A 115,343-nucleotide genomic window follows, 5' to 3' on the forward strand; every position below is an offset into this window, starting at 1 on the left:
CTCACCTCTTACCATTCCGAACAGAGAAGTTAAGCCCATTAGCGCCGATGGTACTGCCACAGGTGGGAGAGTAGGTCGTTGCCTTTCTTTATCAAACCTCAATCTTTTAAAGATTGAGGTTTTTTTTGATCTTTATTTTCGAGGGCATTATTGTAGTAAAAGCACGTTATACTGAATCAACTCACCTTATTGAATCTTCACTAAAGAAGATGTCACTATAGAAATGCCTACCGCGTAGTTTTTAATCCTTTTCTTGTTACTTTCAATCTTGATAAAGACCCTCAAAAACAACCGTATTTTAATGTTTAATATTCAACAGGAAATAGTTATACAGATGGGCTTTAGAATAACTATGAAATTAAGCCCTAGAAAAACTATAAAATATACTTTTGTCTAAAAATAAGTCTATGTATGATTTTTATCATTTATTTAAATAAGGTTTATGGGGAAATTTGCAGAGTAAAACTTTAGAATAATGAGAAAAGAGATTTGTATTGTTACGGCTGCAGAAGCTGTAAGTATTGTAAAATCAAATGATAAAATTTTCTTCCAAGGAGCAGCAATGACTCCTAATTTATTAATTGATAGCTTGTGTAATAGATATCATGAGTTAGATGATATAGAGATTATTCAAATCCACACACATGGTAAGGCAAAGTATTTAGAAGAACCATATTGTAAATCCTTTAAACTAGTTAGCTGTTTTGTAGGTGATAATGTAAGAAAAGGAGTAAATACTAATAATGGAGATTATATTCCTATTTTTTTAAGCGAAATTCATTGGTTATTCCGCCAAAATATTTACTCATTGGATGTAGCTTTTATTCAAGTTTCTCCACCAGATAAACATGGCTATTGTTCGTTGGGGACTTCAGTTGATATTACATTACCAGCTATTCAAACAGCAAAAACAGTTATAGCTCAAATTAACCCTAATGTACCTAGAACTCATGGGGATGGAATTATTCATATGAGTAATATAGATTATGCTGTAGAGGTTGATGTTCCAATACATACTTCTGAAATAGGAATACCTTCAGAAATAGAAAAAAAAATTGGGCAAAATATAGCTGAACTAATAGAGGATGGTGCAACATTACAAATGGGAATAGGTAATATACCAAATGCTGTATTACATAACTTAAAAAATCATCAACGATTAGGAATTCATACAGAAATGTTTTCTGATGGAGTACTACCATTAATAGAAAGAGGTGTAATTACTGGTGAAGAAAAAGAGATTAAAACAGGAAAGATAGTTACTTGTTTTGCCGTAGGTTCACAAAAGTTATACGATTTTATAGATGATAATCCTCTAGTACATTTTAAAGAGGCCGGTTATACAAATGATACTTCTATCATAAAGAAAAATCCTAAAGTAACAGCTATAAACAGTGCTATTGAAATAGATTTAACAGGACAAGTTTGTGCTGATACTATTGGGCAATACCAATATTCTGGAGTTGGTGGTCAAATGGATTTTATTAGAGGAGCTTCATTATCAAAAGGAGGAAAAGCCATTATAGCAATGCCTTCTGTTACCACAAAAGGAATTTCAAAAATTACTCCATTTTTAAAAGAAGGAGCAAGTGTAACTACGACCAGAGCTCATGTACATTATGTTGCTACGGAATATGGAGTGGTTAATTTGTTTGGAAAAAGTTTAAAAGAAAGGGCAAAAGCACTAATTTCTATAGCGCATCCTAATTTTATAGAAGAGTTAGAAAAAGAAGCTTTTAATCGATTTAAAAAGCTATAAAAAAGGGAGTGTTTAAACACTCCTCCTTTTTTTATAATTGTCTCGTCCTGAAATAAGTTTACACAATTTAGACTTATTTTTATGAAAAACAATGTATCCAAGAAGAAACGCACACAATGTGATTACAATTTAGGCTTTAAATTAGCTGTAGTTTCTCAAGTAGAAAAGAGCGAGTTAACCTATAAACAAGCTCAAAAGAAGTATGGTATTCAAGGGAAGAGTACTGTTTTGGTTTGGTTAAGAAAACATGGTACCTTAGACTGGAGCAAACCTGAATCAAAATCCAAAGAAACACCTGCCCAAAAAATAAAGCGATTAGAACGAGAATTAGAAGATCAGAAGTTAAAGAACATGATTCTCAATAAAATGATTGATATTTCTGATAGTCAATATGGGACTTCTATTAGAAAAAAGTATTTATCTCAACAATCCAAGGCATCAGACAAGAACAAAGGATAAGTTTATCTCGTTGTTGTCGATTGTTTGAGATATCAAGACAAGGATTCTATCAAAGCATTAAGCGAGAGAATACTCGAAGAGCAGAACGTTCTAAAATTAAACCTTTAGTCCTAAAAATACGTATGCAAATGCCTAGAATAGGTACTCGAAAGTTGTATTATTTACTAAAGGATGAGTTTAATAATCAAGAAATAAAAAGAGGTAGAGATGCCCTATTTGATTATTTACGCTCAGAATCCATGTTAATCAATCCTAAAAAGAATTACACTAAAACCACTAACTCTAAACATTGGTTACGCAAATACCCCAACCTAATCAAAGAAACAAAGATAGTGCGTCCAGAACAATACTTTGTTAGTGATATTACCTATGTAAAAAGTAGAGAACGAACCCATTATCTATCTTTGGTAACCGATGCTTTTAGTAGAAAAATTATGGGATACCATTTAAGTAATGATATGAGTGCAGAAAATGTAGTTAAAGCCTTAACTATGGCAATTAAAAATAGAGTTACATCTGGATCAATGATTCATCATTCTGATAGAGGGTTACAATATTGTTCAACAATATATCAAAACAAGTTAGCCGAAAAAGGAATAAAATCATCAATGACCGATGGATATGACTGTTATCAAAATGCTCTAGCAGAAAGAATTAATGGAATTTTGAAACATGAATTTTTAATTTATAAATGCAATACAGGTAAGGAATTAGAAAAACTCATTAAACAATCAATAAATATTTATAATAATCTAAGACCACACTTGAGTTTGAATATGAAAACACCTAACTTTATACACAACAAAAAACCTTTGAAGCTAGCTTCAAAGGTTTAATTAATATTTTATAAAAACTGTCAACCTATTTTAGGACGACTCAAATAATTTGTTTTTTTTCTAATTCTAGTGCTTTTCTATGCAGTATGTTGTGTTCTAAATGTATATGATGATATAAATCTTGTTCAAACTCTTCAAGTTTAATGTAAAGATCTTTATACGTATTAGAGACACTTTCTGGAATAGAGTAGTTATCTGTTAGTTTAGCTATTTCTCTAAAAAGATTATTAATTTCTTCATGTTCATATTCTAACATTTTTATAGGAGTATGTATCGTGATGAATGAAGGAATACTTATTTTTTTGTGTCTTTTGTCAGCTGCTATTAACTGTTTTATATAAGGGAAAAGTATTTGCTCTTCTTTTTGAAGGTGAGATAGAACTTCAGAAGAAGCTTTTCTAAATAGTTTATTAATTTTTAATAGTTCAGGATGTGTATTACCATAGGTTTTTATAACTTCATTTATATATTGAGAAATTATAGGTAAACTTTCTTTTACATAAGAATGATGTACATTTTCAATATAAAGGGTTAAAAAGTTTAAACTCCAAGTTTTATAATCTTGAAGTACATCACTAACGCTTTCAACATTTTCCAATTCACTTTTTAACGTATTTAAGTTTATTTTATTCTTTTGGCAGACTTTATTTATTGTTATATTTCCTTTGCAGCAAAAATCAATTCCATATTTCTTAAAAATAGGAGCTGTTTTTATATTCTCTATTACATAATCAGCGACTGTTCTATTATCTAAGACATTCATTATTTTTTTATTTTAGTAAATACTGATAAAAGCTTGTAATTTGTAATTATTTTAACTTAAATTATGTTATAAGTAAGAGGTATAGTGGTTTTTATTACAAATTAATAGGTAAAAGATGATTTAAAACATGATATAAATCATCCTTGAAAAAATTATTTAATTATCTTTTAAATTATGATTAAAGTTTTAGAGAGAATCATAGCTTTGTAAGTAACAACGAAAAGAAACTACTAATAAGTTAAATAAAACGAAAGAGCAGGATGAGCGACAAAATTTTAACTTGGAAAAACGTAATTAATTTTGCAGTTAATGGCAATCCAACACCTGATAAAAGAGTGGAAAAAACAGCAACAGAATGGCAAGAACTTTTAACACCAGAACAGTTTAGAATAACGAGACAAAAAGGAACAGAAAGACCAAATTCAGGAGCATTGTGTAGTGTTTATGATGCTGGCAAATATAAATGTGTATGCTGTGGCACACCTTTGTTCGATTCAACGATTAAATTTAGTTCAGGTACCGGGTGGCCTAGTTTTACGCAACCTATAAAAGAGAATGCTATTCAATATGAAAAAGATACTACTTTTGGTATGGTACGCGTAGAAGTAATGTGCAACATTTGCGATGCGCATTTGGGGCATGTATTCCCTGACGGACCAGAACCTAGCGGATTACGTTATTGCATTAACTCAGCATCAATGATTTTAGATACTGAATAAAAGAAAGTATATAAATGACAAATAATAATTTAGAACTAATTACCGTTGGTGGCGGTTGCTTTTGGTGCGTAGAAGCTATTTTAAATCAAATAAAAGGAGTAGAAGGAGTGGTATCTGGTTATATGGGAGGAACCGTACCAGGAACACCAACTTATAGAGAAATTTGTTCAGGTTTAACAGGACATGCAGAAGTAGTACAAGCAACATTTAATCCTGAAATAATAAGCTATGAAGAATTATTGGTGATGTTTATGACAAGTCACGATCCAACAACTTTAAATAGGCAAGGAGCTGATGTAGGAACACAATACCGTTCAGTGATTTTTTATCACAATGAAGAACAACATCAGATTGCGGAAAAAGTAGTAGAAAAGTTATCTCCTTATTATGAAGATGAAATTGTAACAGAAATAAGCCAAGCATCCGCATTTCATAAAGCAGATGAGAGTCACCAAGATTTTTATGAAAAAAATAAAGATCAAATGTATTGTGTAGTAGTTATTTCGCCTAAATTGGCAAAACTGAAAAAACTGTACGCAAGCAAATTAAAAGAACAATAGAACGTGTTGAAATTCAATATACAAAATACCTTTACTAAAGAATTACCTGCTGACCCAATTCAAGAAAATACTCGAAGACAGGTTACAGAAGCTTGTTTTTCGTATGTAACACCTAAAAAAACGTCCAATCCAAAAATAATTCATGTTTCGGATGAAATGGTAAAAACGTTGGGGCTTTCAGAAACAGCAATAGCTTCAGAGGAATTCAAGAATGTTTTTACAGGGAATAATGTATATAAAAACACACAACCGTATGCGATGTGCTACGGTGGACACCAGTTTGGACATTGGGCAGGACAACTAGGAGACGGTAGAGCGATTAACTTATTTGAAGCAGTTCATAATAACAAAAAATGGGCATTGCAGTTAAAAGGAGCGGGAGAGACACCATATTCGAGAAATGCAGACGGATTAGCAGTGTTACGTTCCTCTATTCGTGAGTATTTGTGTAGTGAAGCCATGCATCATTTAGGTGTACCTACAACAAGAGCTCTGTCTTTAGCTTTGTCGGGAGATGAAGTACTAAGAGATGTACTATACGACGGAAACGCTGCGTATGAAAAAGGAGCAATCGTATGTAGAACAGCCGAGTCTTTTTTACGTTTTGGTAGTTACCAAATATTTCCTGCTAGAGGAGATCTAAAAACATTAAAAACACTAGTTGATTATACTATTAAACATCATTATCCTCATTTAGGTGAACCTTCAAAAGAAACGTATGTTTCCTTTTTTAAAGAGGTAGCAGAGCGTAGTTTGGAAATGGTGATTCACTGGCAACGTGTAGGTTTTGTACATGGAGTAATGAATACCGATAATATGTCGATTTTAGGTTTAACCATTGATTATGGGCCTTACGGATGGTTAGAAGGTTATGACCACGGATGGACACCAAATACAACGGATAATACCCATAAACGTTACCGATATGGTTCGCAACCAGAGGTGGTTTTATGGAATTTATACCAGTTGGCAAATGCTTTATATCCTTTAATTGAAGAAGCAGAACCTTTAGAAGCAGTTTTAGAAAATTATCAAGAAAAATTTCCTGAAAAGTACATGCATATGATGCGAGAAAAATTAGGACTTTTTTCGTCAAAAGAATCAGATGGAACATTAGTTTCAGATCTTGAGGAAGTACTTCAAAAAACAGAAACTGATATGACCATTTTTTTCCGATTGTTGTCAGGTATTTCAAAAAATAATACCAAAGAGGAGGCAATCAAAAAAATAGAAAAAGCATTTTATACGCCTTCAGAAGTTGTAGACGAAATAAAAAAATCTTGGGAGAACTGGTTCAAAAGTTATATAGATAGATTACAAAACGAAACTGTTTTGGATGAAGACAAAAAAGAGAAGATGAATGCTGTAAATCCGAAATATGTACTCAGAAATTACATGGCACAATTAGCCATTGATAATGCAAATAAAAATGATTTTGTATTGTTAAATGAGTTATATTTACTGCTCAAAAATCCTTACGAAGAGCAACCAAAATATGAAAAATGGTTCGCAAAACGACCAGAATGGGCTCGAAATAAAGTAGGATGCTCTATGTTATCTTGTAGTTCTTAAGATAAAAATAATCATTATAATTTAGTTTAAATAAAGTGTTGTAAAATATTGGTTTTTAGTTGTTTATGTGTTTATTTTAAAAATAATTCAAAACACTTTTTTAAATAAAAATCAAAATAAATTTGGAAAATCCATTTTTATAATTGAATATTTGTGCTCGTAAAAGTTCAAACACTTATTGACGATGTTATCAAGAAAGGTGGAGGGATTAGACCCTATGAAACCTTAGCAACCCTTTGTGCAAACAAAGAAGGTGCTAAATTCTACCAGAGCGTAAAAACTCGTGGATAGATAACCCAAAGAAGTTTCTTTAATATCTACAAGAATCTTCTTATAATTTCTTAATAACATTTTTCTAGTAAGCAACATCTAAAAGTAGATGTGTTTTGGCTTTTGGTTTAATTTTTTATTAACTCAAAAACAAGAAAAATGAGTACACAAAAATTTGCAACAAACGCGTTGCACGCAGGACATGATGTAACACAAAACGGAGGAACAAGAGCAGTTCCTATTTATCAAACTACGTCGTATGTTTTTAATGATTCAGAACATGCAGCAAACCTATTTTCGTTAAAAGAGTTGGGATTTATTTACACCCGATTAAACAATCCCACCAATCAAATTTTACAAGATCGTTTAGCAGCTTTAGAAGGCGGTATTGGAGCTGTAGTGTTTGCTTCGGGTACGGCAGCAATTTCAACAGGTTTACTAACCTTGTTAAAAGCAGGAGATCATATTGTAGCTTCGAGTAGTTTGTATGGAGGAACCTATAACTTGCTAAACGTTACCTTACCAAGACTAGGAATTACGACGACGTTTGTAGACGCATCAAACCCAGATAGTTTTGCAGAGGCGGTACAAGATAACACCAGAGCTTTCTTTGTAGAGTCTTTAGGAAATCCGAAATTAGATGTTTTAGACTTACAAGCGATATCAGCACATGCAAAAAAGGCGGAAGTTCCTTTTATTGTGGATAATACAGTAGCAACACCTGCTTTGTTAAACCCAATAGAACACGGAGCAAATATTGTAATTCACTCGTTAACAAAATACATTGGCGGACAAGGAAACTCGTTAGGAGGAGCTATTATTGATGCTGGAACTTTTAACTGGGCAAATGGTAAGTTTCCTGAATTTACAGAACCTTCAGCAGGATATCACGGATTGGTATACCATGAAGCTTTAGGGGCAGCATCGTATACATTTAAACTGATTTTAGAAGGCTTACGTGATTTTGGAGGCGCGTTGAGTCCGACAAACGCATTCAACATCATTCAAGGATTAGAAACCTTAGAAGTAAGAATTCAAAAACACAGTGAAAATGCGTTGTCTATTGCCAAATGGTTACAAAAACAAGAAGAAGTTGCTTGGGTAAACTATCCAGGGTTGGAAGGAAACAAGTACAAAACTTTAGCAGATAAATACCTACCAAAAGGTCAAAGCGGATTGGTAACTTTTGGAGTAAAAGGAGGTTACGAAGCAGCTAAAACTATTGCAGACAACACAAAACTCTTTTCATTATTAGCGAATATTGGAGACACCAAATCTTTAATTATCCATCCAGCAAGTACCACGCACCAACAATTAAGTGATGAAGCTCAAGAAAGTACGGGAGTAACAAAAGACTTAATCCGTTTATCAGTTGGTTTGGAAAATATTGAAGATTTAAAAACCGATTTACAAGAAGCATTTGCTCAAATTCCTAAAGAAGTATTGGTTTAAAACAACTTGCGTTAGGGATTGAAGTGGCATCGTTTTGTTGTCAGTTCGAGTTTGCGAAGCAAGTATCGAGAACCAACAAAAGATATAACGGAAAGCCCGACCCTTTAAGGGAACGCCCATAAAGACATCAATAATGAAAAGTGATTTGCAGCATATTAATATTCTTAGTTATACCACATTAAGCGGTACACAATTCGATACAATTCCGTTAAGCTATCAAGTTTTTGGAAAAGCATTGGGTACTGCTCCTGTGGTACTTATTAACCACGCACTCACAGGAAATAGCAATGTTGCAGGAAGCCAAGGTTGGTGGCAAGATTTAATAGGAGAAGCCAAGGTTATAGATACTAATGAATATACCATTTTGTGCTTTAACATACCTGGAAACGGTTATGATAACTTCTTAATAGATGATTACAAAAGTTTCGTAGCACGTGATATTGCAAACATTTTTCTACAAGGGCTAGAACAACTCAACATAACACAATTATTTGCGTTGATAGGAGGATCTTTAGGAGGTGGAATAGCATGGGAAATGGCTGTGTTGAACCCGAAAATTACCGAACATTTAATTCCTGTAGCTACTGATTGGAAATCGACCGATTGGTTGATAGCAAATTGTCAAATACAAGAGCAATTTTTAATCAATTCTAGTAATCCTGTGCATGATGCACGTATGCATGCAATGTTGTGTTATAGAACACCAGAATCGTTTAAAAAACGTTTTCAGCGTTCAAAAAATGAAGAGTTACAGATTTTTAATGTAGAAAGCTGGCTGCTACATCACGGAAAAAAATTACAAGAACGCTATCAGTTAGCATCCTATAAATTGATGAATCAGTTATTAAAAACCATCGATGTAACAAAAGGAAGAGAAGAGCTAGATGTATTAGAGAGAATCGAGGCAGACATCCATATTGTAGGCGTAGATTCCGATTTGTTTTTTACTGCGGAAGAAAACAGAGAAACACATAAACAACTGGCATCTGCCCATGCGAATGTAACCTATAATGAAATTAATTCAGATCATGGGCATGACGCTTTCTTAATAGAATACAAGCAATTAGAAAAAATTATTGAACCTATATTCAATCAAAAATCAACAAATAAAAGAATGAAAATTTTAAAGTTTGGCGGAAAATCTTTGTCGAATGAAGGGATACAAAATGTAGTGTCTATCATAGAACAGAAAATTAATAATGGAGAGAAGATAGCACTGGTAGTATCAGCAAGAGGAAATGCTACAGATGAACTGGAAGAACTCTTAGAAAGAGCTGCTAAAAATAAAACTTTTAAAGAACAATTAGAAGCATTTCGATATGAGCAAACGAAATTAACTCCGTTAGTAGATTTTTCTACGGAATTTAATCGCTTAGAAAAGTTGTTTGAGGGAGTTAGTTTGTTAGGAGATTATAGCCAAAAGATAAAAGATGAAGTGTTAGCTCAAGGTGAGTTATTATCGATAAAAACGGTAACAGATTTATTACAACAAAAAGGAATCAATGCCCTAGCTACAGATTCAAGAACGTTGTTAAAAACGGATGAGATAGTTGGCAAAGGGCAATCGATTGTTGAAATTTCTAAAGAAAATGTATTAAATCACTTTAGACAATATAACGGAACAACTGTGAATGTGGTAGCAGGGTTTATAGCTTCAAACCTAAAAAACGAAACTACTACGTTGGGTAGAAATGGAAGTAATTATACCGCCTCGTTGTTAGCAAACTATTTAGATGCGGAAGAGTTGCAAAACTATACCCATGTTGATGGAATCTTCACGGCAAATCCTGATTTGGTGGCAGATGCTAAGAAGATAGAAGTATTATCATTTTCCGAAGCAAATGAATTGGCAAACTTTGGAGCGAACATTTTACATGCTAAAACAATTATTCCGTTGTTAGAGAAGAATATCAATCTACGAATTTTAAATACCTTCAATCCTAACGATAATGGTACATTGATTACAGCAAAATCAACCTTAAAAGGAATCAAATCCTTATCGGTTTTAGACAAGGTTGCTTTAATCAATTTTGAAGGAAGAGGTTTGTTAGGTAAAGTAGGGGTAGATGCACGTATTTTTAAAGCATTGAGTAATCATGGAATTAGCGTGAGCATTATTTCGCAAGGTTCTTCAGAAAGAGGAATTGGTTTAGTGGTCGACAAATCGAATGCAACTGCTGCTGTAAAAGCTTTAGAGCAAGAGTTTGAAAATGACATACAAACAAAAGATGTAAACCAGATTTCGATACAGGAAGAAGTATCGGTAATTTCAATTATAGGTCAAGATTTAAGTGAGTTTCATCAGCCATACAATGCGTTGATTAAGAACCAAATAGTTCCGTTGTTGTTTAATAATACGATTACAGGTAAGAATGTAAGTTTGGTAGTTAAAAAAGAGCAATTGCATAAAGCGTTGAATGTGATTCACGGTCAAGTATTTGGGGTTGCTAAAAAGATTAACATTGCTGTTTTTGGTAAGGGATTAGTAGGAGGGACCTTAATAGAACAAATTCTAGAGAACTCAAAATCAATTTTAGAAAGACGTAAAATTCACCTGAACATTTTTGCGATTGCCAATTCTAAAAAAGTATTGTTAACTAAAAATGGAGTTGGAACTAATTGGTCGAATGAGCTTGAAAAAGCAATAGAAGATAAGCATACAGTTGATACTGTAATTGACTATGCAAAAGAACACCACTTAGAAAATTTAATAGCAGTAGACAATACAGCAAGTGTAGATTTTATAGAAAATTACATTCCTTTAGTCAATGCTGGATTCGACTTGGTTTCTTCTAACAAAATAGCGAATACTGTTTCGTACGATTTTTATAAAGAGTTACGAAAAACCTTAGATAAAAATAAGAAGAGTTACCTGTATGAAACCAATGTTGGTGCAGGTTTACCATTGATTGATACGATTAAATTATTGCACGATTCAGGAGAGAATATAACCAGAATTCGAGGAGTATTCTCAGGATCATTAAGTTATTTATTCAATAAATTTTCTTCGGAAGACGTAACATTTTCAACGGTGTTACAAGAAGCCATTGATAAAGGGTTTACAGAACCGGATCCGCGTGAAGATTTATGTGGAAATGATGTTGCTAGAAAACTATTGATTTTGGCACGTGAATTAGATTTAGAAAATGAATTTGAGGATATTCAGATAGAAAACTTGATTCCAGAGGAGTTTAGAGAAATATCTTCTGATGAGTTTTTAGGAAACTTAGAAAAACTAGATGCTACATTTCAACAGCAAAAAGAAGCGCAAGAAGAGAAACATGTACTGAGATATATCGGAGATTTACATGGAGACTTACAACAAACAAAAGGAGGGTTAGATGTAAAATTAGTATCTGTACCAGAAAATTCACCTTTAGGAAGTCTAAAAGGTTCAGATGCCATATTTGAAATTTATACGGAGTCTTACGGAGAACAACCTATTGTCATTCAAGGAGCAGGAGCAGGATCAAAAGTTACAGCCAGAGGAGTGTTTGGAGACATTTTACGATTAGCCAAGAATAATAACTAGAAAAGAGAACAAAGAAAATAGAGATAAGATTTACTAAAGCCTTTGTCAGTTCGAGTGATTTTTATGGAGTGTTAACGAAGTAAAAATTGTATCGAGAACTATTAGAATACTTCTCGATACAAAATTATTTTTATTTCATTTCAATAATTTTACTCGAAGTGACATCAGAAAAAAGGAATAGAAAACTTAAAAACAAGAACCAAGAAAATAGAGCAGAGAGAAAAGATATAAGAGCTAAGCCCCATAAATCTTGATTCTTTTACCTAGAAGCAAAGCGGTCAAACATCTAAAAAAATAACATGAGCAAAAATTTTGAAACACAAGCCATACGAACACAAACAGAACGTACACAATTTTCTGAGCATTCTACACCCTTATACCTAACCTCAAGTTTTGTATTTGACGATGCTGAAGATATGAGAGCGTCGTTTGCTGAAGAAAAGCAACGAAACTTATATAGCCGATTTTCAAACCCGAATACTACAGAGTTTGTCGACAAAATAGTGGCTATGGAAGGTGCCGAGGCAGGATATGCGTTTGCAACCGGTATGGCAGCCGTGTTTTCAACTTTTGGCACCCTGTTAAATGCGGGGGATCATATAGTATCGTGTCGCTCTGTTTTTGGGTCAACTCATAGTTTGTTTACAAAGTATTTACCTAAATGGAATATAGAAACGAGTTATTTTAAAATTAATGAGGTAGATAGGATTGAAAGTTTAATTCAGCCGAATACAAAAATATTGTATGCTGAAACTCCAACAAATCCAGCAGTTGATATTTTAGATTTAGAGTTGTTAGGAAGTATTGCAAAGAAGCACAATTTATTGTTAGTGATAGATAATTGTTTTGCAACTCCGTACTTACAGAATCCTATCAAATTTGGAGCAGATTTGGTAATTCATTCAGCAACAAAATTAATAGATGGTCAAGGACGTGTTTTAGGAGGTGTTGTAGTGGGAAAAGAGGAACTGATAAGAGAAATTTATTTGTTTTCAAGAAACACTGGACCTGCAATGTCGCCATTCAATGCTTGGGTGCTGTCTAAGAGTTTAGAAACTTTATCGATACGAGTGGAAAAACATTGCGAGAATGCGTTGAAGGTGGCGCAGTTTTTAGAAGAGCACCCGAAGGTGAACTTGGTAAAGTATCCATTTTTAAAGTCGCATCCACAGCATGAAATTGCAAAAAAGCAAATGCGATTGGGAGGGAACATTGTCGCTTTTGAAGTAAAAGGAGGTATTGAAGCTGGACGCAACTTTTTAAATAGTATAAAAGTATGCTCATTATCAGCAAATTTAGGAGACACACGAACGATTGTAACACATCCAGCATCAACCACTCACAGTAAGTTAAGTGAAGAGGATCGATTAGAAGTAGGAATAACAGATGGATTGGTACGATGCTCGGTAGGACTAGAAAATGTAGAGGATATAATTAACGATTTAAATCAAGCATTAAATAATTAAGAAGTAAAGCATATATTTGTGATATGCTTTCTAAGAAAACAAAATACGGAATTAAGGCGCTTACTTTTATTGCAAAACAAGAAAAGGGCACTATGGTACAAATAGCTACCATTTCAGAAAACGAAAATATTTCACACAAGTTTTTAGAAAGCATATTACTTACCTTACGAAAATCAGGGATTTTAGGAGCAAAAAAAGGAAAGGGTGGAGGCTATTATTTGCTAAAGCCTGCGAGCGAAATTAAAATGACTGATGTTATTAGAACACTAGAAGGACCTATTGCTATGGTACCCTGTGTTAGTTTGAATTATTATGAAAAATGTGATGACTGTCCAGATGAAGAAGCATGCTCAGTACACAAATTAATGATTCAAGTAAGAGATAATACGCTACAAGTACTTCGTAATAACACACTTGCAGATTTAGTGTAGTATTAACAAATTGTAAAATTCAAATATTTTTTTGATTTCCCCTTGGAAAATTAAAAAGCATCTGTATATTTGTCGACTTAAAACCTAGTATTCCGATAGGGTAATGGTATTTTAAAAATGATTGTAGAACAAGTAGTAGAAAATAAAGCTAATTATAAAGAAGATAAGCTTTCTGAAAAGCCACTAAGAAGCATTATAAAATCAATAAGTTGGAGAGTTGTTGGTACCATAGATACAATATTAATATCATGGGTAATTACAGGACAAGTAAAAACAGCTTTTTCAATTGGAGCTGTAGAATTAGTAACAAAAATGCTATTGTATTTTTTTCACGAAAGAGTTTGGAACAGTATTAAATGGGGCAAAAAATGAGTATAGAAACAATGAATTTAGAAGCAGTAAACGCAGAGTTAAAAAACAAATCTCCAAAAGAGATTATTGTTTGGGCATTACTACAAGCAAATAAAGCCGTAGTAACTACAAACTTTCGTCCCTATGAAGGAGCCATTTTACACGCAGTAGCATCAGTAAAAAACAGTATAGATGTTATTTGGTGTGATACAGGATATAATACTCCACAAACCTATAAACATGCTGAAGAGTTAATTGAAAAATTACAATTAAACATTCAGTTGTATGTACCTAAACAAACGGTAGCACACAGAAACATCACTTTAGGATTACCAACAGTTGATGACCCAAAACATGCGGTATTTACTGAGCAAGTGAAGTTAGAGCCTTTTAAAAGAGCGATGGGAGAACATAAGCCAGATGTTTGGTTTACGAACTTAAGAAAAGGACAAACAGCTTTTAGAGATAGTATTGATATTGTTTCAAGAAGTAAAGATGGAATATTAAAAGTGAGTCCGTTTTACCATTGGTCAGATGAGAAGTTAGATGCTTATTTAGAAGAGCATCAATTACCTAACGAGTTTAAGTACTTCGATCCCACAAAAGTAGAAAGTAACAGAGAATGTGGTTTACATATTTAAAGAACATGATTATGAATACAGAAACGATACAAGTAGGAGCTTTAGAAAGTGAAGCCATATATATATTAAGAGAAGTAGTCGCGCAATTTGAAAAACCGGTGTTATTGTTTTCGGGGGGCAAAGATAGCATAACACTGGTGCGACTTGCTCAAAAAGCATTTTATCCAGCAAAAATTCCATTTCCTTTATTACATATCGATACAGGACATAATTTTCCTGAAACGATTGAATTTAGAGACCGTTTGGTAGAAGAATTAGGTGTTGAGTTAATTGTTCGTCAAGTACAAGACAATATTGATGCTGGTAAAGTAAAAGAAGAAACAGGAAAGTACGCTAGCCGAAACATGTTACAAACCGAAACGTTATTAGATGCCATTGAAGAATTTGGTTTCGACGCATGTATCGGTGGAGCGCGTAGAGATGAAGAAAAAGCGAGAGCTAAAGAGCGTATTTTTTCAGTACGAGATGATTTTGGACAATGGGATGAAAAGAATCAGCGCCCAGAGTTGTTCGACATGCTAAATGGAAGAATTGATTTAGGTCAAAATGTACGTGTTTTTCCAATTTCTAACTGGACAGAGTTAGATGTATGGTCGTATATACAACAAGAACAAATTGAAATTCCATCCATCTATTTCGCTCATAAAAGAGCCACTTTTATTAGAGATGGGTTAATCTGGTCTGCAAATGATGAAGTTGTGTATAGAGAAGAGGAAGAAGAAGTACAAGAGCGTATGGTTCGTTTTAGAACAGTAGGAGATATGAGTTGTACGGCAGCAGTTTTATCAGATGCAATAGATATTGATACAGTAGTAGACGAAATTAGAGAATCTTCCATATCAGAAAGAGGAGCAAGGATTGACGATAAACGATCTGAAGCAGCAATGGAGAAACGTAAACAACAAGGATATTTTTAAAAAAGGTTTTTGCTATTAGCTCTTGGCTGTTAGCAATATGAAAATTAATAACAAAATAAAACTAGGCAAGTGCTAAAGGCTAATAGCCAATCGCCAACAACATAAAATATGAACGTAGTAAAAATAGCAACAGCAGGAAGTGTAGATGACGGAAAGAGTACACTAATAGGGCGCATTTTATACGATACAAAATCATTAACCCAAGATAAATTAGAAGCAATAGAAGAAAAAAGTAAACAACGTGGGTTTGATTACTTAGACTTTTCTTTAGCCACTGACGGATTGGTAGCAGAACGTGAACAAGGAATTACTATTGATGTAGCTCATATTTATTTTTCAACACCAAAAACAAGCTTTATCATAGCCGACACTCCAGGTCATATTGAGTATACCAGAAACATGGTTACTGGAGCATCAAATTCTCAAGCTTCTATCATTTTGGTAGATGCCAGAAATGGAGTGGTAGAACAAACCTATCGTCACTTTTTTATCAATAATTTATTGAGAGTAAAAGACGTGATAGTAGCTGTAAATAAAATGGATTTGGTAGATTTTTCAGAAGAGAAATTCAATCAGATTAAAGGTGAGATAGAATATCTAGCTAAGAAGAGCGACTATCAAAATCAAAATATCACGTTCATACCTCTTTCAGCTTTGAAAGGAGATAATGTTGTGAAGTCTTCAGAAAACACCCCTTGGTATAAAGGAGAAACATTACTGAATTACCTTGAAAACTTGGGATCTGAAGATACGCAAGAAGTATCAAAAGCACGTTTCCCAGTGCAAACAGTTATTCGACCTAAAACGGATAAGTATCATGATTTTAGAGGATATGCTGGGAAATTGTATGGAGGTGATTTAGCAGTAGGAGATAGTGTAACGGTATTACCATCAGCAACAAAATCTACCATAAAAAGCATTCAATTTTTTGATAAAGAATATGCAAGAGCAAAAAGAGGAAGCTCTGTAAACATCACTTTAGAAGATGATGTAAATGTAAGTAGAGGAGATATGTTGGTTAAAACAGGTGAAGAACCATCTGTGGTAAAACAGTTAGAAGCTACTATTTGTTGGATGGATAAAGCACCATTACAAGCTTCTCAAAAATATTACATCAAGCATGGTGTAAATGATGCGCAAGTAAAAATAACAGAACTAACATCTTTAATTCGTACCGATTTTTCTGGAAAAGAAGAAACTCCAACTCAATTATCACTAAACGAAATTGGAGAAGTGAGTTTAAAAGTAAGTAAACCATTGTTTGTTGATTCATATGAGGAAAACAAAGCTAACGGAGCCTTTATAATCATCAATCCAAAAACCAATACCACATCAGGAGTTGGTTTTATCAAGTAAATAATAAAAGTTATGGCAATAATCATTACAGATGAGTGCATTAACTGTGGAGCTTGCGAACCAGAATGCCCAAATACAGCCATTTATGAAGGAGCGAGTGACTGGAAATATAGCGAAGGAACGTCATTACAAGGAAATGTAACCTTATTAGATGGAGCTTCTGTAAATGCAGACGAGGAGAATGAACCAGTATCAGACGAGTACTATTTTATAGTACCCGATAAATGTACTGAGTGTAAAGGATTTCATGAAGAACCACAATGTGCGGCAGTATGTCCAGTAGATTGTTGTGTGCCAGATGATGCACATGTAGAAACAGAAGAACAATTGTTAGCAAAGCAAGAGTTCTTACATAACGAATAACAACGCTTTTATAAGCAAACAACTATTAAAAAACCACATGCAAAGTTTTAGATCAGAAATAGAAAACCCTTTAGTAGAAAAGGATATCCTAGAGTTAGAACGTAAAATACGTTTGTTTAACGAAGGAAAAATAGATGAAGAACGTTTTAGAAGCTTACGTCTAGCCAGAGGAATTTACGGGCAACGTCAGTTTGGGGTACAAATGATTCGTATAAAATTACCGTATGGTAAAGTTACGAGTGAACAGTTGCATAGAATAGCGGATGTTTCTGACGAATATTCTCGTGGTCGTTTACACATTACGACACGTCAAGATATTCAAATTCACCACGTAAGTTTAGACAGAACCCCTGAATTATGGGCACAGTTAGAGAAAGACGATATTACGTTACGAGAAGCATGTGGTAATGCAGTACGTAATGTTACAGCTTCAGAAACTGCGGGAATCGATCCGAAAGAACCGTTTGATGTAACACCGTATGCACATGCAACCTTTCAATTTTTCTTGCGTAATCCAATCTGTCAAGAAATGGGAAGAAAATTCAAAATGTCTTTCTCTGCAACAGAAGAAGATACCGCGTTGAGTTTTATTCACGATTTAGGATTCATTGCAAAAACGAAAACAGTTGACGGTAAAGAAGTAAAAGGATTCAAGGTATTATTGGCAGGAGGATTAGGGTCACAACCACGTCATGCCGATGTAATTTATGAGTTTTTAGAAGCAGATTTATTGATACCAACTATTGAAGGAGTGTTACGTGTGTTCGACCGTTACGGAGAACGTGCTAAAAGAGCCAAAGCTCGTTTAAAATTCTTAGTGAAAGATTTAGGTGTTGATGCTTTCTTAGAACTGGTTGCAGCTGAAAGAAATGCATTAGCATATAAAACGTACCCGATAAATACTACCGACTTTGAACAAGACATTGTTTTTGAAACCAACGAAGTTCCATCTGTAGTAATTGAAGATAAAGAAGCGTATCAAAACTGGAAAACAACGAATGTTTTCAAGCAAAAGCAAGAGGGGTTATACGCGATAGGCATTAAAGTACATTTAGGAGATTTTTATACCGATAAAGCACGTTTGTTAGCTGATTTAATCAAGAAATATGGTGCAAATGAGTTACGCTTTACGCTACGTCAAAATATTTTGATTCGTCACGTAAGAGAGGAGTTTTTACCATTTTTCTATACAGAATTAAAAAAGTTAGGTTTTGCAGACGCAGGATATAATAGTTTGAATGATATCACTGCATGTCCCGGAACCGATACATGTAATTTAGGTATTGCTAGCAGTACAGGAATTGCAGTAGAGTTAGAACATGTGTTAAAAGCTGAATATCCACAGTATGTAAATAACAAAGATATTACCATTAAAATTAGTGGGTGTATGAATGCTTGTGGACAACACAACATGGCGCACATTGGTTTTCAAGGAATGTCTATAAAAGTAGGAAAGTTATTAGCACCAGCTTTACAAGTATTAGTTGGAGGAGGAGTTTTAGGAGAAGGAAATGGTCGTTTTGCTGATAAGTTGATAAAAATACCAAGTAAAAGAGGACCAGAATCTTTACGAATCTTATTAAACAACTTTGAAAGCCATAAACAACCCAATGAAGACTTCTTAAGCTATTACGATAGACAAGGAAAAACATATTTCTATGAGCTTTTAAAAGAGTTATCAGACACCACCAATTTAACGGAAGATGATTTTATTGATTGGGGTCACGATAAAAATTATGTAAAAGCCATAGGGGTAGGGGAATGTGCAGGAGTGGTAATAGACTTAGTAGCAACCTTACTGTTTGAAAGTGAAGAAAAGTTAGAAAATGCTTCACAAGCCTTGAATAATCAACAATGGTCAGATAGTATTTACCACGCTTATGCGGCTATGGTTAACACTGCCAAAGCCCTGTTAACCGCAGAAGGAGCAAAAACGAATACACAAGCAGGAATCATTACCAATTTTGATGAATTGTTTGTAGCAACAAATAAAATAGAAGTATCAAGTTCATTCTCAGAATTGATTTATCAAATTAATAAGAATGAACCTACGGAAGCTTTTGCAAAAGGATATTTAGAAAGTGCAACAGCATTTTATAAAACAGTAGATGTTTATAGAAAGGCAGCCGTAGAAAGTTAAAAAAAGGAGAGTCCAATGAAAAATCAACCGAAATTAACCGTAGTAGGTGCAGGACCAGGAGATGCTGATTTAATTACCTTAAAAGCCATCAAAGTATTAGAACAAGCTGATGTAGTATTGTATGATGCATTGGTGAATAACGAACTGTTAGGATATGTGAATCCGAATGCAGAATTAATTTTTGTGGGAAAACGAAGAGGGTGCTACCGTTATCAACAAGAACAAATCAATGAATTGATTGTCGCGAGAGGATTTTCTCACGGACATGTAGTACGTTTAAAAGGAGGTGACCCTTTTATTTTTGGTAGAGGAGCAGAAGAAATGGAGTATGCTGCAAAACACGGATTAGAGGTTGCTGTAGTGCCAGGTATTTCTTCATCGTTAGCGGTACCAGCGTATCAGAATATTCCGTTGACAAAAAGAGGAAATTCAGAAAGCTTTTGGGTAATTACAGGGACCACTAAACAGCACCAATTGTCAAACGATGTTGCTTTAGCTGCAAAATCAAATGCAACGGTTGTTATTTTAATGGGAATGGGGAAACTCTCAGAAATCATTCAGCTTTTTAAGCAAGAAGGAAAGAACGAGTTACCAGTAGCCATTATTCAAAACGGAACAACTCCTGAAGAAAAAATAGGAATCGGTACTGTAGATACGATAGAAGAAGTAGTGGCTAAAAACAACTTGAGTAATCCTGCTATTATTCTGTTAGGAGATGTGGTAAATCACAGACAGCAATTACTACAAATACAACAAGAAGTAGCTTTAAAAGAGGTGGTATAATGGAAGAAAGAAATAATCTATATCCAATCTTTTTAAAGACTAAAGAATTGGAAGTGCTAATTATAGGTGGAGGGTTCGTAGCAGAGGAAAAACTACGATTTTTATTAAAATCGAGTCCAGATGCTAAGGTAACTATGGTAGCTTCTTTTTTTAGAGAAGAAACTGTTGAAGTAGCTCAAAAAGGTGAGGTGAATATGATAATAGATAGCTATAACGACACGTATTTACAAGGAAAACATTTGGTGATTGCAACCACTGATGTTCCTGAAGTAAATATACAAGTGTATAAAGATTGTAGGAGCCAAAATAAATTGGTGAATGTAGCAGACAATCCACCATGTTGTGATTTTTATATGGGCGGAATTGTTACCAAAGGAAACGTAAAAGTAGCTATTTCAACCAATGGAAAATCGCCAACAACTGCTAAAAGATTGCGTCAGTTTTTTGAAGAAGTAATTCCAGAAGACATCAATCAATTAGTACAAAACTTAAATAGTTATAGAAAAACCATCAAAGGAAACTTTGAACAAAAAGTAGAAACATTAAATAAGCTAACTGAGAGTTTGGTAAAGTAATCTTTCGCCTAAGTTTATCTTGAGGGAAGTCAAAAGGCTCAAGACAGGCTAAAATGAAGAAATCTATAAACTTATAAAATAGAGAGAGGTCACTGAGCGTAGTCGAAGTGACAAAATAAAGAGAACATGATACAAACAGATATATTAATTATTGGAGCGGGTCCAACAGGACTATTCACTGTTTTTGAAGCAGGGTTATTAAAATTACGTTGTCATTTAATTGACGCCTTACCACAACCAGGAGGGCAGTGTTCAGAAATTTATCCAAAGAAACCTATTTACGATATTCCAGCATATCCAGAGATCTTAGCAGGAGATTTAACTAAGAACTTGATGGAACAAATCAAGCAATTTGAACCAGGGTTTACCTTAGGTGAGCGTGCTGATACTATTGAAAAGCAAGATGACGGAACGTTTATCGTAACTACCAATAAAGGAACAAAACACCAAGCACCTGTGGTAGCTATTGCAGGAGGACTGGGAAGTTTTGAACCTCGTAAACCACCGATTCCTAACATTGCTGATTTTGAAGAAAAGGGAGTGGAGTATATGATTAAAGAACCAGAACTGTATCGTGATAAAGATGTGGTAATCGCTGGAGGAGGAGACTCTGCTTTAGATTGGTCTATTTTCTTAACAGATGTAGCAAAATCGGTAACCTTAATTCACCGAAGAAATGAGTTTAGAGGAGCGTTAGACTCTGTAGAAAAAGTTCAAGAGTTAAAGAATTTAGGAAAGATAAACTTAATTACACCTGCTGAGGTAAAAGCAGTATTAGGAGAAAATCATGTAACAGGTGTTGTAGTAGAAGAAAAAGGGAAAGAACCTTATATGATAGATACCGATCATTTTATCCCATTATTTGGATTGGCGCCAAAGTTAGGTCCTATTGCCAACTGGGGATTAGAAATTGAGAAGAACGCTATTAAAGTAAACAATGCGCTAGATTACCAAACCAATGTAGAAGGTATCTATGCCATTGGAGATGTAAATACCTATCCAGGAAAGCTAAAATTGATTTTGTGTGGATTCCACGAAGCAACACTCATGTGTCAAAGTGCTTATAAACGTATATATCCAGATAAAAAATATGTGATGAAATATACCACTGTTGGTGGTGTAGACGGTTTTGATGGAACAAGAAAAGAAGCGCCAAAAGCGGTAGTAAAAGCAATTGAATAATTGGGGATTAGGATGAAAGTAGTTAGGAGTTTAGCGAATAAGTTTGTTGTAATTACAAATTTTTAGTAAGCCCCTTCACCAGCAAAACTAAAATAGCCTACCTAACTACTGATTCCTATAATAAATTGTTACTGATGGATAATCAAGATATTAATATAAAAATAACAGATCGAGAAGGTGTAATGCACGAGGTAGTTGCTCCGACAGATATGGCAATGAATTTAATGGAGGTGGTTCGTTCTTATGAACTTGCTCCAGAAGGAACTATTGGAATCTGTGGAGGAATGGCGATGTGTGCCTCGTGTCAATGTTATGTAAAATCAAATCATGAATTGCCAGAAATGAATGATGATGAAGATGCAATGTTAGCAGAAGCATTTCATGTAGAAGAAAATAGCCGATTAGGATGCCAGATTCAAATAACACTTGAATTAGAAGGATTAGAGGTTGAGTTAGCTCCTGAAAGTTAGTTATTTTTGTAAAAAAAGAATAAATGCAATTTAAACAATACGATTTATCATTAAAAGATGATGTAGCAAATTTTACAAAACAATTATTTTACGCATTGTTTAATGATGTATGTCAAGAAAAAGCAAATCATTTAAAAGAAAAGTTTAAAAAAATTTTAAACGGGTTGGCTATTAAAAATGCTTCGGAAACATGGGCTGCATACCAACAAACATTTTGTGGAATACGAGAAAAGTTAGATTTAGATGCCAAGGCATTTGAAAAGACTGACCCAGCCTGTAAAAGCTTAGGTGAAGTGTATCTAGCCTATCCAGGGTTTCATGCGATTGCTGTATATCGTTTGAGTCATGAATTGTACAAAATGAAAATACCGATTTTACCAAGAATGATGAGTGAATATGCGCATGGATTAACAGGAACAGATATCCATCCAGGAGCAACCATTGGCGATTCGTTTTTTATAGATCATGCAACAGGAATTGTAATTGGAGAAACTACCATTATTAAAGAAAACGTAAAAATATATCAAGGAGTTACCCTAGGAGGAATTCAAGTTAAAAAAGAATTAGCTTCTACAAAAAGGCACCCAACCATTGAAAATAATGTAACCATTTATGCCAACGCAACTATCTTAGGAGGCGATGTAGTGATAGGAAGAGATAGTATAATTGGTGCTAATGTTTGCGTAACCACCTCTGTACCCGAAGGATCTATTGTAACCTATGAGTCAGAAAATAAAATAACCACTAGAAAATCCTACGTTAAATGATGTAGGTACCAAATTAACCATGAAAACTAAAACAATTATAGATAGTATAGGAAATACGCCACTCATAGAAGTTTCAAACATTCTTCAAAAAGAAGGCGTAAAACTATTATTAAAACTAGAGGGAAATAACCCTGGCGGAAGCGTAAAAGATAGAGCAGCTTTTAATATGATTGCTGAAGCTATTAAAAGGAAAAATATCCGTCCAGGAGATTATTTAGTAGAAGCAACTAGTGGAAATACAGGAATAGCGTTAGCGCTCATGGCAAAAGTGTTAGGAGTAAACATGGTATTGGTGATGCCTGAGAACTCTACAGAAGAACGTGTGAAGACTATGCGTGCATACGGAGCTGAGGTTATTTTAACGGATGCAGAAAGAGGTATTGAAGGTTCTAGAGATGTCGCCTTAGAGTTACGCTATAAAAAAGGCTATTTTATGCTGAATCAGTTTGAAAACACCGATAACTGGAAAGCACACTATAAAACTACAGGTCCAGAAATTTGGAACGACACCGAAGGAGAAGTAACTCATTTTGTTTCAGCGATGGGAACTACAGGAACCATTATGGGAGTTTCTACCTATTTAAAAGAACAAAATCCAGAGGTGCAAATTGTAGGAGCACAACCTAAAGACGGAGCTAGAATACCAGGAATTCGTAAGTGGTCGCCAGAATACCAACCAAAATTCTTTAATAAAAGTAAGGTAGATCAAGTGGTAGAGTTAGATGAAAATGATGCTAAAAACATGACTAGAAAGTTAGCACAAGAAGAAGGTGTTTTTGCAGGAATGAGTAGTGGAGGAGCAGTACATGCAGCTTTAGAAATAGCTAAAACGATTGATAAGGGTGTGATCGTTGCAGTTATTTGCGACAGAGGAGACCGCTATTTATCTTCTGATTTGTTTCAATAGACTGTCTTTACTTATTTTATAATACAAAAATTCCCGTCTAAGCGGGGATTTTTAAATTTAAGCAGCTGTTAATTTAATATATAAACTCTTGTTTTTTACTTTCTAAATTACTTTTAATTCATTGTTAGCAACAGGTATTTTTATTCGCACATTTATATTGTCTAACTAATTTAAATAAGGAATAAAACTGTTGAGGGTACTTTATTGTATTGATATAAGCATAATTTTAGCAATTTTTTATTCTTTTTAAGTAAGCGCTGTACAATACAAAATAAAAAACCGTACAAAAAATGTATGCTTTTACTAAACAATAATATCCCCAATTCTATTACATATAATAGGTGAACGACGTATAATAATTAATTAGTATTAAGCTTCATACAGTAGTGTATGAAATCATCCGATACTACTGTATGATGTTATGATACAGTGGCATATATTTATAGTACCACTAAAAAAAATTAACACCTCAAAGCTTGCCTTAGTAATTAAGAGCTTTTACTTATAAATACCTTGTGAGCTTATTAGTAGGTTTAATTGTTTTCTACAATTTGGTCTCCTCGATAAGTATGATTTTTATCCTTATACAGTAAAGAATGTTTTTTATTTACAGGTCCAAAAGTAGCCACATCAGCGTCTTTTAATAGTTTTCCATAGACAAATACATGGTTTTTATCTTTTGAATAAAAAGAGGTTTTAAATATACTGAACGTATTTGGGTCAGCTTTTTCAATTATATCTCCGTGATAGAACACGTAGTTTTTATCTTTAGAATACGGGAATTGAATTATTTCAAAAGAAGAAGCATCAGCATTCTCAATTTTTACTCCATCATAAACGACCTTATTGTCAAATAATAGAAACTTATCTTTTAAAACAGTTAAATTGTTGATGTTTTGGTAAGGTATCGATATTAGAGAGTCTACCATTTTACCATTTTGATACTCCTGAAAATCATAAATATTGTTTTTATCAGCAATATATCTATTGTTGATTTTTTTAGTTGTAGCTGGATCTATTGTAGAAGCTAGTAATTTATAGCTTTTTAATGAGTATACATTATTTTTATCTTTAACAAAGTTGCTATTTATAATTGTAAATGAATTATAATCTACATTTACAGGCTTATAGTTGTAAAAATAAAATTTGTCGTCTTTAGACCAATCATTATCAATTTTTTGAAATGTGTTTGGATTAGCTTTAGCTATTTTCCACAAGTGCTTTTTTCCTTGACTTTCCTCTTGAATATCTTGGGGTAAGTAGTTTATAGCTAAATATACATGGTCTTTATCAAAACAGATGTAATTGTCTTTGTGGACATAAAAGGTAGGAACATCTACTTCATTATTTATAATATGAGTTTTAAAATATAGGTGATTTTTGTCTTTTCCAAAATCTCTTCCTAAGACTTTGAAGCTCTCAACATCTGCATTTATTTTAGTGTTACCCAATTCAAACCAATTTCCCATAGGAGAATAACAGATGTTACTTTTTGATTTTGAATAGTAATAGGAATCTGAAATAGATTTATCTACAGGACCTGCAAAAGGACTACAAGCTTGAGAGATAATTGCCATTATAAATAAGAATGCCTTTAGAAGAGGAGAATGTTTAGCTCGTGTAATTTTTTTAATTATAAAATTCAAAATAAGTATAATTATGATTGTTGATATATAAGGGTAGTTTGTAATTAAGTTCATTAAATAACTATATAATTAGTGTTTGTAACTTAAATAACTTTTATTTTTCGTAATAGTTGTATCCAATAAGTTTAATAAGTTTTTGTATTCTTTTTTTATCTGTAATTTTATGTAAAATAAAAACATATTCGTCTGACTGAGTATCTATAAAACCTAATTGAAGATTATTTTGTCTTAAAGGTTTATCGAAATCCTCAAAAACGTTATCAAAAGAAACAGATGCATTTTTTTTGTAATTATTAGGACTGGGTAAGTCAATAGATAAGTTAAAATTATCTTTTAATGTTGATTTTAAAAACCATTCTAAATCTTTAATATCAGCTTTCCAGTCTAATCTTATAATAAACGAAATATCATCTTCTTCTAAAAGGTCTATTAAATAGTTAAGTGTTGTAAAATATTCACTGTCATTATCATAGTTTTTAAGGTTTTTTATATGATTTAAAACGCATTCTTTTTTGTTTAAAACACATATTTCAGTCAGTTCTTTGTATGCTTCTCGCTGAATACTATTTATAGATGGACGCTCTTTTTTTGTGTTTACTTTTTTGTTTGAGTTTTTTTCTCTTTTTAAATTTTCTTCTACGAGTTTAATGAGTTCTGAGAAAGTAGCTTCTATTTTAGTTATAAATCTTAAATCAGACACAGGTTTATGCATATCTGGAATATGAAACCATTTTATATCTTCACCACCATTGCATTTTCTTATTTCAATTTGGTTTTCAATTCTAACAATAAAATAAAACTCTGTAGGGAAGTTATAATCTTCATAGTCATAAAATATAATTGAATTTGGAATATAAACTTTACGTTTACTTGAATCATATTCAATATCGTCTGTATATAAAAGTAACGTTTTAAAAATCTCTTTCTTTGAATTAGTAAACTCAATTTTTTTTGGAAAGTTTTTTTCAATAATTGTATTTTCAAATATGTATTTGAAAGAATTAATATTAAGAGTAGCTGATTTAAACGGTTTTCCGTATAGTTTTTTCTTATCGTAATATATTCTTGCCATATTTTTTATTTTGTAAAACAAAAAAGGGTTGTTTAGTTTTCTAAACTAATTGTTTGTTCTATTGCGTACGTATATGAAATTTTACTATTTGTTATTAATTTGGGGTTTATCAATCCACCTTCTTCACTACTAATTCTAATTTTTAAATAATCTGCAATTGTTAAAGAATCTTCATAAAACAATTTTGGTACTTTATAGTTTCCTTTTTTAGTATTTATAGTATGATGAATTGTTGATTTTGCATATCTTCCACCTGAATGCATGTTTGTTTTATCTTTTTGATGTACTAGTTTCCATAACTCTACGTTTGCTAATGTATTATTAGTTTTCCAGTTTAGTACGAAGTCTTCATCTAGAGATATATTTTTAGGGAAATTGAATTTTGATGTTATTTTACTTGGCTTTATATAAGCTATTGGATATTTAGCACTGTCAGGTAAAATTATTTCAAAGTAATAAGATTCTCTTCGTACCAAATCATCTGTTAGATAAACAGGATATTTATCATAATAATTTCCAGTTCTAATAAACAATTTTAAAGGTTGTCCGTTTAATAGAACCTTTATGTTTTCATTAATAATTCTCTTCTCACCGTTAGATATATAAACATTAATTTTATTCAATGATGTTTTTTTAGTACCATCCTCAATCAATATTTTAACTTGTATATTTGAAATGTTATTAGCTTCTATTTCTGAAAGTGTAATTGTATTACAGCCTTGAAAAAGTAATAAAAGAAATATTATGTTGTAGTATCTCATTATAATTAAAAGAAGCTTGTTTTTAAAATAAGAAAAAGAAGTTAATAATAACAATTTTATCCTCTTTTATTATTAGCTAAGGTAAAATAAAAAAGGGTGCTAAATACATATATTAAATATATGCTTAAGAGTTTTATTTATTAATCAAATTAAAGATAGGAGAGGCTTACTAAAAACTTGTAAAAAGGTGGTATAGGTAACAATCATTTCTAATTTTAATATTTTTCAATGAGTTTTTTCACTCTTACATTAAAGTTTTCTTTATTAATTCCAATCAGCTGATTAATAGTTTTTAAGTAGTTTTCCAACTTGTTTTTCCGCCCTGCATTAATTAATTTTAAAATAGCTTTATTTCCTTTTTTTATTTCAATTTCTTTAGCTATAATTCCAGAAATTGTTGAGCGTACAGAACTTTCAGGAGCTATATTTGTAAAAATCTTTTTATTGCTTTTAAAAAGCTTATAAAGGCTTATGCTTGGGTTTTTAGAAAGATATTTTTTTAATTCAACTACCAATCGTTTATGCGTAATCATTTCTCCTTTTTTGTCAGTGTAATATGCATTGCCCCATAAATATGCAATACCTTCTTCGGTTATCCAATTTCGATTGCTACGCTTGTTTATTTTACCTGAATAATAATGGAATATATCGTGTGAAAAGTCTTCATTATTCATTATTGCAAAAATTGTTTTTGAATCTACGCCATAACCGTCTCTGTATTTTCCGTTAGAGAAAAGGGAATAACCATAACCTAAGAGCTTTGAAATTTCTTGAAAATTTTCAGTCATATAAAAATCAAACTTCTCTGGTAGTACCCCTAATTTATTTGCAATTTCAGAGTTTTTTTTATTAAATATCTTAGCTCTATCTGTATTAATAAAATTTCTGAAATGATAAGTAATATTACCAAAAGTTTGTGTTTTCCAGTATCGAGTTAAATAATCAAGTGGAATTGAAAAAGTAAATTTATCATTATCTTTTGTTGCAATTAAATTAACAATATATAAGAGAATTGTTTCAGAATTAGGCTTCTGATAGTTATATGAAATTGAGATGAAATATTTATTTTTATCGGATAAGGGATAAATATTTATTAGTTTTTTGTCTTTATACTTCAAAGCCAAACTATCTTTTCGTATTTCATAATCTACTAGTTTTTGGAGTTGTGAAGAGGTTAGTTTTTTTCTTTTGGGTGTTAATAAATTTTCGTTTACTTTACCTTTTGTTAACTCAAAAAAAAAGGATTCTAAACTTTTATTAAAACTTTGCTTTGTAATGGAGTCCATAGGATTAAATAAAAACTTAGGAATTATTACAGTTTCTTGTGCAAAAACCAAAGTATAACAGAAAAAGAAAATTAAGTTTAGAATTTTTTTCAGCATTTTGTCTAATTTATTTGAAGTATAAAAACATTTATAGGTAGATTTTTAGCAATTTTATTTTATCTAGCTAATATAAACAAAATAAAAAACCGTGGAACGTGCACGGTTATAATATTTTATGAAATATAAAAAAGATAAATGAATATACCCTCCTCTTAGTTTTAATAAAAGCTAAATAAAAGAGCAGATTTAAGAAAATGTTTTGCAGATTGTGCTTTATGCTGTTTATATTCTATAAAAAGACTTTCTATAGGTTTTCTGACTTTATATGTATTTTGAGAATAATCCTCGTCAGAACGATAACCAACAGGAGCAACTACAGCAGCATTTAAACCTAACTTATCCAAGTCTAATATTTTGTTATAAGCTTCGGCGTCAAAACCCTCCATAGGACAAGCATCTATTTTAAGTTCAGAGCAAGCATTTAGCAAATTCCCCAAAGCAATGTAAACTTGGTTAGAAGTCCACCTGCTTTTTTCAACCAAAGTTCTGCTCGTAACGTCAGACTTAATAAAATCAGCATACTCTTTAAAATTAGAAATGTCTACTTGTTCTATTTCAGATTTTAAAGAAAAATAAGCATCTATATGGTCATTGGTAACCTTTGTATAATTGCAAAAAACAAATAAATGCGAAGCATCAGTAATTTGACTCTGTCCGTAAGAAACAGCTTTTAACTGTTCTTTTATTGCACTGTCTTCTATAATCAAAATGGTATACAATTGCAGACCGTAAGAAGAAGGAGCTAATTGAATCGCTCTCTTTAAAAGTTCTATATGCTGTGCTGAAACTTTTTTAGAAGCATCAAATTTTTTAGTGGCGTATCGCCATTCTAGGTTGTCTATTAAAGTCATACTATAATTGTTTAAGAATATGACAAAAATAGAAGAGGAGTAGCTACAACACCTTTACATATGTTGATTAAACAATTTTTAACGTATTTTTTCCTTCCCAAGGGAGTTGGATTGAAAATACAAGTAAACGGAACCGTCAGCGCGTCACGTTGAACCTTCCAAAGAACAAATAAACTAAGTTTTGAATGTAAACAAACAATTTTCTATTAAAAAGGTGAAAAAAAATTAATTTTTTAGTAAGAGACTTTTTATTAGGTATTTAGTAGCTTTAATGTAAGTTGCTAAAAATGATTACATGAAAACTCTCTATACCTTAATTGGAGTAGCATATCTTCTGTTCGTAGTGGTGACGTCGTACATGATTTTAGTCGAGCCACTCATAAAGGCATGTAAAAAAGTGAGAAATAAAAATAATATGTTATTACAAGTGTTTTTTCTTTGATAGGAATTACATTAAAAGGGTAACCATAGCAACAAATAAGACAAAAGAGCTATTATTTAAGTATTTAGCATAAGGTTTTAAACGAGCAGAGAATGTGTTTGTATTCTAACATCACTTTTCATAGTTGTTAAAAGAATGGTAAATGATTTAACAATGAATACAAAAGTCTTAGTTAGATGAATCTTTGGCATACATATTGAAAAACTCTAAGAAAATTATTTTATTAAGAGAACAATTTCAGGGCAAATTAGGTTTTGTTGTGTATAGTTATTTTTCAGTTCCTTCTAATTTCTTTTGTAATTCAGAATTTATTTTCTCGTCAACTATTGCTACAAGTTTTTCTTTCTCAAAATTGTACTTTTTCAGAATTATTGGTTCATTGTAGCTTTCAAAAGCTCCATTTTTGTTTTTATCTATTCCAAATTCAATAATTAAGTTTTTACTCTTATTTATGAATTTATAGTTATAAACATCCATTCCTTCAATTCCAATTTTTCGAATCTTATTTTCTTTAATTGAATAAATATAAAGAGAGGTTAAGTCTCTCAAATTTATCACACCATCTTTGAAAGTGTCCTTATCAGAAGCTTTAAGTAGAATAAGTATTTCTTTGTTAAAATATTCAGATTTGATCTCGTTAAAATTAATTCGTTTTTTAAATAATTTCTTATTTATTGAATTAGGCTCGTCAAAAACGATTATGTTATTGTATTCTCCATAATATTCTCTAGAATATCTTTCATCTCTCTTTTCTTTTACACTAAAATCGGAACCTGAATCTGAATAAGCATTTAAAAGTCCATTTAATCCAATATCTTCTTTTTCGTTTAAAGTTTTGTGAGAAACTGGAATTATATATTGTGAATTTAAAGTGTCAATTAAAATTGGAGTTTCGTATGAGATAACTTGTTCTCTTTTATTTTCTTTTTGAAGTTTTTCAATTTTTTCCTTTGATAAAACTCCAGTTTCAGGTTCTTCATAATTATATCTCCTATGTTCCTGAATGACTATAGATATAAATGAAACTAATGCAATAATTAAAAATATTCCCGCAATTGTTCCTAAAATGGCTAGTAACTTTTGATTATAATTCTTTATTTTTTCAATTTTCATAGAGTTGATTTATAATTTTACACACAACTTGTTAAGAGAACAAAAACTACTTTTATCAGGAGTATTGAAGGTGATAAACGGAAGTTTCAGCAATTTTATTCTTCTTGTTTCAAGTATCCAAGATAAAACAAAATTATGTTGCACCCTAGTAGTGAAAGCAGTCTTTTTCATTTAGTTATTTAATTATGAAAATAAAAATTGGGTAAATAAAAAATAATACTATAACTTTGCCCCGTTCATTAACGTATTGATGTTATCAAGAAAGGTGGAGGGAATAGACCCTTTGAAACCTTAGCAACCCTTTGTGCAAACAAAGAAGGTGCTACATTCTACTGCTTCGGCAGAGAGATAACGAAAAGAATTTTACTTCCTCTTTTCCTGATAACATTACACTAAATATCAGGAATGTCAAACATTTATCAAGAAATACAAAAACGAATCCTTGTGCTCGATGGCGCTATGGGAACCATGCTTCAGGAATATAAATTTACTGAAGAAGATTTTCGTGGAGAACGTTTTAAAGACTACCCAACACCGTTGCAAGGAAACAACGACTTGTTGTCCATTACGCAACCCGAAGCCGTAAAAGAAGTACACAGAAAGTACTTTGAGGCAGGAGCAGACATTGTAGAAACCAACACTTTTTCAGGTACTACCATTGCCATGGCAGATTACCAAATGGAAGATTTGGTATATGAGTTAAATTACGAATCTGCTAAGATAGCCAAAGAGGTGGCCGATGAATTCACAGCGAAAGAACCACATAAACCTCGTTTTGTAGCAGGTTCTATCGGGCCTACCAACCGTACCGCAAGTATGTCACCTGATGTAAACGATCCGGGATACAGAGCAGTTACTTTCGAAGAGTTACGTATTGCCTACAAGCAACAAGTAAAAGCCTTAATTGATGGTGGTTCAGATATTTTATTGGTAGAAACCGTATTTGATACCTTAAATGCAAAGGCAGCTTTATTTGCTATTGAAGAGGTAAAATCGGAACGAAATATAGAAATTCCTATCATGGTTTCTGGAACCATTACCGATGCTTCAGGTAGAACATTATCGGGACAAACAGCCGAAGCTTTTCTGATTTCTATCTCTCATATTCCGTTGCTATCTATAGGATTCAACTGTGCTTTAGGGGCTAATTTATTACAACCACACTTAGAAGCGATTGCTTCTAAAACAGAGTTTGCCATTTCTGCACATCCAAATGCCGGATTACCGAATGCTTTTGGAGAGTATGACGAAACTCCAGAAGAAACAGCGGAGCAAATAGAAGAATATTTAAAGAAAAACTTAATCAACATTATAGGAGGATGCTGTGGTACCACGCCAAAACATATTTCAGCTATCGCAGCAATAGCAGCGAAGTACAAACCACGAAAAGCTGAATTTGTTACAGCAGTACAAAATAGTTAGTAGATGAGTGAGGAAAGAAGATACATGAAATTATCGGGGTTAGAACCGTTAATTATAACACCCGAAAGTAATTTTATCAATGTAGGGGAGCGCACAAACGTAGCAGGATCACGTAAATTTCTTCGATTGATTAAAGAAGAAAAGTTCGACGAAGCCTTAGCGATTGCGCGTCATCAAGTGGATGGAGGAGCACAAATCATCGACATTAATATGGATGATGGTTTAATTGAAGGGAAAGAAGCGATGGTACGTTTCTTAAACTTAATAGCTTCTGAACCTGATATTGCCAGAGTTCCTATTATGATTGATAGTTCTAAATGGGAAATCATCGAAGCTGGATTACAGGTAGTACAAGGGAAATCAGTCGTAAACTCTATTTCTTTAAAAGAAGGAGAAGAAAAATTTATTTGGGAAGCAACTCAGATAAAACGATACGGAGCTGCTGTAATTATCATGGCTTTTGATGAAGTAGGACAAGCAGATACTTACGAGCGAAGAATTGAAATTGCAGAGCGTTCGTATAATATATTAACCGACATTGTCGGTTTTCCGCCAGAAGATATCATTTTCGATTTAAATATTTTTCCAGTGGCAACTGGAATGGAAGAGCATCGAAAAAACGCATTAGATTTTATTGAAGCTACCCGTTGGGTACGCGAAAATTTACCCCATGTAAGTGTGAGTGGTGGGGTGAGTAACGTATCATTTTCTTTTAGAGGAAATAATGTCGTACGTGAAGCTATGCACTCGGTATTCCTATACTATGCTATCAAAGCAGGAATGAATATGGGAATTGTGAATCCGACGATGTTAGAAGTCTACGATGATATTCCGAAGAATTTATTAGAACATATTGAAGATGTTGTTTTAGATAGAAGAGACGATGCTACAGAACGTTTATTAGAATTTGCTGAAACGGTAAAAGGAACTAAAAAAGAAAGCAGTGAGCAAGTTTTAGAATGGAGAAGTTTACCACTACAAGACCGTATTACACATTCTTTAGTAAAAGGAATAGATGCTTTTATAGAAGAAGATGCTGAAGAAGCACGTTTGAGTGTAGCAAAACCACTACATGTAATTGAGGGACATTTAATGACGGGAATGAATGTAGTAGGAGACTTGTTTGGTGCTGGAAAAATGTTTTTACCACAAGTAGTAAAATCTGCCCGAGTAATGAAGAAAGCCGTAGCGTATTTGAATCCGTTTATTGAAGCAGAGAAAAGCGAGGAACAACAAGCTATCGGAAAGATATTGATGGCAACGGTAAAAGGAGATGTGCATGATATTGGTAAGAACATTGTATCCGTAGTATTAGGTTGTAACAATTACGAGATTGTCGATTTAGGGGTGATGGTTCCACCAGAAAAAATCATAGAAACTGCTAAAAAGGAGAAGGTGGACGCTATTGGTTTAAGCGGATTGATAACACCTTCGTTGGATGAAATGGTGTATTTAGCCAAAGAAATGGAACGTCAAAATTTGGAAATTCCTTTATTGATTGGTGGAGCAACAACCTCGAAAGCACATACCGCTGTAAAAATCGATACGCAGTATAAAAATGCAGTGGTACACGTAAACGATGCGTCAAGAGCAGTAACGGTAGTAGGAGATTTATTGAATAAAGAAACCTCAAACGAGTATGTTGCCAAGTTGAAGAAAGATTACGAAGAGTTTCGAGATAAATTCTTAAAACGAGGAAAACAGAAGCACTACATACCGATTGAGGAAGCTAGAGAGCGAAAATTCAGAATAGATTGGGAGACTACTAACATTACTAAACCAAAAGAATTAGGAGTACAAAAGCTAGAGCAAGTAAGTTTAAAAGATTTGGTACCGTATTTTGACTGGAGTCCGTTTTTTCGCTCGTGGGATTTACATGGAAAGTTTCCTGATATTTTAGAAGATGAAGTAGTAGGAGTAGAGGCAACCAATTTGTTTGCAGACGCTCAAAAGATGCTGCAACAAATCATAGAAAAACAAGCATTAAAGCCCAAAGCTATTTTTGGTTTGTTTGAGGCAAACTCTATTAACGACGACGATATTTCAGTTCAAAAGAAAGGAAAAGAAGTCGCAGTATTTAGAACCTTACGTCAGCAATTAAAAAAACGTGAAGGAAAACCAAGTTTTGCTTTAGCAGATTTTATTGCGCCCAAAGAAACAGATAAAACAGATTATATAGGAGCTTTCTGTACCGCCATTTTTGGAGCTGATGAATTAGCATTACAATACAAAGAAAATCACGACGATTACAATGCAATTATGGCACAAGCCATTGCCGATCGTTTTGCAGAAGCTTTTGCAGAATATTTGCATCATAGAGTAAGAACGAAACACTGGGGCTATGCATCCGAAGAAAACTTAACGAATGATGAATTGATAAAAGAAGCGTACAAAGGAATTCGTCCTGCACCTGGATATCCTGCATGCCCAGATCATCTAGAAAAAGAAACAATTTGGCAGCTTTTACAGGTAGAAGAGAACATAGGAGTAAGTTTAACAGAAAGTTTAGCCATGTGGCCAGCAGCGGCCGTTTCAGGATATTATTTTGCCAATGAAGAAGCTAGGTATTTCGGGTTAGGTAAAATAACAGACGATCAAGTAAGAGATTTTGCAGAGCGAAAAAATATACCCTTAGAAAAAGCCAGAAAATGGTTACATCCAAACATATCAGATAATTAATAATAACTTTAAAATAAACAAACAAAAGAGCGTATTTAATTAACAATAAGTTTTAAGTTAGGTAAACTGAAAACTACAAAACAGTAGTAATATTGCCGTATAAAAAATCAATAAAATTAGACAAATGAAAAAGTATAATTTAGAGATTCGATTTGCAATAAAGCTACTGGTAATGGCAGTCGTATCGTTGTTGGCAGCTTCATTGGTATAGTTAAATACGCCTTTATAAGATACACTTATGAAGGTAATAGAACACTTAGAAAAAGCTAACGGAAGATCGTTGTTTTCGTTTGAAATACTTCCACCGTTAAAGGGAGATACAATCGAGTCAATATTCAAAAATATTAATCCGTTAATGGAGTTCAATCCGCCATTTATAGACGTAACCTATCATCGTGAGGAATACGTATATAAAGAGTTAGGAGACGGACTCTTAAAAAAGCAAGTAGTAAAAAAACGTCCAGGTACAGTAGGTATTTGTGCGGCGATTCAAAATAAATACCAAGTAGATGCTATTCCGCATATTTTATGTGGAGGATTTACCAAAGAAGACACTGAAAACTTCTTAATTGATCTCGATTTTTTAGGAATTGATAACGTAGTTGCATTACGTGGTGATGCAGTAAAAAGCGAAACTTATTTTAAACCTGAAAAAGACGGACATGCATACGCAAGTGAGTTAGTTACACAAATAGAGAACTTAAATAAAGGAAGATACTTGGATGATGATTTGCAAAACTCATCAAAAACCGATTTCTGTATTGGAGTAGCTGGATATCCTGAAAAACATATGGAAGCACCAAGTTTAGATTCTGATATTCACTTTTTAAAGAAGAAAATTAAAAACGGAGCAAATTATGTGATAACACAAATGTTTTTTGATAATCAAAAGTATTTTGAGTTTGTAAAAAAATGTAGAGAAGAGGGAATTATGGTTCCTATTATTCCGGGATTAAAACCAATCTCAACCAAAAAGCAATTGAATTTAATTCCGCACCGTTTTAAAGTTGATTTACCAGATGCTTTGGTAAAAGAGGTTGTGAATTGTAAGAGTAATGCAGAAGTACGACAAGTAGGAGTAGAGTGGTGCATTGCTCAAAGTAAGGAATTACAACAAAAAGGAGTGCCTATTTTACATTATTATTCAATGGGAAAATCAACCAACATTCAAGAAATAGCAAAAGCTGTTTTTTAAAACAGAAAATAATCAATAAAAAAATGTTAGTCATATCATTGAACATCCTATACCCATTAAAAACCATAATAAAAAGAGTATATAACATAAAAAGTACGAGCTATATGCTCGTACTTTTTATGTTATAAAATTTTGTTTGAAACATCAAACACTACTGTTGCCTGTTACATAACAGTAGTGTTTGGTGTTAAACAACAGTACTGTTTTTACTTAAGCAACAGCAAGACTAAATGTAGAATCACCTACCATAATATCCTTTAAAAAGTGTTTAGAGTTTTCTGTAACCTGCGTTTTAACCCTAACACGATAATTACCAGTAGCAAGGGTAGGAGCTTGACCAATAATCTTCTTATTACCCTTTTTAAAATTTAAGAAAATCAATATAACCTCTAACAAAGTTCTAATTATGGAAGCTATTTTTATATAGCTCTAACATAATAGTAAACCCTACGGATTTCCGTAGGGTTTTGTGTTTTTATCAAGGTAGGTTTGTAATGATATTAACCAAAAAAATATAGAAAATGCCAAAATATTATGTAAATAATACAGCACAACCAAATGGAGATCATGAAGTACATAAAGAAGGATGTAATTGGTTGCCTTTTGTTCTTTCCAAAAAAGACTTAGGCTATCATTCTTCTTGCCATTCAGCAGTTTTAAAAGCAAAAGAATATTATGCAAAAGCTGATGGCTGTAAACATTGTAGTGAAGAGTGTCACAAAAGCTAATTTATAAATTATGGAATATAAAGTAATACCCTTTACACCGTCTATTGATAGAAATAAAGGAAACTCAGCAAAAGTAGCACAACAATTAGAAGTTATTATTAGTAATTACAACGATCAAGGTTGGCGATATGTTCGATTAGAAAGTGTAGAAACTCATGTTCTCCCTGATTCAGGTTGTTTTGGAATAGGTTCTCAACCAGGATATACAGCATACAGGCAAATGATTGTTTTTAGTAAAGAATAATGAAACATTTGTTACTTCTTTCTATAAAGGCGTATTTGAAGTTTAAACCAAAGAATAAGCCAGCACGCTGTATATTTAGAAAATCCTGTTCACATTACGTATATGAAGAAACAAAAAGAAAAGGACTGTTAGCAGGAGCAAAAGCATTAAAATATCGGTTTAAAAACTGTACTTATGGTTATGAACTGTATTTAAACCCGATTAGTAAGAAAAAACAGATGCTGCTAAAGAATGGAGAAGTGTTAGAAGAAGAGGAAATAGCAAAACGATTATTATATTGATTAAACCCTACGGATTTCCGTAGGGTTTTCTGTTTTATAGAAATTAGATTTGATATAATAAACTTAATCCCTTCAATATTATGAATCAGAAATATGAAAAAGTATTACTAATTACATCATTATTAATAGTAATAGTTGCTACGGTAGTTGTAACGAAGAAAAACAATTCTAAAGAAAATTTATATAACAAAGCTTTAGTAGGCTGTTATGTTCCACCTAAAGCTAGGTGTACAGGTTCTGTTAACTGTAGAGCATGTAAAAACTGTAAGTATTGTAAATATTGTAACAGTGGAGGCTCTTGCGGTGTTTGCAGAAAGAGAAGTAGCACAAAAAGTTATACAAACTCTTATAAAAGCTACTCAAAGAAACCACAAACCAAACAAACTATTTTTGACGGACGTAAGACTAATAGTATATTGTTAAAAGAAGAGCCATATTACCTAAAAACATTATTGGTAAACAAAAACCTTTTAAATTTAAGAAGTGGCCCAAGTACTTCTTATCATTTAATTCAACAATTAGACTTTGGAGAAAAACTAACCATATTAGCCACTCAAGCAAAATGGATTAAAGTGAGGGTAAAGCGAACAAAAGTAATAGGGTTTGTTCATGTGAGCGGTGTACTTTTGGTGGAATAAAAGAAATCTTAGATGTGGGTTTCCGTAGAGTTTTCTGTATTAGAAAGTATAGTTTTGATATAATACTAATTAAAAAACATAGAAAATGGGAAACCCAAAATTTGAAATCAAAAAGAGAAAGGATAATGAATTCATGTTTAACCTGAAAGCAGGAAATGGAGAAGTTATTTTAACCAGTGAAGGCTACGCTAGTAAACAAGGATGTAAAAACGGTATAGATTCTGTAAAAACGAATGCACCTGATGATGATGATGACTATGAAAGAAAAGTAGCTTCAAATGGTAAATACTACTTTACACTAAAGGCGCAAAATGGAGAAGTCATAGGTAAAAGCGAAATGTATACCACAACTTCAGCAAGAGATAAAGGCATTGAATCGGTACAAAAAAATGCTCCATCTGCAGACACAGTTGATTTAATATAAATAATTATTTATAGGAGATTAAAATTCTATATTGTAGTATTTAGAAGCCTTACGGAAACCCGTAAGGTTTTGTTTTTGAGTAGGTTTAGCTTTGGGGTATAACCAAACTAAAACATAATGATAAAAAGATTACAAATTGTAGGTCTCTTTTTTATTTCAGTACTATTAACAGAATGTTCTACTGATGCGGATGGAATAGAAGAGCAAGAAACAAAAACAGAATGGAAGTGTGGGGTTCATAATGGAAAGCAATTATGGACAGGACCCAAAGGAGGATGCTATTATAAGAATAGCAATGGAAATAAAACATATGTAGACAGATCGGAATGTAATTGTTAAATGAGCTATGAGTACAAGAGCATTAAAAGTATTCAATTACAACCTGTTTTTATCAAGGTTTATTTATGGTTTAATCATTATAAATATAATCTGTTTAGTACTAGAGTCTTTTAAAACGTTAAGAGTTAACTATACACAGTTTTTTCAGTTTATAGAAGGATTCTCTATTCTGGTTTTTTCAATAGAATTTATAACAAGAATTGTAATTGCAGAAAAGCAAGATAATAAAGGGTGGAGTTCTTACGTGTTTTCTGGCTATGGGGTTTTAGACTTATTGTCAATATTACCCTTTTACTTACCACTAATTTTTCCGTTTGATTTACGAGTATTAAGGGTGTTGAGGCTGTTGAGGTTAGTACGAATATTTAAACTAGGTAGGTATTCAAAATCTTTTAAAACGATTAATTTAATACTAAAAGAAACCAAGCCAGAACTTTTAATAACAGCATTTATAGCATTGATATTAGTAATGCTCTCATCTACTTTAATCTTTTATGCAGAAAACGAAGCACAGCCCGATAAGTTTTCAAGTATTATAGAAGCCTTTTGGTGGTCGTTAGGAACGCTTACCACTGTAGGAGTAGCAGATATGTATCCTGTAACTCCCTTAGGAAAATTCTTTAGCGCTTTAATAGGAGTTATAGGAATTGGTTTTGTGGCATTGCCTACAGGAATTATAAGTTCAGCTTTAATAGATAAAGTAAAAGAAGAAAAGAGTAATTGTAGTAACTGCCCTAATTGTGGGGTAAGAATAGATAAGAACTAATGGGATTTCAATTTTACAGACGAATAAAATTAGGAAAAAGTTTTGGACTGAATATTAGTAAATCGGGCATTTCTCCAAGCTTACGAACTAAAATAGGAGCAGTAAGTTCTAAAGGGTATTCTATAAGAACTGGAGTAAAAGGGTTGCAGTATAGAAAAAGACACTCTAAAAAAGAAGGAATAGGCTGCCTAGGAATTGTCTTTGCTATAGTTAGTGTTTTTGTAGCACTGTTAATAAAAAGAAAGTAAATATACTCGTAGTTAAACTATGATCAAATGAAAGTAGGAATACAAAAAACAGTAAATATTATTTGTGTCATTGCATTGTTTTTAGCAGTAACAGCTCTACCAATAGAATATTACAATGTTTTAAGAATAGTGGTTTTTACAGGGTGCTTATTGATAGTTTTTAATCAGGAAATAAAAGAAGTATTGGAGGTTATTATTTATACCAATAGCATTATTATTTAACCTCATATTTTCCATCTATTTATATGTAAAATCATATTGGGTTCTTTTAGATGTTCTCTACGGAATCTTATTTCTACTGCTCGTATTTTATGGGTATAGCTCAGGCATAAAAAAACAACGAACAATAAAAAACAAGTGTCTAAAAATAAAGACATGCATAATGTTAAATATTAAAAAAAATGAATGAAATAACTACCGAACTTAAAAGTCACTTTTTAAGACTATATGAAATAGCTTTTGCTGACAATGATTTTGATGTGTTAGAAACACAAATGCTATACAAATTTGCAGAAGAGAGAAATATATCTAAACAAGAGTTAGATAATATTTTACTATCAAGCCAACAAGAAAGCTTAGTACCCGAAAGCTTGGAGCTTAAAGTTGAATACTTATATGATTTAGCAGTAATGATTTGGGCAGATGGAAAAGTGACAGAAGATGAACTGATAACTCTAAAAAAGTATTGTTTAAAGTTCGGGTTTTTAGAAGAGAACCTAGAAGAATTAACTAGTTTTTTGATAGAAAATGCAAAAAAGCATATACCTAAAACAACATTGTTAAAACAATTAACCTAATCAACTAACACATATGGAAGCTTTAAAAACAATATTTACTATTAGGGAGAAAGACCCTGTAGAAGAAATAGTAGTAAAGGAAGAAACAAAAGAGATAAAACTAACTTTTTTCGAAAGTGGTTACGGATCATCTAAACAAGCCTCAGGAAATCACAAAGTGTTCAGAGCTTGTCTGAATAATGTGTACATGGACTATAAAAGAAAATGTGCAGAAGATAGAGAGTTACAAGAAAAATTAAAAGAGCCTCATACGCAAGAAAAAGGAAGAGAAGGTATAGAACTTAAAAAAAGGCAAACAGCCAAAGCAATCTTAGAAGAAAGTATAAAAACTGATGAAGAAAAAATAGAAGAATGCAAGCATCAAATAGTTGAAGTTAGAGAGAATCCAGAGAAGTATGTAGAAGAAGTAGATAAAAAACCAAAAGCCCAATTTTATTTGGGGCTAATAGTGCTTATTCCAATAACATTCTACCTATTAGTTTTTTACATATCAGCCTCATATTCAGCTTTTTTTAAAAACTTTGAAAATAGCGAGTTATCAGCAGCTATTTTTGACGGGAAATCATTTTCTAAAGCCTTAGAACATGGAGTTTTAGAAGCGGTTTTTGTAGCTACCATACCATTTGCTTTTATGGGTTTAGGGTATTTAATACATATGTTTCAAAAACATAAAAACTGGCTATCTTATGTAAAAATAGGAGCACTATTTATCATCACTTTTATCTTCGATGCTATACTAGCGTATCAGATAGAAATGAAGATTTATGATTATAATAAAACACCAGATTCACCAGAGTTCGATTTGTCAATAGCCTTTAGTAAAGTAGAGTTTTGGGGAATCATCTTTGCAGGCTTTGTAGTATATATAATTTGGGGGTTGGTGTTTGATTTTATTATGAAAGAATATGAAAACATTGATAAAATCAAAGCCTTTATAAGAAGTAAAAGAGAAACGATTGTTAACCTACAAAAATCAATAGCTGAAGCCATAGAAAAATTAAACGGTGTAAAAGAAGAAATATCAGGAATAGAAGCAAGAATAGCCAATTTACAGAGAACAATTGATGGCTTTGTATTCCCTAATAAACGTTACTTAACCTACCACGCAGAATATGTAAAAGGATGGTATTTAGCAATTACAGACAATTTTTTAGATTTAAAACGAAGAGATGAATTGCTTTCTAAATGTGATGAAGTAGAAAAAGAACATCTAACGAAATATGATTTAACAGATGAAAACACGGAAGGAATAATTTATAAATCTCAACTAAAATAACGAAAAATGAAAGCATATAAACTTATAATAGTAATTCTATGTATTATACTTACATACTCTTGTTCAAATAAAAAAGAAAAAGACCCAGTAGCAGAAGTATCAAAAGAAATAAGTAGTACAAGTAAAAAAAAGAGCAAAGAAAATTTAAATATTAGTATCGTATTAGATTTATCAGATAGAATAAATCCAAAGAAGTATCCAGAACCTTCAATGGAGTTTTATCAAAGAGATTTAGGTTACATCGAATCCGTCGCGAAGACTTTTGAAAATCATATTAGAGGGAAGAGAACAAATAAAATTAATGATAAAATACAGTTGTTTGTTGAACCAGCACCATTAGATAGCGAGTTAAACGATAAGATAGCTACACTCAAAACACGGTTTGATAAAAACAATGCAACCAAAGACGAAATTCTGAAAACCTCAAAGAAGTATACAGAAATATGTAATAATATTTATGAAACTGCAATTACAGACGATACCTATGTGGGGTCAGATATACGAGGCTTCTTTAAAAATAAATTACAAGATTATTGTGTAGAAGAGGGGTATAAGAATGTGGTGGTAGTTTTAACAGATGGATATGTGTACCATAAAGATAACATAACAAAAGAGCAAAACAGAACATCGTATTTAACCCCAAAAACAATAAAGAATCTCAAATTAAATACAAGTAACTGGAAAGAAAAACTCCAAACAAAAGATTATGGCTTTTTACCATTAAATCAAAATTTACAAAATGTAGAAGTATTAGTTTTGGGAGTAAATCCGAACAAAAAAAATCCCTATGAAGAAGATGTAATAAAAGAGTATTGGAAAAAATGGTTAACAGAAATGAATGTAAAGAAGTTTCAAATAAAAAGAGCCGATCTGCCTATTCATATAAATGACGTTATCAACGATTTTATTCTTACCAAGTAAACTATGTACCTAAAAACAATACTATTATTTTTATTAATAACATTAACAGGAGCAAAAGTACCAAAAGAATTTAGTGCAAGAGTAATTGAGGTAGTAGACGGAGATACCGTAAAGGTGTTATATCAAAACAAACCAATACATATAAGGCTAGAACATATTGATTGTCCAGAAAAAGGGCAGCCATACAGTACCAAAGCAAAACAATTCGTGTCCAACAAAATATTTGGAAAAATAGTTAAAGTAGTGAACAAAGGGAAGTGGCATTGGAATCGTTTAATCGCCGAAATATATTTTGACAACCATCAAAACATTAATAAGAGCCTAGTTAAAAAAGGGTTGGCAATGCACTTTAAAAAATATTCAAAAAGTAAAGAATATGACCTGTTAGAAAACAAAGCAAAACAACTTAAAATAGGTATGTGGTCATTACCCAATGTAACTACACCTTGGCAATATAGAAAACAACCAAACTAAATAACAAATGAAAAAAGTCATAATAATGCTACTATCAGTAGGTGTGTTAGTGGCATTTCAAAAAGTAGAAGACAAAAAAGTGTATATCTGTAGTAGTGTAGCAAGCACAACGTATCACTTTAAAAAAAATTGTAGAGGATTATCTCAATGTAAAACAACGATAAAAGAAAGCACAGAGAAAAAAGTGAGGAGATATGGGAGAATGCTCTGTAAATGGGAGAAGAAAGCATTAAAAAAGAAATAAAAACAAACTCTGTTGATAACTATATTAACAGAGTTTTTTATTTTTTCTGGCGAAATACTATTTTAGCACAGACTTCAATTCACACAATTTTTTATGACGCAAGAAACACAATATACCGAAGACAATATACGCTCGCTCGATTGGAAGGAACATATTCGTATGCGACCAGGGATGTATATTGGTAAACTGGGAGACGGATCATCTCCAGACGACGGAATTTACATTTTGGTTAAAGAGGTTTTAGATAACTCTATTGACGAATTTGTCATGGGAGGAGGTAAAACCATAGAAGTTTCTGTACAAGGGAATAAAGTAATTGTGCGAGATTACGGACGTGGTATTCCGTTAGGAAAAGTAGTGGACGTGGTTTCGAAGATGAACACAGGAGGAAAGTACGACTCCAAAGCCTTTAAAAAATCAGTTGGATTAAATGGAGTTGGTACGAAAGCAGTAAATGCGTTATCAACCTATTTTAGGGTAGAGTCTAACCGTGACGGTAAATCAGCTTCAGCAGAGTTTGAGAAAGGAAACTTAACCAATCAAGAATTATTAGATGAAACATCACGCCGTAGAGGTACTAAAGTAACCTTTATAGCTGATGAAACCATCTTTAAAAATTACAAGTACCGTCCTGAATATATTTCTAAACTATTAAAAAACTATGTGTACCTAAACCCAGGGTTAACCATTGTTTTTAACGGAGAAAAGTTTTATTCAGAAAACGGGTTAAAAGATTTATTGGAAGACAACAACAATAAAGAAGATATGTTGTATCCTATAATTCATTTACGAGGCAGTGATATTGAAGTAGCAATTACACACAGTAGAACACAATATTCGGAAGAATACCATTCGTTTGTAAACGGACAAAATACTACACAAGGAGGAACGCACTTAAACGCATTTAGAGAAGCAGTAGTAAAAACAGTTCGAGAGTTTTTTGGAAAGAATTTTGATGCTTCTGATGTACGTAAATCAATTATCGGTGCTATTTCTATTAAGGTAATGGAACCAGTTTTTGAAAGTCAAACAAAAACAAAATTAGGTTCTACAGAAATGGGAGGAGACTTGCCAACCGTTAGAACGTATATTAATGATTTTATAAAAACACAGTTAGATAATTACTTACATAAGAATACGGAAGTAGCCGACAAACTTCAAAAGAAGATATTACAGGCAGAAAAAGAGCGTAAAGAATTATCAGGAATACGAAAATTAGCTCGTGAACGTGCCAAAAAAGCAAGTTTACACAACAAGAAATTACGTGATTGCCGTATTCATTTTGGAGACACTAAAAAAGATGGATATTTAGACACTACGTTGTTTATTACGGAGGGAGATTCGGCAAGTGGATCTATAACAAAATCACGTAACGTAAACACACAAGCAGTATTTAGTTTAAAAGGAAAGCCATTAAACTCGTATGGGTTGTCTAAAAAGATAGTGTACGAAAACGAAGAGTTTAACCTACTACAAGCAGCTTTAAACATTGAAGACGGACTGGAGGACTTACGTTATAACAATATTGTAATTGCTACCGATGCCGATGTTGATGGTATGCATATTCGCTTGTTATTAATAACCTTTTTCTTACAGTTCTTTCCAGAAGTAATCAAAGAAGGACACCTGTATATTTTAGAAACACCGTTATTTAGAGTACGAAACAAAAAAGAAACCATTTATTGTTATTCAGAAGAAGAAAAGCAAGATGCGATAAACAAACTAAGAGGAAAACCAGAAATAACTCGATTTAAGGGGTTAGGGGAGATTTCTCCTAACGAATTTGTCCATTTTATTGGAGATGATATTCGTTTAGACCCAGTAATGTTAGACAAAGAAATGTCGATAGAACAAATGTTAGAATTCTATATGGGTAAAAATACTCCAGACAGACAAAAGTTTATTATTAACAACTTAAAGGTTGAGTTAGATTTAGTAGAAGAAAATTAATATGAAAGAATTAAAGAAAGTAATTATAATAGTATCATTGATAATGATTATTGCGTGTGCTTTAATGATTTATTTTGGTAGATCATCAAGTCAAAATTCATATATAGAAACATTATTAATGTTAATTATGACTTTAATATTGGGTTTATCTATTAAAACGACAAAGAATAAAAACATCAGATAAATAAATTAGCTTGTAGTAATTAAAGTACAAGAAAAATAATGGATAGAAATAGAAGAGCTAGAATATATTTATTAATAGCATTTTCAATTTTTGTTGTCAATACATTTAACGTTGACTTTAGCAATTTAAACTGGGAAGCAAATAAGTCGTCTTATGTTAATATGATAGCAGCAGTCTTAGTTTGTATCGCTATTTTTTTACTAATTAAGAAGAGATAAAATTACCCCTAAACATAAACGTTTAAACATTCATACATGAGTGAAGAAAACAATAAGTACGAACATGACGAAGAACTAAATAAACCTGTTGAAAGTACAGAAACCATTACCAAGGTAACAGGTATGTACAAAGAATGGTTTTTAGACTATGCTTCATATGTAATTTTAGAACGTGCAGTGCCATCAATGGAAGATGGGTTTAAACCCGTGCAACGTCGTATTATGCATTCAATGAAAGACTTAGATGATGGACGCTATAATAAAGTAGCAAACATTGTAGGTCACACAATGCAGTATCACCCTCACGGAGATGCATCAATTGCCGATGCCATGGTACAAATGGGGCAAAAGGAGTTGCTAATCGATATGCAAGGTAACTGGGGTAACATTTTAACAGGAGACCGTGCAGCGGCTTCTCGTTATATTGAAGCACGTTTGTCTAAATTTGCACTAGATGTTGTTTTCAATGCCAAAACTACTGAATGGCAAGCCTCGTATGACGGACGTAAAAAAGAACCTGTAAACTTACCTGTAAAGTTTCCATTACTATTAGCTCAAGGAGCAGAAGGTATTGCAGTAGGATTATCAACTAAAATATTACCGCATAACTTTAACGAGTTAATAGATGCCTCTGTAAAATACTTGAAAGGAAGAAGTTTTACGATTGTACCCGACTTTTTAACAGGTGGAATAGCAGATGTTACCAATTATAACGATGGTAAAAGAGGAGGAAAGGTAAGAGTGCGCGCAAAAATATCGGCACTTGATAAAAAAACGTTAGTAATTACTGAAGTACCTTTTGGCACTACCACATCATCATTAATTGATAGCATTTTAAAAGCGAACGACAAAGGTAAAATTAAGATCAAACGTATTGAAGATAATACAGCGGCTAATGTTGAAATTTTAGTGCACCTGCCAGCTAATGTATCGCCAGATAAAACAATTGATGCCTTATACGCTTTTACCAGTTGTGAAAATTCAATTTCTCCACTGTGTTGTATTATTGAGGATAATAAGCCTGTGTTTATTGGAGTAACAGAAGTTCTAAAAAAATCAACAGACTTTACAGTAGAGTTACTTAAACGTGAATTAGAAATTCAATTACATGAATTAGAAGAACAATGGCATTTTGCTTCTTTAGAACGTATTTTTATTGAGAATAGAATTTACCGTGATATTGAAGAAGTAGAAACTTGGGAAGGAGTAATAGAAGCAATAGACCTAGGGTTAAAACCGCATACTAAGCATTTAAAAAGAGAAGTAACCGAAGAAGATATTGTTCGTTTAACAGAAATAAGAATTAAGAAAATCTCTAAATTCGATATTGACAAAGCAAAACAATTTATTGAAAGTTTAGAAGAGAAAATAGCTGAGGTTAAACATCATTTAGATAATTTAATTGATTTTGCAATAGACTACTTTAAAGAGTTAAAAGCAAAATACGGAAAAGGAAAAGAGCGTAAAACAGAAATCCGCATTTTTGATGATATTGTAGCTACCAAAGTAGTTATGCGTAATTCAAAACTTTATGTAAATAGAGAAGAAGGATTTATAGGAACATCGCTACGAAAAGACGAGTACGTTACCGATTGTGCGGATATTGATGATGTTATAGTGTTTAGAGAAGATGGTTCAATGGTAGTGACGAAAGTAGATTCTAAAACCTTTGTAGGAAAAGGAATTATTCATGTTGCAATATTCAAGAAAAAAGATAAACGTACAGTTTACAACATGATATATCGTGATGGAGCGAAAGGACCTTCATATATGAAGCGTTTTAACGTTACATCAGTTACTCGTGATAAAGAGTACAAATTAGCCAACGGTGATGCCAAATCAAAAGTATTATATTTTACAGCTAACTCTAATGGAGAAGCTGAGGTAGTAACTATTTTACTTAGAGCAGTAGGAAGTGTGAAAAAGTTAAAATGGGATATTGATTTTGCAGATTTAGCCATAAAAGGACGTAGTGTTAGAGGAAACTTAGTAACCAAGTACTCAATTAAAAAAGTAGAGTTTAAAGAAGCAGGAGTTTCAACGTTAAAACCTAGAAAAATTTGGTTTGACGATACAGTACAACGTTTAAATGTTGATGGGAGAGGAGAGTTGTTAGGTGAGTTTAAAGCAGAAGATAAAATATTAATAGCAACTCAATCAGGAAAAATCAAAGCAGTATCACCAGATTTAGCGATGCATTTTGAAAATGATATGATTGTGTTAGAAAAATGGAAGCCTAATAAGCCAATTTCAGCAATTTATTTTGACGGGGTTAAAGAACGTTATTTTGTAAAACGATTCTTAGTTGAAACACCAGATAAAGAAGAACTTTTTATATCAGAAGATGAAAAATCGAAGTTAGAAATCATAGCTACAGATTATCGTCCTATGGCAGAGGTAATTTTCTCAAAAAGGAGCCTAGAAAAAATAGAAGTGAACTTTGAAGACTTTATAGCAATTAAAGGAATTAAAGCTCAAGGAAATCAATTAACAACAGATAAAATAAGAACAGTAAACTTATTAGAGTCATTACCTTACGAAGAACCAGAAGAGGAAAAAGTAGAGGATATTGAGGTAACTGATGAAGAAGAAATTAAAGAAGAAGCGTTACCTTTGAATGTAGAAGATACTACGCCTAAAGATAAAACGTTTGTCGAGTCTAAAGAAGATAAAGCAAAAAAAGCATTAGAAAGAGCACTTCAAAAGAAGAAAAAAGATAAAGACGACGAAAGTCAAACAGCATTATTTTAATGGATAAGTTTTTACCATATCGTTTTAACCTAGATACCTTTTTTGGAGCATTAGGGTATATTATAGTCGTATTCTTAGTGTCTTGGGGTATTTCTAGGTTGGTAAGAGCGATTATTTGGCAACTTATTAAAAGCAAGAAAGAAGATCGTTTTGGTAGAACAAGTATTCAATTTTTACGTAATTCAGTATCGTTTGTAATTGGACTTTTAAGTGTCATTTATGTAATTATGGCGGTGCCTGCTTTTAGAAGTAAAGCGACTTTAATTTTTTCTGGAGCTGGTATTTTAGCCGCTATTATAGGTTTTGCTGCACAAGCAGCACTATCTAACTTAATAGCAGGAGCTTTCATAGTTATATTCCGCCCCTTTAGAGTGGGAGACTATATTAAACTGGATGAAACTAGAGTTGGTATTGTTGAAGACATAACGTTGAGACATACTGTAATAAATAACTTTGAGAATAAGCGGTTAATTATACCCAATTCGGTAATTAGTACAGATTCTATTTTAAATCATACCATAGAAGACTCTCATGTATTAAGTTTTAACAATTTTAAAATAGGATTAAAAGCAGATATTGATTTAGCAAGAAAAATTATACAAGAAGAAGCTGTTAAGTTACCAACTGTTATTGATTATCGTACACCAGACCAGGTGATTAGTGATGTGCATCAAGTAGATGTTCGTGTTATTGATATATATCCAGACCATATTCATATGCGTGCTTATGTATGGTTAAACGAACCGTTTCAAGAATTTAAAACTAAATGTGCTTTAAAAGAAGCTGTGCATAAACGCTTTCTATTAGAAGGTGTACATTTACCAATACCAATCAATATAAATGAGATAATTAAAAGAGTAAACTAAAAAAATATTCTTTATGGGAGGAGGTAAGTAGTTTGTATATTTTTATAAGTAGTATAAAAAGAATTTTTATCCCTTAAAAATAAATCCTAGTCCTAACCTACTTAAAAACTTCTTTTCAAATTCCCAAAAAAACTTAAATTGTCCAAATAACCAACCAATTAAGGGTAATGTTGTTTGATAAATAGGAAAAACTAGTAGAATTCTTAAAGGATAATATAACCAAGGATTTAAGGTTTCAGGAGATAACCCTAGCAAATTTGTAATAGGTTTAGCAACCCAAGCTGCAAATGATCCATTTATAGCAAAAACTATAAAAATAGCAGTTAAAGCCCAATTGCTTTTTATACCCCAACGATGTTTAAGTTTTTCCATAAGTACTAATATGCTGCAAAAATAACCAAAAGAAAAGGGGGAAACAAATGTTTCCCCGTTCATTATAAATTATAGCAAAATAAAATTATTTTTTTCCAAACACACCACCTAAAAGTCCTCCTAAAAGTCCTCCTGATTTTTGTTGATTATTACCAGCGTTACCTAAAATCATTCCAGCTACATCATCAACAATACTACCATCTCCATCAGCATCAAGTATCTGTTCTAAGAAGCTTTGTTCTTTTTGAGTAGAGTTACCGCCTAGTAAACCACCTAGAAGTCCACTTAAATCACTTGAATTATTTACGTTTTCTTGACGAGATTGCTTACCAAGTAACCCCATTAAAATAGGAGCAGCAGTTTTCAAAATATCAGCAACAGCACCAGTATCCATTCCTGCTTTTTGACCAATAACTTGTTCAACTCCTTGCTGTTTATTTCCTAAAACATGACCTAAAATTTTACCACCGTCTTGTAAAACATCAGAATTTACACCACCATTAAATAAATCACCTAAATTATCTAAGATTCCACCATCATGCTTATTTAATGCGTTCTTTAAACTTTCAGCACCTTGAGGAGTGGCAGCATTTCGTTGCATTGCTTTCATTAAAACAGGTAATGCCATTGTTAGTACACTACTAGTTTTATTAGTGTCTTGCCCAGTTGATCCGGCAACACCAGATATAATTGTTTTTCCTATATCGCTATTTAATAAATCTAAAATTCCCGTCATTTTGTTATTTTAATAAAATTAGTACTCAGTTTATAATAATTGGACACAAGATACGAACTGAAGGTCACTTTTTTTAAATATTTCTTTATACCTTACGGCCAGTTAAAAAATAATAGATTTATAGATTATATGAAGAGACTTGCACTACACTGGCAAATTTTAATAGGAATGATTTTAGGTGTCTTATTTGGGTTAGTGATGACCTTTACAGACAATGGAGCATCATTTGTATCGGACTGGATAAAGCCTTTTGGAACAATTTTCGTAAAATTATTAAAACTAATAGCAGTACCGTTAATTATTGCTTCTCTAGTAAAAGGAATTTCTGATTTAAAAGATATTTCAAAATTTAAAAACATTGGTATACGTACCATATTAATTTATATAGGTACTACGGTAATAGCAATAACAGTAGGGTTAGTATTGGTAAATGTTGTACAGCCTGGAGAAGGAATTTCAGAAGATACAATAGCTAAATTAACAGCAGATTACGCAAACAGTGAAGGGGTACAAGCTAAAATAGTAGAAGCGAGTAAACAAAAAGAAAGTGGTCCACTTAAGTTTTTGGAAGATATGGTTCCAGATAATGCTATACAAGCAATGAGTAATAATAAAGCAATGTTACAAGTAATTTTCTTTACTATTATTTTAGGAATATCAATGTTATTAATAGGAGAAAAAAAGGCTACACCATTAAAAAACTTTTTTGATTCGTTAAATGAAGTTGTGTTAAAAATGGTTGATTTAATCATGTTAACAGCACCTTTTGCGGTATTTGCATTATTAGCAAATGTTGTGGTTACCTCTAATGATCCTGATTTATTGTTAGCATTATTAAAATATGGAGCAACTGTTATTGGAGGTTTATTATTAATGGTAGCACTTTATATGGTTTTAATAAGTGTATTTACCAAAAAGAACCCATTATGGTTTTTAAAACAAATAAGTCCAGCACAATTATTAGCTTTTTCAACAAGTTCTAGTGCTGCAACGTTACCTGTAACAATGGAAAGAGTAGAGGAACATATTGGAGTAGATAAAGAAGTATCGAGTTTTGTATTACCAGTAGGAGCTACTATTAATATGGATGGTACGAGTTTGTATCAAGCTGTAGCGGCAGTTTTTATATCACAGGCTTTAGGTTTCGATTTAACTTTTGGAGATCAATTGACAATTATTTTAACAGCTTTACTAGCTTCAATAGGTTCAGCAGCTGTACCAGGAGCAGGAATGGTAATGTTAGTAATCGTATTAGAATCAGTTGGTTTTCCAGCGGATAAATTAGCTATAGGTTTAGCATTGATTTTTGCGGTTGATAGACCGTTAGATATGTGTAGAACAGTTATTAATGTAACAGGTGATGCAACGGTGTCTACTTTAGTAGCGAAATCTGTAGGTAAGTTAGGGAAGCCGCATCCACATGAATGGGATGAACATTATGATGAAGTAAAATAAACTTGTATGCTTACAGTAAAATCACCTATAGTTTCTGTTGATTGGTTGCACGATAATTTAAGTGCAGATAACTTAATAGTTCTAGATGCAACTATTCAGAAAGTAGGAGTCAAAACAGATGATAAAAAAGAAAAACAGCAGATTAAAGATGCTGTTTTCTTTGATTTAAAGAGTGTCTTTTTAGATGTTGAAGCAGAATATCCTAACACAATTCCGTCAGAAAAATATTTTGAAACTGAGGCTCAAAAATTAGGGATATATAATGATAGCTGTGTTGTTGTTTATGATGATTTAGGCGTATACTCATCTCCTAGAGTTTGGTGGTTGTTTAAAGTGTTTGGTTTTGAAAATGTCGCAGTTTTAAACGGAGGTTTACCTGCTTGGAAAGACGCTGGTTATACAGTTGAGTCTAAAAAAGAAAGAGAATTCTTAACAGGGAACTTCAAAGCTAATCTTAATAAGGGTAAAATAAGTGTTACAGAGGAAGTATTAAAAGCTTCTCTTGATAATAAAGTTATATTAGACGCTCGTTCAAAAGGAAGGTTTTATGCTACGGAACCAGAACCAAGAAAAGATTTAAGAGGAGGTCATATTCCGAATTCTAAAAGCTTACCTTATGCAGAATTGCAATTAAATGGTAAGATGAAATCGAAAGAAGAGCTTCAGAAAATATTTTCAGATATGAATCCAAGTAAAGAAGGAATGATTCTTTCTTGCGGGTCAGGAATTACAGCATGTATACTTGCTTTAGGAGCTGAAGAGGTAGGAAAAACTAATTATAGTGTGTACGACGGTTCTTGGACAGAATGGGCAAGTAGACTAGAATTGCCTGTTGAAAAGTAAATTAAGAAATGAAAAAGAATACTTTGCTACTAATAATGTTGTTTTTAACCTTACAAGGTTATGCTCATGATTCGGAGTTTAATGGAGTAATGGTAAGGAACGGTTTAGGTTTAGGAACTGTAATAGCTGTTGTAATTTCATGGGATAGAAATAAATCAGTATTATTTGCTATACTACACGGATTGTTAAGTTGGCTTTATGTGATATATTACTTTATAGTTAAGGAAAAATAGAATAAAAAAAGCCTCAATATTGAGGCTTTTTTTATATCAGTTTTTTGACTTCTTGTTTTAAAAAGGAAATAGCTGTGTTTGCTGGACTTTCCTGTTGCGAGTAGTCAATTAATACATTTTCACGTAAATCTTTAGCAGTTTCAGAACTTTCTGCTGTAGAGCGAAGTTTAGCTATAATGGCTAATTTAGCTGCTAAAACAGCCTTCCAACTATCATCCGAAATATATAATTGCTGTACTAAATTATGTTCAAACTCTTGTTCTATATTACCAATTAAAAGTTGGAGGTAGTTATCAGTATCATCTCCTATAGGATTTACTCTTAACAGTAATTTTGATGGGTTGATACGCTCACAAAATAACAACATACGCTCATAAGCTTGTAGCTTTGTAGGTAAACTTTCACGCTTTTTTTCAACTAAAGCATTGAATGTTTTTTCTTTATTGTCTTGTTCAATAAAGCGGCCTAAAATTAAGTAAGCTACGCCGCCAGTTACTAGTGCTGGTAGGGCATAAGCAAGCCCTTCAATAATTTTATCTTCCATAATGCGAATATACGAGTCCTGTTAAAATTGCCAATCCAAAACTTAGTAAAGTTCCAATCAGTACATATTCAGTAAGTTTTCTGTCTTTTGATGCTGTTAAATCTCCAAATCTAAATATAGATTTTGCCGCGAGTAAAAATCCAACACCTGCCCATTGGTTAATCGCGATAAAAACAAAAATTAATATACGTTCTAAAAAACCAATATACTTACCTGCATTGGCTAACGATTGTTCTGTTGATTTATTACCTTTTTCTGGATTCCATTTAGAAATTAATGTATTTATAATAATAGACGAAGTATAAGTGACAAAAATTAAACAAGCAAAAAGTAATAAGTTTTGTTGGGTTAAAATAGCATCTATGCTAACTTTAAAAGGAGAGTATATATATGTGGCTAAAACCAAAAAAAATATATGTAAAACCTGATCTAAAAAGAAGAATAAACGTTTGTTCTTCTTTCTTTGAAGATATAGTTTTCCAAGATCTACTAAATAATGAGAAACAATTACAAGTAAAAAAACACTCCAGTATGTAGAATTGAATTGTAATAATAATAGTAATAAAATAGCATGAACACCTATGTGAGCATAGAGTTTAATAGATTTTATTTTCTTTTTCTCCTTATCTTTTACCCAATTTTTAGGTTGTAGAACAAAATCACCTAATAAATGAGCAACGAGTAGTTTTAAAAACAGTATCATATTTTAGTTAGTTTCTGATTCATAAGTTTTCTATAACGTTTTTCTAGTTTCATAATTTCATCAAACCCAGAACGTTTTCTTCGTTCACTGGCGCTACTTTCTGAAATGGCTAGCTTTTTAGCGATAATTTTTTGAGTAGACTCAGGGTTTTGCAGAGACATATTCACAAAAGCAGCAGAATTAGTTGTCCAATTGTCCATTATTAACAAACTTAAGCCCAAAGAAACCTCAAATTCTTCATTAATACCTTCCCAAGGAGTTTTCAAGGCTAAATTTTGTTTTTTTAATAAATGGTCAAAAGCATACCCAGAATTTATAAAAGCTTCACCGTTGGCTTCGGTAATTTTTTCTGTATCAAAACTTTTATTACCAATACCAATAGCTAAACGAATGTCTAAATCTTTTATTTTTTTAATAGTAGATTTTAGCTTAAAAGTAAAAAGAAGAGCTTCTGCAATATTTTCAATTTCAATTTGAAAACTGTCTCCACGAAAAAGCTCCCACGTTTTTGGTGTTTTCCCAATAGTATTGAAGGATTCTTTCAGTACAGGAAGCCATGTTTCAGCAGAAACACCTCTAGAGTTTATGATATCACCAGTAATTACACTTGTCATGTATTCAATTTTTAGTAAAAATAGGTTTTCAAATTGAAAACTCCAAATAATTCGGGTTTTAAAACGAATATTTAAAAATAAGGGTTATAAGGCGAATTATTGTTGATTCGGGTTTTAGCTTGAATTTATAGGATTAAAAATTAGTGAATAAAAAAAAGGGTATAATCTTTAAAAAACCTAAAAGATTGGTTAATTTTCCACTTTTAAAATACTTTCAATTTAATTTCCATTGAATACTTATTTAGAGCAACTTAACGAACCACAGAGAGCAGCTGTTTTACAAAAAGACGGCCCAATGATAATTATAGCAGGAGCAGGATCGGGTAAAACGAGAGTGCTGACTTATAAAATTGCTTATTTAATGGAGCAAGGAGTAGATGCTTTTAACATTTTATCGTTAACATTTACCAACAAGGCTGCCCGTGAAATGAAAGATCGTATTGGTAAAGTAGTGGGGTATAGCGAAGCTAAAAACCTTTGGATGGGAACATTTCACTCAGTTTTTGCACGTATCTTACGTTCAGAGGCTGATCGATTAGGCTATCCGTCAAACTTCACCATTTACGATACACAAGATTCAGTTCGATTGATAACGGCGATTATCAAAGAAATGAATTTAGATAAAGATCGATACAAGCCAAAACAAATTTTAAGCAGAATATCGTCTTTTAAAAACAGCTTAATTACGGTTAGAGCGTATTTTAATAACTCTGATTTACAACAAGCCGATTTAGAAGCGAGTAGACCGAGAACAGGTGATATCTATAAAGAATATGTAGATAGATGTTTTAAGTCAGGAGCGATGGATTTTGACGATTTATTATTGCGTACCAATGAATTATTAGCACGTTTTCCAGATGTGTTGGCAAAGTATCAAGATCGTTTCCGATATATTTTGGTAGATGAGTACCAAGATACCAACCATTCGCAATATTTAATTGTACGTGCGTTGGCTGATCGTTTTCAGAATATTTGTGTGGTAGGAGATGATTCGCAAAGTATTTATGGATTCCGTGGAGCGAATATTCAAAATATCTTGAACTTCCAGAAGGATTACCCAGATGTAAAAACATTCAAGTTAGAACAAAATTACCGTTCAACAAGTAACATCGTACGCGCTGCGAATAGTGTAATTGATAAGAATAAAACGAAGCTAGATAAAGAAATTTGGACAGCTAACGATGCAGGAGATAGTGTGAAGGTAATGCGTACAATTTCTGATGGAGAAGAAGGGCGTTTTGTGGCGCAATCTATTTGGGAAAACCAAATGAATCATCAGTTAACAAGTGATCAATTTGCAATTTTATATCGTACCAACGCACAATCAAGAGCTATAGAAGATGCATTACGTAAAAAAGATATTAAGTATAAAATTTACGGAGGTATTTCATTCTACCAACGTAAAGAAATTAAAGACTTACTATCGTATTTACGAATTTTAATCAACCCGAATGATGAGGAAGCATTAAAGCGTATTATTAACTACCCAGCAAGGGGGATTGGAGCTACAACGTTAGATAAACTAACAATTGCAGCGAATCACTACAAAAAATCAATGTTTGATATTTTAAAAAATATCAGCACAGTAGATATCAATCTTAATTCAGGAACTAAAACAAAGTTGCAGAATTTTGTAAACATGATTCAGCGTTTTCAAATTGAAGCACAAACAAAAAATGCTTTTGAAATTGCTGATTTGGTAGTTAAACAAACCCAATTAGTCAAAGATTTACAAAAAGATGGAACTCCAGAAGGCGTTAATAAGGTTGAAAACGTTCAAGAACTTTTAAACGGAATAAAAGACTTTATTACCGATAAAATAGAAACAGGTGAAGATGCATCGTTAACTTCATTTTTAGAAGACGTCGCACTAGCCACTGATTTTGATTCCGATAAACAAGATGAAGAACCTAGAGTTTCGTTAATGACAATTCACTTATCCAAAGGGTTAGAGTTTCCTTACGTATACATTGTAGGTTTAGAAGAGAGTTTATTCCCTTCAGCAATGAGTATGAATACTCGCAGTGAATTAGAAGAAGAACGTCGTTTGTTTTATGTAGCGTTAACAAGAGCTGAAAAAGGAGCTTATTTAAGCTATGCACAAACACGTTATCGTTGGGGAAAATTAACTGATGGTGAACCAAGTAGGTTTTTAGAAGAAATTGATGATCAGTATTTAGAGTACTTAACGCCAAAAGTACCTGAACCGTCAGCAAATAGGTTTATAGATGCTAGTTTATTTGAAGACGATTCACCCAAAAAAATACGTTTTCAAAAACCAATTCAAAAGAAAAGAAAAGAATTCTTAGCAAAGAAGGAAAAACCAAATATGGTTCCTCCAAAAAGTAAAATGAAAAAGGTTTCAGAAATGAGTCCGAAAATGAATTTGTTTGATGGAGAAATCACAGTAGGAAACGTAGTAGAGCATAACCGTTTTGGTACTGGAAAAGTACTAGCTTTAGAAGGTAAAGGCCCCAATAAAAAAGCAGAAATAGAGTTTAGTACCGTAGGTAAAAAGAAATTATTGTTACAATTTGCAAAATTGAAAATAATCGGGTAGTTAATTCATAATAATTACCTATTTTGCATAGATAAAATATAGAGAAATGACGTTTGATTTAGAATACAATTCGAAAAGATCCAAATTAATCATCCCAGAATATGGGAGGCATATACAAAAGCTAGTGAATCATTGTATCGCTTTAGAAGATAAAGAAGAACGAAATACAATGGCTAAAGCTATTATTGATGTAATGGGTAATTTACAACCTCACTTACGCGATGTGCCTGATTTTAAGCATAAACTTTGGGATCAGTTACATATAATGGCAGATTTTCAGTTAGATGTTGATTCTCCTTACGAAACACCTTCAAAGGAAGAGTTACAAGAATCTCCTGAGCGATTGCCATATCCAAAATCAGCATCAAAGTATCGTTTTTATGGTACAAATATTCAAACCATGATTGATGTTGCTTTAACATGGGAAGAGGGAGATATGAAAGAAGCTTTGGTATTCACCATTGCTAATCATATGAAAAAATGCTATTTAAACTGGAACAAAGACACAGTTGAAGACAGTGTTATTTTCGATCATTTATATGAGTTGTCTGAAGGAAAAATAGATATTCGAGACATTGATGAGGACTTAACAGATAGCAAAAGCCTGTTAAGAAAACGTAGCGGACAAGGACAGCACAAATCAAAAGGAAAAACAAATACTAAATACAGAAAAAAGTAAATGGCATCATTTAAAATAGAAGGAGGTCACAAATTAAAAGGAACAATAACACCACAAGGAGCAAAAAATGAAGCATTACAGGTAATATGTGCGGTGTTGTTAACGTCAGAAAAAGTAATTATAAACAATGTTCCTGATATTATTGATGTTAATAAACTGATTTTTATTTTAGGAGAATTAGGAGTTAAAATAGAAAAATTCTCTAAAAACTCATATAGTTTTCAAGCAGACGATATCAATTTAAAATATCTAGAGTCACCAGAATTTAAAAGAGATGGAAGTTCTTTAAGAGGGTCTATTATGATTGTTGGCCCGTTATTGGCTCGCTTTGGAAAAGGATATATTCCTCGACCAGGAGGCGATAAAATTGGGCGTCGTCGTCTAGATACCCACTTTGAAGGATTCATCAATTTAGGAGCAAAATTTCGTTATAATCGTGAAGAATATTTCTATGGTGTAGAAACAGAAACAGGATTAGTAGGAGCAGAGATGTTGCTAGATGAAGCTTCGGTAACTGGTACAGCAAATATTATTATGGCTGCAGTATTAGCCAAAGGAACCACAACAATATATAACGCAGCTTGTGAGCCTTACATTCAGCAATTATCAAAAATGCTGAATTCAATGGGAGCAAAAATTACTGGAGTAGGATCTAATTTACTCACTATTGAAGGAGTGGAAACTCTAAAAGGCTGTGAACATACTATATTGCCAGATATGATTGAGATTGGTAGTTGGATAGGTATGGCTGCTATGACGCGTTCGGAATTGACAATTAAGGATGTAAGTTGGGATGATTTAGGACAAATTCCTAATGTATTTAGAAAACTTGGAATTCAATTAGAAAGAAAGGGAGACGATATTTACATACCAGAGCAAGAAAGCTACGAAATTCAAAGTTATATTGATGGGTCAGTATTAACTGTAGCAGATGCACCATGGCCTGGGTTTACACCAGATTTATTAAGTATTGTTTTAGTAGTAGCCACACAAGCAAAAGGAACCGTACTAATTCACCAAAAAATGTTTGAAAGTCGTTTGTTCTTTGTAGATAAGCTGATTGATATGGGAGCAAAAGTAATTTTATGTGATCCTCATAGAGCTACAGTAATAGGTCATGACTTTAAATCGCAGTTGAAGGCAACAAAAATGACCTCTCCAGATATCCGTGCAGGTATCTCATTATTAATAGCAGCACTTTCAGCAAAAGGGACAAGTATTATTAATAATATTGAACAGATAGATAGAGGTTACGAAGATATCGAAGCACGTTTAAAATCTATCGGAGCAAAGATTGAACGAATTGATAGCTAGTAAAAAAGTAACAAGAAATAAATATAAATCCCAAATCAATTGACTTGGGATTTTTTTATGACGAAAAAAATTAAAGCACAGTGTAATTAAAAGAAACTTGTTTCGACTAAGCCGCTTTAACTTAAATGAATCATTATGAAAAAAAGAATAACACTTGTTATTTTACTATTACAAACAATAATTTTTGTAGCTCAAGAGAAAGACTTTACGTCTTCAATAGAAAAAGCGCATCATAAAAAAGCTTTTATGAATCAAAAGTATTTAAAGTATGACATAGACATAACTTTTGGTGGAAAAAATCGCTTAACAGGAACAATAACACAAGAACCAGGTGGAGGTAAAATAAAGATAGAGAAAAATAATGGAGAAATAATACTTTTTGACGGAAAAGAAGTGTATTCAGTTGGAATAAAAGAGAAAGATTTAGCAGCAGCAAGGTTTGATATTTTTACATGGTCTTATTTTTTAGGGTTACCTTATAAACTAAACGACGATGGAACTATTTGGTCTAATTTTGAAGAAAATAAATGGGGAACTAAAAACTTTGATACAGGTAAACTAACCTTTGCTTCTGGAACAGGTGATGCACCAGACGACTGGTATGTAATTTATAAAAATCCTAGTACAAACTTTTTAGAAGGAGCGGCGTATATTGTTACTTTTGGTAAAGGAAAGGAAAAAGCAGAAAAAGAACCGCATGCTATTAAGTATAACAATATCGAATTAGTTAATTCAATTCCTTTTGCAACTAATTGGACTTTTCATATGTGGTCATTAAAAAACGGATATGAAGAAGAGATAGGAGAGGTTAAGTTATCAAACATAAGGTTTATTGAAGAAGCAGAATTTGTTATACCTACAAAGGCTAAATTAGTTAAACCTTTATAAAGTTATAAACTTATAATGAAGTAAAAAGCTGTTATTTTTAAAATAACAGCTTTTTTATTTCTCTACATTTCTTCATTACAAGTGTACTCTTGTGTACAAGCAAAATATTGATGACAATAAATAGGACCTGTAACGCTTCCTGAGCAGTCACATCCACATTTATTAAGATCAATAGCAGCACCACCTGTTAAGTTCTTTTGTTGGTTCTTTGAAAGAACGGTAACTCCTGAAATGTTTAAAAAATTCTGTTTCATAATGAGGGACTTTTTTATGTTATAAATTAATTAATAAAAAATTTCTTAAATATATAGTTTTGAAATCTTTGAACAAAAGATAAATGTGTTTTTTTACACCTTATACCGTGAGTTTCTTTGAGAAGTTATGCTACAATGTCATTATGACACATTTCTTTTATTGGCAGTATTATTGTTAATCAAAAAGTGTTAAATACATGAAACGATTTACAATGAGTAAAGATCAATATACAAAAGAAGACGAAATTAACGACGCTATTAAAAATGGCGACTTAGGAGAGAATCAAGAAGAAACTCAAGAAAATAAAGAGGTTGAAGCTAAAGAAGAGCCAACGGCAGAAGAATTAATTCAAGCAGAGAAAGATAAATATTTGCGTTTATTTGCAGAGTTTGAAAACTATAAAAAACGTACTTCAAAAGAACGTATTGAACTTTTTAAAACTGCAAGTCAAGAATTAATGACAGCTTTACTGCCAATTATGGATGATTTTGATAGAGGTTTGGCAGAAATTAAAAAAACAGAAGACTCTGAGTTATTAAAAGGTATAGAACTTATTAATAATAAGTTTAAAAACACCTTAACTCAAAAAGGGTTAACTGAAATAGAAGTAAAACCAGGAGATGATTTTGATGCAGAAGTTCATGATGCAATAACACAAATACCAGCACCTTCAGATGAATTAAAAGGAAAAATTATAGATTGTGTGGAGAAAGGATATAAGCTAGGAGATAAAATTATTCGTCACCCTAAAGTAGTAATGGGGCAAGCGTAAAACAATCATCATTAATACAACTATTGGTCACTAACGATACTTACTTACTAATAGTTGAACATTGAAAGTTATGGCAAAACAAGATTATTACGAAATATTAGGATTATCAAAATCAGCATCAAAAGCTGAAATTAAAAAGGCATATCGTAAGATGGCTATTAAATACCATCCAGATAAAAACCCTGATGATAAAGAAGCTGAAGAAAAATTCAAACTAGCCGCAGAAGCTTATGAGGTGTTAAGTGACGACAACAAAAAAGCTCGTTACGATCAGTACGGTCATGCTGCTTTTGAAGGAGGTCATGGAGGCTTCGGTGGTGGAGGTATGAATATGGATGATATATTTAGCCAATTTGGAGATATTTTCGGAGGAGCATTCGGAGGAGGTTTCGGTGGTTTTGGTGGTGGAGGTCACCGTCAAGCACGAGTTAAAGGTAGTAACTTACGTATCCGTGTAAAGTTAACACTAGAAGAAATTGCCAAAGGTGTAGAAAAGAAGGTAAAAGTTCGTAGAAAAGTTCAAGCAGACGGAGTAACCTATAAAACATGTTCAACATGTAATGGTAGCGGACAACAAATGCGTGTTACCAATACTATTTTAGGTAGAATGCAAACAGCTACTACTTGTAGTACCTGTCATGGAGCAGGAGAGATGCTAGATAAAAAACCAAGTGGAGCAGATGCACAAGGAATGGTAATAAAAGAAGAAACCGTTTCTATCAATATTCCAGAGGGTGTTACAGAAGGTGTACAATTAAAAGTAGGAGGTAAAGGAAATGAAGCTCCAGGTAAAAACTCAATTCCAGGAGATTTATTAGTGTTAATTGAAGAAGTACCACACGAAAATTTAAAGCGTGAAGGTAGTAATATTCACTACGATTTATATATTAATTTTTCAGAAGCAGTTTTAGGAGTATCAAAAGAAATAGAAACTGTTACAGGAAAAGTAAAGATTAAGATAGAACCAGGAACGCAATCAGGTAAGATTTTACGTTTAAAAGGAAAAGGATTACCAAGTATTGAGCGTTATGGTAATGGAGATTTCTTAATTCATATAAATGTATGGACTCCACAAGAACTAACGAAAGATCAACGTAAGTTTTTTGAGGAAATGCAAGAAGATGAGAACTTTAGCCCAAACCCTCAGAAATCAGACAAATCTTTCTTTGAAAAGGTTAAAGACATGTTTTCTTAAAAAAATCATAAAAAAGATAATTTTTTTAAATAAAATTTTTTTTAAACGAAAAACAGTTATATATTTGCAGTGTCTAGGAGACGTTCTAGACACTTTTTCTTTTTCATAGCAATTTTCCCACTCAATTCTTTTGAGTGGGTTTTTTTATGAATAGAGGTGTGAACTTTTATTTGATTATAACAATATAATAGCAGACCTATCTTATCGACTTGTAGAAAATATAAGTAGGAAAGTCTGGACACCATAGAGTAGCATAGCGGATAACATCCGTCCGGTGTAAACCGAGGACAAGTGCAACAGAAAGAATGTACAGGTAATGCTGTAGTGAAACCAGGTAAACTCTATGCGGTGCAATGCCATGTACATTAGAGCTTGAGCGCTACTCGCGCGATTCTAAGGGGTAGGCAGATTGATTCTGAGAGTAATTTCAGAACTAGATAAATGATAAGAACCTTATTTTTTAAGGGACAGAATCCAGCTTATGGGTCTGCTTTTTTTCCTATTTAGAATCATTATAGCATTTTTTTTAATACACTTAAAAATAGTGAATTATCAATTTGATAATTATTGTATGTTTTTACACTTGTTTTTTTGATATATTTTTAAAAATAGGTCTTTCTAATTAAATTAATTTGCTTTTTTGACTGTTTTGTTGTTTATTTTTAAAATTGAGGTTAAAATATTACTTTTGCTAAGCAAAAATTAACAGGATAAAGCTGTAAAAGAACGGTTTTAATACGTAATAACTTTTACTATTTCCTTCTAAATATTTAAAAACAAAACTTTTTATGAACACATACTCAGATTACCTAAAGGAGATTGAAGTAAGAAAAGGTCAAGGTCTTCACCCTAAACCTATCGATGGAAGTGAATTGTTAACTGAAATCATCTCACAAATTAAAGATGTAAACAATCCTCACAGAAAAGACTCTCTTAATTTCTTTATCTATAATGTTTTACCGGGTACAACAAGTGCTGCAGGCGTAAAAGCAAACTTTTTAAAAGAAATTATTCTAGGTGAATCTGTAGTAGAAGAGATAACTCCTGCTTTTGCTTTTGAACAATTAGGACACATGAAAGGTGGTCCATCTGTTGAAGTGTTATTAGATTTAGCACTTGGAAATAATGCTGATATTGCCGTTGAAGCAGCGAAAGTATTAAAAACTCAAGTTTTCTTATATGAAGCAGATACAGAAAGATTAGAAAAAGCATATAAAGATGGCAATGTAATAGCTAAAGAATTAATAGAAAGCTATGCTAAGGCAGAATTCTTTACTAAATTACCAGAAGTAGAAGAAGAAATAAAAGTAGTAACTTTTGTTGCAGGTGTAGGTGATATTTCTACCGATTTATTATCTCCTGGAGCAGACGCTCACTCTAGATCTGATCGTGAGTTACACGGACAATCTATTTTTGAGCATGATAAAGAAATGCAACAGCAATTATTAGCATTAAAAGAACAACACCCAGATAAGCGTGTAATGTTAATTGCAGAGAAAGGAACTATGGGAGTTGGATCTTCTCGTATGTCTGGAGTAAATAATGTGGCATTATGGACAGGTGTTCCTTCTTCTCCATACGTACCATTTATCAATATTGCGCCAGTAATTGCCGGTACTAATGGTATAGCACCTATTTTCTTAACCACAGTTGGAGTAACCGGAGGAATTGGAATCGATTTAAAAAACTGGGTAAAACAAAAAGATGAAAACGGTAATACAGTTGTAGATAAAGATGGAGAACCAATTTTAAAAGAGATGTATTCTGTTAAAACTGGAACTGTTTTAACAATCAATACAAAAGAGAAAAAATTATATAACGGAGATCAAGAGTTAAAAGATATTTCTACTGCTTTAACTCCTCAAAAGATGGAGTTTATTAAGGCTGGAGGATCTTATGCTGTAGTTTTCGGTAAAAAACTACAAACTTTTGCCTGTAAAGCTTTAGGTATTGATATTCCTCAAGTATATGCAGCATCAAAAGAAATCTCCATTGAAAACCAAGGTTTAACAGCTGTTGAGAAAATTTTCAATAAAAATGCTGTTGGAACTACACCAGGTAAGACATTACATGCAGGTTCTAACGTTCGTGTAGAAGTAAACATTGTAGGGTCTCAAGATACTACAGGTTTAATGACGTCTCAAGAATTAGAGATGATGGCAGCTACGGTAATTTCACCTATTGTAGATGCTGGTTACCAATCGGGGTGTCACACAGCTTCTGTTTGGGATGATAAGTCAAAAGCGAATATTCCTCGTTTAATGAAATTTATGAACGACTTCGGTTTAATTACTGGGCGTGATCCAAAAGGTCAATATCATGCAATGACAGATGTAATTCATAAAGTATTAAATGATATTACTGTTGATGATTGGGATATTATTATTGGTGGAGATTCTCACACTCGTATGTCTAAAGGAGTTGCTTTTGGTGCCGATTCAGGTACAGTAGCATTGGCTTTAGCAACAGGAGAGGCAACTATGCCAATTCCAGAGTCAGTTAAAGTAACCTTCAAAGGAAATATGAGAAGCTTCATGGATTTCCGTGACGTGGTACACGCTACGCAACAACAAATGTTAAAGCAATTTGATGGCGAAAACGTATTCCAAGGGCGTGTTATTGAGGTACACATTGGTACCTTAACTTCAGATCAAGCCTTTACATTTACAGACTGGACTGCTGAGATGAAAGCTAAAGCTTCTATCTGTATTTCAGAAGAAGAAACGTTAATTGAATCTTTAGAAATTGCAAGAGATCGTATCCAAATCATGATTGATAAAGGTATGGATAACGAAAAGCAAATGTTACAAGGTTTAGTTGATAAAGCCAATAACAGAATTCAAGAGCTTAAAACTGGTACAAAACCAGCTTTAAAACCAGATGCTGATGCGAATTATTACGCAGAAGTAGTTATTGATTTAGATGAAATTGCTGAACCAATGATTGCAGACCCTGATGTAAATAATGAAGATGTTTCTAAACGTTACACACATGATACTATTCGTCCATTATCTTTTTATGGAGGAACTAAAAAAGTAGATTTAGGTTTCGTAGGGTCTTGTATGGTACACAAAGGAGATATGAAAATTTTAGCTCAAATGTTAAAAAATATCGAATCTCAACAAGGAGAAGTAAAATTTAACGCTCCGTTAGTAGTAGCACCTCCAACCTATAACATTGTTGATGAATTAAAAGCAGAGGGCGATTGGGAAGTGTTACAGAAGTACTCAGGTTTTGAATTTGATGATAATGCTCCAAAAGGCTTAGCACGTACAAAGTATGAAAACATGCTATATTTAGAGCGCCCAGGTTGTAACTTATGTATGGGTAACCAAGAAAAAGCAGAACCAGGAGATACGGTAATGGCAACATCTACACGTTTATTCCAAGGAAGAGTTGTAAAAGATTCAGGAGAGAAAAAAGGAGAATCACTATTATCTTCAACACCAGTTGTTGTTTTGTCTACTATCTTAGGAAGAACTCCAACTATGGAAGAGTACGAAAAAGCAGTTGATGGTATTGTTTTAACTAAGTTTAAGCCATCTCAAAAGCAGTTAGTAGTATAATTTATTTATTAAATAAAGTAACTAAAAGCTCAAGTATAATACTTGAGCTTTTTTTATACTGTTAACTACATATAAAATTAGAAAATCTATTATAGATAATAACTATTTAAACTCATTATAATTATATAGTAGCTTCATTTCTATACTATTTTTTTTTGGTAAATTCGTAGGATAACAAAAATTAATAAATATGGCTTTTGATATAGAAATGATAAAAGAGGTATACAGTAAAGTAGTAGAACGAGTAGATACTGCAAGAAAAATTACTGGAAAACCCTTAACATTAGCAGAGAAAATTTTATACACACATCTTTGGGATGGAACACCAACGAAAGCTTTCGAAAGAGGAAAGGATTATGTTGATTTTGCTCCAGATCGTATCGCTTGTCAAGATGCAACAGCACAAATGGCATTGTTACAGTTTATGCAAGCAGGAAAAGATAAAGTAGCTGTACCAACAACGGTGCATTGCGATCATTTAATTCAGGCAAAAGTAGGTGCTTCAACAGATTTGCAAACAGCATTAAATAATTCAAACGAAGTTTTTAATTTCTTAGAGTCAGTTTCTAATAAATATGGAATTGGTTTCTGGAAACCAGGAGCGGGAATTATTCACCAAGTAGTCTTGGAAAACTACGCTTTTCCGGGAGGAATGATGATTGGTACAGATTCTCATACGGTAAATGCAGGAGGTTTAGGAATGGTAGCTATTGGTGTTGGAGGTGCAGATGCTGTAGATGTTATGGCAGGAATGCCTTGGGAATTAAAGTTTCCTAAGTTGATAGGTGTGAAGTTAACAGGTAAATTATCTGGATGGACAGCACCAAAAGATGTTATTTTAAAAGTTGCAGAAATTTTAACAGTTAAAGGAGGAACAGGTGCTATTGTAGAGTATTTTGGACCTGGTGCAACAGCAATGTCGTGTACAGGAAAAGGAACTATTTGTAATATGGGGGCAGAAATTGGAGCAACAACCTCTACTTTTGGTTACGATGAATCTATGGAGCGTTATTTACGAGCAACAGATAGAAGTGATGTAGCAGATGCAGCAAATGAAATAAAAGAATACTTAACGGCAGATGCTGAAGTATATGCAAACCCTGAACAATATTTTGACCAGGTAATTGAAATTAATCTATCAGAATTAGGCCCATTATTAAACGGACCTTTTACGCCAGATTTATCTACTCCAGTAGGAAAGGAAATGACAGAGAAAGCTCAAGCAAACGATTGGCCATTGCAGGTAGAATGGGGATTGATAGGTTCTTGTACAAACTCTTCTTATGAAGATCTATCGCGTGCGGCTTCTATTGCACAACAAGCAATAGATAAAGGATTGAAAACAAAAGCAGAGTTTGGTATAAACCCAGGGTCTGAGCAAGTACGTTATACTGCTGAAAGAGATGGTATCTTACAAGTTTTTGAAAACTTAGATGCAAAAATATTTACTAACGCGTGCGGACCATGTATTGGTCAGTGGGGACGTTATGAAGACCCGAAGAATGCTCCTAAAAATTCAATAGTACACTCATTTAATAGAAACTTTGCAAAGCGCGCCGATGGTAATCCAAATACACATGCCTTTGTTGCTTCTCCAGAATTAACCGCAGCCATTGCTATTGCAGGTCGTTTAGATTTTAATCCATTAACAGATAAGTTAATTAATGAAGATGGAGAAGAAGTGATGTTAGACGAACCTACAGGTTGGGAATTACCACCAAAAGGATTTGAAGTTGACGATAATGGATATTTAGCTCCAGAAGAAGATGGTAGTGATGTTGAAGTTGTAGTAGATCCAAATTCTGAACGTTTAGAATTGTTAACTCCATTTACACCAATTGGAGATGAAATAAAAGGAGCTAAATTATTAATTAAAGCTCACGGTAAATGTACTACAGATCATATTTCTATGGCAGGACCATGGTTACGTTATCGTGGTCATTTAGATAATATTTCCAATAACTGTTTAATAGGGGCTGTAAATGCCTTTAATATGCAAACTAACTTTGTAAAAAGTCAGTTAACAGGTGAATATGATGCAGTACCAAAAACACAAAGAGCGTATAAAGCGAAAGGAATTCCAACTATAGTTGTAGGTGATCATAATTATGGAGAAGGATCTTCTCGTGAGCATGCAGCTATGGAGCCTCGTCATTTAGGTGTAGTAGCAGTTTTAGTAAAGTCTTTTGCTCGTATTCATGAAACAAATCTAAAAAAACAAGGAATGTTAGGGTTAACATTTGACAACGAAAATGACTATGATTTAATTCAAGAAGATGACACGTTCAACTTTTTAGATTTAAACGAATTTGCTCCAGACAAACCATTAACAATAGAAGTTGTTCATGCAGACGGTTCAAAAGATATTATTATTACAAACCATACATATAATAAAGGGCAAATAGAGTGGTTTAAAGAAGGTTCAGCTTTAAACTTAATAAAAAAGCAAAACGCTTAAAAAGCTACTCGCAAAATAGAGGTAAAAAAAGCTCTGGAAAACTCCAGAGCTTTTTTTGTAATGTATTTTTAGCTTTTTCGACTTAAAATTTAAAAGTAAAAACTATGAGTGCACTTTGGTATTTTGAAGATGTTAACTTATTTAAAATATTATGCCCACATAAATATCCTGCCTATAAAGAAACACATACTTTAAGTCTTTATAAAAAGAAAGACTATATCTATTTTGAAGAAGATGTCGCAAATAAAATTTATTTAATAGATAAAGGAAAGGTTAAACTAGGTTATTATACAGAAGAAGGAGAAGAAGTAATTAAGGCTATTTTAACCAAAGGAGAAATATTTGGAGAAAAAGCTATTTTGGGTATTGAAAAACGAAATGAATTTGCTCAATCTATAGATAATACAACAGAAATTTGTCCAGTATCACGAGAAACTATGTATTCTTTGATGAGAGATAATATACCTGTAAGTTTTAAGATTTATAAATTTATTGGTTTGAGAATAAAAAAGTTAGAAAGAAGGCTTCAGTTATTATTATTTAAAGACACACGTACTCGCTTATTAGAGTTTTTTAAAGAGTTGTGTGAAGAATATGGACATGAATGTGAAAAAACTGGAGATCAAGTAATAGAACACCCATATACACAAAAAGATATAGCAACACTTATAGGTACTTCAAGGCCAACTTTAAACACCTTAATGAACGAGTTAAAAGAAGAAAAAATTATTAATTTTAATAGAAAGGAGATACGACTACTTAAAAAAATAGCGTAAGTGTAAGCTAGCTAACATTTTATTAGAAAAACTGCAAGTAACTTTGTTTTTGTATAAACTCAAAATTACAAAAACAATGAAAAAAATACTTTTAACAATAGCAGCAGTAAGTGCGTTAACTTTTGTTGCCTGTAATGATGATGACGATAATACACCAAAAACATCAAACTTAAGTTTAAATGTTAATGGTCTAGAGAATTTAGGAACTGATTATGTGTATGAAGGTTGGATAATTGTAGGAGGAGCTCCTGTATCAACAGGAACTTTTAATGTAAATGATTCAGGAGAATTGTCTGAAAGCTCTTTTGTAGTTGATTCTGACATGCTATCAGCAGCAACTACATTTGTTTTGACTATTGAACCAGCAAACGACCCAGATCCAGCACCAGCAAATACTAAAATGCTAGCAGGAGATTTTTCAGGAAACTCAGCAGGAATATCATCTACAGGAATTGTAGGAGACTTTTCAACTTCAACAGGTAAATACATTTTAGCTACCCCAACTGATGGAATGATGAATAATGAAAGAAGTGGTATTTGGTTTTTAGACTTAACAGGAGGGAGTCCTGCAACAGGACTTTCTTTACCAACTTTACCTGAGGGCTGGAAATATGAAGGTTGGGTAGTTATTAATGGTACGCCAATTAGTACAGGAACTTTTACAGATGTAGCAATGGCAGATGATAATGCAACAACAACACCATTTAAAGGTAATGAAAATAATGGACCAGGATACCCGGGAGAAGATTTTATACAAAATGCTCCAGATGGATTTATTTTTCCAACAGATTTAAGAGGAACAACAGCTGTTATTTCTGTTGAACCCTATCCAGATAACAGTCCAGCCCCATTTACATTAAAACCTTTAGCACATGGAGTACCAGCAGATGCAGAAGATCATGTAACATTTGATATGGAAGCAGGGCCTGTTAGAGAAATTAGCGGAACTGTAACACGATAGAATAATTTGTGTAATTTACATATGTAAGAGTAATCAATTATCTTTGATTACTCTTTTTTATATATAAAACTATTTATGACAGATTTTTTTAAGAATATATCTCAAAAACCATTGCATGTAATTAATGCTAACATATCTTTTAATGAGTACATTCCAATTTCAATAGCTGCATCTAACAAAGAGTTAACTTTTGACGTTTCTTCATCAAAAGAATGGGAAGCATATTTAGAAAACTACTTTTTTAAACATAAAAAAACAGTTGCTTTTGGAGGATATTTAGAAGTAAGAGATATTTATAATAGAAGTGAACATTTTAATAAATTATCAGAAGAAAATCAACGAAATATTCATTTGGGAATTGATTTGTGGTGTGATGCAGGTACAGATATTTTAGCAGTATTAGATGGAGAAATTCATAGTTTTAAAAACAATGTAAACTATGGAGATTATGGACCAACAATTATAATCAAACATTCAATAGAAGGAAATGAATTTTATTCATTGTATGGTCATTTATCCTTAGAATCTTTAGAAGACATATCAGTTGGTAAAAAAGTTAAACAAGGAGAGAAAATTGGAACTTTAGGAGATAGTTCTGTAAATGGAGATTATGCTCCGCATTTACACTTTCAGTTAATAATAGATATTGAAGATTATTATGGAGATTATCCAGGAGTGTCTTCAAAAAAGACGTTGGATTTTTACAAGCAAAATTGCCCTAATCCTAATTTATTATTAAAATTGCCCCATGAAACCCTCATAGATGGATTAAGCAAAACAATATAATCGCCCTAAGTAAAGAGAATGAATAAAAGTTAGGGTCAGTTAATTATTAAAATTTGAATTTTTGAAATATAGACAACTTACAAAGGAGCAGTTTGAAGGACTACACGAAGAGTTCGCACGTTTTTTAGCATCACAAAACATTGATAAAAAAGAATGGGATGAATTAAAAAAAGAGAAACCACATGTGGCAGAAGATGAAATGAATGTATTTAGCGATGTTGTTTGGGATGATGTATTAACCAAAACAGAGTACTTAGAACATTTTTCTCCAAATTTAGTAAACCTATTTAAATGCGAAGAAAAAGAAATGCATCGCATTGTGATAAAAATTGATAAAGAGATTAATGTTTTAGAACAAGAAGGGTTTGAGTGGTTACTAAAAAATCCAAATGATGAAGCAATTGAGTTTTTAAGAGGCTCAAAAGCATATCAAGAAGAAAGAAATGCTGAAATTTTTGACTTAATTGAGAAAGGAAGTACTATTTCTAAAGGAGAACTGTACGAGTATTTTGATCGATTAACATCAAATTCATAAAGCCTTATTAAGTATTGTAATTAACTTATCAGTACCAGAACTAGCAACGTCTTCAATAATAGTTAAGTTATTGAAGGCGTTTTTATTTACAGCAGGTTTAGGATCTATAAAATAAATTGGTGTGTTATGCTGTACATAATTAACCAAACTAGCAGCAGGATATACTTGCATAGAAGTCCCTATAATTACTAAAATATCAGCTTGTAAAGTAATTTCAGCAGATTTTTCCAATAATGGAACATCTTCACCAAACCAAACAATATGTGGGCGTAATTGAGCTTTTTCTTCACAAACATCTCCTAAAGCAATATCTTTATTCCAATTATAAACAAGATGTTTGTTTTTAGTACTGCGAGCTTTTAATAGTTCGCCATGTAGGTGTATTACATTTTTGTTTCCTGCTCTTTCGTGTAAATCATCTACGTTTTGCGTAATAATATCAACTTCAAAATTATTTTCTAAAGAAACTAGGTTATGATGTGCTTTATTAGGAGAAACCTCTAAAAGTTGTCTTCTACGTTGATTATAAAAATCTAACACTAACTAAGGATTAGCACGAAACCCTTGTGGAGAAGCCACTTCATAAATGTCATGACCTTCCCATAAGCCATCAGCATCCCTAAAAGTTTTAATACCGCTTTCGGCACTAATTCCTGCTCCTGTTAATACCACCAATCGTTTTTTCATAGATATAAATTTTGTTGCAAGTTTAAGAAAATAAATACTAGGCTGTCGCCCTGCGACTAAAAATAGGAAAAATTACTATGTTTGTTATATGATTGATGAAGGATTATTAGCCTATTTAGAAGGGTATATTACAGAGAAAAGAAAGGAAACGTTTGAAAAAGTACTGAACGAGCGCACACGTCATTTCACGGTAGTGTTAGAAGATATTTACCAACCACACAATGCCAGTGCGGTGGTGAGAAGTTGCGATATTTTTGGAGTGCAAGATGTGTATGCAATTGAGAACAAATTCACCAATAAAGTATCAAGGCATGTGGCGAAAGGAAGTCAGAAATGGTTAGATATTCATCGGTATAAAGAAGATGGAGACAATACCAAAGCCTGTTTAGAAGATTTACGAGCAAAAGGATACCAAATTATAGGAACCACACCACATACTGATTCTTGCATTTTACCTGATTTTGATGTGAGTAAAAAATCGGCATTTGTTTTTGGTGCTGAAAAAGATGGTATTTCAGATTACATCAAACAAGAAGCAGATGGATTTTTAAAAATTCCAATGGTTGGTTTTACCGAAAGTTTAAATATTTCAGTAGCAGCGGCTATTACCTTACAAGATGTAACTACACGTTTGAAAAGAACAGATATGCATTGGCAACTTTCAGAAGAAGAAAAGAAAGTATTGTACTTTAAATGGATAAAAAATACGATTAAAAATCCAGAGAAGCTGATAGAGTACTACTATAAAGAATTTGGGGAGTAAGTGAGAATTTATACATTTTCAAAAAATTGAATAGCAAAAGAGCAAAAATCTATTATAACAGCTTTATCTAATTCAAATTCTTTTCTGGTTCCTAAGTAATTTTTTGATGTAGGTGTAATTGCTTTTCCTTGACTTAATTCATCAACAGTAATACATTTAATATGTTTTTTAGAAACCAAAATTATATAAGCATTTTCATAGGGGTAGTTTTGAGGTAGGTCATTATATCTAAAGCTTCCATTAGCTCTAAACTTAACTTCAATAAAATATACTGATTTCGTTTTTGGATTTTGTATAACAAAGTCAGGCATTCTCCTGATTTCTTGTGCGACATCTGAACGAACTCCTTTTAATAACTCCATTATTCCAGGTATTGTGTTCTCCATACCATATCTAAAAACATTATAACCTAAACTTAAAAAAAGCTCTTGTATTAAAGTTTCTGCAATTCGTCCTTTAATCATACCGTAGCGGTAATTAAAGTCTTTATCACTTAAACCATTTAAAACTTCTGGTTCGTGATCTTCTTCAATAACTTCTTTTGAATTTTCTTTTTTATAACATTGATAACAAAGTCCTCCATTATATTTAGTATACTCACCACACTCAATGCATTCAGCCATTTTTTTATTTTATTTAAGTTAATTAACAATTTTTATTAAGAAGTCAATATTTTAGATACTAACTCTTTGGTTAACGGTTGTCCGTTAGCCATTTTTTTGATGTTTTCAAAAGTAAACACAAAGTCACAACCATTTTTGTATTCAGAACATCCATAGGCAGACTTTCCTTTTAAAACAGTTCCTTTATTACATTTAGGACAGGTTAAGGTGTCAGAATGAGATTTCTCGTTATCACTCGAAATGACATTAGAACTCGTTTTTTTAGGTTCGAATTTTAAATTGAAATGATCATCAAAACGAACCAAACCTTCAACTTTTTTACCTTCTTGTTTGAAGCCTTTTAAATTGGTTGTGCATCCTTTATCAAGTAAACGAATTAGTTGGTTTTCGGATATTTTTTTATCCATAAATTCAAAAGCCAACGTAAAATCACAACCATTTTTATAAGCAGAACAGCCATAAGCAGCACTTCCTTTTAATAATTGTCCTTTTTTACATTTTGGACATTCTTTACCAACAACTGTTTTCTTTTTAGAAGCTGTTTTTTTAGGTTTTTGTTGTGTTTTTTGAGCTTCGTAAGAAATTCTTTTTGTCTTAGAGCTTGAACGAACTTCATAGACCAAATCGTCTACCATTTTTTTCATTTGATTGATAAACGTAGCAGCGTGGTATTCACCACGTTCAATTTCCTTCAAACGCTTTTCCCATAGTCCTGTTAATTCAGCAGACTTTAAAAGTTCATTGTCAATTAAATCAATTAAATCAATACCAGTTTGGGTAGGAATAATTAACTTTTTTTGGCGTTCAATATATTTTCTTCTAAATAACGTTTCAATAATACTCGCACGTGTGGATGGTCGTCCAATACCATTTTCTTTCATCAATTCACGCATTTCATCATCATCTACTTGCTTCCCAGCAGTTTCCATGGCACGTAACAAGCTCGCTTCGGTATAATTACGAGGTGGTTTGGTTTCTTTTTCTAAAAAAGAAGGTTCGTGCGGACCTTTTTCTCCTTTTTCAAAAGTTGGAAGCACATCTTTCTCTTCTGTTTTTTTAGAATCGTTTCCATATTCAAAAACAGCTCGCCAACCTTTGGTAAGTATTTCTTTTCCTGAAGTTCTAAAAGGTACTTTATCAGCTTCACCTTTAACTTCGGTTTTTGAAATATCGCTATCAGGATAAAACACGGCAATAAATCGTTTTACAATAATATCATATACCTGTTGTTGGTTGTATTGCAGATTGATTTCTACTCCTGTAGGAATAATGGCATGGTGATCGGTAACTTTCTTATCGTTAAAAACTTTACTCGATTTACGTATTTTTTTTCCTAATAAAGGTTGTGTTAACGAAGCATATTGTTTTAGTCCTTTTAAAATATTTGGAACCTTAGGATAAATATCATTCGGTAAAAAGGTAGTATCCACTCTAGGGTATGTAACTACTTTCATTTCGTATAATTTCTGAACAATTTTTAAGGTTTCATCTGCTGAAAACCCAAATTTGTTGTTGCAGTATACCTGCAAACCTGTTAAGTCGAAAAGTTTAGGTGCGTATTCTTTTCCTTTTTTCTTAGTAACCGAGGTAATTTCAAAATCACTTTCTTTTACCTTGTCGGCAAAAGCTTGTCCGTCTTCTTTCTTTAAAAAGCGACCTTCTTCACAACTAAATAAAGTTTCACGATATTGCGTTTGTAACTCCCAATAAGGTTCAGGTTTAAAGTTTTGAATTTCCTTATAACGATCTACCAACATAGCTAGGGTAGGAGTTTGTACCCTACCAATAGATAACACTTGTTTGTAACCGCCAAATTTTACAGTGTACAAACGAGTAGCATTTAAACCTAATAGCCAATCACCAATAGCACGAGAAAATCCCGCGTAATATAAATTATTATAATCGTCGTTGTCTTTTAGGTTTTCAAATCCTTCTTTAATTGCTTCTTCCGTTAGAGAAGAAATCCATAACCGTTGAATTTTACCTTTGTAATTTGCTTGATTGATAACCCATCGCTGAATAAGTTCTCCTTCTTGTCCAGCATCCCCGCAGTTGATAACCACATCGGCTTTTTCAAATAAAGACTTAACAATTTTGAACTGTTTCTGAATACCACTATCATTAGTAACTTTCGTTTCAAAACGCTCAGGAAGCATCGGTAGGTTATTTAAATCCCAGCTTTTCCAGTGCGGTTTGTAGTCTTTAGGCTCTAAAAGTGTGCATAAATGACCAAATGTATACGTAACTGCATAGCCGTTCCCTTCGAAATATCCATCTCGTTTGGTACTGGCTCCTAAGATATTAGCAATCTCACGGGCTACACTAGGTTTTTCGGCGATACAAACTTTCATGAAAGTAATTTAGAGGGTCGAAATTACTAAATTATTTATGAATGTAGAATCTTACTTTTTATAATACTTAATATTTAAAATAGTTGGTATATTTAAAAAATAAAAAAATCGTTTTTAGCTATTTTTAAAAACAAAAATAAGAAAGAATGAAAATAACAGAACTTATAAAGCCTAATACATTTAATAACGAGAACCATTGGTATCCTAAGGTGCTGAATGCCACAATCCATCCAATGGTAAACTTTTTTTTAAATCTTGATAAGGAACGAATTATTGCTAGGTATTGTCACTTACATCCAAAAGTAAATGCGGATAAGCTTAGAGAAATTTTATCGTATGAATGTAAGTATTTTTTATGGGGAGGAGCAGATTTGATCAATTCAACATCAGCAGATGGAGATAAAAATATGGTTATTATAGAGAATAATTCATGCCCATCAGGTCAAAAATCAATGCCTTTGTTAGATGATAATAAAGAAGACGGAGTATATCGCTTGTTAATTGAAAGAACGTTTAAGCCTATCTTAGAGAAAAAGCGAAAACTTGTTAAAGATGGTAGATTAGCGGTACTTTATGATAAAAATTATATGGAAACATCTGGTTATGCAGCCGTTATAGCTGATGTTTTTAAAGAAGATGTTTTTCTTGTACCTTATTATTCAAATAAAGATAATGACCATATAAAAATAGAAAATGAAATCTTTTATCTAAAACAAGAAGAAGAATGGATTCCGTTACGAGGTATTTTTAGATATGTAACTCAAAAGCCTTGGAATAGATTTCCAATTAATAGTAAAACAAAGATTTTAAACCCTATTATTACTTGTTTGGCTGGCGGAAGAAATAAAATGGTAGCTGCCAAAGCATATGATATTTACAACACGGAATTAGAAGAATATGGAATGAAAATAAATATCCCAGATACTATTTGGGATGTTAGCAAGAATGAAATTCCGTTGTGGGTAAAGAAAATGGGAGGACAAGCAGTTATAAAAATACCTTATAGTAATGCAGGACAAGGAGTTTTTACGATTGTTAACGAACAAGAACTAGAAGAGTTTATGAAGTTAGAAATCGAATATGAACGTTTTATTGTACAAAGTTTAATAGGTAACTATAATTGGAGTTCAGTAAGCACAAAAGGCAAATATTATCATGTTGGTACAATGCCAAATGCTAAAGGAGAAACGTTTGTGTCAGACATTCGTATGATGATTAGTAGTACAAAAGATGGAATAAAACCATTGTGTATGTACTCGAGAAGAGCATTGCTACCTTTGGTGAATGACTTAGAAAGTAGTAAAGATTCTTGGCAAATGTTAGGAACAAACTTATCAGTTAAGTTAGGTGAAAATGAATGGACGTCAGACACTAATCGTTTGTTAATTATGGACAGAAGAGATTATAACAAACTAGGTTTAGGTATAGACGATTTAATAGAAACTTTTATACAAACTGTACTTTCTACCATTGCTATCGACAAAATGTGTATTAGTTTAATAAACTCGAATAAAAAGTTTAAAAAGAAACTATTTACTTCATTAAATAACGATAGTACGCTGTTAAACGAATTATATTAAAAGTATGAGTATGGGACACCAGATTGAATATATTACCGAGTTTGATGTGAATCAAACACCTAAAAATTCTATTAAAAATTATTGGTTAAAGGTTACTTCTAACGCAATGGGAATTCCCACGTGTATTCCTGTCATGGTAGCTAGAGGAAAAGAAGATGGTATTGTATTAGGGCTTACAGCAGCAGTTCATGGAAATGAATTAAACGGAATATCAGTTATCCAGCGATTATTTAAAGATTTAGATACAGAAAATTTAAAAGGAACAATTGTAGGAATTCCTGTGGTGAATGTACCTTCGTTTGTTCGAGGGACAAGAGTTTTTAGCGATGGAGTTGATATTAACAGAATTATGCCAGGAAAAGATAATGGAAATACCAGTGAAGTATATGCCAATCGTTTTTTGAATTTGGTAGTAAAGAAGTTTGATTATTTGTTAGACCTACATACAGCTAGTTTTGGTAGAGTGAATTCATTTTACATTAGAAGTGATATGAACAATAAAGTCACCAAAAAATTAGCCTTATTACAAGATGCTGAAATTATAGTACATACACCACCATCAGACGGTACTTTAAGAGGAGCTGCAGAAGAGTTAGGAATTCCATCTATTACTATCGAAGTGGGTAACCCAAATAGTTTTCAAAAGAAAATAATTAAAAGTGGAGTAGCAGGAGTACATAATGTATTGGCATATTTAGGAATTACGGATGATGAATATGAAACCTCTAAGAGAAATACAATAGTTTGTAAAAAATCCTATTGGTTATACACACAAGAAGGAGGGCTACTTACAGTACATGTTGATTTACGAGATATTGTAGAAGAAGGAGACCATATTGCTACACTACGAGATGTGTTTGGTAATAGAATTAAGAAATATTACGCTCCAGAAAGAGGTGTTGTAGTAGGAAAGAGTGTAAACCCCGTAAATCAATCAGGTGGACGTATTATTCATTTAGGGATTATAAAATAACTATCAAAAAGGCTGTTTCTTAACTAAAATATATTTTTTGATAAGAAGCTGAATAAGTTTTTATATTTAATCAAACCAATTTTTTTATTCAAGTTAATATTTGGTATTAACCTGTTCTTTTGTTTTTAGTGGTGAAATTTTTTAATAAACTATAATCTAATTAATATTTAAAAGATAATATTATTGCCAGCATTTTTCATAATTATTTGTTGTAACTTCCAACTAAGTTGATCATTTACTAAATGAATACTGTTTGTCTTCAAGTTTTGTAATTTATTTCTTTTAAGGTTAGAATTTTCAAAATATAAGTAAGCGAGGTATGTGCGGTTTACAGGAAAGTAGATTTCACTTTTTTCTGTAATAATTTCATTTTTTATAACAACAGGACTATCGCTAGTAAACCAAGGTGCGTCATCTGTAGATTTAAGAAATATAATTTTACAACTTTCAATCTTTCTTACTAGATATTCAGCAGAAAAAAGTAACGTGTAACTTATTATATCATCAACTGGAAGGTTAGCTACATCTCTGTAAAACTTTGTAGCTTCTATATCTTTTAAGCTATTTGTATGATGAGCACAAATTTGTTTTAAAAAGTTTGTTTTATTATTGGAATTTAAATTAAAATGCATCATTGAATGCCAATTATTACTTTTTATAGTGAAGTAGGAAATTATTTGAACTAATTTAGTAAAGGAGTTGTTACGTAAGGTTTGGTAATTATTTAAATCTGAAATTATGTTCAAATATATTGGTTCAATATTATAAATTAATTGTTTAAATAGTTGCTCAACTCTAGAAGTATTATTTTCAAAAAAGTAAATACTATTCTCACTTAAAAAATTATCAATACTTTTTTTTAGAATAAATTTTTCTCCAACTTTTAGAACTGAAATGTTAGGTTTATTATTGAACAAGTATTCAAACTGTTTTAGATATATTTTTAATACATTGAATTGGTTTTGATCTTTTTGAGGCGTCATAAATACTTAATTATTGCTTTTATATGTAATTTTTTATCAATTTTAGTTTTTATAATGTTGTTTTAACAAAGTCTTTTCGTCAATAATCATTCACATTACAAGGTTTGTAGTCTAAGTAATATATCTTTTGAAATATTTTATTAATTGCGCTCTTTTTCTTACAATTATTTATAAGTTACTTGTATGATTGGGGAGAATTGCTAATTAAATTATAAATTACCTTACTTAAGTTTTTATTTTGAGTAGTAATTGTATAAAAACTATTTACATTTATGATGGCTGTATTAATAAGTTCATTAGTTTTCTTCTCTTTAAATTTTAGATTTAAATTATAATTTTGTTTCCTTTTTTTATTAAATGCTCGTCAAAACTTTTAAAATTTAATAAAGAGATTGAACAAATAAGATCGTAATTATTTTTAGAAGATGTTTGTTTAGGAATTAAACTTAAATCAGATTTAAATGATTTCTTAGAAAATAACTCATAATTAAAGTCAACCTTTACTTTTGAATTTTTAAACCTTTTCACTAAATTTTCTTTTAAATCAAGGTAAAAATTAATTAGATGGGTATCGCCTTCAAAAATAAAAAGAATAGAATTTTGAGAAGTTAAATCTGACATTATTTTATATTCAATTAAAGAAACACCAGGCTTAAAGTTTTCTTTTTTTTGGCTAAAAATATTTAGGTTTACAAGAAAAAAAAGAAATAATAAGGCAATTTTTTTCATACAATATTTATTAAACTTGTTATTAATTTGATAAAAAAACAGTTAGCTATGAGGTAAATATACATTTAATTGATTGGATTTATACAATAACAATAGACGACATAAAACTAACGCAATAGAATAAGATATTTTTAAGTAACATAGTCTATATACGTCATTAAAATTAGCAGATAGCATTACTATTATTTATTCTCTAAAAAATAAGTAAATATTATTTTGGTTTATAGGCTTCCAGTTTTTTGCATGGAAACTGTTTTCTTTCCAGTAAATTATAAGATTTATATGGTCTATTTTTATAGAATCCTTTGTTTGTGTTAATAGGTTTAAAGTGTCTTTATTTTGAGTAATTCCATTCATTTTAAAATGCCCATTTATTTTAGAAATAAAATCACTTAATTCTTCTATCCTTTTAATTTCAACCTGTTCACTATCAGCTTTAGTAAGTTTATCCCACTTGTTTTCTAATTGCTTTTTTGAGTTACAACTTAATAAACTTAAAGAGAAGAATGCAATTAGTAATGTATTTGTTATTCTCATTTCACACCTTTTTATTTTATCACAGCTGTCATTAATTCTTTTTTTATAAACTCTATAGATTCCGCGTAATAATCATTTCCGTCCCAGTCTCCAATTTCTATTTGAGTTTGCTCATTATGTAAACAAATAACAGCTGGCATAGGCTCTAATTGTATGGCAAAAGATACTTTTCCATCGTCATATATTACATAACTATTTTCGGTCTCAGCTTCTCCCCAAGTAGTCTTTTCAATAAGTTTAGTTGCTTTATAAAACTTTAAATTATTGAAAATTTCAGGTTCATGTTCTTTTAGAATCTGATAAATATCTTTCCCGAATAGCACATACCTAGTTTTAGCTTCCTCATAAGTTTCCTCAATATATTCTTGAGAATCATTTAATAAAAAGTGAGTCATTTCAATAGTCTTGTTTATGGCTTTACAAATAGGGTAGAATCAGGCAACTCTCTTTATATATTGTTGTAAGTTATTTTGTTTAATTTACAAGTGAAAATAATATCAAAAGAGGGTACTATCTTTTTTATTTCTCCTTTTATATTCTTTTGATAAAAAGGCTCTGTTTTTAAGTATATTTTTCCTTTTATAGTTTCGTTTAGCTTATATTCTATAGGTTTTGTTATTGTCAGTTTAATTTCGTCAGTTAAAAGATTAATGTTGTCAAAGAGGTCTTTTTTTTCTTCTTTTGATTTGGAATAAACTTTCTTAGTAGTTGATAAAGATACTTTTCCTGAAATACTATCTTTATATATTTTTAAAAAGAAACCAACACCTCCTGTGTACCCTTGTCCACCAATAATTTTGATAGTATCGTTAGATAAATTACAATTACAAACAGATTTTATGAATTTCATATTTAAGCCTCTTTGAGTTTTAAGAAAAGAAAATAAGTCAGAAGACTTATCATTATAAAATTCATTAACGTTTTTAATATCACGTATATTAAAATTTAATTGTCCAATACTGTGACTTCCATATTGTTTTATTTCCACAATACTGTCAATTTTGGATATAATACTTTTATCAATTAGTATAGGGTTTTTAGTTTTTTTATTACAACTATTAAGTAAGAGTAGACATAATATTAATTTTAGTATTCTCATTTTCTTTAATTTTTGCTAACATGTTTATATACGTGATAAAATTACCAATACGTACTTTACACAGTAGAATAATTAGAGGGTATAGCAATTTTTACTTCTCCAAATATAAAAAAAGGAAGATAAAAAAGTGTAACTTTTTATTGGGACGACACCCCAAGCCTAATCCGAACGACACCCGAAGCCTAAGAGGAGTGATACTCCCTCGGTAAGGGGAACGATGCTCCCCGCCTAAGGGGAGTAACTTAAAACAACAAAAAAGATAAAAATAGGTGCGTGTGTAGAAAAATGTTTGTTAGGTGTTGTGAGATATAAAGAGACTATAAAAAAATGAATGCTGTTTAGATAAATGTAAACAGCATTTTGGAGGTGGATTAAATATACATTTAATTCTTTGATTTCATACAAAAAACAATTTTTTTCAAAGTAGTTATAAAACAATTTTTTCAAGAATCTTTTCAGTATTAATATTACTTTTATCAAGTCCACCATAAATATTAAAAGAAATAAGTTTCATACCACAAAAATTAATAATTTGTTGTTTAAAAGTTTTTTTAATCCTACTATTTGCGCCAGTAATTTTATAAATAAAAGAAGGAGCACCGGTTGTAGTATAAACACTTACTTCTTTATTAGATAGTAATCCAACAGGTTTTGAGTTTACATATTTAAAAGCAAATCCTTTAGATAAATTCCATTCAATAAAGTTTTTAAGAATTGAAGGCATACCTCCCCACCAATAAGGAAAAATAAAAATAAGTCGATCAGAATTTTTAATTTTATCTTGATAATATTTCATTTCCTTAGTAATAGGAACATTGTTGGCATTATTAAATGAAAAAAAAGGTTGTTGATTCTTATCCCTATATAAATCAATTATATCAATATTATGTTTTTTTTCATAAGCTTGCTTTAATATTCTTTCAGCCATAGCAAAAGAGAAGCTCTCTTTTTTAGGATGTGCAACGATAAGTAAAATATTCATATTTTAAATTAGGTTTTTTATTATTCTTAATAAGTAATTGTTTAATTCATTTATTTCTTCCTCAGTAAAGTCATTTAGAGCTTTATCTAAAATACTTGAAGCTATATTGTTAGATATTTCTTTTATATTGATTCCTTCATTTGATATAGAAATTATAGAGTTTCTTTTATCTTCTAAAGAAGTAGTTTTTGTAATTAATTTTAATTTTAATAAACCTTTAATAAGGCTATTAATACTAGATTTATTTTTTAAAGTAATGTCACACAATTCTTTTTGATTTTTTGAATCTGTACTTAAAATTTGTAGTATAATCCATTGTTCAGATGTAATAAATAAGTCTTCTTCAGATAAAGAATTTGTAAGGCTTTTATTTAATAAACGTGATGTTTTACCTATAAGTTTTCCTGTTGTAAATTTTTGCATAATGCAAATCTATAAATAAATGGTTTGAATTCAAACTATTTATTTATAGATAATAAATATCCATTACTTTACTTAGTATGTAATAGTGTTATTCTTTCTTTAATTTGGTTAAGGTATAGGTTCGTTCTACAGAATCACCTGTTTTGCTTGTAACTTGTTCAATTTTATGGATAAGCTCGTCAATTTTTAAGTAAGAAGCACTAACAAGTGTTTCCATTTCTTTTGTACCAAAAAGCTGAAACTTATCACCCACAAAAGGTAAGCTTTTCATAAACTCTTTATTAGCATAGGTTAAAATACAAATACCACTGGGTTTTAAAACGCGTTCAATTTCAGTTATTAGTTTTTGGGGATTAGACCAAAAGTAAACTGTATTTACACTCATAACACGATTAAAAGAATTGTTTTTAAACGGAATTGTTTCTCCGTCATATAAAGAAAATTCAGCTTGTGTAGCTGTATTAATAGCTTTAGCCTCTTTGTGCATTGTCTTAGAAATCTCTAACCCAAAGTAATTTATATTGTTAGCTGTGGCTAATAACTTTTGTAAATGTCCGCAATTGCCATGACCAAGCTCTAAAACTGAGTTATTGTCTTCTAACTCTAAAGAATCAATAGTATTTAAAGTCATGTTAATATTAGTCTCGTTCATGTTTTTTCCAACTTCAACGCCTAATTTTCCTTCAGGACAACTTAATTGTTTTTCTAATTCCTTAATTTCTTCTTGTGTTAATTGCATAGCTTTTTTTAGTTGAGTTTAATACTGGTGTGAAATTATCAAAAATAAACTATACGCCAAAGAAGTAGAAGTATATTAAGATACTAAAAAAATCCCTTTGTAGCTTTTACAAAGGGATTTTATTCTAATATTCAATCTTATCTTCTTTCTCAGACCATTTCTGAAAAGGTTCTAAAGCAATATCGCGTCCTATTTGCTCAAACGGAATACTTCTCTTTTCGTATGGTAACGGAATTTCTTTATAAATAAACTCATCATCAAAACCAATGTTAGCAGCATCTTGTTGATTACTACCGTAAAAAACTTTATCAGGACGAGCCCAGTAAATAGCACCTAAGCACATAGGGCAAGGTTCACAAGAGGTATACACCACGCAACCATCTAACTGAAAAGAACCTATATTTTTACAAGCATCACGAATAGCAGTTACTTCTGCGTGAGCTGTTGGGTCATTGGTAGAGGTAACTTTATTGTTTCCACGGCCTATAATTTCTCCATCTTTTACTACAATGCACCCAAAAGGACCTCCTTCATTGTTCTGCATTCCTTTTAAAGCTGCTTTTACAGCTTCACTCATATATTCTTCGTGTGTATTCATTGTTTAATTTTTTTAAAAAAAAGGATTACAAAACTAAGTCTTTTCTTTGGCTCAATTTAATAAATAAAATATTTTTTTAAGTATAAGGTATAAATATTACTTACACTTGGTATCAAAAAAAAGCTCTTTATAACTGTAATTTAATAGTTTATGGCATCTTTTTAACAAACAAGAATAAAACTACCTAATTTGTAATTATTATTAAAAAATTAAACAATGAAATTAACAGCCAAACTTATTTTAAATGCAATGCTTGTAATGGGTGTTGTGTTTTTGAATTCTTGTAAAAAGAAGAAAAAAGAAAATGATGTTTTAGAACCAATAGCCAAAATGGCTTATAACCAAACAGCCAAAGATAGTTTATGTGAAAGTAATTGGTTTCCTCATACACAAACTCCACCTCCTGCAGAAGGAAAAGGAAGTCCGTTTGATGTATCGAGCACAACCAATGCAATTTTTCACCAATGGTCTTGGCAAAAGTTTTTATGGCTTACAAAACCAACTGAAGAAGTTGTGTTATTGCCTATTATAACACGAGGTGAACCTACACCAATAAAATTAAAGGTAAAAATACCTCTATTTTTAAACCCAAAAGAAATGCATCAAGTAACGGCTCATATGCAAGATGTAAAGCAAAAAGAAGGAGCTGCTTTGGTTTTAGTAGATACTGCTCAGGCAGGATCGGGGGGAACGTTAAAAACAAACCCTGCGTATAACAAAGAAGGGGTTTCAGAAACAGTATTTTACTCAATTCACGTAAGCCCTACGATGAAAGAATCTTCAAGAAAGTATAGAGACTCTATAATTAGCGGAACTTTAAGTGGAAATAACCAAGCATCTTTTCCGGTAGGTTCTTTAGAGTTAAAAGTATCATGGACACCAGTAACTGCAATTGCTGAAGAAGAGATAGGTAATTATTATACTACAGTGGCGGCTTTAAGTAGAGATGGAGAAACATATACGAATACTGAGGTAGCTTTATTAGGAATGCATGTTGTAGGTATTGTAGAGAATCATCCAGAATTTATTTGGGCTACGTTTGAACACGACGATTTAGCACCAAACTACAATTGGAAAGAAAACAAAGCAATTTCTGCTACTGATAAATTACTTTTTGAAAAAATTAGCACTACTGGAATTGATGGAATTACATGGAGTAATGATAGTGTGAAATTACCATACAAAGCATACGATTTATTTAAGTATGGAGTTCCAAGAGATAGTGTAGGAAACTTTATGAAGACAAGTCAAGAAGAACCTATGAACTTTGATAATATAGAAAATCTTAATACTTGTGTAAAAGAAAACTTAACCGATGTATGGAAAAACTATTTTTATAATGGTTCTCTATGGATTGATACTGATGGAATGACTCCTGAACAGCAAACAGCGAAAATAAATAGTTTAGGAAAAAATATAGGAAAGGCAACACCAAAATCTACTTCGTTAGCAAGAGGGTCGGTAAACTGTGCTAATGTTACTATGGAAACCTACACACAAACTTTTAAAAGTAGTTTAAAAGATATTGAAGCAGACAATTTAGCAAACTGTTTTAGTTGTCATAATACAGTTGGTTTTTCAGATAATAAATCACCATTGTATATAAGTCATGTGTTTAACGCTTACTTATTAAGAGGACAAGGAAAAACATTTAATGAAGTTGAAGCTATTAAAGCGAAGCAAGAAGTAGAAGACTTTATGAAAAACAGCTTAAAGTAACGTTTTTAAGATTGACTTTACAAAAAACCTCTCCAGTCTATTTAGTTACTGAGGAGGTTTTATTTTTGTTAGTTGTTGGTATGTTTTACCTAAAAGAACAGTCATTCCGAACGATAGTGAGGAATCTCACTCAAAAGAGTTACTCTTATTCTTTTATTGTAAGTCTTTATTTTTGTTTCTTTTTATCCTCATTAAGAGGAAGATATGTCGAAGTAATCTGTCCGTAAAACTATCAGCTAATACCTCGTCTTTTCCAAAAAGGAGCTTCTTTCCATCTAGTCTCAGTACTGTAGAAAAAGTTTTTATGCTTTAGATAATGATTCCAAACTTGTTGTAGTTGATTTTCATACAATATATTGAATTTTCCCTCCTTGGTGGAGTCCAAATCCTTAATAAAATCATACTTAATAAGTAGTTTTTGAAGCTGCATTGCATTTGCCATAGCGTTGAACATCCCCTGAGAAGAAAGCGGATCAAAACTCATAGCTGCATCACCCAAAGCACCCCATTGTTTACCTGTTACTTGTTCTAAACGAGTAGAGTTAGCACTTACCGTACCATGAAAGTTAACAGTAGTTTCGTTACCTTCAATTAAAGGCTGAATGAGTTTGTGTTCTTTGGCAAAGGATAAAAATGTATTTACATGCTTAAAAGTGTTTCTATCCACTAAATCAGGATCCGTTTGAAAAGCGATGACCCTTTTATTATCGGGAACTACAGCACTATACCACCAACCTAATTCATTAGCAACAATGGTACTCATGGTATTTTCTTGAGTATTAGGTAAGCTCATCCAGCAAGATATTAACTTATCATACGATGTACGTTGAATACCTAAGCTTTTGGTGAAATGTGATTGTCTACCAGTGGCGTCAATTACGAATTTTGCATGAATAGTATGTGTGGTTCTGTTTTTTAAATCATCAGACTTTGTGGTTATTTTCCAATAATTATTTTCATAAGAGCTATTAGAAAGTCGTGTTCCCCAAATACAATTAACTCCTCTTTTAGCAGCAACATTTCTTAGATATACTTCAAAGTTCTTTCTGTCTAAACTTCTAGAGAATCCATCGGGGTTCCTCATATGGTCAACAATTTGAAGTTGACTATTTCCCCAATAGGATTGCATTCCTAAATTATTACGAAATATGGTTTGTTTTATGGCTTCCGATTCATTTTCTAATAAATCTAACTCTTTTAAAATTCGTTGTGCAGCAGGTGCTAGTGATTCTCCAATTCTATCAACAGGTTCAACTAGTTTATCTAGCAATGTAACATTATAATGATTAACTAAAGAAATGGCGGCAATGCAACCTGCAATGCCACCACCTATAATTAGTATGTCAGTAGTACTATTATATTCTTTCAATTCGTATATTATTTAGGAATATATCTTGAAAAACGTGTCATCTTCTCAGGAATACCAACTTCAACTCTTTTAGGAGCTGCTTCTTGATGCGAATCAGACTGTTTCATATGATGTAACTTAGAAGCAATTAAATGTATGGTTTTAATAACATTTGGTGTTGCTTTAAAGTCTTTTTCTAGTTCATCTTCCGTTAAGCTTAATAAACTACGCTGAGCATCTTCCAATACAAATTGCTCGTTTAATAAATTATCGTGTGATAGTTTTTCTACGGCTGTATCTATTGTATTTTGAAGTCCTTTCTTTAACGCATGTTTAGCAGTTAAAACACTTTGTAATTCTTTTATGGTAGCTTTTAATAATGTTGCCTCTTGTTCAGGAGTAGGAGTAATCCCCACCTGCATTTCTTCAGGGAAATTAGGATCATGCTGAACTCCTGGACGCTTTTGAACCACGGCTAATTTATCAAAATACTTAATCATGCAATTAATTTGATTCGTATAGGTTGGTGCTTGACCATCTAAGGGAAGATTATCTAGCCAATCGGAACGGAAATTAAAGGCTTGAATACGGGTTTCTTCAGATAAATTCGAATCCATTGTTTCTTTATAACGTTCTTCATTCAAAACATTGTTAGGTACCCTAGCAGGCCAAAATGTAGGTAAATATGGGTCGTATTCACTTGTATATCCGTCTCTACAACTTGCCGTATCTGTTTGCCAAGGAATTGCCATCCAACGCGTAATTCCCCCAGCTACTTGTCCGCCTAAAATAGGCCCTTTTGCCAATGGTAATATATCGTTATTCATCATCGGACCATAATACGTGGTATTAACAGGTGGCGTTTTAGGTGCATGTTTAATTCTAAAAGGAGCCATATACATTCCAGACGAACGCATAGGCCACGTCATTTCACAACCAGGATGAAAAGCATCAGCTAAACAAAACTCCATAGCTGCTTTAGTTAACATATCTGGTTGTTCTGAAACAGGAAGCTCGTCTATCGTAGGTGGTTTAGGTACGTGCGGACATCCAGTCATATCAACATAATCAGCATCAAAATCACCTTGTACCCATTGGTCTAAAAATTCTAATTGTAAGTCTGATAAGGTAGCATGTTGTCGAACTGAACCCGTAGAAGGAATACTGATTGCATCACCATACAACCAAGGCCATAACTGTGGAGCTTCAGCTCCCGACACATCAAAACGACGGAAGTTGTTAGAAATCGTTCTTCGCATTTCCATATAGGCAGGCGACGGATTTCCTAATCGTTTAATCCATTCGTTTGTGGTGTAATCAAACTGACCTCCAAAACCAAAAGCTCCTGCAAAACCAGCATTTACCCATTGTAAATCGGTCATACGCTGGAAGATTGGTAAAATATCCTTGGTAAACGAAGGTCTTACAGGACGTACCAACATTTTAGATTTTACAGCAACGTCGCGCATTAAATCCCACATCGTACGTACCGATTTTTGCATCGGAGCATAATCTGGTGGAGCACAAATAACCCAGGCAGGATCTACTTTTAATTTTGTTCCTTCGTATTCAACTTCCGCAGTAACAGGACCATCAGAAATGTCATCGTACCAACCTTCGTTATTGGCAAAAGTAATGGCAATATCTCCGTTGATATTTTCCGATTTTCCGTGTCCACCTAACATCACTAAACGTCCTTTTTCATCGGTACGCATTTCACCTAAGTATACTTTTTTTGAAAGAAATTCACCTTCAAAGAAAGGGCCTTCGTTAACATTGGTTCCAGTAATAGATTTTGCGCCACCATCAATTAATAAAGAGTTACGGTCTTTTACATCAATATTACGTAACATAGAAGGAGGCATATCAGCAGCTTCAGGAATGTCTAAGGCAATGTTAAATTGATACCAAGACGATTTCTGATTGGCTAAATGACTATGCCAGGTGATTTTTGCATTTTCAGCAGTTAATTCCTTTACTGCTTTTCCTGCAGCATTGAATCCGTAGATTCTAAATTGTGCTGCTTGTCTTTTTAAGGCTCCTGTTTTATCTCGATACGCATACGGATCGGTTTGTGGTTCAGGATTGTCAACCAATGGACCAATAAAGTATTCGTTTTCACTATTTCCTACACGCATCACGCCAATAGGAGGGTAGATACCTGCTTTTACGATACAGTCACTATTTTCATCGGTGTTACTTTCAAACTGTGGATTGATTTCTTTAGGTTCTTGTAATTGCTGTCCGTTGGCTTGATGACGTGCTTCGGCACTTGCCGCATATACTACTTTTCTTGCTTGCGCAATAGATCCTAAAGGTTCGTGTTGAGGTAAGGTTCTCCAAATATTAAAGGCTAAATTGCTTCCAAATTCGGCTTGTCCAATACTAGCTACATCTTGTTGAGGTAAGTGTAATTTAGCAATGCAGATATACGGACTTTCTTCTGTGCTCCAAACTACCTGTGCATCATCTAATGGCATGGTAGCATCGTTAGTACGTAATTGTATTTCGAAACGGAAAGTAGTTTCTTTGGCTAACAAACGTTGTTGTAAATCGATACCTAAGTAATTGTTATCGTTAAAAGGAGTTCCTTTATAAGTGTCTTCAGGAACTAAACGATATTTTACAATTTGTGAATCACCTAATTTAAAAGGAAGAATTGCCCAATAGCTAGCACTTAGTACACTAGCTTCTTCTTTGGTCATTGCTTTTAAAATACTAGCTAATTCAGGGTGCTTTGCTATGTATGAATCATAATCGCGGTCAATAACACCAGCAGTGGTAAAACTACACATTTGTTGTGCATCACGTGCAAAAAAACGGTCGATGTTTTGAAAGATAAAATCGGCATTGGTACCATCTCCTAATAGTTTAGGACCTTCCACACCAAAGAGTTTTAAACCGACTCCTAAGGTAGAATGTAAATCGGGAGAAGTTGGTCCAGTATCACTTGAAAAGCGAACAGCACATTCGTAAGTATCACCAGCAAAAATTCCGATTTTGAATTGTTCTTCGATGTCTTTGTTTACCACAAAACGACCGTAAGCGATACCGTGTTGTTTTCTAAATACAGCTCTCTCGGCAGGTTGTTGTCCGTTTTCAATACGGGTTTTTTGCCCTATTTCTACAAACATTTCTTTTAAACGTTGTGTAACTTGGGTAATGTCTCCATCGCAGTTCCAGCATGATGAAGATTGATTTTGTGAGGGGTTTGTCATTTTTTGGTTAGTTTTAGTTTGACATTATATACCTTTAAAAATAAGGAATATAAGTTAGAGTTGGTTTTAAGAAACTCTTAAGCGTTAGGTTTTCGAGTATTAGTTGTTGATATTTAGATTTGAGAGGATACTCGTAAAACTCACTGATGTTAGTGACAATAGTAGTTGAATACTTTTTATAGATATAAATAGTAGAAATTCTCTATAGAATTAACGTATATCTTTTGTAGTACTATTTGTTATTCGTATCTTCAACCTTTGAAAAAGCAAAAATAATCCTTACTACATTCTTTTTATTTTTTTAATTGAGCTAAGAGTACATAACGCATAGGTATAAAAGTGTATTATAGTGGTTTATGTGTTTGAAAATAAAAAAAGTAACTACTAAAAATCTAAAATAAATAATTATGATAAAGACAGAGAAGAACAGTAAAGGGGTAATAGGTATTACCCAACAAGCAAGTTTAATAGATAAGAATATTGGTTCGTATAAAGAGCATTTTATAAATGAACATTTTGGGTACACCGTAAAATTATCTAACGGAGTAATTTGTATACCAAGAAAAATTGCTGAAGATTATGAGGTTCAAAAAGGAATTGTTACTAATGAAAGAATAAAGGAAATAGCTAAAACCTATACATATCAAGAGATATAATTTATTTTAAAAGTTCGTTAAATAGAAAACCATAACATTTTGTTGTGGTTTTCTATTTTTTAAGCTTATTTTGTTCGCTAATACTTAGTTAATCATCGCTCAAAATTAAAAACTAAAGCATCATTTAAAAAGTAAAGTATTCTATGTATGCTTTTACTTTATAATGTAGAAAATTGTTAGTTTATAAATAAAACTTATAGAGTAATGGTTTGAGAGAAAAAGAATCACGGTTTAAAATAATACCCGAAATTGTTAAATTTATTTGCCTTAAGTTTGTTTTTTGAAAAATAATTAATGGTTTTTGCTATAGCAGGGTTTTGTAAGCTGTGCCTAGAGTAAGCTAAACCTACTTCTCTATAATAACGTGGGCCTTTATACGGTCTAGTTTCAAAGCCATACCAACCATCAATAAAATACTCAGGTAAAAAAGTTAAACCTAAACCCGCCATTAATAAAGTTAAAGTTTCAGTTTTTGTACTACAATTGCCTACAGTATTAATAGTTTTATTAGCAAAATTTAGGATAGAAATACATTGTTTATGAGCTTCACAAGGAGGACAATGAATGAAGTTTTCATCTTTTAAATCTGCTACCAAATCAATTTCGTTTTTAGCTAATAATTTATGTCCATTAGGAATACATAATAAATAATCTTCTTGCCATAGTGGTAAAAACAAATCTTCTTCTTTCTTCCATTCTTTAACTAATAAATTAATCTCATTATTTTCATTACAATGATTTACTGTCCAAAATACATTACTATTTAATTCGTTAACCTTTTTTATAAATTGTAGTTTGTATTCTTGTGGTAAACTATCTGCAATACCAATTTTAACCTCATTTTTAAACGCACTTTTTGTAAATATGTTAGGTAAATCATTTAATTCATTTAAAATTCTTTTAGCTATGGGGTATAGGTAGTGTGCTTTGTTTGTAGGCTCAACACCTCGTTGATGTCTTTTAAATAAAGTACAATTCATTTTACTCTCAAATAATTTTATTCCGTTAGAAATATTAGGTTGAGAAACAAAACATTTATTGGCCGCACGTGTAAGGTTTTTTTCTTCATATACAGCAATAAAAAACTTTAATAAACGCTCTTCCATTATAATTATAAATTATGATTAAGATACAAAAATAGTATTTTGAGTAGTTTTTTTGAAATGTACCTTTGTAAAAGCTAATAAAATAGTTAGCTAGTAGTAAAGTTGAATTAAAATTAGTATAAAAAATAATTATAACAAAGGAATGATTTATGGAAGATAAAAAATTAGTAGTTATTACTGGAGCTAGTTCTGGTTTTGGATTAGAAATGGCTAAAATGTTTGCAGAAGACGGATACCCTCTTTTATTATTAGCAAGAAGGGTAGAAAAGATGGAGGCTTTAAACTTACCTAATACCTTGTGTAAAAAAGTTGATGTAACTGATAAAACGGGATTAGAAAAAGCAATAAGAGCGGCTGAAGCTGTTTATGGAGAAACTGATTTATTGATAAATAATGCAGGGGTTATGTTATTAGGATCCATTGAAACACAAAATGCCAATGAATGGCAAAAAATGTTAGATGTTAATGTAATGGGAATGATGCATGGTATGCAAACGGTAATACCAAGTATGAAGGCTCGTAAAGGTGGAACTATAATAAATTTGTCATCTATGGCAGGCTATCAAGCTTTTGAAAATCATGCAGCATATTGTGCTAGTAAGTTTGGTGTTCGTGGGTTAACACAAACAGCGAGATTAGAGTTATCTCCCTTTAACGTGCGAGTAATAACAATTGAACCTGGTGCGGTTAAAACAGAATTGCTCGAGCATACTACGGATGATACAATAATTAAAGGATATAATGAGTGGAAAGAGAGTGTAGGAGCTGTTAATATTACTGCTAAAGATGTTGCTAAGACTATAAAGTTTGCATATGAGTTACCACAATCTGTGTTGTTAAGAGAAATTGTTATTTGCGATACTATGCAAGATGCTTAGTCTTTTCTTTTAGGGTAACATTATTTTAGAATGAGACAATACAATATGCAATAAAAAAACCACAACATTTTGTTGTGGTTTTTTTATATCTATGGTAAGTAAAGCTTTTATGATTTTAAGCTACCTGTCATATCTTCTGGTTTTACCCATTCGTCATACTGCTCTGGAGTTACGTACCCTAGACGTACTGCTTCTTCTTTTAAAGTGGTTCCGTTTGCGTGCGCTGTATTTGCAATCTCAGCAGCTTTGTAATATCCAATTTTAGTATTTAATGCCGTAACTAACATTAATGAGTTATTTAATAACTCAGTGATTCTTGTTTGGTTTGGTTCAATACCAGCAGCACAGTTTACATCAAACGATACACAAGCATCCCCAATTAATTGAGCCGATTGTAATACGTTAGCTGCCATCATAGGTTTAAAAACGTTTAATTCGTAGTGACCTTGAGTACCACCAACAGTTACCGCAACATCGTTACCCATTACTTGTGCACAAACCATAGTCATAGCTTCTGCCTGAGTTGGGTTTACTTTTCCTGGCATAATAGAAGATCCTGGTTCGTTTGCTGGAATAATGATTTCTCCAATTCCTGAACGAGGTCCGGAAGCCATTAAACGAATATCATTTGCTATTTTGTTTAATGAAACGGCTAATTGTTTTAGCGCTCCGTGAGTTTCAACTAATGCGTCATGAGCAGCTAAAGCTTCAAATTTATTTTCAGCAGTTATAAATGGTAGTCCTGTAAACTCAGCAATGTATTTAGCAACTAACACATCGTAACCAGCAGGTGTATTTAATCCAGTTCCTACCGCTGTTCCACCCAACGCTAATTGTGCTAAATGTGCTAAGGTGTTTTTTAAAGCGTTTAACCCGAAGTTTAATTGAGCAACATATCCAGAAAACTCTTGACCTAAGGTTAGGGGAGTAGCATCCATTAAATGTGTACGCCCAATTTTCACCACATCTTTAAAAGCTTCAGCTTTTGTTTGTAAAGTATCACGCAATTGTTCAACACCAGGAATGGTTACTTCTACAATTTTTTTGTAGGCAGCAATGTGCATTCCAGTAGGGAAGGTATCGTTAGAAGATTGCGATTTGTTTACATCGTCGTTTGGTTGGATGGTTTTTTCACCTTCACCAATTACATTCCCAGCGATTTCGTGAGCACGGTTAGCAATAACTTCGTTTACATTCATGTTAGATTGTGTACCAGAACCTGTTTGCCAGATTACTAATGGGAATTGGTCGTCGTGCTTTCCAGCTAATATTTCATCACATACTTGTGCAATCAAATCACGTTTTTCAGTAGCTAATACACCTAACTCAGCGTTAGTGAAAGCAGCTGCTTTTTTTAAGTATGCAAATCCATATACAACTTCTAATGGCATAGAGGCAGCAGGACCAATTTTAAAATTGTTACGAGAACGCTCGGTTTGTGCTCCCCAATATTTATCAGCAGGAACTTCTACTTGTCCCATTGTATCTTTCTCAATTCTATATTTTGTCATTTGGAATGATTTAAAATGCTTAAAATTAATGATGTTCAAAATTACAAATTCTAATAGTTTTTAATAGTGATTTTTATCAGATTTTATTGGAGGAAAAGAAAAATAGTTATAATTTTGTGGCATAACAATTATTAATAAGAAACAAATGTTAGATTTTTCAGAATTTTCAGGATTGGTATTATTCATGTTTATTTTTACAGCTGGATTTTGGTTGTTAATTTTCTTATTAACATTTGTAGTTCCTTACTGGATTGGTGGAACTATCTGGGAAAACATGAAGTTGAAAAGAGAAGCTAAAAAAGCTGCTGAAGAGGGTAAGTAAGCTTTTAATATGATATAATAAAAAAAATGCTCGCAATTTTGCGAGCATTTTTTATTTATAAAGTTTTTACGATTTTAACTAAGTTGTTATAAAATCCAACTTAGTTAAAAATAACATAGAGAGTTAAAAATTCATAATAAAAAAATAGGAAGTGTTTTTAACTTCCTATTCTTATTTTTCGTCTTGATTTAGTTTAGCCTCCAAAATCTTCGCCACCACCGTCAAATTCACGTTCTGGACGCTCTCTTTTTTTCTTTTGGTTAAAGCGATAGGTAAAGCTTAATGTTATTTGACGCTCACGCCATTGGAAAGAACCGTCGTTAATAGTGTTAAGTAATCCCTCATCATCATATAGAAAAGTAGTGCTTTCTCGCTTACGAGTGTTAAATAAATCGCTCACATTTAATACCAATGAAGCTTTTTCTTTAAACAAGTCTTTACTCAGGGCAAGGTTAGCAGAAAACATTCCTTTTCTATTATCTTGAGCTGTTGCTTGTGCTCCACGATACATTAAGCGTGTTTGCCATTGTAGTTTCCAAGGTAAGGTAATCCTTGAGTTAAAACGTGCAAACCAGCTACTTTCATTTACCTCGTCTAAAGGGGTTGTTACTTGGTCTCCATTAGCAGCGGTATATACGTATGTAAAAGCATCTGTATTAAATTTAAAGTAATTAAATGAAGCTGATAATCGTACCTTTTTAGTAGGATTATAGTTAGTTGTAAATTCAAATCCATAACGACTTTCATTGTTAAGGTTCACTGGTTGTCTAACTGTTACGTTAGTTGTTTCTCCTTCTATAACTCTTTGTTCTAAAATAGATACACCTTGCATAATATCGGTAGAGTATTGATAATATAAAGAAGCTCCTAAGTTTAGCTTACTTATACGTGTGTTATAGCCAAAGTCTACAGAGTTAGTAAAGGTGGGATCTAAGTCAGGGTTTCCTCTAAATACATTGGTTGCAGAACTTCTGGTTTCAAATGGGTTTAGAAACCAATGACGTGGTCTACGTAACCTTCTACTATACCCTAATGAAATGTTATCACTATCATTGATTTCATACCCTAGGTTTACTGTTGGAAACCACTCTGTATAATTCTTTTCTTTAAACTGGTCGGTTGTAAACACTGTTAAATCAATATCAGTAACTTCTGCTCTTAAACCTAACAGGTATGAAAACTTATCAATTTTACTTCCAAACTGAGTATAGAACGCATAAATATTTTGTTTGAATTCAATTGCATTTGAAGGATCGTTAGGTAATGGATCTCCAAGGGCATCACGTACTCTAAAATCTGAATTTAAATCTTGTAAGGTGACTTTGTGTCCAGCTTCAAACTGACTTTTTTCTCCAATAGGTAGTACATAATCTATTTGAAAAAGGCGATCTTTAGAGGTTGTTGTTTGTCTATTTCGCTCAGAAAGGTTCTTGTCAACAAAAATATCGGCAGGCTCAAATTCATCACTTTCACCGTATTGTAAATCTATAATTAGTTTTTGTCCTTTATCATCAATATTATTTGTATAGTTTAAAGAGTATTGTATATCTGTATTTTCTTCTTTCTCGTTTTCTATTCTTACCTGTTCTTTCGTTATAACTCTATTATTATCAAAAAAAGTGGTATTGTTGGTAGCCACATCATCATCTTTAGAATCTCTATAAAAGAAAGTTCCGGTAATAGAACTTTTATCATTAATGTAGTATTCTAACCCTAAGGATCCGTTATAGTTATTACTCTTTCTATCAAAAACTCTGTCTTCATCTCTATAACTAGTAACATTACCATCTTTGTCAAAGTTTGTAAAAAAACTATTAGAGTTACCTGGTCCGTTTCTGTAGGAATAAGCTAGGTTTGAAAAGAGATTAAACTTTTTTGTTCTGTAATTAAGATTTGGAGAAATACTTACCATATCAGGATTTCCTAAAGTTAGGTTTACAGAGCCATTAAAACCTGTGATTTTTCCTTTCCTAAGAATAATATTTAAAATACCAGCTGTACCTTCAGCGTCGTAACGAGCAGAAGGAGAAGTGATAACTTCTACTTTTTCAATAGCGTCTGCGGGTAAATTTCTAAGAGCGTCTGTTCCTGTTAAGCCTACTAAAGCAGAAGGTTTACCGTCTATTAAAATACGAACATTTTCGTTACCGCGTAGACTAATAGCTCCTTCTGCGTCTACATTAACAGAAGGGACGTTATCTAAAACATCAGATGCATTTCCTCCTTTTACAGTCATATCTTTACCAACGTTGTATATTTTTTTATCTAAACGTATTTCTACTGTCGATTTTTCTGCTATTATTTCAATTTCATCTAATGTCTCGGCGTCTTCGGATAGTAATATATTTCCTAAGTTTTTATTTTGACTTAAATCATGATTTCCTAAACTTTTAGTTTTGAACCCTATAAATTCAACTTTTATATTGTACGTGCCAGATGAAGCATCGATTGAGAAGTTTCCGTTAACGTCTGTAACACCTCCAATAACTTGGTTTGTGTTGGTGTTTGTTAATACTAAAGTTGCATATTCCAAAGGTTGCTTAGAGTTTGTTTCTAAGACCTTACCCGTTAAAGTAATTTTAGAAGCGATACCTTTTGTAGTACGCTGAGCAACAGCTGTAAAACTAATAAGTAAAATAAAAAGTAGTGTAAGTTTTTTCATCATGTTAATTTATAAAGCTTGTTTGACAACAAATCTGCCTAAAAGTTTAATGGAGGTTAGTTAAAAGAATGTTAAATAGAATTATCTTGTTTTCCTAAAGTATCCATAAATGCTTTTTTTATGATTTTTATCAAGTAGTTGTAGTTTTTTTTGTGTAGATAGAGATAGTTTTTTAAACTCTTTGTTGCTTATTATGAGTCTAAAAGAATTGGTATTAAAGGTTGTTTTCTCAAGTAATTTTTCGGTTGAAATACTTTTTATTTTTCCTTCTGAATAAAATTGACTAGAGTAGCTTTTTTCTTTAAAATGAAAGGTTTTATTGCCTACTAGTACATTGTTTTCTATTAAATATTTATCTGTAGGAGCAAAGTACCTTGTGTATTTTAAAATGCTAGCAGGAATGATTAAGATTAGTGATGTAATGGGAATAATTAATGCTAATTTTAAAAGTAGCTTTTTTTTCTTAAAGGTATGAAACCAATGAGTAATTAAAAGAGCTATTGGAACCATTGTAGGTAGAATATAAGGATGTATAAGACTTTTAGAAAAAGTAAAAAAGAGGGGAGTCCAAAATAACCAAAGAGTTAAAAAACAGACCCACTTATTTTGAAAGAGTATTTTGCGATTTTTCCATAGTTTGTACAATGTTATTTGAATCCATTTAAGAGCAAAGAATAATAAGAAAACCCATATAACTCCTATAGGTTGTGATTTTGGAAATCCATATTTATCTCCTGACCAACTTGAATCAAAAAAACGTTTAAAGTGCTCGCCGATAATAAAGTAATTTATAAAACCAGGAGAATTTATTTCAGCTAATATATACCAAGGTAGTGCAATAGCTAAAATAAGTAGTACCCCAGTTGTCAAATGAACTCTCTGTAGAAAGATTCTTGTTTTTTTATAAATAAGAATCCAAATAAAAATTGGAGGAATCGTAAGAATTAAAACGATAGGTCCTTTAGCTAATAAACCAAAGCCAAGACCAATAAATAAAAGGTATTTCCAATACCATTGTGCTTTATTTAGCATCGCTTCCCAAAAACTAAGCATAGTTAAAGTTATACAAAAAGCCAAAGCTGTATCAGTAGAAACAACACCAGCATGTAGTAAAAATTCTGGTGTAGTGAGTAATATAAATCCTGGAAGAAAAAAAGGATGTTGTACTCTTTTCGCATATTTACCTACTAAAAAAATCATAGCTATAGTTAATAGTAAATAAGGAAATCTGGCTGTAAATTCATTTACACCAAAAATATTAAAACTCAGAGCTGATAACCATGTAGATAGGGGAGGTTTTGCCCAAAAAGGGATTCCATAATCTATTTGGGGAGTAATCCAATTACCTGTTTCTGCCATAATACGGGCAATTTCAGCATAGCGTGCTTCCGTTTTATCCATTAATGGAAGTACAGAGTTAAGGTATCCTCTTAAAATTAATAACCCTATAACGGCATACCTAAAAAAAATGTGTTTATTTAAGTATTGTTTCATGTTGTATAACAAGTTGTTTGCGATTATTTTTATAAGTTTTACCAATGTTTCGTAAATCAATCCAGAGTTTAAAGAAGTAGCTTAATGGAATTTTTGAACTATCAGTATCATGCCAAGATTGTAAAGGAATTTCTTTAGCAAGAAGCTTTAATTGATTTCTTTCATAAATAGTTATTAATCGATGGAATAATTCGACGTCGAATAACCAACGAGAAATAAATTTATCTTGGAAAAGAAGAAAGCTTAGTGATTGTTTAAAGACTTTGCAACCGCACTGTGTATCGTATACTTTTAATTGGAGTTGTTTAGAGATAAGGGTAGCAATAGTTCTACCAATTAAAAAACGATATAATTTTCTTTGAATGGTGCTGTCTAATTTTGCAATACGAGATCCAAAAGCAAAATAAGTTGTTTCAGAAATGTTTTTACTAATATGAACACACTCTTCTAATGAGGTTGATAAATCAGCATCTAAATAAGCAATCTTTTCAGTATGAAATTTATTTACACATTGTAAAACACCAGTTCTAATAGCTTCTGCCTTTCCTAAGTTTTTAGGTTGATTCATTAAAAATACTTGAGAAGGAGTATAACTTTTGATTTTTTCTAAAACTTGATTTGTAGTGTCTGTAGAACCGTCGTTGACAAAGTATATAAGAACATTCTTGTGGTTTTGTAGGAAATTTGTATAAGAATTGACCTTAAGTCGTTTGGCTTCATTGTAACAGGGAATTACAATAACTAAATTAAAATTTGTATTCATGTTTAATAATTTAAGTAATAATGTTACATAGATTTAGATTTTTAGAAATATGATTTTTATCCTCAAAAATTTATATAGTAGCTATTACTTTATTGACACCTTTAAAGGATTTAATATCCCGAAGTATGCTTAGAAAATTAAGAGCTTTTTATCATGAGAGATTTGTAAACTCGCTTGTAGGTAGTTTACTAAAAATGAATTTTGGTTCAAAAGTATATAGAGAAACTATTGTTTGAAAATAGTATAAGTACAGAATACGTTTTATAGACGTATTTCGTGTTTTTTTAGACGTTAAGCTGTTTGTTTTTATTGTCTTATGTTCTTATTCTTAAAAAGAAAAAATCGTTCAAAATAAGCTTTATGAACGATTGTAAACTTTGTTTGTTCTTTTAAAGTAGGAGAATTATCTTAGTTAGAAGTTTGTATGTTTAATAGTTTTTTGTATTGACTGGGAGTTATACCTTTTAGTTTTTTGAAAATAGTATTAAAAGATGATTTTGAACTAAACCCAACTTCATAAGCAATTGCTAAAAGTGTATAGTTTTTATATGAATCTTTTTTTAGACAAGTTATAAATTCTTCTACACGATTTTTATTCAAAAAATCTTGAAATCCAGTTTTCATATGAATGTTTAAAACTTCAGAAATTTGCTGTCTTGGAACTCCTAATTCTTTAGCTACTTCATCAACTGTTATTTTTTGATATTTAAACCATTTTTCTTCTACAATTAAACGGTGTAAAGCAGCTTTTAAATGTGTTATAGAAGTATTATTTAGATTAGTAGACTTATAGCTATTACTTTGATGTTTTGGCAGTATTGATTTTGGAGTAATAATTAACTTGTATAGTACAAAATAAAACAAAAATATAATAATGAGTATTGTACCATAACTATCTAAGAAGTAAGGAGCGTCATGAGATTTGGTAAGTAGAAAGTTAAATTCACTTATTATAAAGATAAAACTAAAGGGGATAATAAAAAAAAGGAGCCATTTTTCTTTATTATTTTTTATAATGTCATATATAGTATAAATAAGGATCCCTATAAAAATAAATTCTATAACCTCTTCAAGAATTATGAAGATTAAGTTGTTAGAAAGAGCAGAAAATTCTTCAGAAAAATGAATAAGAATGTTTAATAAATATGGGGTAAAAAATAAAAAAACTTTTTTGTCAACTTTCTTTTTGTCTGATTTATGATAAAGAACAAATAAGAAGAAAGTTGTAATAATAAGAGGCTCATGAAAGAAAAACCAATTAGAATTTTCAGTAAACAAATTATAATTATCATCACCAATTGTAAATAGAAGTGCCGAAACAACAAAACTAAATAACAACCAAAAATTAACTTTGTTGTATTCTTTTTTTCTTTGAAATAAAATAAAAAGTAAAAACATTCCTTGTAATAAAGCTGCTATCTGAATGGTTTTAAGCATTTGTATTCTTTAGTATTTGTAATATTTATAAAAGCAAATTAGTAATAATATTTTTTGTTCTATACATAAAAAATCCCAAAATATTGTTTTGGGATTTTTTTATAAGGTTAAGTGTCTCTATTTTTTATTTTTAGCCCGTTGCTGTGCAGCTTGTTGTTCTTGAGCTTGTTTCATGGCGGCATCTAAACGCTCACGGAATTTACTCTTTTTAACAGGTTTCTTTTTGTTCTCTTCAATTTTAGCATGAATCTTAGCTTCATCAATAACATAGTTCTTAATAACAAACATGATTATGATGGTTAATAAGTTTGAGATAAAGTAGTATAAACTTAATCCACTAGCATAGTTATTAAAGAAGAATAACATCATAATAGGAGAGAAGTAAATCATCCATTTCATCATCTTACTCATGTCAGGCATTCCTTCTTGAGTAGGAGCTTGCATATTAGCTTGCTGGCTTTGGTTCATTTTCATGTAGAAGAAAATAGCTACAGAAGCTAAAATTGGAAATAAACTTACGTGGTCTCCATAGAAAGGAATTTTAAATGGTAATTTAAAAATAGTATCATATGAAGATAAGTCATTAGCCCATAAGAAACCTTCTTGTCTAAAATCAATATTGGTAGGGAAAAACTTGAATAAAGCAAAGAACACAGGCATTTGCATTAATGCGGGTATACAACCAGACATCATGCTCACTCCAGCTTTTCGCTGTACAGCCATAATTTCTTGCTGACGCTTCATAGCGTTTTCTTTCCCAGGATACTTTTTGTTGATTTCTTCCATTTCTGGACGAATCACTTTCATTTTAGCACTTGATAGGTACGATTTGTATAATACAGGAGACATTATAATACGTACTACGATTGTCATTAAAATGATAATTAATCCGTAGTTCCCAATAAATCCTTTTAACATATTAAATACAGGATAGAATATGGTACGGTTTAAGAAACCAAAAATTCCCCAACCTAAATCAGCAATTTCGTCTAAGCTAGTCCCTTTATAAGATTTTAATAAATTATAATCTGTAGGCCCGTAAAACCATTGCATATTATAATTTAATTCTCCGTTTGTTAAAGCTAATGGAGTTTTTAATCCGTAAGTTTTAGTGTACACACTATCTTTATCTTCACCTGCAAAATCAACAGATTTCAAAGTGGCATTACTAAACGGTGTATCAGATGTTAAAATAGAAGAAAAGAAGTGTTGTTTATAAGCAACCCAATCAATATCACTCACAACATCATCATCGTTCATTTGTAAGTAATCTACTTCATCGTCGGCTTTATAATAGTAGTAAGAGTACATGTTTTCGGTTTTCAAACTCTTTTCGTGTCTAAAACCTTTTAAACTCCAATCTAAATTTATTTCTTGAGAACTATTAATTGTATTACTCAACCCTTGTGAACGAACGGCAAAACCTACACGGTAATCACCTTTTTTCATTTCGTAGCGGTATTCTAAAAACTTAGATTCAGAAACCTTTAACTTCATAGAAAGTACTTGCGTATCTCCATTTTTGGTTAGAGTAGGAGTAAATAGTAAATCTTTAGTATTTAAAATTCGGTTATCAGTAGTTCCGAAGTTGATATTGAAAGAAGCATTATTATCTTTAACCAAGTATAGAGGTAAAGAATCGTATGTTTTGTAGTTTTTAACTAAAGCTTCGATGATTTGCCCCCCTTTGTTATCAATAGTTAACTTAACAACGTCATTTTCTAATGTTGTGTTTCCTTCTTGGCTTTTTGAAGCTCCGTATGCAAAAGCACCAAACTTATTTCGTAAAGCAATTTGCTGTAACGAGTCGTTTACAATTACATTATCGGTTAAATTGTTTTCAGTGTTAGTAGCATTAGCAGTTTGCTCTGTCTGGGTAGTAGCTTCAGGAGTTTCTTCTGGCTTTTGAGTATTCATCCACCAAAGCATAATTCCTCCTAATAAAAGCATTCCTATGAAGGAATTTAAATCAAATTTTTTTTGTTCCATTGATATATGTTAAAATGTCAACTTGTCATTTAAAGTTTTTCTTAAAAGCTGAAAAACCCGACAAAGGTAGTAAAACCCTATAGTTTTTTTGAGGTTTTACGGTGAATAATTTTGTTAGTAATGGTAGTTCAAACAGTATTCCAATTTTTATAAACAATAAAAAATCCTGTAAACTTAATTACAGGATTTTAAAATTTATTTCTTTGATTGTTTTAAAGCCGCTTTAATAAAGCTAACAAACAATGGATGCGGATTTAACACCGTACTCTTGTATTCTGGGTGATATTGAACTCCAACAAACCAAGGGTGAGAATCAATTTCAACAATTTCTACTAACCCTGTTTTTGGGTTAACACCTGCTGTTTTCATACCAGCGTTTTCTAATTGCTCTTTATAGTCGTTATTGTATTCGTATCTATGACGATGGCGCTCACTAATTAATTCTTCTTTGTAAGCTTGAAAAACCTTAGAATCTTGTGTTAATTGACAGTCCCAAGCACCTAAACGCATAGTACCACCTTTTTCAGTAACATCTTTTTGCTCTTCCATTAAATTAATTACTGGGTGTGCTACATCAGGATTCATTTCGGTAGAGTTAGCGTCTTTTAAATTTAACACGTTGCGAGCAAACTCAATAACAGCCATTTGCATTCCTAAACAAATACCTAAGAAAGGTATATTGTTTTCACGTACATATTGTACTGCTGCTATTTTACCTTCAATTCCTCTATCACCAAATCCAGGAGCAACTAGTACACCGTTTAAACCTTCTAGTTGTTTAGCAGCGTTTTCAGGTGTTAACTCTTCAGAATGAATCCAACGAACGTTAACCTTTGTTTTATTAGTAGTTGCAGCTCCTGCATGAATAAACGCTTCTGTAATTGATTTATACGAATCGTGTAATTCAACATATTTTCCAACCAAACCAATTTCAATACTAGAGGTAGGGTTTTTATGACGCTCTAAAAACTTATTCCAAGTTTTTAAGTTAGGCTGTTTACGTGTAGATAGGTTTAATTTATCTAAAACAACATAATCTAACCCTTCTTTAAACATAAGGTTAGGAACATCGTAGATAGTTTCAGCATCTAATGACTGTATTACATTTTGTTTTTTAACATTACAAAATAATGCTAATTTGCGTTTAATATCATCAGAAATTTCGTGTTCCGAACGGCATACTAATATGTCAGGACTCACACCACTTTGCATTAATGTTTTTACAGAATGTTGTGTAGGTTTTGTTTTTAATTCACCAGCGGCTGCTAAGTAAGGTACTAGGGTTAGGTGTATAACAATTGCATTATCTTCTCCTAAATCCCATTGTAATTGACGAACAGCTTCTATATATGGTAAAGATTCAATATCACCAACCGTTCCTCCAATTTCAGTTATAACAATATCATAATCGCCAGTATTTCCTAAAATTTGAACTCTGCTTTTAATTTCATCAGTAATATGAGGAATAACCTGAACGGTTTTTCCTAAAAACTCTCCCTTACGCTCTTTGTCTATTACAGATTGATATATTCTACCTGTAGTTACATTGTTAGCTTGTGAAGTAGGAATGTTTAAGTAACGTTCGTAGTGTCCTAAATCTAAGTCGGTTTCAGCTCCATCATCAGTTACATAACATTCTCCATGTTCGTATGGGTTTAATGTTCCTGGATCTATATTAATATATGGATCTAACTTCTGAATGGTTACAGAGTATCCTCTTTCTTGTAATAATTTGGCTAGAGAAGCGGCAATAATTCCTTTCCCTAGTGATGAAGTTACGCCTCCGGTTACAAAAACGTATTTTGTGTTGTTCATGGTACTGTTAGGTTTGCGCAAAAGTAAGAAGTCTGGCAATTAGAACAAATAAAAAAGATAAAAAACGTGCAAAAAATTATGTATGTTTGTCAAACAAACTTTTTTTGAAAAAAAATAAAATAAGGGTTTGTCAGACTGAAAAACTGTTGTATATTTGCCCACGCTTTTAGCAGACGGAATTTCACAAAAGCAAAACATTTTTAAAGAAGATATTTAAGATATACTGTAATGAGTAAAAGAACGTACCAACCATCGAAAAGAAAAAGAAGAAACAAACACGGTTTCCGCGAAAGAATGGCTTCTGCTAATGGACGTAAAGTATTAGCTAGAAGAAGAGCAAAAGGAAGAAAAAAGTTGTCTGTTTCATCTGAATCTAGACCAAAGAAATAATGATTAACTATTGTTAATATTTTAAAGGCGTTACTATTAAGTATCGCCTTTTTTTATAACCAAACAATTTTTATTTTTACATCACAACACAACACAAACTAAAATGCCTAAAAGACAAGACCTTAAATCGATTTTAATTATTGGATCAGGACCAATTGTTATTGGTCAAGCATGTGAATTTGATTATTCAGGATCTCAAGCGTTAAGATCTTTGAGAGAAGATGGAATTGAAACTATCTTAATTAATTCTAACCCTGCAACAATTATGACAGATCCTTCGATGGCTGACCATGTATACTTGTTGCCACTTAACACAAAGTCTATTGTTCAAATTTTAAAAGAACACCCACAAATTGATGCTGTTCTACCAACAATGGGAGGGCAAACAGCACTAAACCTTTGTATTGAAGCTGATGAAAAAGGAATTTGGGAAGATTTTGATGTTGAAATTATAGGAGTAGATATTGACGCTATTAATATTACAGAGGATAGAGATAAGTTTCGCTTATTAATGGAAGAAATAGGGGTGCCTATGGCTCCTCAAGCTACTGCAACATCATTCTTAAAAGGAAAAGAAATAGCACAAGAATTCGGATTTCCATTATGTATTAGAGCGTCGTTTACTTTAGGAGGAGCGGGAGCATCTATCGTATATGATGAGAAAGAGTTTGAAGAATCATTATCTAGAGGATTAGAAATTTCTCCGATTCACGAAGTAATGATTGATAAAGCAATGATGGGATGGAAAGAATACGAGTTAGAATTATTACGTGATGATAATGATAATGTTGTAATTATCTGTTCTATTGAAAACATGGATCCAATGGGAATCCACACAGGAGACTCTATTACAGTAGCTCCAGCCATGACATTATCGGATAAGACGTTCCAAAAAATGCGTGACATGGCAATTAAAATGATGCGTTCTATTGGTGAGTTTGCAGGAGGATGTAACGTTCAGTTTGCGGTTTCACCAGACGAGAAAGAAGATATTATTGCGATTGAGATTAATCCACGTGTATCTCGTTCATCAGCATTAGCATCAAAAGCAACTGGATACCCAATTGCAAAGATTGCTGCTAAATTAGCAACTGGTTATACTTTAGATGAGTTAGATAATCAAATAACGAAGTCTACTTCAGCTTTATTTGAACCAACATTAGACTATGTAATTGTAAAAATACCTCGTTGGAACTTTGATAAGTTTGAAGGTTCTGATAGAACTTTAGGTTTACAAATGAAAGCGGTTGGTGAAGTAATGGGGATCGGACGTTCGTTCCAAGAAGCATTGCACAAAGCAACGCAATCGTTAGAAATTAAACGTAACGGAATTGGAGCTGATGGTAAAAGTTATACAGATTATAACCAAATTAAAGACAAGTTAAAATATGCTTCTTGGGATCGTGTATTTGCTATCTATGACGCTATTCAAATAGGAATGCCGCTGAGTAAAATCCATGAAATCACTAAGATTGATATGTGGTATTTACGTCAATATGAAGAGTTGTATATGTTAGAAAAAGAAATTTCTACCTATACTATTGATACCCTTGACAGAGAGCTTTTATTAGAAGCCAAACAAAAAGGATATGGAGATCGTCAAATCGCTCACATGTTAGGATGTTTAGAAAGTGAAGTGTATAAAAAGCGTGAAGAATTAAAAATAAAGCGTGTATACAAGTTGGTAGATACTTGTGCTGCAGAGTTTAAAGCACAAACTCCTTACTATTATTCAACATTTGAAAGTGAAATTGAAACTGCTAAAGGTGAAGTTTCTGTGTCAAATGAAAGTGTGGTGTCTGATAAGAAAAAAGTAATAGTATTAGGTTCTGGACCAAACAGAATAGGTCAGGGAATCGAGTTTGATTACTGTTGTGTTCATGGGGTTTATGCTGCAAAAGAATGTGGTTACGAAACCATAATGATTAACTGTAATCCTGAAACTGTTTCTACTGATTTTGATACGGCAGATAAATTATACTTTGAGCCAGTTTTTTGGGAACATATCTACGATATAATCAAGCATGAAAAGCCAGAAGGAGTTATTGTTCAATTAGGTGGACAAACAGCTTTAAAATTAGCAGAGAAACTAGAGCGTTACGGGATTCCAATTTTAGGAACAAGCTATAAAGCATTAGATTTAGCTGAAGATAGAGGAAGTTTTTCAACTTTATTAAAAGAAAATAACATTCCTTATCCAGAATTTGGAGTTGCAGAAAATGCAGATGAAGCTTTAGCTTTAGCTGACGAGTTAGACTTTCCAATTTTAGTACGTCCATCATATGTACTTGGAGGGCAAGGAATGAAGATAGTGATTAATAAAGAAGAGTTATTAGAGCATGTAGTAGATTTATTACGTAAAATTCCTAATAACAAATTATTATTAGATCATTACTTAGAAGGAGCAATTGAAGCAGAAGCAGATGCGATTTGTGATGGTGAAAATGTATATATCATAGGAATTATGGAGCATATTGAGCCTTGTGGAATTCACTCAGGAGATTCAAATGCAACTTTACCAGCGTTCAACTTAGGAGAATTAGTATTAGAGCAAATTAGAGAGTACACTAAAACAATTGCTTTAGCGCTTGATACTGTTGGGTTGATTAACATTCAGTTTGCGATTAAAGATGATAAAGTATATATTATTGAAGCAAATCCACGTGCTTCTCGTACAGTTCCATTTATAGCAAAAGCTTATAAAGAACCTTATGTAAACTATGCTACAAAGGTAATGTTAGGAGAGAAGAAAGTAACTGATTTTGAATTCAATCCTCAATTAGAAGGTTTTGCAATTAAACAACCAGTATTCTCTTTTAACAAGTTCCCAAATGTAAATAAGAACTTAGGACCTGAGATGAAATCAACAGGAGAAAGTATTTTATTTATAGATTCGCTTAGAGATGATGCCTTTTACGATTTATATGCAAGACGTAAAATGTATTTAAGTAAATAAAAGCATTTTAGAATAATAATATAGAAAATCCGAAGTAAATATGCTTCGGATTTTTATATTTTATATAGGACAATATTAAACTTATTTACTTTCTAAGTATGATTTCTTACTGTATATTTGTTATTTAAAACAAATCTAAATAAAATGAACAGAATAGGATTAATTTATGGTTCTGATACAGGAATGACTGAAGAAATTGTAAGTTCAATAGTTGATGATTGGCAGGCATCTGAAATAGAAGTTATTGAAGTTTCTAACATGAAGAAGGAAGATTATAATCGGTTTGATAAATTTATTTTAGGTTTATCAACTTGGTACGATGGCGATTTACAAAGCGATTGGGAGACCTATTATGAAAATGAGTTTCAAACTATTGATTTTACAGGAAAGAAAGTGGCTATTTTTGGATTAGGAGATCAATATGGTTATGGTGAATATTTTGTTGATGGTGTAGGAATTTTAGCTAAAAATGTGGTTAAAAATGGAGGCGAACTTATTGGGAAATGGTCGTGCAAGGAGTATGATTTTGAAGAGTCAAAAGCTCAAATAGAAGAAGATAAAGACTATTTTTATGGTTTAGCTCTTGACGAGGATAATGAACCTGAAAAAACACCAGATAGATTAGCGAATTGGCTTAATCAAATAGAAAAAGAGTTTGACTTGTAAGCTTTTTTTTTGTGTTTAAATTTTATTTTAAATCAATCTTAACATTATAATTTTTTAATTCTTCAATGTAGTTTTGAGCAGTAAAATTATTATTATCAAATTTTTCTTGTCTATTCTTTTTCATTTTAATTCTGTGTATAGCTTCTAAAAATCGACGCATTTCATTGTCATCATTAATAATAATTCCTGGTACTTCAGCATTATCACCGTTGTCTTTTTTTGCTACCATTGTAAAATAAGAAGAATTACAATGTTTGGTCTTTCCAGTTTGTATATTTTGTGCTTCTACGCGTATACCAACTACCATCGAAGTTTTACCTACATAGTTAATAGACGCTTTCATGGTAACTAATTCGCCTACTTCAATAGGGTTTATAAAGTTAACGGTATCTACAGATGCTGTTACGCAATAGGTACCTGAATGTTTAGAGGCGCATGCAAAAGCTATTTGATCCATTAGTTTTAAAATATATCCACCGTGAATTTTGCCACTAAAATTGGCGTGAGAAGGAAGCATTAATTCAGAAATAGTAATGCGAGTATCTTCTATGTTTCTGTAAATATTATTGATCATTATCTTTTTTTATTCCTCTAAAGTGAGGAGATTGTTCTTCTTCAACATGGGTTATAAAATATTTTGTGTCACCTAACCAAAAGAAAGTTCCAAAACGTTCTTTGTAAGTAACTTTTACATAACGACCTTGATATTCTTGAAGTTTTTTTATGACTTCCTTTTGATTGTCCTCTACAGAAAAGGCAAAAATTTGCGCTCCAGAAATACCTTGGCTAATTTCACCCTCCCATGTTTTTACTACCACACCTTTGTAGCTAATTTTAATAAGTTCACCAGAGCGAACCCCTTCACTATAAGGAACAAAATAAATAAAAGCATAGTATAGTGCTGCTATAAGAGCAATACCAATTAAAATTAATCCTAAAATTTTTTTCATAGTAAGATATTGAAGAATGTATAATAACAAAAGTAAGGTTTATATTTTGACTTGTAAAATGAATTGAAAGTGGTAAGTTTGTGTTGCTTCAAAAAATGATTAATATGAACTATATTTTATTTGATGGTGATGTACGTACAGCTCTACTACCATTTACATATACACGACCAGTAGCTGATATTAGAGTAGGTATTTTAACTATTAGAGAAAAGTGGGAAAAATACTTAGGTTTAACAACAACTACCGTAACAGAGGAATATTTAGAGGAAAAATATCCTATGGTTGAAATGGAAGAAAATGTATTATTAAATGCCTCTTTCTTACCAACTAAGCCTTTGGTTGAAATGGTTAAAAACCTACAAAACAATCAAGCTATTTTTAAAGGTGAAGATGTTATTGCTTTTTATACGACAGATACTCAGGAAGAAGTAGATTTTTCTTCTTATGAACATATAGAGTTTGAAGATGATATAATTCAAATAAAAAATACTTGGGATATTTTTTCGTTAAATGACAAAGCAATTAGAGCTGACTTTGATTTAATAACTGAAGGTAGAAAATCGGAACCAATTCCAGAAACTGTTAATTGTGTTAATAGAAACGATATTTTTGTTGAGAAAGGAGCTAAACTAACTTTTGCAACGTTAAACGCTTCAACTGGACCAATTTATATTGGTAAAAAAGCTGAAATAATGGAAGGTGTAGTTGTACGAGGTGCTTTAGCTATGTGTGAAAACTCAGTATTAAAATTGGGAGCTAAAATTTATGGAGCTACTACTTTAGGACCTTATTGTAAAGTAGGAGGAGAGGTGAACAATTCAGTACTATTTGGGTATTCAAATAAAGGACACGATGGATTTTTAGGAAACTCAGTATTAGGAGAATGGTGTAATATTGGAGCTGATAGTAATAATTCTAACCTTAAAAATAATTATGCAGAAGTTAAGTTGTGGAATTATGAAACAGGACGTTTCGCTAAAACTGGATTACAATTCTGTGGTTTGATGATGGGAGATCATTCAAAATGTGGAATTAACACAATGTTTAATACAGGAACAGTTGTTGGTGTTTCTGCGAATATTTTTGGAAGTGGATTTCCAAGAAATTTTGTTCCTTCATTTAGTTGGGGAGGAGCATCAGGTTTTACTGAATACAAAACAAATAAAGTCTTTGAAGTTGCAGATGTGGTAATGAAAAGACGAGATATTGAGTTTGATGAGAGAGAAAAACAAATTCTAGAACACGTTTTTGAAGAAACAAAACAATACAGAAATTATTAAACCAAAAGGAAGGACTTTACAAAATGTAAAGTCTTTTTTTATTAAAAATTAACTCTAAAAACAAAGTTAGGTGTAATTCCTAGAGATATTTTGTTAACCTCTTTTAACTTATATTCAATTTCATTATCAGAATTTCTAATTGGAATAGCATTATAAGTTCTACTTAAAATATTTTTGTTATTAAAAAGATTAAGTAAAGAGAAGCCCAATTTACCTTTCCAGTTTTTAGAAAAATTAAAAGAATACGTCATAGATGCATCCAATCTACTATAATTAGGAAGTCGAAGCCCATTTATATTGTCTGAATCTATAATAATACGAGGAATTCCTTCATCATCTGTATAAAATCTTTTAACGGCAGTATAGGGATTTCCTGTTCTAAATATCCACCCAAGAGAGAACTCATAGCTGTTTAATTTGTAAGCATGAGACCAAGAAAGATAATTAGTTATATCATGATTTGCAGGAAAAAACTTATTTTCTAAGTCTAAAAATTTAAATTTATTTTTTGTGTATGAATAATTAACCCAAGTTCTATAATTATTAAATTTTTTATTTATAAGTATATCAATACCATGTATTTTACCTTTACCATTAGAAAAGTCATTGGTTTGGTCGTTATAACCACTTGTTTGAGACGTCATACCACTAACTTTTTTATAGTAAGGTTCAATATCAATTTTCCAATTATTTTTATTAAAAAGTATTCCCGCTGAAACCTGTAAGCTTTTTTGTAGAGGAATATTATCATCATTTACTTGAGCCCATATCTGATTTTCTAAATCAAAACCTAATCTGGAAGTTTGAAACTCTATAATTTGACTCAATGTTTGGTGTTTTTGTTCAAAAGAAGCTTTAAAACTTAAGCTTGATGTAAGTTTTTTCTCCAAATATAATCTAGGTTCAAAAACAAATTTATCGATTTTTGAAAAGTAATTCAATCGTATGCCAGAATTTATATTCCAGTTATTGTTATCATATATATATTCCGTAAAAATTGAATGTGTATTGTTTGTAACTTTATCTTTTTGTATCGAAGAGTTCCTATTTCCTTCTAAGTCTATGAGATATTTTAATTCGTAAGTAGCTTTCGTAGATGTAAAATCATAACCCCAAAATAAATCTGTTTTATCGTTAAAAGAATAATTCATATTGTAGGAAAGCCCAAAATCAGTTAAAGAATTATTTTTAGTTGATAATAAAATTAAATAATCATCTATATAGTTATAGTTTCCTTTATATTTTAATTTAAAGTTAGAAAAATAACTTTTTATATTATGAGTCTTTTTTTCCGAAGATTGTTTATTCCAATTTACACTTACACCTGTATTATGGATATCTAACTCATCATTATATTTGTCTTTATACCTAGGAATTACAAAATTGTTAAGCATTTGATTATTTGTGTATAAGAAACTAATGTTTAAAGATTCGTCTTTACTAGGGGTGTATATAAATTTTGTGGTATAATCTGAAAAATTAAATTTATTATCTCTACTAAATTTAATGTTTTTATCTATTATTTGACTTTCTTGATTATCATCAAATGTTTGAAAAACACGCATAGACAATTTATCAAAGGTGAAAGTTTTTAAAACATCAGAAAAAGACCTTCTTGCAGAAATAGAAAAAGCAGTTTTTTTTGAAAAAGGAATAGTAAGAAGTGCATCAGCATGCGTCATGTTCAATCCGAAACTTCCAGTTATTTTGTGCGGTATTTTATTTGTAGTTTTAATATCTATTACACCAGATACTCTATTACCATACCTAGCTCCTGTACCGCTTTTAGAAAGGTTAATCTCTTTGGTTGTATAAGGGTTAAATGCTGAAATCATTCCAAAGAAATGACCAGAATAGTACATTTTTATACCGTCCCATAAAACTAAGTTTTGATTGGGAGTTCCACCCCTTATATATATTCCTGCAGCTGTTTCATTAGGACTTTGAACACCAGGAATAATTTTTAAACTTTCTAGTATATCTGGTTCAGTTAAACCAGGTAAAACACCTAATTGTTTTGGAATAATAGATATAGTTCCATCTCTTTTTTTATTAATACCAGAAGTAATATAATTAGTTACAAGAACTTCTTTTAAAAGATTATACTCATTTGATTTAAATGTTGAATTTATTGTTATATAATAATACCGCTCATTAATTTTATTAAAAATTAATGATGTTTGACGTTGAATTTCATTGATAAGATAAACAAGTTCACATTTCTTTTTTTTAAAAGAAATATTTTTATCATTAATGACTTCTGTACTAAAAGAAAATTTTACTTTAAAAAGAGCTTCTGTTTCTTTTAAAACGTTTAATAAAGGAGCATCAATAAAAGAAATGTCTACCTTTTCCTGAGAAAAAATAGACATAGTTAAGCATAAAAAAAGTATACTTAATTTTATCTTCATTTATTAATACGTCAATATAACTGAACTATTTTCTGCTAATTTATAAGAAATTTTCATAGGAGCAAAAACAGTTTGTAACGCTACATCAACATTTTTATGTGTAAAAGTACCTGTAAAACGTTTAGAAGTGTCAACGTTAGAAGTATCGAACTTTAACTTAAATTGATTTTCTAAAGCTTTTATAACTTGATGTAAAGGAGTATTATTAAAAGAGCTTTCTCCTTCTATCCAAGAGGGAACAGAGCCTACAAATTCCCAATTTTCACCAGAGTTA

General features: G+C 32.0%; 106 protein-coding genes, 1 rRNA gene, 1 other RNA gene, 1 pseudogene and 2 riboswitches (1 of these 111 running past the window's edge). Of the genes and pseudogenes, 69 read left to right on the forward strand and 40 right to left on the reverse strand.

Annotated elements, in window-relative coordinates; translation table 11 throughout:
* From rrf to MHM83_RS09145, 3 genes are all read left to right on the forward strand, one after another.
* A 5S ribosomal RNA gene (rrf, locus tag MHM83_RS09135) occupies positions 1-87 on the forward strand; the annotation flags it as partial.
* Between the two features lie 388 nt (positions 88-475).
* Positions 476-1,759, forward strand: coding sequence for an acetyl-CoA hydrolase/transferase family protein (locus MHM83_RS09140; protein ID WP_239179369.1), 1,284 nt, complete (start codon positions 476-478; stop codon positions 1,757-1,759).
* Between the two features lie 81 nt (positions 1,760-1,840).
* Positions 1,841-3,054 (forward strand): IS3 family transposase gene (locus MHM83_RS09145; protein ID WP_239179370.1). Its coding sequence is split into 2 segments (ribosomal slippage): positions 1,841-2,183 and positions 2,183-3,054, totalling 1,215 coding nucleotides; the frame shifts between segments, so codons are not numbered across the junction.
* Positions 3,055-3,094: 40 nt separating this feature from the next.
* On the opposite strand, the gene MHM83_RS09150 is transcribed toward MHM83_RS09145, so the two are convergent.
* On the reverse strand, positions 3,095-3,817 hold the full coding sequence (locus tag MHM83_RS09150; RefSeq protein WP_239179371.1) for a DUF542 domain-containing protein: 723 nt from the start codon (positions 3,815-3,817) through the stop codon (positions 3,095-3,097).
* Between the two features lie 272 nt (positions 3,818-4,089).
* Here MHM83_RS09150 and msrB point away from each other — a divergent pair, with 272 nt between their 5' ends.
* The 19 genes from msrB to cysM all read left to right on the forward strand — a co-directional run bounded on the left by msrB (position 4,090) and on the right by cysM (position 24,271).
* On the forward strand, positions 4,090-4,536 hold the full coding sequence (msrB, locus tag MHM83_RS09155) for a peptide-methionine (R)-S-oxide reductase MsrB (RefSeq protein WP_239179920.1): 447 nt from the start codon (positions 4,090-4,092) through the stop codon (positions 4,534-4,536).
* Positions 4,537-4,550: 14 nt separating this feature from the next.
* Positions 4,551-5,096, forward strand: coding sequence for a peptide-methionine (S)-S-oxide reductase MsrA (gene msrA, locus MHM83_RS09160; protein WP_239179373.1), 546 nt, complete (start codon positions 4,551-4,553; stop codon positions 5,094-5,096).
* Positions 5,097-5,102: 6 nt separating this feature from the next.
* Positions 5,103-6,668, forward strand: coding sequence for a protein adenylyltransferase SelO (locus MHM83_RS09165; protein WP_239179922.1), 1,566 nt, complete (start codon positions 5,103-5,105; stop codon positions 6,666-6,668).
* A 184-nt stretch (positions 6,669-6,852) separates the two neighbouring features.
* A riboswitch (SAM riboswitch) is annotated at positions 6,853-6,966 on the forward strand.
* Between the two features lie 131 nt (positions 6,967-7,097).
* Positions 7,098-8,390, forward strand: coding sequence for an O-acetylhomoserine aminocarboxypropyltransferase/cysteine synthase family protein (locus MHM83_RS09170; RefSeq protein ID WP_239179375.1), 1,293 nt, complete (start codon positions 7,098-7,100; stop codon positions 8,388-8,390).
* A gap of 133 nt (positions 8,391-8,523) precedes the next feature.
* Complete coding sequence (gene thrA, locus MHM83_RS09175; protein ID WP_239179376.1) at positions 8,524-11,922, forward strand: bifunctional aspartate kinase/homoserine dehydrogenase I; 3,399 nt, start codon at positions 8,524-8,526, stop codon at positions 11,920-11,922.
* A 299-nt stretch (positions 11,923-12,221) separates the two neighbouring features.
* Complete coding sequence (locus tag MHM83_RS09180) at positions 12,222-13,388, forward strand: O-succinylhomoserine sulfhydrylase (RefSeq protein WP_239179377.1); 1,167 nt, start codon at positions 12,222-12,224, stop codon at positions 13,386-13,388.
* A 23-nt stretch (positions 13,389-13,411) separates the two neighbouring features.
* The gene (locus MHM83_RS09185) at positions 13,412-13,819 is read left to right on the forward strand and encodes an RrF2 family transcriptional regulator (protein WP_047789518.1); all 408 of its coding nucleotides are present in this window, start codon (positions 13,412-13,414) and stop codon (positions 13,817-13,819) included.
* A gap of 117 nt (positions 13,820-13,936) precedes the next feature.
* Positions 13,937-14,191 carry a DUF2061 domain-containing protein gene (locus MHM83_RS09190; RefSeq protein ID WP_073182924.1) on the forward strand — a complete coding sequence of 85 codons (255 nt, stop codon included), beginning with the start codon at positions 13,937-13,939 and terminating at the stop codon, positions 14,189-14,191.
* A gap of 11 nt (positions 14,192-14,202) precedes the next feature.
* Complete coding sequence (locus MHM83_RS09195; RefSeq protein ID WP_239179924.1) at positions 14,203-14,811, forward strand: phosphoadenosine phosphosulfate reductase domain-containing protein; 609 nt, start codon at positions 14,203-14,205, stop codon at positions 14,809-14,811.
* Positions 14,812-14,822: 11 nt separating this feature from the next.
* Complete coding sequence (gene cysD / locus MHM83_RS09200; RefSeq protein WP_159495364.1) at positions 14,823-15,728, forward strand: sulfate adenylyltransferase subunit CysD; 906 nt, start codon at positions 14,823-14,825, stop codon at positions 15,726-15,728.
* A gap of 108 nt (positions 15,729-15,836) precedes the next feature.
* Complete coding sequence (locus MHM83_RS09205) at positions 15,837-17,084, forward strand: sulfate adenylyltransferase subunit 1 (protein ID WP_239179378.1); 1,248 nt, start codon at positions 15,837-15,839, stop codon at positions 17,082-17,084.
* A gap of 12 nt (positions 17,085-17,096) precedes the next feature.
* On the forward strand, positions 17,097-17,447 hold the full coding sequence (locus tag MHM83_RS09210) for a 4Fe-4S dicluster domain-containing protein (protein ID WP_047789522.1): 351 nt from the start codon (positions 17,097-17,099) through the stop codon (positions 17,445-17,447).
* Between the two features lie 37 nt (positions 17,448-17,484).
* The gene (locus MHM83_RS09215; protein WP_239179379.1) at positions 17,485-19,587 is read left to right on the forward strand and encodes a HEPN domain-containing protein; all 2,103 of its coding nucleotides are present in this window, start codon (positions 17,485-17,487) and stop codon (positions 19,585-19,587) included.
* Between the two features lie 15 nt (positions 19,588-19,602).
* Positions 19,603-20,370, forward strand: a complete 768-nt coding sequence (gene cobA / locus MHM83_RS09220) for a uroporphyrinogen-III C-methyltransferase (protein WP_239179380.1) — start codon at positions 19,603-19,605, stop codon at positions 20,368-20,370.
* On the forward strand, positions 20,370-20,945 hold the full coding sequence (locus tag MHM83_RS09225) for a precorrin-2 dehydrogenase/sirohydrochlorin ferrochelatase family protein (RefSeq protein ID WP_239179381.1): 576 nt from the start codon (positions 20,370-20,372) through the stop codon (positions 20,943-20,945). The genes cobA and MHM83_RS09225 overlap by 1 nt, the downstream gene beginning before the upstream one ends.
* Before the next feature lie 126 nt (positions 20,946-21,071).
* Complete coding sequence (locus MHM83_RS09230) at positions 21,072-22,127, forward strand: NAD(P)/FAD-dependent oxidoreductase (RefSeq protein WP_239179382.1); 1,056 nt, start codon at positions 21,072-21,074, stop codon at positions 22,125-22,127.
* Between the two features lie 134 nt (positions 22,128-22,261).
* Positions 22,262-22,597 carry a 2Fe-2S iron-sulfur cluster-binding protein gene (locus tag MHM83_RS09235; RefSeq protein WP_073182911.1) on the forward strand — a complete coding sequence of 112 codons (336 nt, stop codon included), beginning with the start codon at positions 22,262-22,264 and terminating at the stop codon, positions 22,595-22,597.
* 23 nt (positions 22,598-22,620) lie between these two features.
* Positions 22,621-23,364: a serine O-acetyltransferase EpsC gene (epsC, locus tag MHM83_RS09240; protein ID WP_047789529.1), complete on the forward strand. Its 744-nt coding sequence runs from the start codon at positions 22,621-22,623 to the stop codon at positions 23,362-23,364.
* A 19-nt stretch (positions 23,365-23,383) separates the two neighbouring features.
* On the forward strand, positions 23,384-24,271 hold the full coding sequence (cysM, locus tag MHM83_RS09245; protein WP_159495371.1) for a cysteine synthase CysM: 888 nt from the start codon (positions 23,384-23,386) through the stop codon (positions 24,269-24,271).
* Positions 24,272-24,804: 533 nt separating this feature from the next.
* Here the strand turns inward: cysM and MHM83_RS09250 are convergent.
* From MHM83_RS09250 to MHM83_RS09275, 6 genes are all read right to left on the reverse strand, one after another.
* A complete protein-coding gene (locus MHM83_RS09250; RefSeq protein WP_239179384.1) occupies positions 24,805-25,848 on the reverse strand; it encodes a DKNYY domain-containing protein in 1,044 nt (347 codons plus the stop codon).
* Positions 25,849-26,011: 163 nt separating this feature from the next.
* Positions 26,012-26,989 carry a DUF6630 family protein gene (locus MHM83_RS09255; RefSeq protein ID WP_239179386.1) on the reverse strand — a complete coding sequence of 326 codons (978 nt, stop codon included), beginning with the start codon at positions 26,987-26,989 and terminating at the stop codon, positions 26,012-26,014.
* Between the two features lie 32 nt (positions 26,990-27,021).
* Complete coding sequence (locus tag MHM83_RS09260; protein ID WP_239179388.1) at positions 27,022-27,750, reverse strand: hypothetical protein; 729 nt, start codon at positions 27,748-27,750, stop codon at positions 27,022-27,024.
* Between the two features lie 215 nt (positions 27,751-27,965).
* Complete coding sequence (locus MHM83_RS09265) at positions 27,966-29,132, reverse strand: hypothetical protein (protein ID WP_159615796.1); 1,167 nt, start codon at positions 29,130-29,132, stop codon at positions 27,966-27,968.
* Positions 29,133-29,293: 161 nt separating this feature from the next.
* On the reverse strand, positions 29,294-29,986 hold the full coding sequence (locus MHM83_RS09270; RefSeq protein ID WP_239179390.1) for an NAD(P)H-dependent oxidoreductase: 693 nt from the start codon (positions 29,984-29,986) through the stop codon (positions 29,294-29,296).
* 709 nt (positions 29,987-30,695) lie between these two features.
* Positions 30,696-31,541 (reverse strand): hypothetical protein, encoded by an 846-nt coding sequence (locus tag MHM83_RS09275; protein ID WP_239179392.1) that lies wholly within the window; start codon positions 31,539-31,541, stop codon positions 30,696-30,698.
* A 250-nt stretch (positions 31,542-31,791) separates the two neighbouring features.
* Positions 31,792-31,896, forward strand: a riboswitch (SAM riboswitch).
* A 50-nt stretch (positions 31,897-31,946) separates the two neighbouring features.
* On the opposite strand from MHM83_RS09275, the gene MHM83_RS09280 reads away from it, so the two are divergent.
* The 3 genes from MHM83_RS09280 (at position 31,947) to metF (ending at position 36,837) form a co-directional block, all read left to right on the forward strand.
* Positions 31,947-32,963 (forward strand): homocysteine S-methyltransferase family protein, encoded by a 1,017-nt coding sequence (locus MHM83_RS09280; RefSeq protein ID WP_239179394.1) that lies wholly within the window; start codon positions 31,947-31,949, stop codon positions 32,961-32,963.
* Positions 32,964-32,966: 3 nt separating this feature from the next.
* Positions 32,967-35,642, forward strand: coding sequence for a methionine synthase (gene metH, locus MHM83_RS09285; RefSeq protein WP_239179396.1), 2,676 nt, complete (start codon positions 32,967-32,969; stop codon positions 35,640-35,642).
* Positions 35,643-35,880: 238 nt separating this feature from the next.
* Positions 35,881-36,837 (forward strand): methylenetetrahydrofolate reductase [NAD(P)H], encoded by a 957-nt coding sequence (gene metF / locus MHM83_RS09290; protein ID WP_239179398.1) that lies wholly within the window; start codon positions 35,881-35,883, stop codon positions 36,835-36,837.
* A gap of 210 nt (positions 36,838-37,047) precedes the next feature.
* Here the strand turns inward: metF and MHM83_RS09295 are convergent, their stop codons facing one another.
* Complete coding sequence (locus MHM83_RS09295) at positions 37,048-37,233, reverse strand: hypothetical protein (RefSeq protein ID WP_239179400.1); 186 nt, start codon at positions 37,231-37,233, stop codon at positions 37,048-37,050.
* Positions 37,234-37,358: 125 nt separating this feature from the next.
* Here MHM83_RS09295 and MHM83_RS09300 point away from each other — a divergent pair, with 125 nt between their 5' ends.
* The 17 genes from MHM83_RS09300 (at position 37,359) to MHM83_RS09380 (ending at position 50,186) form a co-directional block, all read left to right on the forward strand.
* On the forward strand, positions 37,359-37,565 hold the full coding sequence (locus tag MHM83_RS09300; protein ID WP_125067306.1) for a hypothetical protein: 207 nt from the start codon (positions 37,359-37,361) through the stop codon (positions 37,563-37,565).
* Between the two features lie 10 nt (positions 37,566-37,575).
* A complete protein-coding gene (locus MHM83_RS09305) occupies positions 37,576-37,809 on the forward strand; it encodes a DUF4177 domain-containing protein (RefSeq protein WP_239179402.1) in 234 nt (77 codons plus the stop codon).
* Positions 37,809-38,090: a membrane protein insertion efficiency factor YidD gene (yidD, locus tag MHM83_RS09310; RefSeq protein ID WP_239179404.1), complete on the forward strand. Its 282-nt coding sequence runs from the start codon at positions 37,809-37,811 to the stop codon at positions 38,088-38,090. The genes MHM83_RS09305 and yidD overlap by 1 nt, the downstream gene beginning before the upstream one ends.
* 80 nt (positions 38,091-38,170) lie before the next feature.
* The gene (locus tag MHM83_RS09315) at positions 38,171-38,728 is read left to right on the forward strand and encodes an SH3 domain-containing protein (protein ID WP_239179406.1); all 558 of its coding nucleotides are present in this window, start codon (positions 38,171-38,173) and stop codon (positions 38,726-38,728) included.
* A gap of 85 nt (positions 38,729-38,813) precedes the next feature.
* A complete protein-coding gene (locus MHM83_RS09320; RefSeq protein ID WP_239179408.1) occupies positions 38,814-39,152 on the forward strand; it encodes a YegP family protein in 339 nt (112 codons plus the stop codon).
* A gap of 117 nt (positions 39,153-39,269) precedes the next feature.
* Positions 39,270-39,491 carry a hypothetical protein gene (locus MHM83_RS09325; protein WP_239179410.1) on the forward strand — a complete coding sequence of 74 codons (222 nt, stop codon included), beginning with the start codon at positions 39,270-39,272 and terminating at the stop codon, positions 39,489-39,491.
* 7 nt (positions 39,492-39,498) lie between these two features.
* Positions 39,499-40,257, forward strand: coding sequence for an ion transporter (locus MHM83_RS09330; protein WP_239179412.1), 759 nt, complete (start codon positions 39,499-39,501; stop codon positions 40,255-40,257).
* Positions 40,257-40,505 (forward strand): DUF4236 domain-containing protein, encoded by a 249-nt coding sequence (locus tag MHM83_RS09335; protein WP_239179414.1) that lies wholly within the window; start codon positions 40,257-40,259, stop codon positions 40,503-40,505. The genes MHM83_RS09330 and MHM83_RS09335 overlap by 1 nt, the downstream gene beginning before the upstream one ends.
* Before the next feature lie 27 nt (positions 40,506-40,532).
* A complete protein-coding gene (locus tag MHM83_RS09340) occupies positions 40,533-40,727 on the forward strand; it encodes a DUF6804 family protein (RefSeq protein ID WP_239179416.1) in 195 nt (64 codons plus the stop codon).
* 179 nt (positions 40,728-40,906) lie between these two features.
* Positions 40,907-41,302: a hypothetical protein gene (locus tag MHM83_RS09345; RefSeq protein WP_239179418.1), complete on the forward strand. Its 396-nt coding sequence runs from the start codon at positions 40,907-40,909 to the stop codon at positions 41,300-41,302.
* Between the two features lie 13 nt (positions 41,303-41,315).
* Positions 41,316-42,578 (forward strand): ABC transporter permease, encoded by a 1,263-nt coding sequence (locus tag MHM83_RS09350; RefSeq protein WP_239179419.1) that lies wholly within the window; start codon positions 41,316-41,318, stop codon positions 42,576-42,578.
* A 6-nt stretch (positions 42,579-42,584) separates the two neighbouring features.
* Positions 42,585-43,499, forward strand: a complete 915-nt coding sequence (locus tag MHM83_RS09355; RefSeq protein ID WP_239179420.1) for a hypothetical protein — start codon at positions 42,585-42,587, stop codon at positions 43,497-43,499.
* A gap of 3 nt (positions 43,500-43,502) precedes the next feature.
* Entirely contained in the window at positions 43,503-43,973 is a 471-nt protein-coding gene (locus MHM83_RS09360; RefSeq protein ID WP_239179421.1) for a thermonuclease family protein, read from the forward strand.
* Positions 43,974-43,980: 7 nt separating this feature from the next.
* A complete protein-coding gene (locus tag MHM83_RS09365) occupies positions 43,981-44,217 on the forward strand; it encodes a hypothetical protein (protein WP_239179422.1) in 237 nt (78 codons plus the stop codon).
* A 93-nt stretch (positions 44,218-44,310) separates the two neighbouring features.
* On the forward strand, positions 44,311-46,167 hold the full coding sequence (locus tag MHM83_RS09370; protein ID WP_047789051.1) for a DNA topoisomerase IV subunit B: 1,857 nt from the start codon (positions 44,311-44,313) through the stop codon (positions 46,165-46,167).
* Between the two features lie 438 nt (positions 46,168-46,605).
* Positions 46,606-49,320, forward strand: a complete 2,715-nt coding sequence (locus MHM83_RS09375) for a DNA gyrase/topoisomerase IV subunit A (RefSeq protein WP_239179423.1) — start codon at positions 46,606-46,608, stop codon at positions 49,318-49,320.
* Entirely contained in the window at positions 49,320-50,186 is an 867-nt protein-coding gene (locus MHM83_RS09380; RefSeq protein ID WP_073183681.1) for a mechanosensitive ion channel family protein, read from the forward strand. The genes MHM83_RS09375 and MHM83_RS09380 overlap by 1 nt, the downstream gene beginning before the upstream one ends.
* A gap of 66 nt (positions 50,187-50,252) precedes the next feature.
* On the opposite strand, the gene MHM83_RS09385 is transcribed toward MHM83_RS09380, so the two are convergent.
* A complete protein-coding gene (locus MHM83_RS09385) occupies positions 50,253-50,558 on the reverse strand; it encodes a DUF6787 family protein (RefSeq protein WP_073183678.1) in 306 nt (101 codons plus the stop codon).
* Positions 50,559-50,643: 85 nt separating this feature from the next.
* On the reverse strand, positions 50,644-51,294 hold the full coding sequence (locus MHM83_RS09390; protein ID WP_047789046.1) for a DUF937 domain-containing protein: 651 nt from the start codon (positions 51,292-51,294) through the stop codon (positions 50,644-50,646).
* 129 nt (positions 51,295-51,423) lie between these two features.
* On the opposite strand from MHM83_RS09390, the gene MHM83_RS09395 reads away from it, so the two are divergent.
* From MHM83_RS09395 to MHM83_RS09405, 3 genes are read left to right on the forward strand one after another with little or no spacing between them, the layout of a single operon-like run.
* Positions 51,424-52,749 (forward strand): dicarboxylate/amino acid:cation symporter, encoded by a 1,326-nt coding sequence (locus MHM83_RS09395; protein ID WP_159491396.1) that lies wholly within the window; start codon positions 51,424-51,426, stop codon positions 52,747-52,749.
* 6 nt (positions 52,750-52,755) lie between these two features.
* Positions 52,756-53,592 (forward strand): sulfurtransferase, encoded by an 837-nt coding sequence (locus tag MHM83_RS09400; RefSeq protein WP_239179424.1) that lies wholly within the window; start codon positions 52,756-52,758, stop codon positions 53,590-53,592.
* A gap of 8 nt (positions 53,593-53,600) precedes the next feature.
* Entirely contained in the window at positions 53,601-53,825 is a 225-nt protein-coding gene (locus tag MHM83_RS09405; protein WP_156167017.1) for a hypothetical protein, read from the forward strand.
* Positions 53,826-53,856: 31 nt separating this feature from the next.
* Here MHM83_RS09405 and MHM83_RS09410 read toward each other — a convergent pair whose 3' ends face one another.
* Genes MHM83_RS09410 through MHM83_RS09420 form a run of 3 tightly spaced genes read right to left on the reverse strand, consistent with a single transcriptional unit; the run spans position 53,857 to position 55,686 of the window.
* A complete protein-coding gene (locus MHM83_RS09410) occupies positions 53,857-54,369 on the reverse strand; it encodes a DUF7935 family protein (protein WP_239179425.1) in 513 nt (170 codons plus the stop codon).
* Positions 54,359-55,072 carry a DUF3307 domain-containing protein gene (locus tag MHM83_RS09415; RefSeq protein ID WP_239179427.1) on the reverse strand — a complete coding sequence of 238 codons (714 nt, stop codon included), beginning with the start codon at positions 55,070-55,072 and terminating at the stop codon, positions 54,359-54,361. The genes MHM83_RS09410 and MHM83_RS09415 overlap by 11 nt, the downstream gene beginning before the upstream one ends.
* Positions 55,069-55,686, reverse strand: coding sequence for a SatD family protein (locus MHM83_RS09420; protein WP_239179429.1), 618 nt, complete (start codon positions 55,684-55,686; stop codon positions 55,069-55,071). Before MHM83_RS09420 ends, MHM83_RS09415 begins: the two co-directional genes overlap by 4 nt.
* 229 nt (positions 55,687-55,915) lie before the next feature.
* On the opposite strand from MHM83_RS09420, the gene MHM83_RS09425 reads away from it, so the two are divergent.
* The 4 genes from MHM83_RS09425 (at position 55,916) to MHM83_RS09440 (ending at position 61,127) form a co-directional block, all read left to right on the forward strand.
* Positions 55,916-58,246 carry an ATP-dependent helicase gene (locus tag MHM83_RS09425; RefSeq protein WP_239179431.1) on the forward strand — a complete coding sequence of 777 codons (2,331 nt, stop codon included), beginning with the start codon at positions 55,916-55,918 and terminating at the stop codon, positions 58,244-58,246.
* Between the two features lie 46 nt (positions 58,247-58,292).
* Positions 58,293-58,925, forward strand: coding sequence for a DUF4290 domain-containing protein (locus MHM83_RS09430; RefSeq protein ID WP_073183666.1), 633 nt, complete (start codon positions 58,293-58,295; stop codon positions 58,923-58,925).
* Entirely contained in the window at positions 58,926-60,239 is a 1,314-nt protein-coding gene (gene murA / locus MHM83_RS09435; RefSeq protein ID WP_159615747.1) for a UDP-N-acetylglucosamine 1-carboxyvinyltransferase, read from the forward strand.
* A gap of 135 nt (positions 60,240-60,374) precedes the next feature.
* A complete protein-coding gene (locus MHM83_RS09440; RefSeq protein WP_239179433.1) occupies positions 60,375-61,127 on the forward strand; it encodes a DUF6503 family protein in 753 nt (250 codons plus the stop codon).
* 62 nt (positions 61,128-61,189) lie between these two features.
* On the opposite strand, the gene MHM83_RS09445 is transcribed toward MHM83_RS09440, so the two are convergent.
* Positions 61,190-61,381, reverse strand: a complete 192-nt coding sequence (locus tag MHM83_RS09445; RefSeq protein WP_239179435.1) for a hypothetical protein — start codon at positions 61,379-61,381, stop codon at positions 61,190-61,192.
* Positions 61,382-61,578: 197 nt separating this feature from the next.
* Here MHM83_RS09445 and MHM83_RS09450 point away from each other — a divergent pair, with 197 nt between their 5' ends.
* The 9 genes from MHM83_RS09450 (at position 61,579) to MHM83_RS09490 (ending at position 72,431) form a co-directional block, all read left to right on the forward strand.
* A complete protein-coding gene (locus MHM83_RS09450; RefSeq protein ID WP_239179437.1) occupies positions 61,579-62,154 on the forward strand; it encodes a nucleotide exchange factor GrpE in 576 nt (191 codons plus the stop codon).
* A gap of 70 nt (positions 62,155-62,224) precedes the next feature.
* On the forward strand, positions 62,225-63,349 hold the full coding sequence (dnaJ, locus tag MHM83_RS09455) for a molecular chaperone DnaJ (RefSeq protein WP_239179439.1): 1,125 nt from the start codon (positions 62,225-62,227) through the stop codon (positions 63,347-63,349).
* A 187-nt stretch (positions 63,350-63,536) separates the two neighbouring features.
* Positions 63,537-63,847, forward strand: an RNA gene (rnpB, locus tag MHM83_RS09460) — RNase P RNA component class A.
* 290 nt (positions 63,848-64,137) lie between these two features.
* Positions 64,138-66,915, forward strand: a complete 2,778-nt coding sequence (locus MHM83_RS09465) for a bifunctional aconitate hydratase 2/2-methylisocitrate dehydratase (RefSeq protein ID WP_047790588.1) — start codon at positions 64,138-64,140, stop codon at positions 66,913-66,915.
* Positions 66,916-67,105: 190 nt separating this feature from the next.
* Positions 67,106-69,373: an aconitate hydratase gene (locus MHM83_RS09470; protein WP_073183509.1), complete on the forward strand. Its 2,268-nt coding sequence runs from the start codon at positions 67,106-67,108 to the stop codon at positions 69,371-69,373.
* A 104-nt stretch (positions 69,374-69,477) separates the two neighbouring features.
* Positions 69,478-70,149, forward strand: coding sequence for a Crp/Fnr family transcriptional regulator (locus MHM83_RS09475; RefSeq protein ID WP_047790590.1), 672 nt, complete (start codon positions 69,478-69,480; stop codon positions 70,147-70,149).
* Between the two features lie 76 nt (positions 70,150-70,225).
* Positions 70,226-71,110: an anti-sigma factor gene (locus MHM83_RS09480; RefSeq protein ID WP_239179441.1), complete on the forward strand. Its 885-nt coding sequence runs from the start codon at positions 70,226-70,228 to the stop codon at positions 71,108-71,110.
* A gap of 75 nt (positions 71,111-71,185) precedes the next feature.
* Positions 71,186-71,896, forward strand: coding sequence for a peptidoglycan DD-metalloendopeptidase family protein (locus MHM83_RS09485; protein ID WP_239179443.1), 711 nt, complete (start codon positions 71,186-71,188; stop codon positions 71,894-71,896).
* A 61-nt stretch (positions 71,897-71,957) separates the two neighbouring features.
* The gene (locus MHM83_RS09490) at positions 71,958-72,431 is read left to right on the forward strand and encodes a DUF6495 family protein (protein WP_125345526.1); all 474 of its coding nucleotides are present in this window, start codon (positions 71,958-71,960) and stop codon (positions 72,429-72,431) included.
* Here MHM83_RS09490 and MHM83_RS09495 read toward each other — a convergent pair.
* A pseudogene (locus MHM83_RS09495) lies at positions 72,426-73,118 on the reverse strand (SIR2 family NAD-dependent protein deacylase). The gene MHM83_RS09490 and the pseudogene MHM83_RS09495 overlap by 6 nt on opposite strands.
* An 88-nt stretch (positions 73,119-73,206) precedes the next feature.
* On the opposite strand from MHM83_RS09495, the gene MHM83_RS09500 reads away from it, so the two are divergent.
* Positions 73,207-73,881, forward strand: a complete 675-nt coding sequence (locus tag MHM83_RS09500) for a TrmH family RNA methyltransferase (RefSeq protein ID WP_239179445.1) — start codon at positions 73,207-73,209, stop codon at positions 73,879-73,881.
* 8 nt (positions 73,882-73,889) lie between these two features.
* Here the strand turns inward: MHM83_RS09500 and MHM83_RS09505 are convergent, their stop codons facing one another.
* Both MHM83_RS09505 and MHM83_RS09510 read right to left on the reverse strand, forming a co-directional pair.
* Positions 73,890-74,504: a VRR-NUC domain-containing protein gene (locus MHM83_RS09505; RefSeq protein ID WP_239179447.1), complete on the reverse strand. Its 615-nt coding sequence runs from the start codon at positions 74,502-74,504 to the stop codon at positions 73,890-73,892.
* Between the two features lie 35 nt (positions 74,505-74,539).
* Positions 74,540-76,855, reverse strand: coding sequence for a type IA DNA topoisomerase (locus MHM83_RS09510; protein WP_239179449.1), 2,316 nt, complete (start codon positions 76,853-76,855; stop codon positions 74,540-74,542).
* Between the two features lie 146 nt (positions 76,856-77,001).
* On the opposite strand from MHM83_RS09510, the gene MHM83_RS09515 reads away from it, so the two are divergent.
* Together MHM83_RS09515 and MHM83_RS09520 are read left to right on the forward strand one after the other, a co-directional pair.
* A complete protein-coding gene (locus tag MHM83_RS09515) occupies positions 77,002-78,435 on the forward strand; it encodes a hypothetical protein (protein ID WP_239179451.1) in 1,434 nt (477 codons plus the stop codon).
* A 10-nt stretch (positions 78,436-78,445) separates the two neighbouring features.
* The gene (locus MHM83_RS09520; RefSeq protein ID WP_047790598.1) at positions 78,446-79,408 is read left to right on the forward strand and encodes a succinylglutamate desuccinylase/aspartoacylase family protein; all 963 of its coding nucleotides are present in this window, start codon (positions 78,446-78,448) and stop codon (positions 79,406-79,408) included.
* 167 nt (positions 79,409-79,575) lie between these two features.
* Here the strand turns inward: MHM83_RS09520 and MHM83_RS09525 are convergent, their stop codons facing one another.
* The 9 genes from MHM83_RS09525 to MHM83_RS09565 all read right to left on the reverse strand — a co-directional run bounded on the left by MHM83_RS09525 (position 79,576) and on the right by MHM83_RS09565 (position 85,498).
* Positions 79,576-80,391, reverse strand: coding sequence for a DUF4238 domain-containing protein (locus tag MHM83_RS09525; protein WP_239179453.1), 816 nt, complete (start codon positions 80,389-80,391; stop codon positions 79,576-79,578).
* Between the two features lie 324 nt (positions 80,392-80,715).
* Positions 80,716-81,120 carry a hypothetical protein gene (locus MHM83_RS09530; protein ID WP_239179455.1) on the reverse strand — a complete coding sequence of 135 codons (405 nt, stop codon included), beginning with the start codon at positions 81,118-81,120 and terminating at the stop codon, positions 80,716-80,718.
* A 186-nt stretch (positions 81,121-81,306) separates the two neighbouring features.
* Positions 81,307-81,657: a hypothetical protein gene (locus MHM83_RS09535; protein WP_159616036.1), complete on the reverse strand. Its 351-nt coding sequence runs from the start codon at positions 81,655-81,657 to the stop codon at positions 81,307-81,309.
* An 11-nt stretch (positions 81,658-81,668) separates the two neighbouring features.
* Positions 81,669-82,052 (reverse strand): hypothetical protein, encoded by a 384-nt coding sequence (locus tag MHM83_RS09540; protein ID WP_239179457.1) that lies wholly within the window; start codon positions 82,050-82,052, stop codon positions 81,669-81,671.
* A gap of 53 nt (positions 82,053-82,105) precedes the next feature.
* Positions 82,106-82,756 carry a hypothetical protein gene (locus MHM83_RS09545; protein ID WP_239179459.1) on the reverse strand — a complete coding sequence of 217 codons (651 nt, stop codon included), beginning with the start codon at positions 82,754-82,756 and terminating at the stop codon, positions 82,106-82,108.
* A gap of 427 nt (positions 82,757-83,183) precedes the next feature.
* Positions 83,184-83,738 carry an NAD(P)H-dependent oxidoreductase gene (locus tag MHM83_RS09550; RefSeq protein ID WP_239179461.1) on the reverse strand — a complete coding sequence of 185 codons (555 nt, stop codon included), beginning with the start codon at positions 83,736-83,738 and terminating at the stop codon, positions 83,184-83,186.
* 3 nt (positions 83,739-83,741) lie between these two features.
* On the reverse strand, positions 83,742-84,161 hold the full coding sequence (locus tag MHM83_RS09555) for a MarR family winged helix-turn-helix transcriptional regulator (RefSeq protein ID WP_239179463.1): 420 nt from the start codon (positions 84,159-84,161) through the stop codon (positions 83,742-83,744).
* A gap of 88 nt (positions 84,162-84,249) precedes the next feature.
* Complete coding sequence (locus tag MHM83_RS09560; RefSeq protein WP_239179465.1) at positions 84,250-84,900, reverse strand: class I SAM-dependent methyltransferase; 651 nt, start codon at positions 84,898-84,900, stop codon at positions 84,250-84,252.
* A 124-nt stretch (positions 84,901-85,024) separates the two neighbouring features.
* Positions 85,025-85,498 (reverse strand): nucleoside deaminase, encoded by a 474-nt coding sequence (locus MHM83_RS09565; RefSeq protein WP_159616026.1) that lies wholly within the window; start codon positions 85,496-85,498, stop codon positions 85,025-85,027.
* Positions 85,499-85,714: 216 nt separating this feature from the next.
* On the opposite strand from MHM83_RS09565, the gene MHM83_RS09570 reads away from it, so the two are divergent.
* A complete protein-coding gene (locus MHM83_RS09570; protein WP_239179467.1) occupies positions 85,715-87,217 on the forward strand; it encodes a hypothetical protein in 1,503 nt (500 codons plus the stop codon).
* Between the two features lie 232 nt (positions 87,218-87,449).
* Here MHM83_RS09570 and MHM83_RS09575 read toward each other — a convergent pair whose 3' ends face one another.
* Positions 87,450-88,586, reverse strand: coding sequence for an NAD(P)/FAD-dependent oxidoreductase (locus MHM83_RS09575; RefSeq protein WP_239179469.1), 1,137 nt, complete (start codon positions 88,584-88,586; stop codon positions 87,450-87,452).
* 8 nt (positions 88,587-88,594) lie between these two features.
* Positions 88,595-91,783, reverse strand: a complete 3,189-nt coding sequence (locus MHM83_RS09580; RefSeq protein WP_239179471.1) for a LodA/GoxA family CTQ-dependent oxidase — start codon at positions 91,781-91,783, stop codon at positions 88,595-88,597.
* A gap of 407 nt (positions 91,784-92,190) precedes the next feature.
* Between MHM83_RS09580 and MHM83_RS09585 the strand changes: the two genes are divergently transcribed.
* Entirely contained in the window at positions 92,191-92,439 is a 249-nt protein-coding gene (locus tag MHM83_RS09585) for a hypothetical protein (RefSeq protein ID WP_159616018.1), read from the forward strand.
* Between the two features lie 224 nt (positions 92,440-92,663).
* Here the strand turns inward: MHM83_RS09585 and MHM83_RS09590 are convergent, their stop codons facing one another.
* A complete protein-coding gene (locus MHM83_RS09590) occupies positions 92,664-93,545 on the reverse strand; it encodes a LysR family transcriptional regulator (protein WP_239179473.1) in 882 nt (293 codons plus the stop codon).
* A 149-nt stretch (positions 93,546-93,694) separates the two neighbouring features.
* Here MHM83_RS09590 and MHM83_RS09595 point away from each other — a divergent pair, with 149 nt between their 5' ends.
* Positions 93,695-94,423, forward strand: coding sequence for an SDR family oxidoreductase (locus MHM83_RS09595; protein ID WP_159616016.1), 729 nt, complete (start codon positions 93,695-93,697; stop codon positions 94,421-94,423).
* Positions 94,424-94,530: 107 nt separating this feature from the next.
* On the opposite strand, the gene fumC is transcribed toward MHM83_RS09595, so the two are convergent.
* The gene (fumC, locus tag MHM83_RS09600; protein WP_047789033.1) at positions 94,531-95,934 is read right to left on the reverse strand and encodes a class II fumarate hydratase; all 1,404 of its coding nucleotides are present in this window, start codon (positions 95,932-95,934) and stop codon (positions 94,531-94,533) included.
* A 145-nt stretch (positions 95,935-96,079) separates the two neighbouring features.
* Between fumC and MHM83_RS09605 the strand changes: the two genes are divergently transcribed.
* On the forward strand, positions 96,080-96,256 hold the full coding sequence (locus tag MHM83_RS09605; RefSeq protein WP_164505156.1) for a hypothetical protein: 177 nt from the start codon (positions 96,080-96,082) through the stop codon (positions 96,254-96,256).
* 193 nt (positions 96,257-96,449) lie between these two features.
* Here the strand turns inward: MHM83_RS09605 and MHM83_RS09610 are convergent, their stop codons facing one another.
* From MHM83_RS09610 to MHM83_RS09635, 6 genes are all read right to left on the reverse strand, one after another.
* Entirely contained in the window at positions 96,450-98,921 is a 2,472-nt protein-coding gene (locus MHM83_RS09610) for a TonB-dependent receptor domain-containing protein (RefSeq protein WP_239179476.1), read from the reverse strand.
* A 78-nt stretch (positions 98,922-98,999) separates the two neighbouring features.
* Complete coding sequence (locus tag MHM83_RS09615) at positions 99,000-100,412, reverse strand: ArnT family glycosyltransferase (protein WP_239179478.1); 1,413 nt, start codon at positions 100,410-100,412, stop codon at positions 99,000-99,002.
* Entirely contained in the window at positions 100,393-101,175 is a 783-nt protein-coding gene (locus tag MHM83_RS09620; RefSeq protein WP_159616002.1) for a glycosyltransferase, read from the reverse strand. Before MHM83_RS09620 ends, MHM83_RS09615 begins: the two co-directional genes overlap by 20 nt.
* 408 nt (positions 101,176-101,583) lie before the next feature.
* Positions 101,584-102,612, reverse strand: coding sequence for a helix-turn-helix domain-containing protein (locus MHM83_RS09625; RefSeq protein ID WP_239179480.1), 1,029 nt, complete (start codon positions 102,610-102,612; stop codon positions 101,584-101,586).
* Positions 102,613-102,729: 117 nt separating this feature from the next.
* Positions 102,730-104,601 (reverse strand): membrane protein insertase YidC, encoded by a 1,872-nt coding sequence (yidC, locus tag MHM83_RS09630; RefSeq protein ID WP_047789005.1) that lies wholly within the window; start codon positions 104,599-104,601, stop codon positions 102,730-102,732.
* 195 nt (positions 104,602-104,796) lie between these two features.
* Positions 104,797-106,416, reverse strand: coding sequence for a CTP synthase (locus MHM83_RS09635; protein ID WP_167713683.1), 1,620 nt, complete (start codon positions 106,414-106,416; stop codon positions 104,797-104,799).
* A 228-nt stretch (positions 106,417-106,644) separates the two neighbouring features.
* Between MHM83_RS09635 and rpmH the strand changes: the two genes are divergently transcribed.
* From rpmH to MHM83_RS09650, 3 genes are all read left to right on the forward strand, one after another.
* Positions 106,645-106,806 carry a 50S ribosomal protein L34 gene (gene rpmH / locus MHM83_RS09640; protein ID WP_028891113.1) on the forward strand — a complete coding sequence of 54 codons (162 nt, stop codon included), beginning with the start codon at positions 106,645-106,647 and terminating at the stop codon, positions 106,804-106,806.
* Positions 106,807-106,909: 103 nt separating this feature from the next.
* A complete protein-coding gene (carB, locus tag MHM83_RS09645) occupies positions 106,910-109,762 on the forward strand; it encodes a carbamoyl-phosphate synthase large subunit (RefSeq protein WP_159615996.1) in 2,853 nt (950 codons plus the stop codon).
* A 144-nt stretch (positions 109,763-109,906) separates the two neighbouring features.
* Positions 109,907-110,428, forward strand: a complete 522-nt coding sequence (locus MHM83_RS09650; RefSeq protein ID WP_073183636.1) for a flavodoxin — start codon at positions 109,907-109,909, stop codon at positions 110,426-110,428.
* A 22-nt stretch (positions 110,429-110,450) separates the two neighbouring features.
* Here the strand turns inward: MHM83_RS09650 and MHM83_RS09655 are convergent, their stop codons facing one another.
* Together MHM83_RS09655 and MHM83_RS09660 are read right to left on the reverse strand one after the other, a co-directional pair.
* Entirely contained in the window at positions 110,451-111,002 is a 552-nt protein-coding gene (locus MHM83_RS09655) for an acyl-CoA thioesterase (RefSeq protein WP_159615986.1), read from the reverse strand.
* Positions 110,992-111,378, reverse strand: coding sequence for a 6-phosphogluconate dehydrogenase (locus MHM83_RS09660; protein ID WP_159615984.1), 387 nt, complete (start codon positions 111,376-111,378; stop codon positions 110,992-110,994). Before MHM83_RS09660 ends, MHM83_RS09655 begins: the two co-directional genes overlap by 11 nt.
* Positions 111,379-111,482: 104 nt before the next feature.
* Here MHM83_RS09660 and MHM83_RS09665 point away from each other — a divergent pair, with 104 nt between their 5' ends.
* Complete coding sequence (locus MHM83_RS09665) at positions 111,483-112,658, forward strand: GlmU family protein (RefSeq protein ID WP_239179482.1); 1,176 nt, start codon at positions 111,483-111,485, stop codon at positions 112,656-112,658.
* 41 nt (positions 112,659-112,699) lie between these two features.
* Here the strand turns inward: MHM83_RS09665 and MHM83_RS09670 are convergent, their stop codons facing one another.
* Both MHM83_RS09670 and MHM83_RS09675 read right to left on the reverse strand, forming a co-directional pair.
* The gene (locus MHM83_RS09670) at positions 112,700-115,030 is read right to left on the reverse strand and encodes a TonB-dependent receptor plug domain-containing protein (RefSeq protein WP_167713686.1); all 2,331 of its coding nucleotides are present in this window, start codon (positions 115,028-115,030) and stop codon (positions 112,700-112,702) included.
* Positions 115,031-115,072: 42 nt separating this feature from the next.
* On the reverse strand, positions 115,073-115,343 hold the end of the coding sequence (locus MHM83_RS09675) for a FecR family protein (protein ID WP_239179484.1). 644 nt of this gene lie beyond the right edge of the window; 271 of the gene's 915 nt are visible here — the last part of the coding sequence; its start codon lies off the right edge, out of view — the gene reads right to left on this strand; its stop codon occupies positions 115,073-115,075.

The organism is Tenacibaculum sp. Mcav3-52, from assembly GCF_022347665.1.
In the GTDB taxonomy this organism is placed as follows: Bacteria; Bacteroidota; Bacteroidia; order Flavobacteriales; family Flavobacteriaceae; genus Polaribacter; species Polaribacter mesophilus.

Bases quoted from the DNA above. Each gene is read 5' to 3' on its own strand.
- MHM83_RS09140 (WP_239179369.1), top strand. From the start codon at position 476: ATGAGAAAAGAGATTTGTATTGTTACGGCTGCAGAAGCTGTAAGTATT.
- MHM83_RS09150 (WP_239179371.1), bottom strand. From the start codon at position 3,817: ATGAATGTCTTAGATAATAGAACAGTCGCTGATTATGTAATAGAGAAT.
- msrA (WP_239179373.1), top strand. From the start codon at position 4,551: ATGACAAATAATAATTTAGAACTAATTACCGTTGGTGGCGGTTGCTTT.
- MHM83_RS09170 (WP_239179375.1), top strand. From the start codon at position 7,098: ATGAGTACACAAAAATTTGCAACAAACGCGTTGCACGCAGGACATGAT.
- thrA (WP_239179376.1), top strand. From the start codon at position 8,524: ATGAAAAGTGATTTGCAGCATATTAATATTCTTAGTTATACCACATTA.
- MHM83_RS09180 (WP_239179377.1), top strand. From the start codon at position 12,222: ATGAGCAAAAATTTTGAAACACAAGCCATACGAACACAAACAGAACGT.
- MHM83_RS09185 (WP_047789518.1), top strand. From the start codon at position 13,412: ATGCTTTCTAAGAAAACAAAATACGGAATTAAGGCGCTTACTTTTATT.
- MHM83_RS09190 (WP_073182924.1), top strand. From the start codon at position 13,937: ATGATTGTAGAACAAGTAGTAGAAAATAAAGCTAATTATAAAGAAGAT.
- MHM83_RS09195 (WP_239179924.1), top strand. From the start codon at position 14,203: ATGAATTTAGAAGCAGTAAACGCAGAGTTAAAAAACAAATCTCCAAAA.
- cysD (WP_159495364.1), top strand. From the start codon at position 14,823: ATGAATACAGAAACGATACAAGTAGGAGCTTTAGAAAGTGAAGCCATA.
- MHM83_RS09205 (WP_239179378.1), top strand. From the start codon at position 15,837: ATGAACGTAGTAAAAATAGCAACAGCAGGAAGTGTAGATGACGGAAAG.
- MHM83_RS09210 (WP_047789522.1), top strand. From the start codon at position 17,097: ATGGCAATAATCATTACAGATGAGTGCATTAACTGTGGAGCTTGCGAA.
- MHM83_RS09215 (WP_239179379.1), top strand. From the start codon at position 17,485: ATGCAAAGTTTTAGATCAGAAATAGAAAACCCTTTAGTAGAAAAGGAT.
- cobA (WP_239179380.1), top strand. From the start codon at position 19,603: ATGAAAAATCAACCGAAATTAACCGTAGTAGGTGCAGGACCAGGAGAT.
- MHM83_RS09225 (WP_239179381.1), top strand. From the start codon at position 20,370: ATGGAAGAAAGAAATAATCTATATCCAATCTTTTTAAAGACTAAAGAA.
- MHM83_RS09230 (WP_239179382.1), top strand. From the start codon at position 21,072: ATGATACAAACAGATATATTAATTATTGGAGCGGGTCCAACAGGACTA.
- MHM83_RS09235 (WP_073182911.1), top strand. From the start codon at position 22,262: ATGGATAATCAAGATATTAATATAAAAATAACAGATCGAGAAGGTGTA.
- epsC (WP_047789529.1), top strand. From the start codon at position 22,621: ATGCAATTTAAACAATACGATTTATCATTAAAAGATGATGTAGCAAAT.
- cysM (WP_159495371.1), top strand. From the start codon at position 23,384: ATGAAAACTAAAACAATTATAGATAGTATAGGAAATACGCCACTCATA.
- MHM83_RS09250 (WP_239179384.1), bottom strand. From the start codon at position 25,848: ATGGCAATTATCTCTCAAGCTTGTAGTCCTTTTGCAGGTCCTGTAGAT.
- MHM83_RS09255 (WP_239179386.1), bottom strand. From the start codon at position 26,989: ATGGCAAGAATATATTACGATAAGAAAAAACTATACGGAAAACCGTTT.
- MHM83_RS09260 (WP_239179388.1), bottom strand. From the start codon at position 27,750: ATGAGATACTACAACATAATATTTCTTTTATTACTTTTTCAAGGCTGT.
- MHM83_RS09265 (WP_159615796.1), bottom strand. From the start codon at position 29,132: ATGCTGAAAAAAATTCTAAACTTAATTTTCTTTTTCTGTTATACTTTG.
- MHM83_RS09270 (WP_239179390.1), bottom strand. From the start codon at position 29,986: ATGACTTTAATAGACAACCTAGAATGGCGATACGCCACTAAAAAATTT.
- MHM83_RS09275 (WP_239179392.1), bottom strand. From the start codon at position 31,541: ATGAAAATTGAAAAAATAAAGAATTATAATCAAAAGTTACTAGCCATT.
- MHM83_RS09280 (WP_239179394.1), top strand. From the start codon at position 31,947: ATGTCAAACATTTATCAAGAAATACAAAAACGAATCCTTGTGCTCGAT.
- metH (WP_239179396.1), top strand. From the start codon at position 32,967: ATGAGTGAGGAAAGAAGATACATGAAATTATCGGGGTTAGAACCGTTA.
- metF (WP_239179398.1), top strand. From the start codon at position 35,881: ATGAAGGTAATAGAACACTTAGAAAAAGCTAACGGAAGATCGTTGTTT.
- MHM83_RS09300 (WP_125067306.1), top strand. From the start codon at position 37,359: ATGCCAAAATATTATGTAAATAATACAGCACAACCAAATGGAGATCAT.
- MHM83_RS09305 (WP_239179402.1), top strand. From the start codon at position 37,576: ATGGAATATAAAGTAATACCCTTTACACCGTCTATTGATAGAAATAAA.
- yidD (WP_239179404.1), top strand. From the start codon at position 37,809: ATGAAACATTTGTTACTTCTTTCTATAAAGGCGTATTTGAAGTTTAAA.
- MHM83_RS09315 (WP_239179406.1), top strand. From the start codon at position 38,171: ATGAATCAGAAATATGAAAAAGTATTACTAATTACATCATTATTAATA.
- MHM83_RS09320 (WP_239179408.1), top strand. From the start codon at position 38,814: ATGGGAAACCCAAAATTTGAAATCAAAAAGAGAAAGGATAATGAATTC.
- MHM83_RS09325 (WP_239179410.1), top strand. From the start codon at position 39,270: ATGATAAAAAGATTACAAATTGTAGGTCTCTTTTTTATTTCAGTACTA.
- MHM83_RS09330 (WP_239179412.1), top strand. From the start codon at position 39,499: ATGAGTACAAGAGCATTAAAAGTATTCAATTACAACCTGTTTTTATCA.
- MHM83_RS09335 (WP_239179414.1), top strand. From the start codon at position 40,257: ATGGGATTTCAATTTTACAGACGAATAAAATTAGGAAAAAGTTTTGGA.
- MHM83_RS09340 (WP_239179416.1), top strand. From the start codon at position 40,533: ATGAAAGTAGGAATACAAAAAACAGTAAATATTATTTGTGTCATTGCA.
- MHM83_RS09345 (WP_239179418.1), top strand. From the start codon at position 40,907: ATGAATGAAATAACTACCGAACTTAAAAGTCACTTTTTAAGACTATAT.
- MHM83_RS09350 (WP_239179419.1), top strand. From the start codon at position 41,316: ATGGAAGCTTTAAAAACAATATTTACTATTAGGGAGAAAGACCCTGTA.
- MHM83_RS09355 (WP_239179420.1), top strand. From the start codon at position 42,585: ATGAAAGCATATAAACTTATAATAGTAATTCTATGTATTATACTTACA.
- MHM83_RS09360 (WP_239179421.1), top strand. From the start codon at position 43,503: ATGTACCTAAAAACAATACTATTATTTTTATTAATAACATTAACAGGA.
- MHM83_RS09365 (WP_239179422.1), top strand. From the start codon at position 43,981: ATGAAAAAAGTCATAATAATGCTACTATCAGTAGGTGTGTTAGTGGCA.
- MHM83_RS09370 (WP_047789051.1), top strand. From the start codon at position 44,311: ATGACGCAAGAAACACAATATACCGAAGACAATATACGCTCGCTCGAT.
- MHM83_RS09375 (WP_239179423.1), top strand. From the start codon at position 46,606: ATGAGTGAAGAAAACAATAAGTACGAACATGACGAAGAACTAAATAAA.
- MHM83_RS09380 (WP_073183681.1), top strand. From the start codon at position 49,320: ATGGATAAGTTTTTACCATATCGTTTTAACCTAGATACCTTTTTTGGA.
- MHM83_RS09385 (WP_073183678.1), bottom strand. From the start codon at position 50,558: ATGGAAAAACTTAAACATCGTTGGGGTATAAAAAGCAATTGGGCTTTA.
- MHM83_RS09390 (WP_047789046.1), bottom strand. From the start codon at position 51,294: ATGACGGGAATTTTAGATTTATTAAATAGCGATATAGGAAAAACAATT.
- MHM83_RS09395 (WP_159491396.1), top strand. From the start codon at position 51,424: ATGAAGAGACTTGCACTACACTGGCAAATTTTAATAGGAATGATTTTA.
- MHM83_RS09400 (WP_239179424.1), top strand. From the start codon at position 52,756: ATGCTTACAGTAAAATCACCTATAGTTTCTGTTGATTGGTTGCACGAT.
- MHM83_RS09405 (WP_156167017.1), top strand. From the start codon at position 53,601: ATGAAAAAGAATACTTTGCTACTAATAATGTTGTTTTTAACCTTACAA.
- MHM83_RS09410 (WP_239179425.1), bottom strand. From the start codon at position 54,369: ATGGAAGATAAAATTATTGAAGGGCTTGCTTATGCCCTACCAGCACTA.
- MHM83_RS09415 (WP_239179427.1), bottom strand. From the start codon at position 55,072: ATGATACTGTTTTTAAAACTACTCGTTGCTCATTTATTAGGTGATTTT.
- MHM83_RS09420 (WP_239179429.1), bottom strand. From the start codon at position 55,686: ATGACAAGTGTAATTACTGGTGATATCATAAACTCTAGAGGTGTTTCT.
- MHM83_RS09430 (WP_073183666.1), top strand. From the start codon at position 58,293: ATGACGTTTGATTTAGAATACAATTCGAAAAGATCCAAATTAATCATC.
- murA (WP_159615747.1), top strand. From the start codon at position 58,926: ATGGCATCATTTAAAATAGAAGGAGGTCACAAATTAAAAGGAACAATA.
- MHM83_RS09440 (WP_239179433.1), top strand. From the start codon at position 60,375: ATGAAAAAAAGAATAACACTTGTTATTTTACTATTACAAACAATAATT.
- MHM83_RS09445 (WP_239179435.1), bottom strand. From the start codon at position 61,381: ATGAAACAGAATTTTTTAAACATTTCAGGAGTTACCGTTCTTTCAAAG.
- MHM83_RS09450 (WP_239179437.1), top strand. From the start codon at position 61,579: ATGAAACGATTTACAATGAGTAAAGATCAATATACAAAAGAAGACGAA.
- dnaJ (WP_239179439.1), top strand. From the start codon at position 62,225: ATGGCAAAACAAGATTATTACGAAATATTAGGATTATCAAAATCAGCA.
- MHM83_RS09465 (WP_047790588.1), top strand. From the start codon at position 64,138: ATGAACACATACTCAGATTACCTAAAGGAGATTGAAGTAAGAAAAGGT.
- MHM83_RS09470 (WP_073183509.1), top strand. From the start codon at position 67,106: ATGGCTTTTGATATAGAAATGATAAAAGAGGTATACAGTAAAGTAGTA.
- MHM83_RS09475 (WP_047790590.1), top strand. From the start codon at position 69,478: ATGAGTGCACTTTGGTATTTTGAAGATGTTAACTTATTTAAAATATTA.
- MHM83_RS09480 (WP_239179441.1), top strand. From the start codon at position 70,226: ATGAAAAAAATACTTTTAACAATAGCAGCAGTAAGTGCGTTAACTTTT.
- MHM83_RS09485 (WP_239179443.1), top strand. From the start codon at position 71,186: ATGACAGATTTTTTTAAGAATATATCTCAAAAACCATTGCATGTAATT.
- MHM83_RS09500 (WP_239179445.1), top strand. From the start codon at position 73,207: ATGATTGATGAAGGATTATTAGCCTATTTAGAAGGGTATATTACAGAG.
- MHM83_RS09505 (WP_239179447.1), bottom strand. From the start codon at position 74,504: ATGGCTGAATGCATTGAGTGTGGTGAGTATACTAAATATAATGGAGGA.
- MHM83_RS09510 (WP_239179449.1), bottom strand. From the start codon at position 76,855: ATGAAAGTTTGTATCGCCGAAAAACCTAGTGTAGCCCGTGAGATTGCT.
- MHM83_RS09515 (WP_239179451.1), top strand. From the start codon at position 77,002: ATGAAAATAACAGAACTTATAAAGCCTAATACATTTAATAACGAGAAC.
- MHM83_RS09520 (WP_047790598.1), top strand. From the start codon at position 78,446: ATGGGACACCAGATTGAATATATTACCGAGTTTGATGTGAATCAAACA.
- MHM83_RS09525 (WP_239179453.1), bottom strand. From the start codon at position 80,391: ATGACGCCTCAAAAAGATCAAAACCAATTCAATGTATTAAAAATATAT.
- MHM83_RS09530 (WP_239179455.1), bottom strand. From the start codon at position 81,120: ATGAAAAAAATTGCCTTATTATTTCTTTTTTTTCTTGTAAACCTAAAT.
- MHM83_RS09535 (WP_159616036.1), bottom strand. From the start codon at position 81,657: ATGAGAATAACAAATACATTACTAATTGCATTCTTCTCTTTAAGTTTA.
- MHM83_RS09540 (WP_239179457.1), bottom strand. From the start codon at position 82,052: ATGACTCACTTTTTATTAAATGATTCTCAAGAATATATTGAGGAAACT.
- MHM83_RS09545 (WP_239179459.1), bottom strand. From the start codon at position 82,756: ATGAGAATACTAAAATTAATATTATGTCTACTCTTACTTAATAGTTGT.
- MHM83_RS09550 (WP_239179461.1), bottom strand. From the start codon at position 83,738: ATGAATATTTTACTTATCGTTGCACATCCTAAAAAAGAGAGCTTCTCT.
- MHM83_RS09555 (WP_239179463.1), bottom strand. From the start codon at position 84,161: ATGCAAAAATTTACAACAGGAAAACTTATAGGTAAAACATCACGTTTA.
- MHM83_RS09560 (WP_239179465.1), bottom strand. From the start codon at position 84,900: ATGCAATTAACACAAGAAGAAATTAAGGAATTAGAAAAACAATTAAGT.
- MHM83_RS09565 (WP_159616026.1), bottom strand. From the start codon at position 85,498: ATGAATACACACGAAGAATATATGAGTGAAGCTGTAAAAGCAGCTTTA.
- MHM83_RS09570 (WP_239179467.1), top strand. From the start codon at position 85,715: ATGAAATTAACAGCCAAACTTATTTTAAATGCAATGCTTGTAATGGGT.
- MHM83_RS09580 (WP_239179471.1), bottom strand. From the start codon at position 91,783: ATGACAAACCCCTCACAAAATCAATCTTCATCATGCTGGAACTGCGAT.
- MHM83_RS09585 (WP_159616018.1), top strand. From the start codon at position 92,191: ATGATAAAGACAGAGAAGAACAGTAAAGGGGTAATAGGTATTACCCAA.
- MHM83_RS09590 (WP_239179473.1), bottom strand. From the start codon at position 93,545: ATGGAAGAGCGTTTATTAAAGTTTTTTATTGCTGTATATGAAGAAAAA.
- MHM83_RS09595 (WP_159616016.1), top strand. From the start codon at position 93,695: ATGGAAGATAAAAAATTAGTAGTTATTACTGGAGCTAGTTCTGGTTTT.
- fumC (WP_047789033.1), bottom strand. From the start codon at position 95,934: ATGACAAAATATAGAATTGAGAAAGATACAATGGGACAAGTAGAAGTT.
- MHM83_RS09605 (WP_164505156.1), top strand. From the start codon at position 96,080: ATGTTAGATTTTTCAGAATTTTCAGGATTGGTATTATTCATGTTTATT.
- MHM83_RS09610 (WP_239179476.1), bottom strand. From the start codon at position 98,921: ATGATGAAAAAACTTACACTACTTTTTATTTTACTTATTAGTTTTACA.
- MHM83_RS09615 (WP_239179478.1), bottom strand. From the start codon at position 100,412: ATGAAACAATACTTAAATAAACACATTTTTTTTAGGTATGCCGTTATA.
- MHM83_RS09620 (WP_159616002.1), bottom strand. From the start codon at position 101,175: ATGAATACAAATTTTAATTTAGTTATTGTAATTCCCTGTTACAATGAA.
- MHM83_RS09625 (WP_239179480.1), bottom strand. From the start codon at position 102,612: ATGCTTAAAACCATTCAGATAGCAGCTTTATTACAAGGAATGTTTTTA.
- yidC (WP_047789005.1), bottom strand. From the start codon at position 104,601: ATGGAACAAAAAAAATTTGATTTAAATTCCTTCATAGGAATGCTTTTA.
- MHM83_RS09635 (WP_167713683.1), bottom strand. From the start codon at position 106,416: ATGAACAACACAAAATACGTTTTTGTAACCGGAGGCGTAACTTCATCA.
- rpmH (WP_028891113.1), top strand. From the start codon at position 106,645: ATGAGTAAAAGAACGTACCAACCATCGAAAAGAAAAAGAAGAAACAAA.
- carB (WP_159615996.1), top strand. From the start codon at position 106,910: ATGCCTAAAAGACAAGACCTTAAATCGATTTTAATTATTGGATCAGGA.
- MHM83_RS09650 (WP_073183636.1), top strand. From the start codon at position 109,907: ATGAACAGAATAGGATTAATTTATGGTTCTGATACAGGAATGACTGAA.
- MHM83_RS09655 (WP_159615986.1), bottom strand. From the start codon at position 111,002: ATGATCAATAATATTTACAGAAACATAGAAGATACTCGCATTACTATT.
- MHM83_RS09660 (WP_159615984.1), bottom strand. From the start codon at position 111,378: ATGAAAAAAATTTTAGGATTAATTTTAATTGGTATTGCTCTTATAGCA.
- MHM83_RS09665 (WP_239179482.1), top strand. From the start codon at position 111,483: ATGAACTATATTTTATTTGATGGTGATGTACGTACAGCTCTACTACCA.
- MHM83_RS09670 (WP_167713686.1), bottom strand. From the start codon at position 115,030: ATGTCTATTTTTTCTCAGGAAAAGGTAGACATTTCTTTTATTGATGCT.